The sequence below is a fragment of the Achromobacter pulmonis genome (assembly GCF_902859765.1).
Taxonomy (GTDB): domain Bacteria; phylum Pseudomonadota; class Gammaproteobacteria; order Burkholderiales; family Burkholderiaceae_B; genus Achromobacter; species Achromobacter pulmonis.
On the sequence record NZ_CADIJV010000012.1, the window covers coordinates 57,062 to 143,784 of the forward strand.

Annotated in this window: 86 protein-coding genes (1 of these 86 cut by a window edge); 49 read left to right on the top strand and 37 right to left on the bottom strand. The window is 67.0% G+C overall.

Annotated features, from left to right (window positions below):
• The 4 genes from HV701_RS12335 to HV701_RS12350 all read left to right on the top strand — a co-directional run.
• Nucleotides 1–570, top strand: partial view of a LysR family transcriptional regulator gene (locus HV701_RS12335; RefSeq protein WP_175133318.1) — the 3' portion only. It extends 348 nt beyond the left edge of the window; the window shows 570 of its 918 coding nt (coding positions 349–918); its start codon lies beyond the left edge, outside the window; it ends in the stop codon at nucleotides 568–570.
• A gap of 64 nt (nucleotides 571–634) precedes the next feature.
• Nucleotides 635–1,465, top strand: coding sequence for a 3-methyl-2-oxobutanoate hydroxymethyltransferase (gene panB / locus HV701_RS12340; protein WP_175133319.1), 831 nt, complete (start codon nucleotides 635–637; stop codon nucleotides 1,463–1,465).
• Between the two features lie 80 nt (nucleotides 1,466–1,545).
• Nucleotides 1,546–2,655, top strand: a complete 1,110-nt coding sequence (locus HV701_RS12345; protein WP_175133320.1) for a YcjF family protein — start codon at nucleotides 1,546–1,548, stop codon at nucleotides 2,653–2,655.
• Between the two features lie 167 nt (nucleotides 2,656–2,822).
• On the top strand, nucleotides 2,823–4,904 hold the full coding sequence (locus tag HV701_RS12350; protein WP_175133321.1) for a putative bifunctional diguanylate cyclase/phosphodiesterase: 2,082 nt from the start codon (nucleotides 2,823–2,825) through the stop codon (nucleotides 4,902–4,904).
• 18 nt (nucleotides 4,905–4,922) lie between these two features.
• On the opposite strand, the gene HV701_RS12355 is transcribed toward HV701_RS12350, so the two are convergent.
• Nucleotides 4,923–5,981, bottom strand: coding sequence for an ornithine cyclodeaminase (locus tag HV701_RS12355; protein ID WP_175133322.1), 1,059 nt, complete (start codon nucleotides 5,979–5,981; stop codon nucleotides 4,923–4,925).
• 153 nt (nucleotides 5,982–6,134) lie between these two features.
• Entirely contained in the window at nucleotides 6,135–7,082 is a 948-nt protein-coding gene (locus HV701_RS12360) for a LysR family transcriptional regulator (RefSeq protein ID WP_175133323.1), read from the bottom strand.
• A gap of 112 nt (nucleotides 7,083–7,194) precedes the next feature.
• Here HV701_RS12360 and HV701_RS12365 point away from each other — a divergent pair, with 112 nt between their 5' ends.
• From HV701_RS12365 to nadB, 3 genes are all read left to right on the top strand, one after another.
• Nucleotides 7,195–8,433 carry an MFS transporter gene (locus HV701_RS12365; RefSeq protein ID WP_175133324.1) on the top strand — a complete coding sequence of 413 codons (1,239 nt, stop codon included), beginning with the start codon at nucleotides 7,195–7,197 and terminating at the stop codon, nucleotides 8,431–8,433.
• A 262-nt stretch (nucleotides 8,434–8,695) separates the two neighbouring features.
• Entirely contained in the window at nucleotides 8,696–9,832 is a 1,137-nt protein-coding gene (gene nadA, locus HV701_RS12370; RefSeq protein WP_175133325.1) for a quinolinate synthase NadA, read from the top strand.
• A gap of 23 nt (nucleotides 9,833–9,855) precedes the next feature.
• Entirely contained in the window at nucleotides 9,856–11,421 is a 1,566-nt protein-coding gene (nadB, locus tag HV701_RS12375; protein ID WP_175133326.1) for an L-aspartate oxidase, read from the top strand.
• A gap of 76 nt (nucleotides 11,422–11,497) precedes the next feature.
• Here nadB and HV701_RS12380 read toward each other — a convergent pair whose 3' ends face one another.
• From HV701_RS12380 to HV701_RS12390, 3 genes are all read right to left on the bottom strand, one after another.
• Complete coding sequence (locus tag HV701_RS12380) at nucleotides 11,498–11,635, bottom strand: hypothetical protein (RefSeq protein WP_254595166.1); 138 nt, start codon at nucleotides 11,633–11,635, stop codon at nucleotides 11,498–11,500.
• A 167-nt stretch (nucleotides 11,636–11,802) separates the two neighbouring features.
• Nucleotides 11,803–12,714: a DUF4261 domain-containing protein gene (locus HV701_RS12385; protein ID WP_175133327.1), complete on the bottom strand. Its 912-nt coding sequence runs from the start codon at nucleotides 12,712–12,714 to the stop codon at nucleotides 11,803–11,805.
• A gap of 132 nt (nucleotides 12,715–12,846) precedes the next feature.
• The gene (locus HV701_RS12390; RefSeq protein ID WP_175133328.1) at nucleotides 12,847–13,644 is read right to left on the bottom strand and encodes a fused MFS/spermidine synthase; all 798 of its coding nucleotides are present in this window, start codon (nucleotides 13,642–13,644) and stop codon (nucleotides 12,847–12,849) included.
• 173 nt (nucleotides 13,645–13,817) lie between these two features.
• Here HV701_RS12390 and HV701_RS12395 point away from each other — a divergent pair, with 173 nt between their 5' ends.
• Both HV701_RS12395 and HV701_RS12400 read left to right on the top strand, forming a co-directional pair.
• Complete coding sequence (locus tag HV701_RS12395) at nucleotides 13,818–14,873, top strand: hypothetical protein (protein ID WP_175133329.1); 1,056 nt, start codon at nucleotides 13,818–13,820, stop codon at nucleotides 14,871–14,873.
• Between the two features lie 91 nt (nucleotides 14,874–14,964).
• A complete protein-coding gene (locus tag HV701_RS12400) occupies nucleotides 14,965–15,459 on the top strand; it encodes a WG repeat-containing protein (protein ID WP_175133330.1) in 495 nt (164 codons plus the stop codon).
• Between the two features lie 78 nt (nucleotides 15,460–15,537).
• On the opposite strand, the gene HV701_RS12405 is transcribed toward HV701_RS12400, so the two are convergent.
• Entirely contained in the window at nucleotides 15,538–16,446 is a 909-nt protein-coding gene (locus tag HV701_RS12405) for a LysR family transcriptional regulator (RefSeq protein ID WP_217467960.1), read from the bottom strand.
• Nucleotides 16,447–16,558: 112 nt separating this feature from the next.
• On the opposite strand from HV701_RS12405, the gene HV701_RS12410 reads away from it, so the two are divergent.
• Nucleotides 16,559–17,548, top strand: a complete 990-nt coding sequence (locus HV701_RS12410; protein ID WP_175133331.1) for an SLAC1 anion channel family protein — start codon at nucleotides 16,559–16,561, stop codon at nucleotides 17,546–17,548.
• A gap of 141 nt (nucleotides 17,549–17,689) precedes the next feature.
• Entirely contained in the window at nucleotides 17,690–19,789 is a 2,100-nt protein-coding gene (locus tag HV701_RS12415) for a TonB-dependent siderophore receptor (RefSeq protein ID WP_175133332.1), read from the top strand.
• Nucleotides 19,790–19,891: 102 nt separating this feature from the next.
• Here HV701_RS12415 and HV701_RS12420 read toward each other — a convergent pair whose 3' ends face one another.
• Nucleotides 19,892–20,182, bottom strand: a complete 291-nt coding sequence (locus HV701_RS12420; RefSeq protein WP_175133333.1) for a hypothetical protein — start codon at nucleotides 20,180–20,182, stop codon at nucleotides 19,892–19,894.
• 353 nt (nucleotides 20,183–20,535) lie between these two features.
• The gene (locus tag HV701_RS12425) at nucleotides 20,536–21,393 is read right to left on the bottom strand and encodes an AraC family transcriptional regulator (RefSeq protein WP_175133334.1); all 858 of its coding nucleotides are present in this window, start codon (nucleotides 21,391–21,393) and stop codon (nucleotides 20,536–20,538) included.
• 115 nt (nucleotides 21,394–21,508) lie between these two features.
• On the opposite strand from HV701_RS12425, the gene HV701_RS12430 reads away from it, so the two are divergent.
• Complete coding sequence (locus HV701_RS12430) at nucleotides 21,509–21,694, top strand: hypothetical protein (protein ID WP_175133335.1); 186 nt, start codon at nucleotides 21,509–21,511, stop codon at nucleotides 21,692–21,694.
• Between the two features lie 52 nt (nucleotides 21,695–21,746).
• The gene (locus HV701_RS12435) at nucleotides 21,747–22,760 is read left to right on the top strand and encodes an alpha/beta hydrolase (protein WP_175133336.1); all 1,014 of its coding nucleotides are present in this window, start codon (nucleotides 21,747–21,749) and stop codon (nucleotides 22,758–22,760) included.
• A 184-nt stretch (nucleotides 22,761–22,944) separates the two neighbouring features.
• Here the strand turns inward: HV701_RS12435 and HV701_RS12440 are convergent, their stop codons facing one another.
• Complete coding sequence (locus tag HV701_RS12440; protein WP_175133337.1) at nucleotides 22,945–23,514, bottom strand: TetR/AcrR family transcriptional regulator; 570 nt, start codon at nucleotides 23,512–23,514, stop codon at nucleotides 22,945–22,947.
• Nucleotides 23,515–23,631: 117 nt separating this feature from the next.
• Between HV701_RS12440 and HV701_RS12445 the strand changes: the two genes are divergently transcribed.
• Nucleotides 23,632–24,099 (top strand): nuclear transport factor 2 family protein, encoded by a 468-nt coding sequence (locus tag HV701_RS12445; protein WP_175133338.1) that lies wholly within the window; start codon nucleotides 23,632–23,634, stop codon nucleotides 24,097–24,099.
• A gap of 404 nt (nucleotides 24,100–24,503) precedes the next feature.
• The gene (locus tag HV701_RS12450; protein WP_338077766.1) at nucleotides 24,504–25,148 is read left to right on the top strand and encodes a nucleotidyltransferase family protein; all 645 of its coding nucleotides are present in this window, start codon (nucleotides 24,504–24,506) and stop codon (nucleotides 25,146–25,148) included.
• A gap of 295 nt (nucleotides 25,149–25,443) precedes the next feature.
• Here the strand turns inward: HV701_RS12450 and glmS are convergent, their stop codons facing one another.
• On the bottom strand, nucleotides 25,444–27,276 hold the full coding sequence (gene glmS / locus HV701_RS12455; RefSeq protein ID WP_175133339.1) for a glutamine--fructose-6-phosphate transaminase (isomerizing): 1,833 nt from the start codon (nucleotides 27,274–27,276) through the stop codon (nucleotides 25,444–25,446).
• 152 nt (nucleotides 27,277–27,428) lie between these two features.
• On the opposite strand from glmS, the gene HV701_RS12460 reads away from it, so the two are divergent.
• Entirely contained in the window at nucleotides 27,429–27,917 is a 489-nt protein-coding gene (locus tag HV701_RS12460; protein WP_175133340.1) for an Lrp/AsnC family transcriptional regulator, read from the top strand.
• 27 nt (nucleotides 27,918–27,944) lie between these two features.
• On the opposite strand, the gene HV701_RS12465 is transcribed toward HV701_RS12460, so the two are convergent.
• From HV701_RS12465 to HV701_RS12490, 6 genes are all read right to left on the bottom strand, one after another.
• Nucleotides 27,945–29,006 (bottom strand): glycosyltransferase family 4 protein, encoded by a 1,062-nt coding sequence (locus tag HV701_RS12465; protein ID WP_175133341.1) that lies wholly within the window; start codon nucleotides 29,004–29,006, stop codon nucleotides 27,945–27,947.
• Nucleotides 29,003–30,325, bottom strand: coding sequence for a UDP-glucose dehydrogenase family protein (locus HV701_RS12470; protein WP_175133342.1), 1,323 nt, complete (start codon nucleotides 30,323–30,325; stop codon nucleotides 29,003–29,005). Before HV701_RS12470 ends, HV701_RS12465 begins: the two co-directional genes overlap by 4 nt.
• Nucleotides 30,326–30,487: 162 nt before the next feature.
• Nucleotides 30,488–31,888 carry an MFS transporter gene (locus tag HV701_RS12475; protein WP_175133343.1) on the bottom strand — a complete coding sequence of 467 codons (1,401 nt, stop codon included), beginning with the start codon at nucleotides 31,886–31,888 and terminating at the stop codon, nucleotides 30,488–30,490.
• Nucleotides 31,885–33,258 carry a bifunctional UDP-N-acetylglucosamine diphosphorylase/glucosamine-1-phosphate N-acetyltransferase GlmU gene (glmU, locus tag HV701_RS12480; RefSeq protein WP_175133344.1) on the bottom strand — a complete coding sequence of 458 codons (1,374 nt, stop codon included), beginning with the start codon at nucleotides 33,256–33,258 and terminating at the stop codon, nucleotides 31,885–31,887. Before glmU ends, HV701_RS12475 begins: the two co-directional genes overlap by 4 nt.
• Nucleotides 33,259–33,320: 62 nt before the next feature.
• The gene (locus HV701_RS12485; protein ID WP_175133345.1) at nucleotides 33,321–34,094 is read right to left on the bottom strand and encodes a PhaM family polyhydroxyalkanoate granule multifunctional regulatory protein; all 774 of its coding nucleotides are present in this window, start codon (nucleotides 34,092–34,094) and stop codon (nucleotides 33,321–33,323) included.
• Nucleotides 34,095–34,137: 43 nt separating this feature from the next.
• Entirely contained in the window at nucleotides 34,138–34,794 is a 657-nt protein-coding gene (locus HV701_RS12490) for an outer membrane lipoprotein (protein WP_175133346.1), read from the bottom strand.
• Nucleotides 34,795–34,925: 131 nt separating this feature from the next.
• Between HV701_RS12490 and HV701_RS12495 the strand changes: the two genes are divergently transcribed.
• Nucleotides 34,926–35,147, top strand: coding sequence for a DUF3717 domain-containing protein (locus tag HV701_RS12495; RefSeq protein ID WP_175133347.1), 222 nt, complete (start codon nucleotides 34,926–34,928; stop codon nucleotides 35,145–35,147).
• Between the two features lie 69 nt (nucleotides 35,148–35,216).
• On the opposite strand, the gene HV701_RS12500 is transcribed toward HV701_RS12495, so the two are convergent.
• Genes HV701_RS12500 through HV701_RS12520 form a run of 5 tightly spaced genes read right to left on the bottom strand, consistent with a single transcriptional unit; the run spans nucleotide 35,217 to nucleotide 39,258 of the window.
• A complete protein-coding gene (locus HV701_RS12500) occupies nucleotides 35,217–35,822 on the bottom strand; it encodes an SCO family protein (protein ID WP_175133348.1) in 606 nt (201 codons plus the stop codon).
• A 17-nt stretch (nucleotides 35,823–35,839) separates the two neighbouring features.
• Complete coding sequence (gene cyoE, locus HV701_RS12505) at nucleotides 35,840–36,730, bottom strand: heme o synthase (RefSeq protein WP_175133394.1); 891 nt, start codon at nucleotides 36,728–36,730, stop codon at nucleotides 35,840–35,842.
• 13 nt (nucleotides 36,731–36,743) lie between these two features.
• On the bottom strand, nucleotides 36,744–37,778 hold the full coding sequence (locus HV701_RS12510) for a COX15/CtaA family protein (RefSeq protein ID WP_175133349.1): 1,035 nt from the start codon (nucleotides 37,776–37,778) through the stop codon (nucleotides 36,744–36,746).
• Between the two features lie 22 nt (nucleotides 37,779–37,800).
• Nucleotides 37,801–38,415, bottom strand: coding sequence for an SCO family protein (locus HV701_RS12515; protein ID WP_236755351.1), 615 nt, complete (start codon nucleotides 38,413–38,415; stop codon nucleotides 37,801–37,803).
• A 45-nt stretch (nucleotides 38,416–38,460) separates the two neighbouring features.
• Nucleotides 38,461–39,258, bottom strand: a complete 798-nt coding sequence (locus HV701_RS12520; RefSeq protein ID WP_175133350.1) for an SURF1 family protein — start codon at nucleotides 39,256–39,258, stop codon at nucleotides 38,461–38,463.
• 36 nt (nucleotides 39,259–39,294) lie between these two features.
• Between HV701_RS12520 and HV701_RS12525 the strand changes: the two genes are divergently transcribed.
• Nucleotides 39,295–39,495 (top strand): twin transmembrane helix small protein, encoded by a 201-nt coding sequence (locus HV701_RS12525; protein ID WP_006388096.1) that lies wholly within the window; start codon nucleotides 39,295–39,297, stop codon nucleotides 39,493–39,495.
• 162 nt (nucleotides 39,496–39,657) lie between these two features.
• Here HV701_RS12525 and HV701_RS12530 read toward each other — a convergent pair whose 3' ends face one another.
• From HV701_RS12530 to coxB, 5 genes are all read right to left on the bottom strand, one after another.
• Nucleotides 39,658–40,533: a cytochrome c oxidase subunit 3 gene (locus HV701_RS12530; protein WP_175133351.1), complete on the bottom strand. Its 876-nt coding sequence runs from the start codon at nucleotides 40,531–40,533 to the stop codon at nucleotides 39,658–39,660.
• 38 nt (nucleotides 40,534–40,571) lie between these two features.
• Complete coding sequence (locus tag HV701_RS12535) at nucleotides 40,572–40,796, bottom strand: DUF2970 domain-containing protein (RefSeq protein ID WP_006388094.1); 225 nt, start codon at nucleotides 40,794–40,796, stop codon at nucleotides 40,572–40,574.
• A 6-nt stretch (nucleotides 40,797–40,802) separates the two neighbouring features.
• Nucleotides 40,803–40,931, bottom strand: coding sequence for a cytochrome oxidase small assembly protein (locus tag HV701_RS12540; protein ID WP_020925592.1), 129 nt, complete (start codon nucleotides 40,929–40,931; stop codon nucleotides 40,803–40,805).
• 35 nt (nucleotides 40,932–40,966) lie between these two features.
• Entirely contained in the window at nucleotides 40,967–42,574 is a 1,608-nt protein-coding gene (ctaD, locus tag HV701_RS12545) for a cytochrome c oxidase subunit I (protein ID WP_049070636.1), read from the bottom strand.
• Nucleotides 42,575–42,672: 98 nt separating this feature from the next.
• Nucleotides 42,673–43,830 carry a cytochrome c oxidase subunit II gene (coxB, locus tag HV701_RS12550; RefSeq protein WP_175133352.1) on the bottom strand — a complete coding sequence of 386 codons (1,158 nt, stop codon included), beginning with the start codon at nucleotides 43,828–43,830 and terminating at the stop codon, nucleotides 42,673–42,675.
• Between the two features lie 292 nt (nucleotides 43,831–44,122).
• Between coxB and HV701_RS12555 the strand changes: the two genes are divergently transcribed.
• A complete protein-coding gene (locus tag HV701_RS12555) occupies nucleotides 44,123–44,929 on the top strand; it encodes an NUDIX hydrolase (RefSeq protein ID WP_175133353.1) in 807 nt (268 codons plus the stop codon).
• Nucleotides 44,930–44,950: 21 nt separating this feature from the next.
• On the opposite strand, the gene HV701_RS12560 is transcribed toward HV701_RS12555, so the two are convergent.
• On the bottom strand, nucleotides 44,951–47,722 hold the full coding sequence (locus tag HV701_RS12560; protein WP_175133354.1) for a cation:proton antiporter: 2,772 nt from the start codon (nucleotides 47,720–47,722) through the stop codon (nucleotides 44,951–44,953).
• Nucleotides 47,723–47,910: 188 nt separating this feature from the next.
• Here HV701_RS12560 and cpdA point away from each other — a divergent pair, with 188 nt between their 5' ends.
• A complete protein-coding gene (gene cpdA / locus HV701_RS12565) occupies nucleotides 47,911–48,753 on the top strand; it encodes a 3',5'-cyclic-AMP phosphodiesterase (protein ID WP_175133355.1) in 843 nt (280 codons plus the stop codon).
• 323 nt (nucleotides 48,754–49,076) lie between these two features.
• Here cpdA and rpoH read toward each other — a convergent pair whose 3' ends face one another.
• From rpoH to fghA, 3 genes are all read right to left on the bottom strand, one after another.
• The gene (rpoH, locus tag HV701_RS12570) at nucleotides 49,077–49,961 is read right to left on the bottom strand and encodes an RNA polymerase sigma factor RpoH (RefSeq protein ID WP_175133356.1); all 885 of its coding nucleotides are present in this window, start codon (nucleotides 49,959–49,961) and stop codon (nucleotides 49,077–49,079) included.
• A gap of 170 nt (nucleotides 49,962–50,131) precedes the next feature.
• Nucleotides 50,132–50,821, bottom strand: a complete 690-nt coding sequence (locus tag HV701_RS12575) for a hypothetical protein (protein ID WP_175133357.1) — start codon at nucleotides 50,819–50,821, stop codon at nucleotides 50,132–50,134.
• A 96-nt stretch (nucleotides 50,822–50,917) separates the two neighbouring features.
• The gene (gene fghA / locus HV701_RS12580; RefSeq protein WP_175133358.1) at nucleotides 50,918–51,781 is read right to left on the bottom strand and encodes an S-formylglutathione hydrolase; all 864 of its coding nucleotides are present in this window, start codon (nucleotides 51,779–51,781) and stop codon (nucleotides 50,918–50,920) included.
• A 235-nt stretch (nucleotides 51,782–52,016) separates the two neighbouring features.
• Between fghA and HV701_RS12585 the strand changes: the two genes are divergently transcribed.
• The 3 genes from HV701_RS12585 (at nucleotide 52,017) to HV701_RS12595 (ending at nucleotide 59,389) form a co-directional block, all read left to right on the top strand.
• A complete protein-coding gene (locus HV701_RS12585) occupies nucleotides 52,017–52,817 on the top strand; it encodes a hypothetical protein (RefSeq protein ID WP_175133359.1) in 801 nt (266 codons plus the stop codon).
• Nucleotides 52,818–53,174: 357 nt separating this feature from the next.
• A complete protein-coding gene (locus HV701_RS12590; protein WP_175133360.1) occupies nucleotides 53,175–57,914 on the top strand; it encodes a glutamate synthase-related protein in 4,740 nt (1,579 codons plus the stop codon).
• A gap of 8 nt (nucleotides 57,915–57,922) precedes the next feature.
• Entirely contained in the window at nucleotides 57,923–59,389 is a 1,467-nt protein-coding gene (locus tag HV701_RS12595; protein ID WP_175133361.1) for a glutamate synthase subunit beta, read from the top strand.
• Nucleotides 59,390–59,465: 76 nt separating this feature from the next.
• Here the strand turns inward: HV701_RS12595 and HV701_RS12600 are convergent, their stop codons facing one another.
• From HV701_RS12600 to HV701_RS12625, 6 genes are all read right to left on the bottom strand, one after another.
• A complete protein-coding gene (locus tag HV701_RS12600) occupies nucleotides 59,466–60,803 on the bottom strand; it encodes a purine-cytosine permease family protein (protein WP_175133362.1) in 1,338 nt (445 codons plus the stop codon).
• A gap of 154 nt (nucleotides 60,804–60,957) precedes the next feature.
• Nucleotides 60,958–61,947: a 5-oxoprolinase subunit C family protein gene (locus tag HV701_RS12605; protein WP_175133363.1), complete on the bottom strand. Its 990-nt coding sequence runs from the start codon at nucleotides 61,945–61,947 to the stop codon at nucleotides 60,958–60,960.
• On the bottom strand, nucleotides 61,937–62,812 hold the full coding sequence (locus HV701_RS12610; RefSeq protein WP_175133364.1) for a 5-oxoprolinase subunit B family protein: 876 nt from the start codon (nucleotides 62,810–62,812) through the stop codon (nucleotides 61,937–61,939). The genes HV701_RS12605 and HV701_RS12610 overlap by 11 nt, the downstream gene beginning before the upstream one ends.
• On the bottom strand, nucleotides 62,809–64,197 hold the full coding sequence (locus tag HV701_RS12615; protein ID WP_175133365.1) for an acetyl-CoA carboxylase biotin carboxylase subunit: 1,389 nt from the start codon (nucleotides 64,195–64,197) through the stop codon (nucleotides 62,809–62,811). Before HV701_RS12615 ends, HV701_RS12610 begins: the two co-directional genes overlap by 4 nt.
• A gap of 3 nt (nucleotides 64,198–64,200) precedes the next feature.
• The gene (locus HV701_RS12620; protein ID WP_175133366.1) at nucleotides 64,201–64,443 is read right to left on the bottom strand and encodes an acetyl-CoA carboxylase; all 243 of its coding nucleotides are present in this window, start codon (nucleotides 64,441–64,443) and stop codon (nucleotides 64,201–64,203) included.
• A gap of 37 nt (nucleotides 64,444–64,480) precedes the next feature.
• Nucleotides 64,481–65,251: a 5-oxoprolinase subunit PxpA gene (locus tag HV701_RS12625; protein ID WP_175133367.1), complete on the bottom strand. Its 771-nt coding sequence runs from the start codon at nucleotides 65,249–65,251 to the stop codon at nucleotides 64,481–64,483.
• A gap of 258 nt (nucleotides 65,252–65,509) precedes the next feature.
• Here HV701_RS12625 and HV701_RS12630 point away from each other — a divergent pair, with 258 nt between their 5' ends.
• Together HV701_RS12630 and HV701_RS12635 are read left to right on the top strand one after the other, a co-directional pair.
• On the top strand, nucleotides 65,510–66,427 hold the full coding sequence (locus HV701_RS12630) for a LysR family transcriptional regulator (protein ID WP_175133368.1): 918 nt from the start codon (nucleotides 65,510–65,512) through the stop codon (nucleotides 66,425–66,427).
• 130 nt (nucleotides 66,428–66,557) lie between these two features.
• Nucleotides 66,558–67,199, top strand: a complete 642-nt coding sequence (locus tag HV701_RS12635; protein ID WP_175133369.1) for an OmpW/AlkL family protein — start codon at nucleotides 66,558–66,560, stop codon at nucleotides 67,197–67,199.
• Between the two features lie 17 nt (nucleotides 67,200–67,216).
• Here HV701_RS12635 and HV701_RS12640 read toward each other — a convergent pair whose 3' ends face one another.
• Entirely contained in the window at nucleotides 67,217–68,089 is an 873-nt protein-coding gene (locus HV701_RS12640) for a LysR family transcriptional regulator (protein ID WP_175133370.1), read from the bottom strand.
• A gap of 65 nt (nucleotides 68,090–68,154) precedes the next feature.
• On the opposite strand from HV701_RS12640, the gene HV701_RS12645 reads away from it, so the two are divergent.
• The 24 genes from HV701_RS12645 to tatB form a co-directional block, all read left to right on the top strand.
• Complete coding sequence (locus HV701_RS12645) at nucleotides 68,155–69,375, top strand: YbfB/YjiJ family MFS transporter (protein WP_175133371.1); 1,221 nt, start codon at nucleotides 68,155–68,157, stop codon at nucleotides 69,373–69,375.
• A 20-nt stretch (nucleotides 69,376–69,395) separates the two neighbouring features.
• Nucleotides 69,396–70,373, top strand: a complete 978-nt coding sequence (locus HV701_RS12650) for a Bug family tripartite tricarboxylate transporter substrate binding protein (RefSeq protein WP_175133372.1) — start codon at nucleotides 69,396–69,398, stop codon at nucleotides 70,371–70,373.
• A 19-nt stretch (nucleotides 70,374–70,392) separates the two neighbouring features.
• Complete coding sequence (locus tag HV701_RS12655; protein ID WP_175133373.1) at nucleotides 70,393–71,454, top strand: NAD(P)H-dependent flavin oxidoreductase; 1,062 nt, start codon at nucleotides 70,393–70,395, stop codon at nucleotides 71,452–71,454.
• Nucleotides 71,455–71,728: 274 nt separating this feature from the next.
• Nucleotides 71,729–72,565, top strand: coding sequence for an ABC transporter ATP-binding protein (locus HV701_RS12660; protein WP_175133374.1), 837 nt, complete (start codon nucleotides 71,729–71,731; stop codon nucleotides 72,563–72,565).
• Entirely contained in the window at nucleotides 72,562–73,350 is a 789-nt protein-coding gene (gene mlaE, locus HV701_RS12665; protein ID WP_175133375.1) for a lipid asymmetry maintenance ABC transporter permease subunit MlaE, read from the top strand. The genes HV701_RS12660 and mlaE overlap by 4 nt, the downstream gene beginning before the upstream one ends.
• Nucleotides 73,351–73,363: 13 nt before the next feature.
• Complete coding sequence (gene mlaD, locus HV701_RS12670; RefSeq protein WP_175133376.1) at nucleotides 73,364–73,843, top strand: outer membrane lipid asymmetry maintenance protein MlaD; 480 nt, start codon at nucleotides 73,364–73,366, stop codon at nucleotides 73,841–73,843.
• 86 nt (nucleotides 73,844–73,929) lie between these two features.
• Entirely contained in the window at nucleotides 73,930–74,736 is an 807-nt protein-coding gene (locus HV701_RS12675; RefSeq protein ID WP_175133377.1) for an MlaA family lipoprotein, read from the top strand.
• Nucleotides 74,737–74,774: 38 nt separating this feature from the next.
• Nucleotides 74,775–75,404 (top strand): MlaC/ttg2D family ABC transporter substrate-binding protein, encoded by a 630-nt coding sequence (locus tag HV701_RS12680; protein WP_175133378.1) that lies wholly within the window; start codon nucleotides 74,775–74,777, stop codon nucleotides 75,402–75,404.
• A 174-nt stretch (nucleotides 75,405–75,578) separates the two neighbouring features.
• Nucleotides 75,579–76,376 (top strand): ABC transporter ATP-binding protein, encoded by a 798-nt coding sequence (locus tag HV701_RS12685; RefSeq protein ID WP_175133379.1) that lies wholly within the window; start codon nucleotides 75,579–75,581, stop codon nucleotides 76,374–76,376.
• A complete protein-coding gene (locus tag HV701_RS12690; protein WP_175133380.1) occupies nucleotides 76,373–77,185 on the top strand; it encodes an ABC transporter permease in 813 nt (270 codons plus the stop codon). Before HV701_RS12685 ends, HV701_RS12690 begins: the two co-directional genes overlap by 4 nt.
• 5 nt (nucleotides 77,186–77,190) lie before the next feature.
• Nucleotides 77,191–77,436, top strand: a complete 246-nt coding sequence (locus HV701_RS12695) for a BolA family protein (RefSeq protein WP_006388061.1) — start codon at nucleotides 77,191–77,193, stop codon at nucleotides 77,434–77,436.
• Between the two features lie 2 nt (nucleotides 77,437–77,438).
• On the top strand, nucleotides 77,439–78,707 hold the full coding sequence (gene murA, locus HV701_RS12700; protein WP_175133381.1) for a UDP-N-acetylglucosamine 1-carboxyvinyltransferase: 1,269 nt from the start codon (nucleotides 77,439–77,441) through the stop codon (nucleotides 78,705–78,707).
• Complete coding sequence (gene hisG / locus HV701_RS12705) at nucleotides 78,704–79,378, top strand: ATP phosphoribosyltransferase (RefSeq protein ID WP_175133382.1); 675 nt, start codon at nucleotides 78,704–78,706, stop codon at nucleotides 79,376–79,378. The genes murA and hisG overlap by 4 nt, the downstream gene beginning before the upstream one ends.
• A gap of 48 nt (nucleotides 79,379–79,426) precedes the next feature.
• On the top strand, nucleotides 79,427–80,731 hold the full coding sequence (gene hisD, locus HV701_RS12710) for a histidinol dehydrogenase (RefSeq protein ID WP_175133383.1): 1,305 nt from the start codon (nucleotides 79,427–79,429) through the stop codon (nucleotides 80,729–80,731).
• Nucleotides 80,728–81,819 (top strand): histidinol-phosphate transaminase, encoded by a 1,092-nt coding sequence (gene hisC, locus HV701_RS12715; protein WP_175133384.1) that lies wholly within the window; start codon nucleotides 80,728–80,730, stop codon nucleotides 81,817–81,819. Before hisD ends, hisC begins: the two co-directional genes overlap by 4 nt.
• A gap of 12 nt (nucleotides 81,820–81,831) precedes the next feature.
• A complete protein-coding gene (gene hisB, locus HV701_RS12720) occupies nucleotides 81,832–82,419 on the top strand; it encodes an imidazoleglycerol-phosphate dehydratase HisB (protein WP_006388056.1) in 588 nt (195 codons plus the stop codon).
• Nucleotides 82,420–82,456: 37 nt separating this feature from the next.
• Complete coding sequence (gene hisH, locus HV701_RS12725; protein ID WP_175133385.1) at nucleotides 82,457–83,155, top strand: imidazole glycerol phosphate synthase subunit HisH; 699 nt, start codon at nucleotides 82,457–82,459, stop codon at nucleotides 83,153–83,155.
• Nucleotides 83,156–83,223: 68 nt separating this feature from the next.
• Complete coding sequence (hisA, locus tag HV701_RS12730; protein WP_175133386.1) at nucleotides 83,224–83,964, top strand: 1-(5-phosphoribosyl)-5-[(5-phosphoribosylamino)methylideneamino]imidazole-4-carboxamide isomerase; 741 nt, start codon at nucleotides 83,224–83,226, stop codon at nucleotides 83,962–83,964.
• Entirely contained in the window at nucleotides 83,961–84,779 is an 819-nt protein-coding gene (gene hisF, locus HV701_RS12735; protein WP_175133387.1) for an imidazole glycerol phosphate synthase subunit HisF, read from the top strand. The genes hisA and hisF overlap by 4 nt, the downstream gene beginning before the upstream one ends.
• A 2-nt stretch (nucleotides 84,780–84,781) precedes the next feature.
• Complete coding sequence (gene hisI, locus HV701_RS12740) at nucleotides 84,782–85,186, top strand: phosphoribosyl-AMP cyclohydrolase (RefSeq protein WP_175133388.1); 405 nt, start codon at nucleotides 84,782–84,784, stop codon at nucleotides 85,184–85,186.
• Complete coding sequence (locus HV701_RS12745) at nucleotides 85,183–85,533, top strand: phosphoribosyl-ATP diphosphatase (protein WP_006392326.1); 351 nt, start codon at nucleotides 85,183–85,185, stop codon at nucleotides 85,531–85,533. The genes hisI and HV701_RS12745 overlap by 4 nt, the downstream gene beginning before the upstream one ends.
• Nucleotides 85,534–85,548: 15 nt before the next feature.
• A complete protein-coding gene (locus HV701_RS12750) occupies nucleotides 85,549–85,917 on the top strand; it encodes a histidine triad nucleotide-binding protein (RefSeq protein WP_175133389.1) in 369 nt (122 codons plus the stop codon).
• A gap of 14 nt (nucleotides 85,918–85,931) precedes the next feature.
• On the top strand, nucleotides 85,932–86,159 hold the full coding sequence (tatA, locus tag HV701_RS12755) for a Sec-independent protein translocase subunit TatA (protein ID WP_175133390.1): 228 nt from the start codon (nucleotides 85,932–85,934) through the stop codon (nucleotides 86,157–86,159).
• A 66-nt stretch (nucleotides 86,160–86,225) separates the two neighbouring features.
• A partial coding sequence (tatB, locus tag HV701_RS26755) for a Sec-independent protein translocase protein TatB (protein ID WP_254595164.1) occupies nucleotides 86,226–86,723 on the top strand: 498 nt, incomplete at its 3' end.

An 86,723-nucleotide genomic window follows, 5' to 3' on the forward strand; every position in this document is an offset into this window, starting at 1 on the left:
GGCCACGCCATCGAGAAATTCCGCCGGCGCGACGAGGCGGTGCGGCTGTCGGTGCTGATCCGCAGCCCGCGCGAACTCGAAGAACTGATCCTGAAGGACGAAATGCAGGTGGCCATCGGCTACTTCCTGCACCGCGTGCCGATGCTCGACTACACGCCGTTGTTCCAGGAGCGGCAGATCGCCTATTGCGGCGCCACCCATCCGCTGGCCGGCAGCGCCGGCCGCGTCACCGAGGCGGATCTCGCCGATGCCGACTGGACCTGGCGCTCCTATCCGCTGCCCGAGTCCTCGTTCGCCGGTCGCCCGCGCCGCATTACTTCGGAAGCCGACAACATGGAGGCCGCGCTGATCCTGATCCTGTCCGGCGCGCACCTGGGCTACCTGCCCGAACACTATGCGGCGCCGTATGTCGCGGCCGGCCTGCTGCACGCGCTCGACGCCGACACTTACCAGTACGATGTCGAGATCAGTATGGTGGCCAAGCGGCGCAGCCAGCTGGACGACATTGCCGCCGCCTTTCTCGAGGACATGCGCGCGGCCCTGGCGGCTGCGCCCGGCGCCGCGTCGTGATATACCTTTGCGGCGCGCCACCCCCCCGTACCCGGGCCGCGCGCGCCGCATACAGGAGCCTCGCATGTCTACCACCGCCACGTTGACTTCCGCGCCCGCCGCGCCGCGCCACATGACCGTCCCGGCGTTTCGCGCCCGCAAGCGCGCCGAGCCGCTGGTCATGCTCACCGCCTACACCGCGCGCATGGCCGAACTGCTGGACCCGCACTGCGACGCGCTGCTGGTGGGCGATAGCCTGGCGCAGACTCTCTACGGCCTGCCGTCCACCGTGCCGGTCACGCTCGACATGATGATCGCGCACGGCGCCGCCGTGGTGCGCGGCGCGCGCCAGGCATTGGTCGTCGTGGACATGCCTTTCGGCAGCTATGAGGCCAGCCCCGAGCAGGCGTTTCACTCGGCCGCGCGCATCCTGAAGGAAACCGGCGCCAGCGCGGTCAAGCTGGAGGGCGGTCAGGCCATGGCGCCGGCCATCGCCTGCCTGACGGCGCGCGGCATTCCGGTGATGGCGCACATCGGCCTGACCCCGCAGGCGGTCAACCTCCTCGGCGGCTACGGCGCGCGCGGCCGTGGCCAGGCCGAATACGCCCGCATCGCCGCCGACGCCAGGGCGGTGGCCGACGCGGGCGCGTTCGCGGTGGTGATCGAAGGCGTGGTCGAGCCGCTGGCGCTGGCCGTTACCGAGGCCATTGCCTGCCCCACCATCGGCATCGGCGCCTCGGCCGGCTGTGACGGCCAGGTGCTGGTGGTGGACGACATGCTGGGCATGTTCGACCGCACCGCCCGCTTCGTCAAACGCTATGACAGCCTGGCCGAGCGCATCCAGGCCGCCGCCCGCGATTATGCGGCCGACGTGCGGTCCCGCCGCTTCCCGCAAGCGGAACACCTGTACGGCTGACACGCCCGGCGCGGTCCGGCCCGCGCGCGCATTTGTCGCTAGAATCAGGCCATGCCCGACTTTCGCGCCGTCCGCCAGCCATGAATCCGCCTCGCCATGACACCCCGCAGTTGCAGGACGCGATCGCCGACGCGATCAGCACCGCCACCCGCGGCGCCGGCCGCGTCAACATCCTGGTCGCCGGCAAGACCGGCGTGGGCAAGAGCACCCTCATCAACGCGGTGTTCCGCGGCGACCTGGCCAGGACCGGCGCCGGCAAGCCGGTCACGCAAACCACCCAGGAGTTCTCGCGTCCCGGCCACCCGCTGACCATCATCGATACCCGCGGGCTGGAGGTCGGCGACTACGCGCGCTCGCGCCAGCAACTGGCCGACCTGATCGGCGAGCGCGCCGCCGCGCAAGACCCGGACCGGCATTTGCACGTCGCCTGGCTCTGCCTCCAGGAAAGCAGCCACCGTGTCGAAGACGCCGAAATCGAATTGAGCGCGCTGCTGGCCGATGCCGGCATTCCGGTGATCGGCGTGCTCACCAAGGCGCGCAAGAACAGCCCGTTCCTGGAACAGGTCCGCGCGCTGCTGCCGCGCGCGCGGCAGGTGGTGGCGGTGCGCGCCCTGCCCGAGCACATCGAGGAGCTGGGCGCCGACCTGCCGCCCATGGGGCTGGACGCGCTGATCGAAGCCACCGCGCAGTACATCCCCGAATCGCAACAGCGCGCCTACGCCAACGCCCTATCGACCCGCAATCTCAAGGCCCTCGAAGTAAAAAAAAAGCGGGCTGAAATAGAGGTCAACGTCGCCGCCGGCCTGGCCGCATCGGCCGCCGCCGCGCCGATCCCGTTCTCGGACGCGGTAGCCCTGGTGCCGATCCAGGTCGGCATGATCGCCAAGATCGGCATCACCTTCGGCATGGAACTGAACACCACCGCCATCAGCACGCTGGTGACCTCGTCGCTGGGCGCGTCCGCGGCCACGCTGGTCGGCCGCTCGGTGGTGTCGGGCCTGCTCAAGTTCATTCCCGGTGCCGGCAGCGCGGTGGGCGGCACCATCGCCGCCACCACCGCCGGCGCCATCACCAAGCTGCTCGGCAACGCCTATATCGCCGTGCTGTACGACTTCTGCCAGAAACATCCGGGCCAGGATCTCGACATCCCGATGATCACGCAGGCGCTGAAACAGCGCATGGGACGCTAGGCGCGGCACACGCCTGCTGCTTGCGCCAGGTCCGTTGCCCGGCGCAAGGATCCGACTTAATGCGTCAAGATCGGCAAGAATGCGCCTTTTCGCGCCATGCCGGTAAATAATCACGGCGGCACGACGTAAAGGGAGTGCCGCGAATCCCGCAACGCCCGCCCAATCCAATGATCCTCGAAAATTCCGACGTCATGTACCGGCACCTCGTGCAAGGTGTCGTCGACTACGCAATCTACATGCTGAACCCCGACGGCACGGTCGCCAATTGGAACGCCGGCGCGCAGCGCGCCAAGGGCTATACGCGCGACGAAATCGTGGGACGGCACTTCTCCTGCTTCTACAGCCCGTCCGACCAGGCCGCCGGCCTGCCCGCGCGCGGCCTGGCCACTGCCCGCGAGCAAGGCCGCTTCGAGGCCGAAGGCTGGCGCATCCGCAAGGACGGCACGCCGTTCTGGGCCCATGTCGTGATCGATGCCATTCACGACGACGCCGGCGCCCTCATCGGCTACGCCAAGATCACCCGCGACTGCACCGAGCGGCGTGAACGTGAATTGCAGCTGCTGCAAGCCAAGGATCTGGCCGAACGCTACAACAGCGAGCTGACCTCGCTATCGAGTTTCCTGGAAGCGGTGGTCTCGCACATCCCCTCTTGCGTGCTGGTGCTGGACGCCGTGTCGCGCCGCATCCTGCTGGCCAACCGCCAGACCGAGGCCGCCTTCGGCGCGCGCCGCGAACAGATGCTAGGGCTGACCATGCAGCAGTGCCTGCCGCCCGCCGTGCATGAGTTCTTCGAGCGCCTGACCAACGACGCCCTGCGCTCGGACGGCGCGCTGCGCGAGGCCGGCCAGGAGGAAGTGATGACGGGGCGCGGACCGCGCACCCTGCGCAGCCGGACGCTGGTATTCCACAGCAACGATCCGCGCTCGCGTTACGTGCTGCTGATCGCCGATGACATCACCGACGAGAACGCCGCGCAGGCTCAGGTACGCTACATGGCGCACCACGACACCCTGACCGGCATTCCCAACCGCCGGCTGTTCCGCGAGCGGCTGCTCAAGGCGCTGGCGCCCGATGGCCGCGAACGCAGCGCCGCGGTGCTGTGCCTGGACCTGGACAACTTCAAGAGCGTCAACGACACGCTGGGTCACTTGCACGGCGACGAACTGCTGCGCCAGCTGGCGCGGCGCCTGGCCAAGAATCTGCGCGAACAGGACACGCTGGCGCGCCTGGGCGGCGACGAATTCGCGGTCGTGCTGCCCGGCATCGAGAAAACCGACGACCTGCGCCAGATGGCGCAACGCCTGATCGACGCAGTGCGCGAGCCGTTCCAGGTCGACGGCCATACCGTGCCGGTCAGCGTCAGCATCGGCATCGCGCGCGCCACCGCGCAGGAGTCAGGCGCAGACCACCTGCTGCGCTACGCCGACATGGCGCTCTACGAAGCCAAGCGCAATGGCCGCAACTGCCTGGCGTTCTTCAAGCCCGAAATGGAAGCCGCCGCGCTCAAGCGCCACGAAATGGAGATGGACCTGCGCCAGGCGATCCTGTCGCACCAGTTGCAGCTGTACTACCAGCCCATCAAAGACACCAGCCACGTGCGCACGGTGGGCCGCGAAGCCCTGATGCGCTGGCAACATCCGGCCAAGGGCCTGATCATGCCCAACGACTTCATCCCGATCGCCGAGGAAACCGGGCTGATCCACGAGTTGGGCGCCTTCACCTTGCATGAGGCCTGTCGCGAGGCCATGACCTGGGACGCGCACGAAACCGTGGCGGTGAACCTGTCGGCCACGCAGTTCAACAACAGCGCGCTGGTGTCGCTGGTGGAGTCCGCCCTGGCCACCTCGGGCCTGGCGGCCAGCCGGCTGGAGCTGGAGATCACCGAATCGGTGCTGCTGGCCAACTCCGAGGCCAACCTGAACACACTGAACCGGCTCAAGCAACTCGGCGTGAAAGTGGCGCTGGACGACTTCGGCACCGGCTATTCGTCGCTGGGATACCTGCGCACCTTCGAGTTCGACAAGATCAAGATCGACAAGTCCTTCACCCAGGACGTCGAATCGAGCAAGGAAGCGCTGGCCATCATCCGCGCCATCAACGGTATCGGCCGCAGCCTGGACATCCCCACCACCGCCGAGGGCGTCGAAACACCGGCGCAGCTGGAACGGCTGACCCAGGAAGGCTGCTCGCACTTCCAGGGATACCTGCTGGGGCGGCCGGTATCGCACGAACCGCCACCGCAGCCATAGCGCCGCGGCGGTGGCGCGTCAGCCCCGCAGCAATGCCTGGCTGGCGCGGGCCGCGGCCTGGCGGGCGCGCACCCGTTCGAACAGGTTCTTCGGATCGGCCAGGTCCGGCGCCACTTCGATGCGCGTACCAGCACCATGCTTGAGCGCGCTGTCGCGCAGCCAGCGCAGGGCCGAGAAATCCTCCAGCGCGAAGCCGACCGAGTCGAACACGGTCACATCGCGTGCGTCCTGGCGGCCGGCGCGCTGGCCGGTCAGCACTTGCCACAGCTCGGTCACCGCGAAGTCGGCCGGCATCTGCTGCAGATCGCCTTCGATGCGTGTCTGCGGCTCGTATTCGACGAACACGGGGCCGGCGCGCAGCACATCGGCATGCAACTCGGTCTTGCCGGGACAGTCGCCGCCGACGGCATTGATGTGCATGCCGGGCTCGACCATGTCGGCAGTGAGGATGGTGGCGTAGGTCTTGTCGGCCGTCACCGTGGTCACGATGTCCACGTCCCGGACGGCGGCGGCGGTGCTGTCGAAACGTCGCAGGCGCAGGCCCGGCACATCGGCCAGGTTGCGCGCCAGCTTGTCGCTGGCGGCCGGATCGACATCATGCAGGTGCAGCGTGTCGATGCCGAGGATGTGATGGAACGCCAGCGCCTGGAATTCGCTCTGCGCGCCATTGCCGATCAGCGCCATGCTGCGCGCCCCCGGCCGGGCCAGGGCGCGCGCGGCCAGCGCCGAGGTGGCGGCGGTGCGCAGCGCGGTGGTCAGGGTCATTTCACTGATCAGCAAAGGCTCGCCAGTGCTGACCTGCGCCAGGGCGCCAAAGGCCATCACGGTGCTCAGGCCGGCCGCCGGATTGCCGGGATGGCCATTGACGTACTTGAAACTGTAGAGATCATGATCGGCGATGGGCATCAACTCGATCACGCCGCTGGCCGAATGGCTGGCCACGCGCGCGCTTTTGTCGAACTCCGGCCAGCGCAGGAAGTCGGCCAGCAGGTAATCCAGCAGATCCTCGAACACCTTGCGCGGTCCCTGCGCGGCCACGATTTTCGCAACATCGGTGGTGGTGAGCAGTGTCGTCATTGTTTTCCCCTGATGGTCCTGATACGGAAATTCTGTCCGATGCCCAGGTCAATGCCTAGCGCCCACTTTCCACACGAAATGCGAGGAATCTGCCATTCTGGCAACGGCCGCTGCCACTTGTCGCAAACCGGCGCCATCGCCCTGGAGCGGCCCTCAGGCCGGGCGCGCGTCGGCGCGCAACTCCGATGGCAGGTGTTCGCGCATGGTCTCGATGAAGCGCCGCAGGCGCGCCGGCTGCAGCCGCGACGGCGCATAGACCAGGTACACCGGCAGCGGCGCGGCGCGCCATTGCGGCGCCAACTGCACCAACTGGCCTGTGGCCAGTTCCTCGCGTAGCGCCCAGGCCGATGCGATGCCCACGCCCAGGCCCAGCAAGGCTGCCTTGCGCAGCGCGTACAGGCCGTCGGTCGACAGGCGCGGCTGGATCTCGAAGCTCGCGACCTCGCCGGTATCCACGTGGGTCAGGCTGACCTGGTCGCGATAGAACGTGCGCAGCGCCAGCCAGGGCAGGCCGGCCAGTTCGGACGGATGCGCGGGAACCGGACCGCCGCCCAACAGCGACGGCGCCGCCATGACGCTGCGCGGCACCTCGCCCAGCTTGACCGCCACCACCGAGGGGTCCTCCACAGGACCGACCTTGATGGCGCAATCGATGTTCTCGGCAATGAAATCCGGCAACCGGTCATGCAGCAGCCATTCGACATGCATGCGCGGGTACTGGCGCAGGTACTGCGCCAGCGCGTCCATGAATTGATTCTGGCCGAACGCGTGCGGCGCCACCACGCGCAACGTACCCGCCAGCGCCTCGCCGGCCCCGCGCACATCGCTCTCGAACGACTGCCAGGAAGCCAGCAGTTCCTTGGCGCGCTCGTAGCAGCGCTGGCCGTCCTCGGTCAGGCCGATGGCGTGGGTCGAACGCTGCAGCAAGCGCACCGCCAGCGAACGTTCGAGCTGTTGCAGGCGGCGGCTGACCGTGGGCTGCGTGGCCCCCAATTGCGCCGCGGCGGCCGACAGGCTGCCGGCCTCCACGATGCGCACGAAGGTCTCGATCAACAACATGCGGTCGGAGCCGGTCGGGGCGGCCAGGGCAGGGATGGTCATACGTCTATCGTATAACGGATCTACCCGACGGACGGCTACTCAGGGCCCGCCCATGCGCGCAGAATCTGCGCCGTACCCACCTCGCGGTGCTTTTTCCGAACGGATTCCGACTATGCCCTCCGATACCCGGGCGCACGACGCGCCCCCCACCCAAGAGCTCTCCGCCGGCCTGGTGCTGCTGCTGGCGATCGGCGCCGGCCTGGCGGTCGCGTCGCTGTACTACAACCAGCCCATGCTCGGCATCCTTGGCGCGGACCTGCGCGCCAGCCCCGCCGCGCTCGGCTGGATTCCCACGCTGACCCAGCTTGGTTATGCGTTCGGCATATTGACGCTGGCCCCGCTGGGCGACCGCTACGACCGCAAGCGCATTGTCCTGATCAAGGCCGCGGCGCTCAGCGCAGCCCTGCTGCTGGCCGCCCTCGCGCCCGCGATCGGCGTGCTGCTGGCCGCCAGTTTCGCCATCGGCCTGTCCGCCACCCTGGCCCAGGACATCGTGCCGGCCGCCGCCACGCTGGCGCCCCCGGCGCACCGCGGCCGCATCGTCGGCACGGTGATGACCGGCCTGCTGCTGGGCATCCTGCTGTCGCGCGTCATCAGCGGCGTGGTGGCCGAACAGCTCGGCTGGCGCACCATGTTCCTGGTCGCGGCGGTGTCCATCCTGGCGCTGGGCGCGGCCCTGTGGCACGGCCTGCCAGCCTTCGCGCCAACCACCCGGCTGCCCTACCGCGAATTGCTGGCCTCGTTGCCGCGGCTGTGGCGCCAGCATGGCGAACTGCGCCGCGCCGCCACGGCACAAGGCCTGCTGTCGCTGGGTTTCAGCGCCTTCTGGTCGACGTTGGCGGTGATGCTGCACGAAGCGCCATTCCATCTCGGCGCCGCCGCCGCCGGCGCCTTTGGCCTGGCGGGCGCGGCGGGTGCGCTGGCCGCGCCACTGGCCGGACGCTATGCCGACCGGCGCGGCCCGCACGCCGTCAGCCGCCTGGGCGCCGCGCTCACGACCGTGTCGTTCGCCGCCATGGCGCTGCTGCCGCTGCTGTCCGCCCAATCCGGCCTGTGGCTGATCGCGGCCAGCGCCATCGGCTTCGACCTGGGCATTCAGGTGGCGCTGATCGCGCACCAGAGCATCGTCTACGGCATCGACCCGGCCGCCCGCAGCCGCCTCAACGCCGTGCTGATGGTCAGCGTCTTCATCGGTATGGCCGCGGGCGGAGCGCTGGGCAGCCTGGCGCTGGCGCACTGGGGCTGGATCGGCGTGACACTGGTGGCCACGGCGGCAGCCGGCGGGGCGTTGCTGTTGCGTCTCTGGCCGGCTGCGGGCGAACGCCGCGCCCGGGCGGGCTGCGCGGCCTGACCGGCGGCGGCATGGCGGCGCCGGGCCGGGCCCGTCGGCCCGGGGGAATCCCCGGCCCCTGCGGCGGGCCGGGCCTCAAACGCCAATGTTCCCGGGCATAGGCCCCCCGGTGCGCCCGGCGGGAACGAGGGCCGGAACCCCCGGGAAAACATGGGTGGAAATCCCCCGGATCTGATTTATGCTTTCAATGAGCATAAATCAGCTCTTTTTTTTCCCCACAAAATGCTCAATATGAGCATTTAAAGCGCCCAAGGAGTCCATCATGACCGCCGCCCCCCTGCGCACCGTCGCCTTCGACCTGCCCACTGCCAGCCATCCCGGCGCCGTCGGCCAGGCTTGGGCCCGCGTGCCTGCGCCCCTGTCGACCGCCGGACGCGCCGAGGCGGCGCAACGCATCCGCGCGCTGCTGGCGCGCGAAAACGCAGTGCTGGTGGCGCATTACTACGTCGACGGCGACGTCCAGGAACTGGCCGAAGCCACTGGCGGCTGTGTCGGTGATTCGCTGGAGATGGCGCGCTTCGGCCGCGACCACCCGGCCGCGACCCTGGTGGTGGCCGGCGTGCGCTTCATGGGAGAGACCGCCAAGATCCTCAGCCCCGCCAAGCGCGTGCTGATGCCGGACCTCGACGCCAGTTGTTCGCTCGATCTGGGCTGCCCCGCCCCGGCCTTCGCCGACTGGTGCGATGCCCACCCGGATCGCACCGTGGTGGTCTACGCCAACACCAGCGCCGCCGTGAAAGCGCGTGCCGACTGGGTCGTGACCTCGTCGATCGCGCTCGATCTGGTCGCCGACCTGCATGCGCGCGGCGAAAAGATCCTCTGGGCCCCCGACCGCCATCTGGGCCGCTATGTGCAGGCCCAGACCGGCGCCGACATGCTGCTGTGGCAGGGCGCCTGCCTGGTGCACGACGAGTTCAAGGGTACCGAGCTGGAACTGATGCGGGCCGCCTATCCCGACGCGCGCGTGCTGGCCCACCCCGAGTCGCCATCGTCCGTCCTGGCGCAGGCCGACGTGGTCGGCTCCACCACCCAGCTGATCGAAGCCGCCCGCCGCCTGGACGCGCCGCGCCTGATCGTCGCCACTGACCAGGGCATCCTGCACAAGATGCGCCAGCGGGCGCCCGGCAAGACGTTCCTGGCGGCCCCCACCGCCGGCGACAGCGCCACCTGCAAAAGCTGCGCCCACTGTCCCTGGATGGCGATGAACGGATTGGCCGGCCTGGCTCACACGCTCGAACACGGCGCCAACGAAATCCTGCTGGACCCGGCCTTGGCGCGGCGCGCCAAGGCGCCGATCGACCGCATGCTGGACTTCGCCGACACGCGCAAGCGTCCGGTACGCGCCAGCGGCGACCTGGCGCGCGACGGCGCGCTGTTCCAGCGGGTCGGGCCGGCCTGATGCCGCACCCCGGAGCCTCCGCCATGGCATTCGACGTCATCATCATCGGCAGCGGCTTGGCCGGCCTGGCCGCTGCGCTGGAATTGGCGCCGCACCGGCGCGTGGCCCTGGTCAGCAAGGGCGCGCTGCGCTCCGGCGCCAGCCAGCATGCGCAGGGCGGTATCGCCGCGCCACTGGGTCCGGGCGACAGCGTGGCCGCGCACCTGCGCGATACCCTGGAGGCCGGCGCCGGCCTGTGCGACGCGAACGCCGCGCGCGCCATCATCGACCAGGCCTGCGCGGCCATCGGCTGGCTGCAGGCCCAGGGAGTGGCCTTCTCGACCGAGGGTGCGCACCTGCACCTGACGCGCGAAGGCGGCCATGGCCAACGCCGCATCGCCCATGCCGCCGATGCCACCGGCCGCGCCATCATCGCCGCGCTCGTGGCGCGGGTCGAGCAGCAGCCCGCGATCACCGTACTGGCGCGGCACTGCGCCATCGACCTGCTGCTGTCCGGCGCGCCCGGCAGCCGCTGCCACGGCGTGCGCCTGCTGGATCTGGACCGAGGCCTGCGCCGCGATATCGCCGCCGCGCAAGTCGTGATCGCCACCGGCGGCGCCGGCCAGGTCTACGCCAGCACCACCGCGCCGCCCAGCGCCACCGGCGACGGCATTGCCATCGCCGCGCGCGCCGGCGCCCGGGTCGCCAACCTGGCGTTCACGCAATTCCACCCCACCGGCCTGCACCACCCGCGCGCCGACGGCTTCCTGATCTCGGAGGCCGTGCGCGGCGAAGGCGGAAGACTGTGCCTGCCCGACGGCAGCCGCTTCATGCCCGCCCACGATCCGCGCGCGGAGCTGGCGCCGCGCGACATCGTGGCGCGCGCCATCCATGCCGAGATGCAGCGCCACGCGCTCGATTGTGTCCATCTGGACATCCGCCACCAGCCCCGCGATTTCCTGCTGGCGCACTTTCCTCTGATCCACGGGCGCTGCCTGGCCCTGGGCCTGGACATCGCGACCACGCTCATCCCCGTGGCGCCGACCGCCCACTACACCTGTGGCGGCATCGCCACCGACATCGACGGCCGCAGCAGCGTGCCCGGCCTGTATGCCGCGGGCGAAGCCGCCTGCACCGGCCTGCACGGCGCCAACCGGCTGGCCAGCAATTCGCTACTGGAATGTGTCGTCACCGGGCGCGCCGCGGCGCGCGATATCCTGGCCAGCCCCCTCGCCACGCCATCCGGCGCCGCCATGGCGACCGCCGTGGCGCCGGCCCATGCCGCGCCGGCCGACGCCGCGGCCATGGCCGCTTGCGTGGCGCGGCAGCGTCAGGCGCTGCGGGCCTCGATGAGCCGCGATGCGGGTATCGTGCGCAGTGATGCCTCGTTGCGGCGCGCCGCCGACCACATCCGCGCATTGCGGCGCGCGCTTGAAGCGCACGACCCTGCTGACGACGGCCTGGCGCTGCTGGAACTGCGCAATCTGGCCCTGGTCGCCGACCTGATCGTGGGCGACGCCCAGGCACGCCGTGAGAGCCGTGGCGCGCATTTCAACCAGGACTGGCCGGACCGCGCGGAAGCGGCCACTGGCCAGGCCGCGCCCCCTTGAACCGCCGACGGGCCCGGACCGGACCGATCACGACGGCGGAAACGAAGTCCGGACGCGGGGGTGCCGCGGGCCGTGCTCAGGGTAACTGCGATCCGACAGCGTATTGACGACCTGGTACCCCACCGCCTGCACCAGCAAGCCGATCAGGCCGCCATTGCTGTTGCTGGACTGCACCCCCTGTTATGGCGTAGTAGCCCGACTCCGCCAACGGCATGGTCGCCTGCGCCAGCACTGCGGCGCCGGCGGCCACATCGCCAACTGCTCGACCAGCGCCAACACGGCGATACGCATGATCGGGTTCATGTCAGGCTCCCGTCCCGGTGGCTTGCGGTTGGCTGGGGAGACGCGGGCGCGTCGACCGGGGCGCCGGCGGGTTCGGGGTCAGTCGCTGCGGTCGCCGGCCGGAGTGTTGACCTGCGAGGCGTCGATGATCTCCGTGACCAGCACCGCGTCCGGCCCGTGCAGGAAGTACTCGGTCTCCAGCGGCTCGCGCAGCCTCATGTAGCGGTCTTCACCGATCTGCATGGTGTGTCCGGCGGCCAGCGCGGCGCCGCTCTCGCGCAGGTAGGCCATGATGTTGTTGAACATGTCCGAATACAGCTCGCCCTGGTGATGGCCCTCGGCCAGCGCGGCGAAATCCGGCAGCCCGAAGCGCCCGGCGCCGTAGGTGCGCATCCACACGCCCTGCACGCCTTCGACCTCGTATTTCACGAAGCCGCAGTACAGCATGTTCAAGGGCAGCGAACGCAGCAGTTCCAGGCTCTCGTCGCCCATCGAGTCGCGCGCGAACACGCCCGCGGGCAACGATGTGCGGGCGCCTTCGTTCAGCACCGCGACGGCCTGCGAATCCGTCAGCGCCCCGGCCACCGCCGCCAGCGCCACGTACTGCTCGAGCGGGTCCGTTTCGAAACCTGCGTAGTACAGCAGCACATGGCTGACATGGCCGCGCACCTGTTCCTTGACCTCGGCGGGATAGTGGGCCGGCGCCACGCACGCTTCCAGCGCGTCATGCGGGAAGGGCGCGTCAAACCCCACCAGGCGCACCACATGCTTGCCCCAGCCGGCCAGGGCCAGCAGTTCCGGCATGTCCGGCTCGATCTCGGCGCGCGCCTCGCGCATCTCGGGGTGATAGGCGCGCAGCGCCGCCGCCAGCGCCTCGGCCCGCAGCGCCAAGGGCGCGGCAAACACCACCTGCAGGCTCGGGCCGTCCTTCATCGCGGGATTGGCCACCAGGGAAGCGGCGGCGGCCGCGGGCGATTCGGCGCGGCCGAAGAAGCGGGAAAAGATACTCATGTGCGGGGGTCCTGACGATGCGGGAAAAGCGGGGATGCTAGCAAGGCGGCGCCACATGCACGCGGCGCATGTGCAACAAAACCAGGCCGCGCGCTACCGGACGTTAGCTGCCCCCCTGGCTACCGCACCGCTTCACTTCAATTCCCGCGTCGCGCCGATGACGCGCAAGGTCGGCATCAACTGACGCCAGGCGTCCTTGGGAATGACCGCCGGCCGCTTCAAGTCCGCCACGGCCGGATCGTCCAGCAAGTCCCCCTTGCAGGCAAACACGATGCTGTTGGTCATATCGTCGTCCACCACCTCGAACATGGCGCCGCCGAACGCAGCCCGTACCCGCTCGAGATAGACATGGTGCAGCGGATGGTTCACATGAAAATTGATCACCAGGATGCCGTCGTCGCGCAGCGCGCGATGGCAGTCCGCGTAGAAATCCGCGGAACACAGCCCGGGCGGAATGCCGGCGTCGTCGAAGCCGTCCAGCAGCAGCACGTCAGCGGCTTCGCACAGCCCGCGCAGATGCTCGGCCGCATCGGCCTGGACCACCTTGAAGCGCTCGCCATCGGGCGGCACCATGAACGTGTCGCGCAAGGCGATGACCCCCGGGTCGACCTCGACCACCTCGATACGCGACTGCGCCAGGTAACGGTGGCAGAACTTGGCCAGCGAGCCGCCGCCCAGACCCACCATCAGGATGTCCGCGGGCGCCGGCGCGAACAGCACGAACCCCATCATCATGCGCGTGTATTCCAGGTCCAGCGCGTCCGGGCTGAGGGTGGACATGCGGCTCTGGATGACCTTATCGGAAAAGTGCAGCGTGCGCGTCGTGCCGGATGCCTGCACATAGGGCTGGGCCGGGCTGGCGCCGCGGCTGGCGGCATCCGGCGCCTGGGGCAGGGTGGACAGGGACGGAGAGGAATCTGGGGCGGACATGGGGCAGAAGATACCACCGCCACGGGTCATAGCACTTTCTCGGACAGATCCCAAGCAACCCCGGTTAAAGAACGGGCGCCGGCCTGCCGTACATCCCGTATCACCGCAGCATCGCGGGTGCGGGCCGCGCCGGCCCGCCACGACGCCACGCGTCCCGCCACAACGGAATCCCCATGCAACCCCTGGCCCCCGACACCCCTCTTGCGCAAACCGTTCCCGCGGACCACGACGCCCGCGCCGCCGCCCGGCGCGCCGATACCGCCGCCGGACAAGACCGGGACGGCGCGCAAGCCGCCCAACCCGTCTCGATCCGTGTCGTCCTCAGCGACGAGGCCCTGGAGCGCGCCGCCAAGGCGCGCAAGGCGGCGCTCCACATCGCCGCCGACGCGGCCCAGTCGCGCCAGGACCTGGCGCGCGCCCGCATCGCGCAGATCAAACAGCGCATCGATACGCTCAAGAAGATGCTGATGTTCCTGGGCAAGGCCGCGGCCAAGGTCATCCTGCGCGAGCTGCGCCAACTGGCCGGCGAACTCGGCCAGGCCGCCAACGCGCTCAAGGACAGCGGCGGCGCACAACTCGCCACCGGCGGATCGGCTGGCGGCGCCGCCCCCGTGGTCCATGGCGCGCAGGGGGGCCAGGCCAGCGCCGACGCCGCCGGACCGGCCGCGGCCGCCACGGCCGATGGCACCGGTGCCGACGGCGAATCGCAGGCCCACGCCGCCACCTCGCGCGCCCTGTCGGCCTACGCCGCCGCCAGCGACAGCGCCATGGATCCCAGCGCCGAGGCCGACGCGCCCCCTGCCGATCCGGCCGCGCAAGACGGCGCCGCCTCGGCCCGCGCCGCCGCGAACGACACCGCCACCTCCGGCGACACCGACACCGCCGGCAACCCGGACGACAAAGACGGCGTCACCGGCGCATCCCGCCAGGACCCGCAAGCCGCGCGCCAGCGCCACCAGGAAGACGCTCAGGCCGTGCGCGACGCCATCCGCGCCATGAAGGAACTGCTCGCGATGCTCAAGAGCAAGCTGCGGCAACAGGACAAGGAAGCCCAGAAGCAGGTCGCCGAGGTGCGCGACGCCCTGGCCGAGGCCGAAAAAAGCGCACAGGCGATCGAAGGCGGCGCCATGGGCAGCGGCATGGGCAGCGGCATGGATGGCGGCGCCAGCAGCGACGCCATGACAGGCGCGGCAATGGACGGCGGCGGCGGCCCTGCCGCCCCGGCCTGACCTCCCTCCTTCCCGCGCGGCATCGCCGCGGCCGGGCGCAGGCCGCGCCCGGCATATGATGGACCTCCCGCCACGCCGGACGTCCCCCGCCATGCCTTTCATCCGCCCGCTCTGCTTTGCCTGCCTGCTGGTTCCCTTCCTGGCCACGGCCCAGACCGATACCGACGCCGAGGCCGCTCGGGCGCGCGAAACCCTCAGACAACGGGCCGAGGATCCGGGCTGGATCGACGAGTGCTTCACCGCCGGCAATCCGTTCCGCTATTGCATCTACCTGGACAAGCCATCCGGCGGCTTGCGCGTCGTCGACCAACACTTGCAGGAACCCTACCAGGTCTACCTGTTCGACAACGGCCCGGACTACCCGCGGGACGGCCGCTACCGCATCCGCCTGAACGGCAAGATCGGCTATGCCGACGAAGAGACCGGCGCCATCGTCATCGCCCCGGTCTATGACTGCGCCTTGCCCTTCGAAGAGGGCCGGGCCCGGGCCGGCGTCGGCTGCCGGCAAGAAAGCGACGGCGAACACCGCTGGTGGTCGGGCGGCCAGTGGCAGACCATCGACCGGCAAGGCAAGACCATCGACTAGCTCGACCACTTCGGGAACGTACGTTTTGCCGCCGGCGATCGGGCGGACCTCGTGGGGTGAACGAGCCGGAAAGCGCCGTCAGACGCCCAGCTCATCGAGCCGGGCCTTCAATCGCGGCCCGGCGAAATCAAGAAAAGCGCGCAACTTCAGCGGCAGGATGCCCTGCCCGGGGTGGACCAGGCTGATGGGCCATGGCGCCGGCTCGAACGCGTCGAGCACGGTCCTGACCGCACCGGCACGCAGCGCATCCGCGATCTGGTAGGACAGCACGCGCGTCAGACCGACCCCGGCCATGGCCGCTTCGATTGCGGCTTCCGCGGTGCTCACGGCAAGCCGCGAGCGGATCGGCACCGCCACCTCCGCCTTGCCGGCCCCGAAGGTCCAGACTTGCCTGGACGCAATCTGTTCCATGGTGACGCATGCGTGACCAGCCAGCTCAAGCGGGTGCCTCGGCGTGCCCTGCGCGGCGAAGTAGGCCGGACTGGCGCAGACCACCCGACGTGTCGTGCCAACCCGCCTGGCGATGAAACTGCTGTCGGAGAGCTCCGCGATCCGCACGGCCACGTCGATCTGATCTTCCAGGAGATGCATCACGCGATCGGTCAGCACCATCCGCACATCGACGTCCGGATAGGTCCTGAGGAATTCCGCGACCACGGGCACCAGATGCACGCGTCCGAAGACGACCGGCGCGGTCACGACCAGCTCCCCTTTGGGCGCCGCGTATTCCCCCGACGCGGCGCGCTCGGCCTCTCCCACTTCTTCCAGAATGCGCCGGCACGCGGCGACATAGGATTGACCGGCTTCGGTCAGGGCAAGTCGCCGGGTGGAGCGATGCAGCAGTCGGGTTTTCAGGTGCGACTCCAGATCCGCGACCTTGCGGCTGACCGTCGCAAGCGGAATCTCCAGCTTGCGGGCCGCCGCGGAAAGACTCCCTGCATCGACCACGGCAACCAGAATCGACATGGCTTCGAGACGATCGGTCATGTTCTCATTTCTTGAGAGGATGATTCCCAATTATGCGGGGTTATCTTTCCCCCGAGAAGCTCCTACGATCCAGACGTCCCCGGCGAACGCGCCGGACATCTGGAGATGCGCCGTGTCCACCCTTTCGAGCACCAAACCGGAGGCCCTGCAATGCAGCGCTTCCCTTGAACACTTGCCCGTAAACCTGTTCGCAGCGGTCATGGGCATTGCCGGACTCTCGATCGCATGGCGCCAAGCCAGCCAGCAATTCGGCGTTACGCCGCTGATATCCGCGGCAACCGGGCTGCTTGCCATTTTGGTGTTCCTGGTGCTTGGCGGCGGCTATCTCGCCAAGGCAATCAGGCATCCGGCGGCGGTCGCCGCCGAGTTTCGGCACCCGGTCGCGGGCAACTTCTTTGGCACGATCACGATTGCCGTCCTGCTGCTTTCCGCTGTGATTTCACCGGTGAGCCAGCCGCTCGCCGAAGCGGTCTGGGGGGTGGGGGCCGTTGCCACGGTCGCATTCAGCTTCACCATTGCAAGCCGGCTGCTGCAGGGCAAGATCGAAACCCGGCATGCGGTTCCCGCGTGGTTCATTCCCGGGGTCGCCACACTGGATATCGCGGTCGCCGGGGGCACCATGCCCATGCCGTGGGCCCATGAGGTCAACCTGTTCGCACTGGCCGTTGGAACAATGATTGCCCTCTTGTTCTTTACGATCATCATGTCGCGCGTGATTCATCACGAGCCCCTGCCGGCCGCCATGATTCCGTCGCTGTTGATCATGATGGCGCCGTTTGAAGTGGGGTTTCTCGCCTACACCAACTTCACCCAGCGCGTCGACACGTTCTCCGGGCTGCTGTTCTACTTCGGTCTCTTCCTCTTCCTGACGCTGGCGCCCAAAGTATTTCGCAAGGGAATTCCGTTCGCTTCCGGATGGTGGGCCATCAGCTTTCCAATGGCGGCTCTCGCAAGTGCCGCGCTGAAGTACTCGATGTTCGCCCAGGCCTGGCCGGTCACGCTGATTGCAATCATCCTGCTCGCCCTGCTGAGCATCGCGATCGCGGTTCTCTTCGTCAGAACGCTGCAAATGCTCCTGAATGGCAGGCTGCTGACCGGTTGAAACCGTCATTGGCCAACGGCGCAGGGAAGGTTGCGCGTGGGAACGTATTGTAAGGTTACAATAAATGGTTTCCATTCTCATTGATGCGCGGGGTTTTGCGCATCCATCCTCTCCAGCCCTTCGCCGCCAACCATCCCTGCCATGCACCTTCGTTCCGCTCCGGCATTCGCCGCCGCCGTGGCCCTTGCCGCGCCTTTCACCGCGCCTGCGCAGACGCCTGATTCCGCCGTACAACTGCCCGCCGTGCGCGTTACCGGGGAGGGCGATTCTGGCGAAGGCAACCTGTTCAACCCTGTCGCGCCGCCGGCGGTCAACAAGTCATCCGTTCCCCTGGCCAAGACGCCGCAGTCGATCACCGTGGTACCGCGGGCGGTCCTGGACGCGCAGCAGGCGCAGACCCTGGCCGATGCGCTGCACAACGTGCCCGGCGTGGTCGCCAATCAGTTTGGCCGTCGCGGCTGGGACGACCTCATCATCCGCGGCCAGGTGGCCTCGGATTCCGTATTCCTGGACGGGCTGCGCACGGCGGCAAGCAATCGCATCGCCGAAACGCTTTTCGGCGTGGAACAAGTGGAGGTCCTGAAGGGGCCCGCCTCGCTGCTTTACGGCCAGGTTCTTCCTGGCGGCCTGGTCAACATGGTCAGCAAACGCCCACGCGCCGAGGCCTTCGCCGATGTCGCCACCACCCTGGGCAGCCATGACTTCCGGCAGGCCACGCTGGACATGGGCACGCCTTTGTCGGAGAACGGCAAGGCGGCCTTTCGCATCAATGCCCTGGCCATGAATTCGCATGACGAAACCGACCACGTGTGGTTCAAGAACCGGTTCATAGCCCCGTCGCTGTCATTGGATCTGGGTCCGCGCACGGATTTCACGATCCTGACCAGCTACCAGGAACGCCGTTACATCCGCCAGCAGGGCTTGCCGATCGTAGGATCGGTCAAGCCAAATCCCAATGGCGCGATCCCCCGCGACCGCTTTACCGGCGAGCCTGGCCAGGACCCCTATCGCGGCTACCAGAGCCGCGTGGGCTATGCGCTGACGCATCGCTTCGACAATGGCTGGACGGTCAATCAGAACGTGCGTTGGCAAACCTTCACCCTCAACGGCCAGTTGGTCGCCAACGGCCAATTGCGCGCCGACAATCAGACGTTGCGGCGCACCGCCACGGACCAGCATTGGGACGGCGACACGATCACGCTGGACACCAACGCGCAGCGGAAATTCGCAACGGGATTCGGCCGCCACGAAATCACCCTGGGCCTGGACTACCTGCGCACGCGCGAGAACAGTCTGTCGTACAACTGCTCGGTGCGGGACCTCAACGTGTACCAACCGGTTTACGGCAGCCCCATCAACTGCCCCGCCAATCCGCGCACCGACAGCAGCAGCACCGTCCGCTCGATCGGGCTGTATGCCCGCGACCAGATCGCTTTGGGAGAGAAATGGAACGCGGTCTTCGGCCTGCGCCATGACACCGCAACCACCTACTCGACCGACCATCGCACCCAATCGCGAGAGGACAGCAGCGACAACGCCATCACGGGATCAGGCGCATTGATGTACGAGGTCCTGCCAGGCGTGCGGCCCTATGTCAGCTATGCCACATCGTTCTATCCAAACAGCGGCACCGACGCGAACGGCAGCGCATTCAAGCCGGAAAGCGGCAGCCAATGGGAAGCCGGCGTAAAAATCGACCTTGACGAGGGCGCAACCAGCATCACCGTGGCGGCGTTCGATCTTGAGCGCCGCAACGTCCTCCAGGCGGACCCGTTGAACGACGGTTACAGCATCGCGGTCGGCAAGCAGCGCACGCGCGGCGCGGAACTGGGATGGGCGTCGGACCTGGGCAACGGCCTGAGCCTGACGGGAGGCTACGCGTATCTCTCGGCCGTTGTCGTCGACGATGGCGGCCAACAGCCGTCGACCGACAATACCCGCCTTAACAGCGTCCCGCGGCACAGCTTCAACGTGACCGCGCGCTATCGGATGCGCGGCAGCCTGACCGGCTGGGAACTGACCGGCGGCCTGCGCGGCGAAGGAAGCCGCTATACCTACGGCTACGACCTGCCTGGTTATGTCGTGGCGGACGCTGGCGTGGCCTATAACGCGGAACGCTGGCGCGCGGCGCTGACCGTCAACAACCTCCTCGATAAACACTACTACGCCGGAGGGGTGCGTAACGCCGTCGCGCTGGGCGATGGCCGCATTACCTTGCTTACGCTGTCGTACCGCCATTGAGATGACGGAGCGCTTCGGGGTGGCGGGAGCAACGCCGGCGGCCAGCCGGCCGGTACGGCGTGGCGCTCGCAGGTGGCGTTGATCGCGCAATGCCCGGAGCGCTCAGGCGGTCAGGAAGCGCATGACTTCGGCCCAATCGTTCGTCGACAGGGCGACATCCTCGAAGTCGCCAGCTTCCTCGTCGTAGCGTGACACGCAGAAGCGCTGGCTCCTGCCGGATTCGCGGTCGGCATAGTTGGCGTAGTCGACATACACCTTCAAACTACGCGCCTCGTTCTCGAACGAAGGAGCGGCATCGATATAGCTCGACGTGTCGAAATATCCTTCGGGAAGGGGCGGCAGGGTTGTTATGTCGAAGTCGGGAAATTCGCGACGTAGTCGTTCAAGATTCATAAGGGATGCATGTAGAGGCTGGAAGCCTGACATTTTACGTTGCTCAGCGCAATCGCCGCGATGGCCTCCGAAACTGGCGGTTCTCAGCGAGGGCCAGTCACTTGCTACCTGCGGGGACCAGGTCAAAGGCAAAGAACGACGGCGCCGTCGATGGCGAGCATGAAGGGCCACCCCGGGTGTGAACAGCAAGGCTCTCGAAGATCAACACAGAAAACGCCTTGGCGTATCGGGCTTCCCAAAAATCCTCCGATGGCGACGCCAGCAAGCCGATGCGCTCCCGCCCCATGATCGGCCCGGCCAGCGTCCAATGAGGGGGGCTCAGAAAACGGAAAACGAAGCGCGCGAGGCCGCTTTCAGCGGACGCTTGCACTATCGGGAAGCGTGCCGTTTCGCCATTCCCGTGGCGTCATGCTGCAATGTGCCTTGAATGCGCGAGAAAGCGCGGCTTCACTGCCGTAACCAACCTCAATCGCGATCATCTTCAACGGCCGCCCCTGTCGCAACGCCCGCTGCGCCAACCTGATGCGCCAGCCCTGTAAATAAACGCCAGGGGTACAACCGACAACGCTGCGGAAACTGTTGGCGAATACGGTACGGGACATTCCCGAGATGCCGGCCAGCGTATCCAGTGACCATGCTTGCCGCGGTTGATCGTGCATTGCCACGAGGGCGTGGCGCAACTTGGGGTGCGACAAGCCGGCCAGCATGCCCCCGCTGATCTTCCCTGTCTCCATCAAGTGCCGCAACACCTGAATCAACACCACCTCGAACAACCGGTCAATTAGCACATGCCGACCACAGTTGTTGCCGAATGCCTCATCGAACAGCAGCGTCAGCACTTGATCGACCCCATCGACGTCATCCAGCGCCAAGCAGATCACGTCGGGCAACGCACCCGCCACCGGATTTGAAATTCCGCCATCGAATTGAAGATCTGCACACACCAAGTCTGAGCCGCGCTGGGTGTCCGTCATAAAGCGCCTGGACATGGGGCGCGGATAGAGCAGCAGGCTTGGAGCGTTCACCTGGAGTGAGGGGCGCCCAGGATGGATGACCTCCACCGCCCCTGTCCTGACCAAATGCATCTGACCACCCTCGTTTGGGGCGGAGAAATCGGTGATGCCGCACATGGCACCCGAATGAAACATGCGTGCGCGTACCGGGAAGTGGTTCAGCAGTGCCCCCAAGCGGTCGGTACATGCATCGGTCAATTTGGAACTCCTAATCAAGTTTTCTGTATTTTATGAACCCATCCGTACCGCGTCCAGTTCTAAAGTTCGTCCTGCCACCCGGCTCCATTCAACCTCAAGTCACAAGGAGGACCTTATGTCGATCAGAAAACTCCTGTACCGCGCCCAAGCCACTGCCATCGGCGGTCGTGAAGGGAGCGCCCCCTCCTCGGTTGGCGTCCTGAAAGTCCGGCTTTCCCCCCACGGGAACTTGGTGGCGCTGGCGGGTGCAATCCCAACCGGTTTCGGCATTGAGGTCGATCTGCAAATCAGCCGCGCTTGAGCCTCGTTTGAGTCTCACGGCCCTATTCATCTTCAACCAAAGGATCAGCATCATGAAGTTCACAAACAAGCTCATCGCCGCCTCTGCCATGGCTCTGGCGTCCACCCTGTCCCTGGCGGCAGGCAGTCCCGGTGTCGAGCGCAATACCCAAGCCTTCCTCGAAGCCTTGGCTAAAGGCGGTGGCCAGCCACTGGAAACGCTGTCGCCTGCCGATGCCCGCCAAGTGCTTGTTGGCGCACAGAAGGGCGCGAAGCTAGCGCCTGCCGACGTGAGCGAGAAAACGATCACCGTTGATGGCAAGCCGATCGTGTTGAACATCGTTCGTCCCGCCGGCTCCAAAGGCGTATTGCCCGCGTTCATCTTCGTGCATGGCGGCGGCTGGATTCTGGGCGATTTTCCGACGCACGAGCGCTTCGTTCGCGATCTAGTCGCCGACTCCGGCGCGGTGGGGATTTTCGTGAACTACACCCCTTCGCCCGAGGCGCGTTACCCCGTGGCCATCAACGAAATCTACGCGGCCACCAAGTGGGTGGCTGACAACGGCTCGCAGATAAATGTGGATGGTAAGCGGCTGGCCATTGTGGGCAACAGCGTAGGCGGCAACATGGCCACGGTGGTGGCGCTGATGGCCAAGGCCAAGGGCACGCCCAAGCTGCGCTCGCAAGTATTGTTCTGGCCCGTCACCAACGCCAACTTCGAGAATGCGTCCTACGACGAGTATGCCAACGGCCACTTCCTGACCAAGGGCATGATGAAGTGGTTCTGGGATGCCTATACCACCGACCCGAAGCAGCGCCAGGAGATTTACGCCTCGCCGCTGCTGGCAACATCCGAGCAGTTGAAGGGGCTTCCTCCGACGCTGATCCAGACGGCCGAGAAGGACGTGCTGCGCGATGAAGGTGAAGCCTACGCACGCAAGCTGGACGCCGCAGGTGTGAATGTGGTCTCAACCCGCTATAACGGCATGATTCACGACTTCGGCCTGCTCAATGTGCTAGCTGACGTGCCGGCTACGCGCGCCGCTCTGCATCAAGCTAGTGAAGAGTTGAAGGCGCGTTTGCGCTGAAGTGAAATAGCCGCACCCAAGCCACAGGGGTATCCGGTTTGGGTGTGGTCATTTTTGCTGAAAAGCCGCGTGAACTTGGCTGGCCTGGCTGCGCCAGTGACCAGTCAAGCCCATTTCACGGTATATGCTGGAGCACATCGAACGACGCAAGGCATGGCCGGCGACGCCATCGCCTTCCCGGCCGTCAATCATCCAGCACGCAGTGCGAGAGACTCCGCATCGCATCGATGGCGCGATCGGTGGATTCGCCCATCTGGGCATGCACGATGGCGCCGTCAATCGCGACCGTAAGGGCGGCGCCCAGGGTGTGACCAGGGCTCTCGAAGAGCACGTCCAGACATCTCGCGACGTCCTTCTTGTGCTCGCGCACGATCTTCAAAATGGCGGGATGCGTGGAGCCGAACTCGGCCACGGCATTCAGAAAGGCGCAACCGCGGAAATCCTCGCTGTCGAACCAATCGCGCAGCGTAAGCGCCAGCGAGTCGATCTTCGAGGCGCCGGAGTCCAGATTGGAAGCGAGACTCTCTCGAAACCACTGCATCCAGCGTTCGTGACGGAACTCGAGATAGGCCATCACCAGCAGTTCCTTGCTGGGATAGTGCCGATAGAACGTCACCTTGGTGACAGCGGCGGCTTCGATGATCTTGTCGACCCCGGTGGCGCGGATGCCCTGGCCGTAAAACAAGGCATGGGCCGCATGCAAGATGCGTTCACGAGGCGAGAGCGTGTCGACGGGGGGAGTGTTGCGTGTCATGCCGCATTGTAGACAGATCGGTCCACTGCCCGCAATTTGAAGTAGACAGGTCGTTCCACTTGCATTAACCTGCGCATGTAGACAGATCGTTCTACTTTCTTTTGCCCAGGAGCAATCATGGAAACTCGTCCCCCCCTGCCGCCGTTCACGAAAGAAACCGCCATCCAGAAGGTACGGCTCGCGGAAGATGGCTGGAACTCGCGCGACGCCGCGAAGGTCGCACTGGCCTACACGCTGGATACCAAATGGCGCAATCGCGCCGAGTTCGCCAACAACCGGACGGAAGCCCAAGCCTTCCTGGATCGGAAATGGAAGAAGGAACTCGACTACCGGCTCATCAAGGAACTCTGGGCCCACGATGGCAACCGGATCGCCGTGCGTTATGCCTACGAGTGGCACGACGACGCGGGCAACTGGTTCCGTTCTTATGGAAACGAGAACTGGGAGTTCATGCCTGATGGACTGATGCAACGCCGCTACGCCTGCGTCAACGACATGCCGATCAAGGAATCGGAGCGAAAGTTCCATTGGCCGCTCGGCCGCCGGCCCGACGATCATCCGGGCCTGTCGGAGCTCGGCCTCTGAACGACCGCAAGAATGGTGAGTCGGAGCGTCCAGCCCGCATGCGCTTGACCTCCGCTCCCTATTTCGCCTTGCTAAGCCTGGCCTGACAGTCCCTCTGCGACCGACTTTATTCCCCGTTTTCACTTTGAAAACTAGAAATAAAGTCAGTCGCAAACGACCCGCGTAACCGATTGATTTTGAAAGACATCCAGGATTAGAAAACATGGATCAAAGTCGGTCGCACCCTGGAACTCGCGCCTTCAGCCCAAGAAAAAATTGAACAAAAGTCGGTCGAAACGTCCCTGCCTCCCGTGTTCAATCTGACCGAGTTGCGAATGGAAATGTCGTACCGCCTCTTGGCGCATGCAGGCCGGCGAAACCTATAGCCGTCATGGTGGCCGCTTCCGGCCAGAAGCGGACGACCGATGATTCCGGATATGCTATTTCCACATATCAACCAACCCGAGATTCCAGTTTCCGGCGAAATGATGGCGAACGTTCGAGCAGGCTATGAGCAACGACTATGCGACCTCGTCGAATCCTCTGAGCAACTGATGGCCGCGCTGCGGGCGGTTCGCTGCCTTGGTTTACCCTCGTGGTGCATCGGTGCAGGGGCCATCAGATCCTTGGTTTGGGATAACTTGCATGGCTTTCAGGTGCCCTCGAACGTGGATGACGTGGACGTTGCGTACTTTGATGCCGAAGCGCCTCTAGCTCTGGATGCCGAACTTCAAGAGCGGCTGCATCTTCTCCTTCCCTCGCTCACTTGGGAAGTGACAAACCAGGCCAGAGTGCACGAGTGGTTCGCAGAAGCCCTCGGCCAGGTGGTTTCACCCCTAACGTCTTTGGACGATGGGCTGGCCACTTGGCCAGAGTTCGCCACCTGCGTTGGCATTTACCTGGACGGTGATGAATCATTGAAGGTCATAGCGCCGTACGGATTGAATGACCTGTTTGAACTGCGAGTTCGGCACAACCCTCGCCGGGCGAGCGTCTCAACGTTTATGCACCGTGTGAATTCCAAGCGATTCAGCCACCGATGGCCTCGGCTTTCGATCTGTACTCCCTGACCGCACAGAGGGCTGCTGTGGGTCGCAAGCGGCCAGTCGTCGACGACCGCTATCCCCAAGTGCGCTCCGACGCGCAGGTCCGAACCCCGGCCGGACGGAGCCTGTTGCGCCCCGAGCTAATTGGATGCACCAAAAAGAGGGCCGCTCTGCGGCCCCCGCGCATGCTTTAACAACCGATGAGTCCATCTTCGCCACACAATCGGTGACGATCTGGCCCGTTCCAGTTGCGACCGACTTTATTCCGCGCGACCGACTTTATTTCCAGTTTTCAACTTCACCCAGCCTGCCTGGCGGCTCACTCCACCGTCACACTCTTGGCCAGATTGCGCGGCTTGTCCACGTCGGTGCCGCGAGCGCACGCGGTGTGGTACGACAGCAGCTGCAGCGGCACCGTGTGCAGGATCGGCGACAGCTTGCCGTAGTGCTCGGGCATGCGGATCACGTGCATGCCTTCGGCGCTCTGGATCTTGCTGTCGGCGTCGGCGAACACGTACAGCTCGCCGCCACGCGCGCGCACTTCCTGCATGTTGGACTTCAGCTTTTCCAGCAGCTCGTCCTTGGGCGCGATGGTGACCACGGGCATGTGCTCGGTCACCAGGGCCAGCGGGCCGTGCTTGAGTTCGCCGGCCGGATAGGCCTCGGCGTGGATGTAGCTGATTTCCTTGAGCTTGAGCGCGCCTTCCAGCGCGATCGGGTAGTGCATGCCGCGGCCCAGGAACAGCGCGTTTTCCTTGGAGGCGAAGCGGTCGGCCCAGGCCATGATCTGCGGTTCCAGCGCCAGCACCGAGCCGATGGCCACCGGCAGGTGGCGCAGCGCTTTCAGGTGCTCGGCCTCCTGCTCGTCGGTCAGGCGGCCACGCACTTGGGCCAGCGCCAGCGTCAGCAGGAACAACGCGGTCAGCTGCGTGGTGAAGGCCTTGGTCGAGGCCACGCCGATTTCGACGCCGGCGCGCGTGATGTACGACAGCTTGCACTCGCGCACCATGGCGCTGGTGGACACGTTGCAGATGGTCAGCGTGTTTTCCATGCCCAGCGAGCGGGCGTGCTTGAGCGCCGCCAGGGTATCGGCGGTCTCGCCCGACTGCGAAATCGTCACGACCAGCGAGCGCGGGTTCGGCACGCTGTCGCGGTAGCGGTACTCACTGGCGATTTCGACGGCCACCGGGATCTTGGCGATGGACTCGATCCAGTATTTGGCGGTCAGGCCGGCGTAGTAGCTGGTGCCGCAGGCCAGGATCAGCAGGGAATCGACATCCTTGAAGATCTTGTAGGCCTGGTCGCCGAAGAGTTCGGGCGTGATGGACTCGATATCCTGCAGCGTGTCGCCAACCGCGCGCGGTTGCTCGAAGATTTCCTTCTGCATGTAGTGGCGGTAGGGACCGAGTTCGGCCGCGCCGGTGTGCACGTGCACGGTGTGCACCTGGCGTTCCACGCTCTTGCCCTGGGCGTCCACGATCCAGACGCGCGCCAGTTGCAGATCGACGACGTCGCCGTCTTCCAGGTAGATGATCTGATCGGTGGTGCCGGCCAGCGCCAGCGCGTCCGAGGCCAGGAAATTCTCGTTTTGGCCCACGCCCACCACCAGGGGCGACCCCTGGCGCGCGCCGACCACGCGGTGCGGCTCGTCGCGGCAGAAGACGGCGATGGCGTAGGCGCCGTGCAGGCGGCGCACGGCGTTCTGCACGGCCTCGAACAAGTCGCCGGCGTACAGGTGATTGACCAGATGCGCGATCACTTCGGTGTCGGTCTGGCTTTCGAAAACGTAACCCGCGGCCTGCAGTTCGGCGCGCAGTTCGTCGTGGTTCTCGATGATGCCGTTGTGCACCAGCGCGATGCGCGGCTCGTCGTTGCCCAGGTGCGAGAAATGCGGATGGGCGTTATGCGTGGCCGGCACGCCGTGCGTGGCCCAGCGCGTGTGGGCGATGCCGGTGAAACCTTGCAGGTGGTCCTGGGCAACCTGCTCGGCCAGCTCGGCCACGCGTTGGGTGCTGCGCGTGCGGCGCAGGTGGCCGTCGGCGTACACGGCCACGCCGCAGGAGTCATAGCCGCGGTATTCCAGGCGCTTGAGGCCTTCGACCAGGATCGGGGTGATGTCGCGCTGGGCGACGGCGCCAACAATGCCGCACATAGGGGGAGACTCCTGAAAGTTCGAGTACGGAACGCATTGTGCGCGCACCATCAAGAAATTTGATTTCTTTATCTGGTCACATTTGACAGTTTATTCACTTACATATTTGTGATTAAATAATATTTCACTGAACATGCATTAATGAATTAATCATGCAAAATCAGCCGATAACCCTGCCCGAGCTGGACGACCTGGATCTGCGGATTCTGGAACAACTCCAGGACGACAACTCCCTGACCAACCAGGAACTGGCCGCGCGTGTGCACGCCTCGCCGCCAACCTGCCTGCGGCGGGTGCGGCGCCTGGTGGAAGAAGGGGTGATCGCGCGCCAGGTCGCCATCCTGGCGCCCGGCAAGCTGGGCAGCACACTGACCGCCATTGTCGAGATCACGCTGGATGTGCAGGCGGCCGAAAGCCTGGATGCCTTCGAACGGATCATGCTGGCCGAACCGGCAGTGCTGCAGTGCTACCGCGTGTCGCCGGGACCCGACTTCGTGGTGATCGCGCAGGTCAAGGACATGCCGGCCTATCACGCGCTGGCGCACCGCGCCTTCACCGCGCACGCCAATGTGCGCAATGTGCGCACATTCTTCTCGGTGCATCGCGCCAAGTTCGAGACCCGCATCGATCCGCGCGGGTAAGCACCCCGCCGGCAGGCGCCGCGCGGTTCAGCGGGCGGCCAGCAGGCGCTCGAACTGCGCCAGGTAGCGGTTGCCCATCTTCTGCACGTCGTGTTCGTCACGCACGTAGCGATAGGCGCGCTCGGTGATCTCCTGGCGGAAGGCGGTGTCATCCAGGCAGCGCGCCATGCCCAGAGCCATGGCGTGGAAGTCGGCCACCGCGCACAGCACGCCGCGGCCGTCGGCCAGGCTTTCCTTCAGGCCGCCGGCATCGGTGGACACCACCGGCACGCGTTGCAGGAAGGCGTCCAGCACGCTGCTGCCCAGCGCCTCTTCCTCGGAACTCATGACGAACACGTCGAGGATGCTGTAGAAGTCCTCGACGCCCTTGCGAAAGCCGGCGAAGCGGTAGACGTCCTCGACGCCCAGCGTCCGCGCCTCGTCGCGCGCCTGCTGTTCGCGGTCGCCGCCGGCGCCGAAGTGCAGGAAGACAAAGTCGCGCCGCGTCTTCGCCAGTTCGGCCACCGCGCGCACCAGCGTCACCGGATCCTTGTCGCGGATCAGCGCAGCGGAGGTGGCCATGACCTTCTTGCCTTCCAGGCCGAACTCGCGCACCAGCGCGGCGACGTTGTCCTGGTCGATCTGGTGCGGCTCGACCGCGCTGCGGATGATGACCGGGTCCAGCCCCAGGCGCCGCGGCTCGCTCGCCGCCATGTCGCTGATCGCCACGAACAGGTCGGTGTGGCGCCACTTATAGCCGGTCTTCCATTCCTCGTTCGGCTTGACCACAAACGAGGTGCGGCGGGAAAACACCACCGGGCGGCGGTGCAGCCACTTGGTCAGCACGGCCCAGGTGATGGTGTTGGCGGTCTGGGCATGGATGATGTCGTAGCCACTGCCCGCGCGCGCCAGGAAGGCCAGTTGCGCCGGCACGTTGCGGCAGGTGTGCGCCACGAAGCCTTCCTGGCGCGCGCGTTCGGCCAGCGGGCCGCCTTCGCGGCACAGCACTTCGACCTGGTGGCCGGCGTTGCGGAACGCGCGCATGCAGTACAGCGTCTGGCGTTCGCCGCCGCGCCAGCCTTTCTCGAAGTTGAGCTGCAGGATCTTCATGCGCGGCCGATGCCCGAGTACTCGAAGCCCTGGGCGCGCACGTCGGCCGGCGTGTAGAGGTTGCGGCCGTCGATGATCAGCGGCGTCTTGAGCAACGCCTTGACGCGGTCGAAGTCGGGCGCGCGGAAAACCTTCCATTCGGTGGCGATCAACAGCGCGTCGGCGCCGTCGAGCGCGTCGTACATGTCGGTGGCGAAGCTCACGCCGGGCTTGCCGTCCAGCACCCGCGCGGCCTCGTGCATGGCCACCGGGTCGTAGGCGCGCACGCTGGCGCCGCGCCGCGTCAGCTCGGCGATCACGGTCAGGCTGGGCGCCTCGCGCATGTCATCGGTGTTGGGCTTGAACGACAGGCCCCACAGCGCGAACGTGCGGCCGCTCAGGTCCTCGCCATAGCGCGCCACCAGCTTTTCCGAGAGGCGGAACTTCTGCGCGTGGTTGGCGGCCTCGGCCGCCTCGATCACACGCATCGGCAGAGCCTTGTCGGCAGCGGTGTTGACCAGCGCCTGCACGTCCTTGGGAAAACACGAGCCGCCATAACCGGCGCCCGGATACAGGAAGTGGTAACCGATGCGCGGATCGGCGCCAATGCCGCGGCGGACCTGCTCGATGTCCGCGCCCAGCGCCTCGGCCAGGTTGGCCATTTCGTTCATGAACGAGATGCGGGTGGCCAGCATGGCATTGGCCGCGTATTTGGTGAGTTCGGCCGAGCGCACGTCCATCACCATCAGGCGGTCGTGGGTGCGCTGGAACGGTTCATAGATGCGGCGCATGACGCCGATGGTGTAGTCGTCGTCGGCGCCGACGATGACCCGGTCCGGGCTCATGAAGTCGTTGATCGCCGCGCCTTCCTTGAGGAATTCCGGGTTGGAGGCAACGCTGAACGGCACCTCGACGCCACGCTTGGCCAGTTCCTCGGCCACCGCGGCGCGCACCTTGTCGGCGGTGCCGACCGGCACGGTGGATTTGTCCACGATCAGCTTGCGGCTGGTCATGTGGCGGGCGATGTTGCGGGCGGCCGCCAGCACGTACTTCAGGTCGGCCGAGCCGTCCTCGCCCGGCGGCGTGCCGACGGCGATGAACTGCACGTCGCCGAAGTCCACGCTCTGGGCCACGTCATCGGTGAAATGCAGGCGGCCGGCCTGCACGTTGCGCCGCACCAGGTCTTCCAGGCCCGGCTCGTAGATGGGGATGCCGCCCTGGCGCAACAGGGCGATCTTGGCCGCGTCCACGTCCAGGCACATGACGTCGTTGCCCATATCGGCCAGGCACGCCCCCGACACCAACCCTACGTAACCGGTACCCACGACCGTGATTTTCATGCCTGAACGCCTTAAAAATAGGTAAACACCGCGCCGGGACCGTCCGCCGCGGCGCTGGCCGCCATTATAGAAGCCGGCCGGCCCGCAGGGCTTGCGGCGGGCTGCCGCGAGCCGCCGCCCGCGCGGAGCGCGGCGCGGCCGACCAGCCCCCCGGTCTGGCCGTCACGGCTCCGAGGGCGTACGCAGCTTGCTGAAGCGCACCGTGTTCACGACCACCGCCAGCGCGGCGCAGATCGTGCCCAGCACCAGCGCCAGCCCGGGGCCGTGCGCCAGGCTGATGCTGAAAGCGATCGCCACCAGCGCGGTGCCGAAGCTCTGGCCGAAGACCCGGGTGGTCGCCTGCAGGCCGCCCGCCGCGCCGCTGCGCGCGCGCGGCGCGGCCGACAGCATGGCGCGATTGTTCGGCGTCTGGAAGAAACCGAAGCCGACCCCGGCCACGAACATGCCCGCCATGATCGACACATTGCCCACCTCGGCCGGCAGCGCCGCCAGCCACAACATGCCGGCCACCATGGTGGCCGCGCCGATCCCGCTCAGGGTGGCGGCCGAATAGCGGTCCGACAGGCGTCCGGCCAATGGCGCGATCAACGCCGTGCCCACCGGCCAGGCGCCCATCAGCATGCCCACCTCCAGGTAGGGCCGGCCCAGCACCTGCTGAAAATAGAACGGCAGCGACACGTATGACGCCATCTGCGCCGCGAAGGTGCAGGCCGACGCCGCCACCGCGAACGCCAGCGGCCGGATTCGCAGCAGGTCCACCGGCACCAGGGGCGCGGGCTGGCCGCTGGCGCGGCGCACCAGCACCAGGCCGGCCACGGCGGCGATCGCCACCAGGCCGATGCCGCGCAGCAGATCCTCGCCCATCATGTCGATGCCGGAAATGAACACCCCCAGCGTCACCATGCACAGCAACGCGCTGATCCAGTCCAGCCGCACATCATTGCGCGGCACTTCCGGCAGATGGCGCAGGCCGAACATGGCCAGCACGCAGATCGGCAGATTGACCGCGAAGATCCACGGCCACGGCGCCACCGACAGGATCGCCGATCCGATGGTCGGGCCCAGCACCGACATCACCGCCACCGTGGTGGCGTTGATGCTGATACCGCGCCCCAGCATCCGCAACGGATAGATATTGCGCACCAGCCCGCCGAACAGGCACATCAGCGTCGCCGCCCCCACACCCTGGAACACGCGCGCCAGCGTCAACTGCAGCAGCGAGCCGGCCAGGGCGCAACCCAGCGACGCCAGCGTGAACAGCACCAGCCCGAAGGTGAACATGCGCCGGAAGCCGATGCGCTCGGCCAGCGCCGACAGGGGCAGCAGCATCATCACCACCGCCAGGTTGTAGGCGTTGACCACCCACACCGCCTGCGCCGGCGAGGCGTTCAGGTCGGTGGCAATGGTCGGCAGGGCGACGTTGGCGATGGTGGTGTCCAGCACCGACAGGCTGATGCCGGTCATGACGGTCGCCGCCGCCCAGTAGCGGCGCGGCACCGGCAGGCCATCCGGGACGGCGGACCTGGCGCCGTCGGCCGGCGCCTGTGACGCCGGCGGCGTCACGACTTCTTGACCGGCCGTTGCCAACCGTCGACGGTGACCTGCTTGCCGCGCGACACCGTCAGCTTATCGGCCGGCGCATCGCGGGTCAGGGTGGTGCCTGCGCCCAGGGTCGCGCCGCGGCCCACGCGCACCGGGGCCACCAGCTGCGTATCCGATCCGATGAAGACGTCATCCTCGACGACGGTACGGTGCTTGTTGACGCCGTCGTAGTTGCAGGTGATGGTGCCCGCGCCCACGTTCACGCGCGCGCCGATGTCGGCGTCGCCGATGTAGGCCAGGTGGTTGGCCTTGCTGTCGGCGCCCAGCACGCTCTTCTTGATCTCGACGAAATTGCCGACGTGGGTGCGGTCGCCCAGCTCGGCGCCCGGACGCAGGCGGGCATACGGGCCGATGCGCGCGTCAGCGCCGACCTGGGCCTGCTGCAGATGGCTGAAGGCCTCGATCTGCGTGCCCGCGCCAATGCTGACGTCGCGCAGCACGCAGTGCGGCCCCACGCGCACGCCGTCGGCCAGCGTCACCTGGCCCTCGAACACGCAGCCCACGTCGATGAACACGTCGCGACCGCAAGTGAGCGTGCCGCGCACATCGAAGCGCGCCGGGTCGGCCAGCGTCACGCCGGCCTCGAGCAGGCGGCGCGCCTGCTCACCCTGCCAGCGGCGTTCCAGTTCGGCCTGCTGCACGCGGCTGTTCACGCCCAGCGTCTCCCACGACGCGCCCGGCTGGGCCGCGCCCACCGGCACGCCGTCGGCCACGGCCAGGCCCACCACATCGGTCAGGTAGTACTCGCCCTGGGCGTTGTTGTTGTCGATGCGCGAGAGCCAGTCCTTGAGCTGCGCGGTCGGCGCGGCCAGGATGCCGGTGTTGACTTCCTTGAGGGCGCGCTCGATCTCCGAAGCGTCCTTGTGCTCGACGATGCGGCAGACATTGCCGGCCGCGTCGCGCACGATGCGGCCATAGCCGGTGGAGTCGGCCAGCACTTCGGTCAGCACCGCGGCGCCGGCGCCGCGCGCCTGCAGCAGACGGCGCAGCGTCTCGGGCTGAACCAGCGGCACGTCGCCGTACAACACCAGAGTCACGTCGTCCTTGCCGTCGCCTTCGCGCAGCAACGGCACGGTCTGCTGGACCGCGTGGCCGGTGCCTTGCTGCGGCTGTTGCAGCGCGAACTGCAGATCGTCCTGGCCGCTGAAGGCCTGCTTGACACGATCGGCGCCATGGCCGACCACCACGATGATGCGGGCCGGTTCGAGCTGGCGGGCGCTGTCCAGCACGTGGGCCAGCATCGGTTTGCCGGCCAGGGTGTGCAGCACCTTGGGCAGGTCCGACTGCATGCGCTTGCCGAGTCCGGCGGCGAGAATCACTACATTAAGCATAGGTTCCGGTATCGAAAATGCCCGGCGCCGCCGTCTCGCGGCCCGGGCCTGGATTGAAAAAATCAGGGCTTGCCGTCGGCAGGCCCGCTGTTCCTGGCGGCCGCCTTGGCGGCCGGTTTGCGCGCGGTCTTGCGGGCGGGCTTGGCGCCCGTCTTGGCGGCCTTGGCCGCCGGGGCGGCCGGCTTGGCCTGGGATTTGTCGGCTTCGGCGGCGGGCTGGCTGCCGGGCATCGATGCCGCCGTCGCCGCCGCGATCTGGTTGAATTGCTGTTGCAGCAGGTCCCACCAGGCCTTGGAGGCCGACTGCGCCGCCGCGCCCATCTGCTCGCTCATGCCTGGCTGGGCGCCGGCCGCGCCGCCCTCGGCCTCGGATGCCTTGGTGTCAGGCTGCGCGGCGGCCGGAGCGTCTTGCGGGGCGCTTTTGGGCGCGCTCTTGGCGGCCGGGGCCGGCTTCAGGCCCAGCACCACCTCCAGCGGCGATGCCGCGCCGCTGTCGCGCACCGTACCCAGATCCAGGTTGGCGGCCGAATCGACAAAGGCGCGCAGGGTGCTGATGGTGGAGCGCTGCACTTCCATGCCCTGGATCGTGCTCGACAGCATCGACAGGTTCATGCGCAGCCAGTTCTCCACCGAACGCAGCTCGGCGATGCGGCGATCCAGGTCTTCCAGGTTCATGGGCGGCGCCATCGGCAGGCTGCTCGCCAGCCCGCCCGGTCCGGTCAGCCCGGCCCAGGCCTGGCGCATCATTTCCATGCTGGCCAGCAAGGGATTGCCCGACAGGTCGGAATTCTGGCCCATGCCGGGCAGGACGAACGGGTTGCTGTGTTGGTCGCTCATTCCGGTCTTCCCATAGATCAAGAAACGCTGCCGGCCGGCACGGTCATCCCGGCAGCAGCTGGTTGTTCTCCACGCGCACGTGATCGCCGGACGCGAAAGCGAACGGCTGCGCGCTGCGGAACTGGCGCGTGCTGCCGTCGTTCATGCGGACCGTGAGCTCATAGTGCGTCACCGTTTGTTGCTGCCTGATATTACGCTCAACTTCACGGCCTGCCAAAGCGCCGCCCACCGCCCCGAGCACGGTCAGCGCCGTCTTGCCGCTGCCGCCGCCGAACTGATTGCCGACCACCCCGCCCGCGACGCCGCCGGCGATGGTGCCGACCAGATGGTCGCTATTGTCCTTGACCGGCACCTGCACCTGGCGAATGGTTTCCACCACGCCGCAGGTGCGGCAGGCCTGCGCGGCCGGCGCGGGCGCGGGCCGGCCTTGCGCCTGGGCCTGAGCCTGGGCTGCTGGCGGTCGCGCGCCCGGGGCCTGCGGCTGGCCGGGGCTTGCGGGCTGGGCCGGCGCCAGGTTGGCGCCCTCGGGGCCGGCCTGGACCCGCGCATCCTCGGCGTGCGGCGTGGCCGATGGCGTCGGCAGCCAGCCCATCACGGCGGCCACACCGACCGAGCACATGACGATCACCGCGACGGCGGCGGCCGCGACCAGCGGATGCAGGCCGCGGCGGGGAGATTCGGTAGGGGCGGGATAATTCATGACGATGCTCCATCGTTACTAACCGGCAGTGGTATAGCACCCGGACGCAGTTTCGGCATGTTGCGATGGTGACGCTTCATTGCTGCGCCAAGGCGATTGGACAGCCCCCGGCATTCGTGGAAAATAGCCTCATGAATGCCATCACCTTGCCTCAGATCGAAGCGGCCATCAACTACTGGCGCAACCGCTCGCCTTCGACCGGCGATGAATGCCGCCTGTGTCCCGAAGCGGCCGCGCTGGCCGCCCCCTATGCCTTGATGATCATGTCGCACCGCCGCGAAGTGCCCGAGGCGGAACTCACCGACCCGGCCCGCGATGCGCTGGCCGGCTGGCGCGCGGCCGGCGGCCAATGACGCCTGCGGGCCTTTGAGCAAGCGCGCCCGGCCGCGACATCCGGCCGGGGGCCGGCGACGGTCGCGGCGTCAGCCCTTGAGCAGGGCCTGGATATCGTGCACCAGGGCATCCACCCCGATGTTGTTGTTGGCCAGCACCCGCGATTCGCCCTTGCCGTCGAGCAGGTAGAACGCCGCGGTATGGTCCATGGTGTAGTTGCCGTCCTTGGTCGGCGCCTTGGCGTAGTAGGCCTTGAACGCGGCCGCCGCCTTCTTCACCTGGTCGGGCGTGCCGGTCAAACCCAGAAAACGCGGGTCGAACGCCGTTACGTATTGCTTGAGCACTTCCGGCGTGTCGCGCTCGGGGTCCACGGTGATCAGCAGCACCTGCACGCGCTCGGCGTCCGGCCCCAGCTTCTTCATGACCTCGGTCAGCTCGGCCAGCGAGGTCGGGCAGACGTCGGGACATTGCGTGAAGCCGAAGAACACCACCACCACCTTGCCGGCGAAGTCCTGCAGCGTGCGCGTCTTGCCGTTGTAGTCCGACAGTTCCAGGCCGCGGCCCAGCTGGGTGCCGCTGATGTCGCTGCCCTTGAACTGGGGCGCCTGCTCGCCGCAGGCGGCCAGGGCGGCGGTGAAAGCGGCGGCCGTGGCCAGGCGCAGGGCCAGGCGCCGGCTGGCGGAAAATACGGACATCGACAACCTCCAGGGGGTCAGAGCAGCGCGACCCAGTGGTCCACCAGCAGGGCGCCGAACAGCAGCGCCAGGTAGAGAATGGAAAAACGGAACATGCTGCGGGCCAGTTCGTCGCTGTAGTTGCGGTACAGCCGCCAGGCGTACGACACGAACATGCCGCCCAGCACCAGCGCCGCCAGCAGATACAAGGCGCCACTCATGCGGATCGCGGTGGGCAGCAGCGTGGTGGCGACCAGCGCGATGCTGTAGAGCAGGATGTGCAAGCGGGTGAACTGCTGGCCATGCGTCACCGGCAGCATCGGCAGGCCGGCCTTGGCGTAGTCATGGTTGCGGTACAGCGCCAGCGCCCAGAAATGCGGCGGCGTCCAGATGAAGATGATCAGCACCAGCAGCCAGGCCTCGGCCGGCACCGAATCGGCCACCGCCGCCCAGCCCAGCGCCGGCGGCATGGCGCCCGACAGGCCGCCGATGACGATGTTCTGCGGCGTGCGCGGCTTGAGGATGATGGTGTAGATCACCGCGTAGCCGACGAAGGTGGCGAAGGTCAGCCACATGGTCAGCGGGTTGACCAGCGTGTACAGCACGAACATGCCGGCCCCGCCCAGCAGGCCCGACAGGCTCAGCACCTGGAACGCGGAAATGGTGCCGCGCGCGGTGGCGCGCCGCGCCGTGCGCAGCATGCGCGCGTCGACTTCCTGCTCGATCAGGCAATTGATGGCGAAGGCGGCCGCCGCCAGCAACCAGATGCCGATGGTGCCGAACAGCACCCGCCGCATGTCCGGCACGCCCGGCACGGCCAGGAACATGCCAATCACCGCGCAGAACACCGCCAACTGGGTGACGCGCGGCTTGGTGAGCACGAAATATTGGCGGAGCAATCCGGATTGGGGAGCGGCAAGACTGGTCATCATGGACCCTATTTTAAACGCGCACCGAATTGGGGCCGTAGCCCCCGGCCGGCGCCGCGCCCGCGGTGGACAGGCGCACCATCAACACCACGGCGGCCAGCGTCAGGCCAGCCGCCCCGCCATTGTGCAACACCGCGATCAAGAGTGGCCACTGGAAGAAGATGGTGGTCAGCCCTGTCAGCAGTTGCGCGCCCAGCAGAGCCAGCATCAGCGTGGCCGGGCCGCGCAGTCCGCGGTCGGCGCGCAGGCGCCAGGCCAGCACGCCCAGGTAGGCGAACACGACGAAGGCGAAATTGCGATGCACCCAGTGGATCGCCGTTAGCGCCGGCTGCGAGATCATCTCGCCGGACGGCAGTTCGCCCAGCCCGCGGATGATCGAATAGCCGCCATGGAAGTCCATGTCCGGCACCCACTTGCCGTGGCACATGGGGAAGTCCATGCAGGCCAGGGCCGCGTAGTTGGTGCTGACCCAGCCGCCCAGCGTCACCTGGATCAGCAGCAGGATGAAACCGCCCACCACCCAGGGCTTGAAACGCCGCGCCGCGGCGGCCACGGCGTGGTGCGGCCGCTCGCGCGCCGACAGCCAGGTCATCAGCGCCAGCACCGACAGACCGAACACCAGGTGCGCCGTAACCACGGCGGGCATCAGTTTGTGCGTCACGGTCCAGGCGCCGAACGCGCCCTGCACGCACACCGCCACCAGCGTGGTCACTGCCAGGGCCGGCGAACGGCCCAGCTCGCGCCGGTAGCGCCACGCCATGTAGACGATGCCGATGATCAGCATACCGAGGATCGAGCCGACATAGCGGTGGATCATCTCGATCCAGGCCTTGGACAGCGTCACCGGGCCGAACGGCATGGCCTGCGAGGCCTGGTGGATGTCGCCCATCGCCCCCAGCGGGGTGACATTGCCATAGCAGCCGGGCCAGTCCGGGCAGCCCAGGCCCGAATCCGTCAAGCGCACGAAGGCGCCAAACATGATCAGGTCCAGCGTCAGGAACCAGGTGAAGAAGACGAGTTTGCGATACCGCGCTTTGATGCGTTCCATGGAAACCAACTGAATAACCGATTCAACCGATGCGCGAGTTATAGACCAGCTTGCTGATGTCCTTGCGCACCTTCACGCCGTCGGCGTCGGCGGGATACTGCATCATCAGGTTGCCCAGGGGATCAATCACCCAGATCGGCTGCGCCAGCCCGGGTTGACCGGCCGCGCTGTCGCGCGCCAGCAGGAAACGCGCCAACTGATCGGGATCGGCGCGCAGCATGACCGTGCCCTGGTAGGCCTGCAGCACCTTGTCCGGCACCGGGCCGTCGTCGGTGATGAACCAGACCCGCGCCAGGCGGTCGACGTTCTTGCCCTGGCTGGCGTGGGTGTTGCGGGTGATGTAGAGCTTGCGGGCGCAGCTTTCAGGGCAGGCCGCGCCGTCGGCCGCCACCAGCAGCCACTTGCCCTTCAGGCTCCCCAGGTCGAACGGCTTGCCGTCCAGCGTGGTCAGTTTGAGCGCCTCGGGCGCCGGCATCGGCCGCTGCGGCTCGATCAGTTGGCCATAGTTGCTGGCGTCAGCCGGCCACCATTGCGGGTTCATATAGACCACGAAGGCCGCCACGATCGGCGCCAGCGTGCACAGGAACACCAGCACCATCGGCATCAGCGAGCGCCGGGCGGGTTGGGAAGCAGTCATGTCGCGAGCCACGTGGGTCATGGATTCTGTTGTCGGAAAAGGGGGTCAGGCCGCCGGATGGTCGGTCCCGCGTTGGCGCATGCGCTTGATGGCGCCCCCCAGCACCACCAGCCAGGCAATGGCGGCAAACAAGGCAAAGGAGAACCATTCGACGGCGTACACCGTGTTCTGCTGGAAATTCACCGACGGTTGCGGCCAGTCGTGCACCAGGCCGTCGTCCTCGCCGTTGCCGAACTGGCTCATCACGGTGGGCAGCAGCGTCAAGCCGGTGGCCTTTGCATAAGCGTCCAGCGGCAGGTTCTGCACCTGCGGCGCCGCGCCGCCGGCCGCGGGCAGTCTGGCCGGCAGGCTGGAGGCGTCCTGGCCGCCCAGCGACCACAATTCAAACATGCGCGGCACGCGTGGCGACAGCTCGCCCTTGATGGTCTGCACGCCCTCGGGCGTGGCCGGCAGCACCGGCGCGCCCTGGCCCTGGATCACCCGCGGCAGCCAGCCGCGCAGCACCAGCACCGCGCTGCGGCTGCCGGCATCCAGCAGCAGCGGCGTGGCCAGCCAGTAGCCGGGCTTGCCGTCGTGGTTGCGGTTGTCCAGCAGTACACTGAACTCGGGCAGCCAGGTGCCGCGGGCCTCGGCCACGCGCCACGGTTTCATGGCGGCCGGCGCGGTCGACGGCGCCAGCGCCAGCGGCGCTTGCTTGCGGCCGGCTTCGATAGCCGCCAGAATGTCGCGTCGCTCGTCGGCCCGCCGCAGCTGCCATTGGCCCAACGAGGCCAGGATCACCACGGCGATCCCCAGCAGGAGCAAAGCGGCTACCGTGTAGCGGGTTGAATGCGGTCGGGCCATTTGTCTTGAATCAATCGATTTTGTCCGGAGACCATCATGCGCGTTTTCGTCGTACTGGCCTTCATCGGTATCCTGGCCAGTCTGGCATCCGCCCTGGTCTACCTGATGCGGGACAAAGGCAGCACCAACCGCACGGTCAATGCGCTGACGGTGCGCATCGGCCTGTCGGTGGCCCTGTTCCTGTTCGTGCTGTTCGCCCACCACATGGGCTGGATCGAAAGCACCGGTTTTAGATAGGCCCGCGCGCGGCCGGTTCCCCGGTCCGCGCCTCGCGGTCCAGCCGTATTGGAACACGGACCGCCAGCAAGCGAAGGGCGAGGCCCGTGGCGCCGGTTTCCCGGCGGCCCGCCAGCCTCGCCCCGTCCGGCGGATCGGCCCGGCGCTGCCGGGCCCCGCGTCTTAGAACCAGTAGACGAACAGATACAGGCCCAGCCACACCACGTCCACGAAGTGCCAGTACCAGGCGGCGCCCTCGAAGCCGAAGTGATGATCGGGCCGGAAATGGCCGCGCATCAGGCGGATCAGAATGACCGTCAGCATCGTGGCGCCCAGAATCACATGGAAACCATGGAAGCCGGTCAGCATGTAGAACAGCGAACCGTAAGCGCCCGAGTTGAACTTGAGGTTCAGCTCGGTGTACGCGTGGTGGTATTCAGCGGCCTGGCAGGCCACGAAGATGAAACCCAGGATGACCGTGGCGGCCAGCCAGAACATGGTCTTGCCGCGGTGGTTCTCGCGCAGCGCGTGGTGAGCGATGGTCAGCGTCACGCCCGAGCTCAGCAGCAGCGCGGTGTTGATGGTCGGCAGCCAGAACGGGCCCACGGTCTGGAAGGGCTCGACCACGCCGGCCGGGCCTAGGTTGGGCCACACCGCCTGGAAGTCGGGCCACAGCATCAAGCGGTGGTCCATGTCGCCCAGCCACGGCGTGGTGATGGTGCGCACGTACCAGAGGGCGCCAAAGAACGCCGCGAAGAACATCACTTCCGAGAAGATGAACCAGCTCATGCCCCAGCGGTAGGAGCCGTCGATGCGCTTGCTGTTCAGGCCGGCCTCGGACTCCTGGATGGCATCGCCGAACCAGTAATACAGCACCACGATCAGCCCGATGAAGCCGGCCAGCACCGACCATTTGGCCCAACTCACGCCGTTGATCCAGCCCGCGGCGCCCAGGCCCATGAACAGCAGCGCCACGGCCGTGCGCACGGGGTGGCCCGAGTCGGCGGGCACGAAGTAATAGGGTGCCTCTTTACCTTGAACCGAGTGGCTTGCACTCATGGCTTTCTCCCTGGTACTGATTTATAGAATTAAGTGATTCAAGTCAGGCTGGATACCGCCCAACGCACAATTAACACCAGCACGGCCACGAAGATCGCCGCCGCCAGCAACCCCGCCACGATCACATGGACGGGATTGAGCCTGGCGCTGTCCTCGCGATAGCCCGCGCCCTTGCGGACGCCAAAAAATCCCCACGCCACCGCCTTCATCGTCTGGAAGAAGCTCAGCTTGCGCTGGGCGGATTCACGCAGGTCGTCGCTCATGGCTCGCTATCCGCCAATGGCCTTGCCCGCCAGCAGCGCCGAACCGCGGAACACGGTCCAGGCGAACACGGCGATGACGAATACCAGCAGAACCAGTCCTGCGATCTTGTTGCGTCGGCGCTGCTCGGGTGTCATGGCCATGCTGCCTGTTACGGGGTTGGAATCGGCGCTCACTTGACTTCGGGCGGCGTCTCGAAGGTGTGGAATGGCGCGGGCGACGGCACCGTCCATTCCAGCCCTTCGGCGCCCTCCCACGGCTTGGCCGTGGCCTTTTCGCCCTTGCCCATGTAGCAGCGCAGCACCGCCCACAGGAAGATCAGTTGCGACAGGCCGAACCAGAAAGCGCCGATGGTGGCGATCTGGTGGAACGTCGTGAACTGCGCAGCGTAGTCGGCGTAGCGACGCGGCATGCCGGCCAGGCCCAGGAAGTGCATCGGGAAGAAGGTCACGTTGAACGAGATCAGCGTCGACCAGAAGTGCAGCTTGCCCAGCTTTTCGCTGTACATGCGGCCCGTCCACTTGGGCAGCCAGTAGTAGGTGCCGGCGAACAGCGCGAACAGGGAGCCGGCCACCAGCACGTAGTGGAAGTGGGCCACCACGTAATAGGTGTCATGCACCTGGATGTCGATCGGCGCGACCGACAGGATCAGGCCGGTGAAGCCGCCCATCGTGAACACGAAGATAAAGCCGATCGAGAACAGCATCGGCGTCTCGAACGTCATCGAACCGCGCCACATGGTGGCAACCCAGTTGAACACCTTCACTCCGGTCGGAATGGAGATGAGCATGGTGGCGTACATGAAGTACAGCTGCCCGGTCACCGGCATGCCGGTGGTGAACATGTGGTGGGCCCAGACGATGAACGACAGCACGGCGATCGAGGCGGTGGCATATACCATCGAGGCATAGCCGAACAGCTTCTTGCGGGCGAACGCGGGCACGATGGCCGACACGATGCCGAACGCCGGCAGGATCATGATGTAGACCTCGGGGTGCCCGAAGAACCAGAACACGTGCTGGTACAGCACCGGGTCGCCGCCGGCGGCGGCGTTGAAAAAGCCGGTGCCGAAGTGGCGGTCGGTCAGCACCATGGTGATGGCGGCGGCCAGCACCGGCATCACGGCCAGCAGCAGGAAGGCGGTGATCAGCCAGGTCCAGCAGAACAGCGGCATCTTCATCAGCGTCATGCCGGGCGCGCGCATGTTCAGCACGGTCACGATGATGTTGATGGCGCCCATGATCGAGGACGCGCCCATGATGTGCATGGCGAAGATGGCCAGGTCCATGCCCGGGCCCATCTGCAGCGACAGCGGCGCGTACAGCGTCCAGCCGGCGGCGGTGGCGCCTCCCGGCACGAAGAACGACGCCGTCAGCATGATCGCGGCCACCGGCAGCAGCCAGAAGCTGAAGTTGTTCATGCGCGCGAAGGCCATGTCGGACGCGCCGATCTGCATCGGGATCATCCAGTTGGCGAAGCCCACGAAGGCCGGCATGATGGCGCCGAACACCATGATCAGGCCGTGCATGGTGGTGAACTGGTTGAACAGCTCGGGGCGGAAGAACTGCAGGCCCGGCTCGAACAGCTCGGTACGCAGCAGCAGCGCCAGCGTGCCGCCTTCGAGCAGCATGACGAACGAGAAGATGAGATACATCGTCCCGATGTCTTTGTGATTGGTGGCGAAAAGCCAGCGACGCCAGCCGGTGGGGGTGGCGTGGTGGTGGTCATCGTGACCGTGGCCGTGGCCCGGCGACACGTGGTCTACAGTGACGCTGCTCATGATGGACTCCTTCCTGCTGAGTGCCGGCCCCGTTCCACGGAACCGGCAGGGTATCTCTGACTAAACGGAACCAGCTCTGCGTTGGGAAGCGGGCGCGATCAACGCGCGGCCGCCACGTCCTTCGGCATCACTGTCGGGTCCTGCCCCTTGCCGGCATTGCTCCAGGCATGGCGCGTATAGCTGATGACCGCGGCGATCTCGACATCATTGAGCTGGGGACCGAACGCCGCCATGGCGGTGCCGGGCTTGCCCTTCAGCACGGTGTTGATCTGGACGTCTTTCGGGCCCAGCACAACCTTGTCTCCATCGAGGGCGGGGAAACTGCCCGGGATGCCCTTGCCGTTGGCCTGGTGACAGGCCACGCAATTGGCGGCGAAGACCTTCTCGCCACGGGCAACCAGTTCGGCTTCCGTCCACTCTTTATTGGGATCGTCGGCGTTTGCCGCCATCTTCTTTTTCTGGTCCTCAACCCACTTATCGTAGTCCGCTTGCGCCAGGACTTCCACGACGATGGGCATGAAGGCGTGGTCCTTGCCGCACAGTTCGGCGCACTGGCCACGGTAGATGCCGGGTTTTTCGGCGCGGAACCAGGCATCGCGCAGGAAACCGGGGATCGCATCCTGCTTGACGCCGAAGTCCGGAACCATCCACGAGTGGATGACGTCGGCGGCGGTCAGGACCACGCGCACCTTCTTGTCCACGGGCACCACCATGTGGTTGTCCGTTTCCATCAGGTAGAACTCGCCCTTGGGCTCGCGGCCTTCGATCTGGGCGCGCGGCGTCGACAGGGTGGCGAGGAATTTGACGCCGGCGGCGGGGCCATCGAGGTATTCGTAGCCCCACTTCCACTGGTAGCCGGTGACCTTGACGGTCAGGTCGGCGCTGGAAGTGTCTTTCATGGCGACGACCGTCTTGGTGGCCGGCAACGCCATGGCGATGACGATGATGAAGGGGATGACCGTCCAGGCCACTTCCACGCCGAGGTGCTCGTGGAAGGTCGCGGCCTTGTGTCCGCGCGATTTCCGGTGCGCCCAGATGGAGTAGAACATCACTCCGAAGACGCCGACGAAAATCACGATACAGATCGTGAGCAACAGCCAGTGCAACCACATCACATCACGCGTGATTTGCGTGACGCCTTCATGCAGGTTCAGCTGATTGACCTTCGGGCCGCCGGGCATGTCCTGCACCTGGGCAATGGCCGCGCTGCCAATCAGCAGCGCACAAGCGCCCAGTATCCCTCTCCACTTCTTCATGCTTACCTCGAAACACGGCGCGAGGGCCCTTGTCGCCTAGTGGCACGGATGTCACTGAACAGGACTACGCGCAATTATTAGATGGCAGGGTTAGGCAGGGGGAGATAGAGCGGCCCCCGCGTTCCCACTCGAAATCACAAAGAAACTGGCGGATTATAGCGGACGCGCAAATGGATGTAAGTTTGTGCTCTTGAATTCATACCGGCCGCCCCCATTTGCGCGCGTCCGTTGCGCACCAGGGTAAACAGGGGTGGCATAAAATCGCGGACAGTCTTATTAACAGCGCCTCAAGATGCCCAAACAGCTGTCCGATCTGTATGCCGCCCTGGGCGCCCGCGCCCAGGAACCCGCCCCCGTCGGCGCGCACGCGCTATATATAGCGGGGCGCCGCTGCGGCTGGGCCACGCATGCGGCCTGTGACGCGTTGCAAGGCGCCGCCCACATCCAGGCCGACGCCGACGCGCTGCGCATCGGCGCGGCCCTGGCCCCCGGCGCGGCGCTCGACGCCGTGCTGGAACAGGCCGCGCAACTGTTGCGCCAAGCCAACTGCCTGCGCGGTTGGCGCGATGAATTGCTGGACGTGCTGGACGGCGACACCGCGCTCGGCGTCATCGAGCGCGCCGCGGTGCGGCCGCTGGGCCTGCTGACCAAGGCCGTGCACCTGAACGCCTGGACCCCGGACGGCCGCATCTGGATCGCCCGGCGCGCGCTCAGCAAATCCACCGACCCCGGCATGTGGGACACCCTGGTGGGCGGACTGGCCGGCAGCGGCGAATCCCTGGACGCGGCGCTGGTGCGCGAATGCGGCGAGGAAGCCGGCCTGGACGCGCCGGACCTGGCGCAGCGCTCGCCGCTGCGCACCATCCTGCGTATCCATCGCCGCCTGCCCGAGGGTTACCAGGTCGAGGATGTGCTCACCAGCACCTGCGTGCTGGCGGCCGACGCCCGCCCCGCCAACCGCGACGGCGAAGTCATGGAGATCGCCGCCGCCGACGTCGATACGGTGGTGCGGCGCGTGGCCGAGGGCGAATTCACGCTGGAAGCGGCCCTGGTGATCATCGAAGACATCATGCAGCGCCGCGCGGCCGGCGAAATCTGAGCCGGCGCGCGCGGCCCGCCATCAGGCGCTGGCGCTTCCCGGCGCCGCTTCCGCGTCGCGCGGGTCGACTGCGCGCGCCCCGGCCTGGCGCGTCTCGACCTGCTGCGGCATGACCGGCCGCGCATCGGCAGCCTGTGGCGCGGCCGAGGGGGCCGCCGACACGCCCGGCTCGACCGCCCGCAGCGCCTGCACCGCCCGCGTGTCGAGCTCGCTGTCGGCCGTCGCCCCCGCCGCTTCGGCCGCTTCCGCCGCCTGCGCCGGCGATGGCACGGGCGCCTGCGGCGCCGCCGCCGCGTTGTTCGCCTGCGAGAATTGTTTCCAGACCTCGATGGCGCGCAAGCGCTGCTTGGCCACCACCTGGATGCGCTCGCGCAGGTGCTCATCGCGCGCCAACAGGGCATGGAAATCGCGCGATGACAGCATCAACAGCTTGCTGTAACCCAGTGATGTCACCTCGGGCGCGATCTGCTGCTCGCCCAGCAGGCCAAGTTCACCGAAGAACTCGCCGCTGCCCAGCTCGATCATGGTGTTGTCCGGCAGGTGTACCGCCACCGCGCCCGAGGCCACGAAGCACATTTCCTCGCCATGCCGGCCCTTGGTCAGCACACGCTGGTCGGGCAGCGACAGGCGCGGCTTGAGCAGCTTGCTGATGGCGCGCAGCGAATCGGCCGACAGCCCCTCGAACAATGGCACGCGCTTGATCAGGTCGGCCGCGCTCATTTCGATGTCCAGCGGCGGATGGGTGTCGATATGAGCCCAGCGGCTCTCCAATTGCGCCATCAGGTCGGCGTACACTTCGCCGCTGATCAGGAACTGCTCGAGCATGTCGCGGTAGCGGATCCGCTCCAGCTCGCGCGCCACCCGGCCCAGATAGCTCTCCTGCAGCCACTGCGCATACGACGGATACTGCAGGTTCAGCGCCTGCATGGCGTTCTCGATCAGGTCCAGCCGGCGCTGGTGCAGCGCCACGATGCGCTGCGTGGCGGTCTCGCCCAACAACGGTGAAATCTGTTCGCGCGCGAACACGATCAGGCGCTGCGCCACCGACCGCTTGCTCATCAAGTTGGCGAAACGCTGGCCCAGCTCGCGCGCCAGCCAGCCCTGGAAGCCGAACAGGTAGTGCAGCCGCAGGGCCAGCCGGAACGCGGTGGAATAGCGTACATCGGCGACGATGGCGCGCTCGAAGCCCGCCACCCCGCCCATGCGGATCGCATCCTCCAGGCGTTCGGCCCGCGCCAGCAGCGTTTCCGCCATGCGCCAGTCGACGATCTGCGCCTTGAGGATATCGAAGAACATTTCTTCCTCGCGCTGTGCCACGATCGCCAGCCCGACGGCCACGCGCTGTTCGTCGCTCATCTGGCTGACCTGACCATCGTGCACGCTGGTCAGGCTGGCATCGAACACGGCGCGGATGCGATCACGCACTTCCGTGCCGATATGCTCGGTCTTGGCCACCTCGTCGGTCTTGCCCTGCAGGTCTTCCAGCGCCACCGCCAGCGCCTGGTTGCGGATGGTGCGTTCGACCGGCGACAACTGGTTCAACCCCAGCATGCGGATCAGCGGCCGCAGGCTGATGCCATTGACGAACAGCGTCAGCAACACGAAGCCGGTGGTGGCCACGGCGATGAACTGGCGAGCCTCTTCGGGTACACCGGTCTGCTCGGTCACGGCCAGCGCCAACGCCAGCGACACCGCGCCGCGCAGGCCGCCCCACAGCATCACCGCCTTATAGGGATTGCTGACCTTGGTGCCGAGCCGGGTCAGGCCCAGCAGCGGCAGCAGGCCGAATACCACAATGGCGCGCGCCACCAGCGTCGCCACGAACACCACCGCCACCAGCACCAGTTCCTGCCAGTCGGCCGCCGCCATCAGCTTGGGGATCAACATGGCCGCGAACAGAAAGATCAGGGAGTTGGCCCAGAAGCCGAACTGTTCCCAGGCACTCGACAGGTACTCGAAGGTAGTTGGCGACATGCGGGTACGGCCGGTCGACCCGACCACCAGGCCGGCGATCACCGTGGCGACCACGCCCGACACATTGAGGTAGTGCTCGGAGATGAAGAAAGACAGGTAGGCCAGCGTCAGGGTCAGCGTGATCTCGGCGGTGGGAAAGCCGCGCAGCCAGGCAAACAGGAAGCAAGCCAGCCGCCCCATGGCGTAGCCGGCGATGCCGCCGCCGATGAAGTGCACGATGAAGTCATTGAAAATGCCGCTGACACTGAGTTCGCCATGACCACCCAGCACAGCCAGCAGCACCGAATACAGGGCAATGGACGCGGCGTCGTTGAACAGGCTTTCACCTTCCACCAGCGTGGTCAGCCGCTTGGGCGCGCCCACTTCGCGGAAAATGCCGACCACGGCCACCGGGTCGGTCGTGGCCACGATGGCGCCCAGCAGCAGGCACACCACCAGGCCATAGGAAGAAATGGCGTCCAGCGTCACCCCGACCACCACGGTGCATACCACCACCGCCACAATCGCCATCATCAGGATCGGGCCGATATCGTCCATCAGACGCCGTACGTTCATGGCCAGCGCGGTCTCGAACAGCAGCACCGGCAGGAACACCATCAGGAAGGTCTCGGAGGAAATCTCGAAGCGTTCCAGCGAGTCGAGGAAATCGGCAATCCAGCTGGGCGCCCAGCCATGGAGATGCACGACGATCCCCAGCAGGCAACCGACGATCGCCAGCAGCACCGAATACGGCAGCTTGAGGCGGCCGGCCAGCGGCGGCATGAAGCACACCAGGGTGAGGAGACCGGCCAGGCCGAATACGAGAAACCCTACATCCATGGAAAACGCCCGCGTCCCGATCATGAAGCTTGTGAGAAGTTTCACAAGAATAGCGGGTTTCCGGCCGATTCCGGCGAGCGGCCATGACGGTGCACGTTTCGTTACCCCGATCGCGCCGCCCGATGCGCGCCGGGACGCGTTTTTTCGGTAAGGTAGAAGCCCGTGCACAAACTTCGCAGGAGCCGCACTTGGCACGCGTCCACACCCTGGCCCGCCGCAACGATGCCCCGGCCATGCTCGTCCAATTGACCGATTGCCATCTGTTCGGCGAACCCGACACGGTGATGCTGGGCGTCAACACCGACGCCAGCCTGCGCGCGGTGCTGCGCCAGATCGAAGCCGACGGCAAGCACCCCGACCTGCTGCTGGCGACCGGCGACCTGTCCCAGGACGGCGAGCCCGCGGCCTACCGGCGCCTGGCCGCCATGCTGGGCGCCGCGCCCGCGCTGGAGGGCGCCCGGATCCGCTGCCTGCCCGGCAACCATGACCTGCCCGCCGCCATGCGCCAGGAACTGCCCGACTGGTCGGCCCCGGTCAGCGACGTGGGCGCCTGGCGCGTGGTTTCGCTGGACACCACCGTGCCCGGCTCGAACGCCGGGCACCTGCCCGACAGCCAACTGGATCTGCTGGAAGCCGCGCTGGCCGCAGCGCCCGGCCGGCATACCTTGCTGGCCATGCACCACAACCCCATGCAGATCGACAGTCACTGGCATGACTCGATGATGATCGACAACCCGCAGGCGCTGTTCAAGTTGCTGACGCGCTGGCCGCAAGTGCGCGTGCTGCTGTGGGGCCATGTGCACCATGAATTCGACCGCCGCCGCCACAACCTGCGCATGCTGGCCACGCCGTCCACCTGCTTCCAGTTCAGCATCCGCGACGGCAAGCACGTGGTCGACAACCTGGCGCCCGGCTACCGCTGGATCAAGCTCTACCAGGACGGTTCCATGGCCACCGGCGTGCGGCGCGTGCAGGATGCGCTGTGGCACACGGCCACGCAACCCGATCCGGACAGCATGCGGGCGGCTTGAGCGCCGCACGCTGCGCGCGCGCATAAAAAACGGGGCACCATATGCGTGGTGCCCCGCAAGCATCCGTCTCATAGGGGAGGGGAAAGAGGAGAAGCCGAGACGGATGACAAGACTGCCAACCAAAGTTCGCGGTCTACGTGAAGTTAGGCGGCGCGTGCTCCATTAAGTTTCTGAAAACGCGCGTTAATTCGGGGTGAATTTGTATCAATTTATTGGCTTGACGCCACAACGGCCCCGGCGGCGCCCGTCCCCGGTGCCACGCCTGTGTCACCGCAAAAGAAAAGGGCCGCGATCGCGGCCCTTGGCATGCTTGCAGCGAGGAATCAGGCAGCCAGGCTGCCACGCATCTTCTTCAACGCGGCGGCTTCGATCTGGCGGATACGCTCGGCCGACACGCCGAATTCCTGTGCCAGCTCATGCAGCGTGGCGCCACCGTCATCCTGCAGCCAACGGGCTTCGACGATGCGGCGCGAACGCGGGTCCAGCGCTTCCAGCGCGCTCGACAGCCCCGCGCTCTGCAACTGGTCGCGCGCGGCGCGTTCCAGCACGCGGGTCGGTTCCTGGCGGCCGTCGTCGGACAGGTAGGCGATGGGCGCGAAGCTGTCGTCATCGTCGTCCTGGTTTTCGAGCGACATGTCGCGGCCGGACATGCGCACTTCCATTTCGCTGACGTCTTCGCGGCGCACGTTGAGTTCGCGCGCGATGTGATCGACCTGGTCCGGATCCAGCGTCTGGCCGTCCGGGCGCATGCTGCGCAGATTGAAGAACAGCTTGCGCTGGGCCTTGGTGGTCGCCACCTTGACCAGGCGCCAGTTGCGGATGATGTATTCGTGGATTTCGGCCTTGATCCAGTGCACGGCGAACGACACCAGGCGCACGCCGCGCTCGGGATCGAAGCGCTTGACGGCCTTCATGAGGCCGACATTGCCTTCCTGGATCAGGTCGGCATGGGGCAATCCGTAGCCCAGGTACTGGCGCGCCACCGACACCACCAGGCGCAGGTGCGACAGCACCAGCTCGCGCGCCGCGCCCAGGTCTTCGCTGTCGCGCAGGCGGCGACCGAGTTCGGTTTCACGTTCGGCCGACAACACCGGCAGGCGGTTCACGGCCGAGATGTAGGCATCAATGGTGCCAAGTGCGCCCGGATTGGCGATGGCCAACGCCAGGGCGTTGCCGGAAGTGGCCAACGAGGTACTGGGTTGCTTCATTGCGGCGGTCTCCGGAAAGCGAAGGGGTAAAGACATGGATTCGATGTTAGCACTCTAGCAAAGGGAGTGCTAATTCGACTATTGCGGCGCGTCAAAGTTTCGTTTTTCCGGTATGTCCCTATTTTAAATCCACACCGGTTGCCGGACCTGCGCCGGCCGGGAGCTTGCGCCTACCAGCCCAGCCGTTTCAGGCCGGCCGCGGTGGCCTCGCCGTCCGGACGCACGAACAACGCGCCACGGGGATCCATATAGATCTGGTACTTCGCGCCGTCGAACAGCGGCATATAGGCCGCGCTGCCAAATTGGACATCGACGAACGGGAACCAGTTCGGAAAGCGCTGCTTGAGCGAACCCAGGTCCGGCGCCGGCCAGTCATCCAGCGCATGGACGGATCGGGTGGCCGATGCCTCGCGCGCGGCGTCGCTGTAGCGGCCCGACAGGCGTTCCAGGCGGTACAGCGGCGGCGCGCCGGCCATCAGGGCCGGCAGACGCCAACGCACCACCCGCGCATCGATCTGCCACTGGTCGCCGTAGAGCACGTACGGCTTGTCGCCCACGCCTGACGCGCTGGCATTGACCAGGAACTGACCCTCAGCCTGCTGGCGCACCTCGATGCGGGCCACGGGTTCGTCGGCGGTCAGGCGGAAGAACTGCACCAGCGACAACGCCAGCAACCCCGACACCCCGCCCAGTAGCAGCAGCATCAGGCCGAACAGGCGCCGCACCGGGCGGAACTGGAAGGTACGCCGGCCGCGCTCATCACGCGGGCCGCCGCGGCCCAACAGCATCGCCAGGCCCGGCAGGAATACGACCACCGCGGCCAGCAAGATCCAGACGAAGGGAGCGATTCCGTTGATCAAATCAGGCGATCCTATGCGGGGAACGCCGTGGTCGGGCCCCGGACGCCAGGCGTCGCGGGCCTGCCACGGCAGGCCGCCCAGTATAGAAGCGAGGCATCAGCCCGCCGGTTTTCCAAGCCGCTCGACGTGAAACCGGATGTGATCCTCGATGAAGGTCGAGATGAAGTAATAGCCATGGTCGTAACCTTCCTGGCGGCGCAGCGCCAGCGGCTGGCCGGCGGCGGCGCAGGCCGCCTCGAATACCTCGGGATACAACTGCTCGGCCAGGAACTGGTCGGCCGTGCCCTGGTCGACCAGGATGCCCGCGGGAAACGGCTGGCGCAGGCCGCGCATCAGCGCCGACGCATCGTAGGCGGCCCAATCGTCGGGCTTGTCACCCAGGTAGGCGCCGAATGCCTTCTTGCCCCAGGGGCATTGGCTGGGCGCGGCGATCGGCGCGAAGGCCGAGACCGACCGGAACTTGCCCGGGTTGCGCAACGCCAGCACCAGGGCGCCATGACCGCCCATCGAATGCCCGAAGATGCCGACCCGCGCCGCATCGCCGGGCAGGACGCCAGTGACGATGGCATGCAGTTCGCGCGTCACGTAGCTGTCCATGCGGTAATGATCGCGCCAGGGGCCGGTGGTGGCATCCAGGTAGAAGCCGGCGCCGGTGCCAAGATCCCAGCTTTCATCCTCGCCGGGCACGTTGGCGCCGCGCGGGCTGGTGTCGGGCGCCACCAGCATGACACCGAGCTCGGCCGCCAGGCGCTGGGCGCCAGCCTTGATCATGAAGGTTTCCTCGGTGCAGGTCAGGCCGGCCAGATAGAACAGTACCGGCACCGGCCCCTGCTCGGCCTGGGGCGGCACGAACACCGAGAACCGCATCGGCAGGCCGATCTCGGCCGAGTCGTGGCGGTAATAGCGCTGCGAGCCGCCGAAACAACGATGCTGGGAAATGAGTTCCAGGGCGGCGGGCATGGCAGGGGTCTCCGGGTCTGAAATAGGAAGAAAAATTCGGGCGGGATTAGGGTATATCCACGGTACGACGATCCGTCGCCGAATGTTAACCTGCCCGAAACGGAGTCCTTCCCACAAAAAGTATCGATTCCGTGCCCATATTGTGCTTACGGGGCTTGACCAGCGTCCACCGTGGCACTATTTATATACGTGAGAGAAGACAACCCGTTCTTCTGGAAGCGCAAGCCCTGACACTATGGCCCGTCTGCCCCGTCTGTACGCCCCTGGGCTGCCCCAACTGGTGCAGGCCAATTTCATCCAGCCGCTGGCGGCGCCGTCGCAGCCCGCCCCGGCCGATATCCTCAACCAGCTCGCCACGTGGCTGGGCGAATCCGCCCAGCGCCATCGCGTCTCAGTGCACGGCTGGCTGCTGGCCAACGATCGCATTCTGCTGCTCGCGACGCCGGCCGACGAAGAGGGCCTGCCGCGCCTGATGCAGACCCTGGGCCGCAACCTGGCCGCGCGCCTGCGTGGCGGGCGGGTGTTTGCCGGCCGCTACCGCTCGGCCTTGCTCGAACCCGGCGCCTGGGTGCTGCCCGCGCTGGTCTGGCTGGAAACCTACCCGGTACGCAGCGGCGCGTCGCAGGATCCCGACTCCTGGCCTTGGTCATCGGCCTCCAGCCACACCGGCAATACAACAGCCGCGCCGGCGCAATGGCAGTCCGACCACGCCGACTACTGGGCCTGCGGCAACACGCCGTTCGACCGCCAGGCCAATTACCGCAAGCGCCTGCAGGATGGCCTGTCGCGCGAGGAATCGCAGCGCATCGACCAGGCCGTCTCCGGCCAATGGGCGCTGGGCGGCCCGAGCTTCATCGCCAGCCTGGCCCATACCGCCAGCCGGCGCGTGGCGCCCGGCCAGCGGGGGCGTCCGCGCAAGAAACCCGCCGCGCCAGCCGGCGCCGATACCGACACGCCCCCGGCCACCACGCCGGCGCCGCCAGCCGGCAACGGCAACGGGCCCGGCCCGGGCGCCGGTTCCAGCTCCGCATCCTGACACAGCGCCTTCGGGCGCTTTTTTCATGCCTGCCCGACCCGCCCGTGGCGGGAGGGCACACCCATCCCGCGCGCCGCGAGGCCGTTCCCGCAGCCAAAAAGCATCACAATAAACAGGGACACATAAAGAGGGAAATAGGGATTCCACCTACCCGGAACCGACCCGGGAGACCCCATGGGTCTGGACAGCCTTTATTGGCGCGCCAGTTGCTATGTCCCTATATTAATGCCCTATGGCAGTGCGCCTAATTAAATAGGGTCACACCCCGTATGTTTCTGTTGCGCCCTACTGCGCGTGGGGGTATTGTCCGATCCTGCACTGCAACATTAGAACGCAGTCTTTACTGCGGAGCACGCCATGCCCCAAATCCTTCCGAACGATTCCTGTCCCACCCCCAAGGCGACCCCGATCGATGCCAGCCGCATCGGTCTGCCGCCTGCCCAGGGCCTGTACCACCCCAAGAACGAACATGACGCCTGTGGCGTGGGTTTCGTGGCGCATATCAAGGGCAAGAAAAGCCACGCCATCATCCAGCAAGGCCTGAAGATCCTGGAAAACCTGGATCACCGCGGCGCGGTGGGCGCTGACAAGCTGATGGGCGACGGCGCCGGCATCCTGATCCAGATTCCCGATACGCTGTACCGCGACGAGTTCGCGCAGCATGGCGTCACGCTGCCGCCGCCCGGCGAGTATGGCGTGGCGATGGTGTTCCTGCCCAAGGAAACCGCCTCGCGCCTGGCCTGCGAGCAGGAGCTGGAACGCTCGGTGCGCGCCGAAGGCCAGGTTGTGCTGGGTTGGCGCGACGTGCCGGTGGACGTCGACATGCCGATGTCGCCCACCGTGCGCGACTGCGAACCCGTGATCCGCCAGCTGTTCATCGGCCGCGGCGCCGACGTGATGGTGCCGGACGCGCTCGAGCGCAAGCTGTACGTGATCCGCAAGACCGCCAGCCACGCCATCCAGAACATGCACCTGGCGCATGGCAAGGAATACTTCGTGCCCTCGGCCTCGGTGCGCACCGTGGTCTACAAAGGCCTGCTGCTGGCCGACCAGGTCGGCCGCTACTACCGCGACCTGGCCGACCCGCGCACCGTGTCGGCCCTGGCGCTGGTGCACCAACGCTTCTCGACCAACACCTTCCCGGCCTGGCCGCTGGCCCACCCGTACCGCATGATCGCCCACAACGGCGAAATCAATACGGTCAAGGGCAACTTCAACTGGCTGCGCGCCCGCGAAGGCATGATGCAGTCGGCGGTGCTGGGCGACGACCTGAAGAAGCTGTACCCCATCGTCTACGAAGGCCAGTCGGACACCGCCACGTTCGACAACTGCCTCGAACTGCTGGTGAACTCGGGCTATTCGCTGGCCCACGCCATGATGATGATGATCCCGGAAGCCTGGGAGCAGCACACGCAGATGGACGAAAGCCGCCGCGCTTTCTACGAATACCACGCCGCCATGATGGAGCCGTGGGACGGCCCCGCCGCGGTCGCCTTCACCGACGGCCGCCAGATCGGCGCCACGCTCGACCGCAACGGCCTGCGCCCGGCCCGCTACCTGGTGACGGACGACGATATGGTCATCCTGGCCTCGGAAGCCGGCACCCTGTCGATTCCCGAGAACCGCATCGTCAAGAAGTGGCGCCTGCAGCCGGGCAAGATGTTCCTGATCGACCTGGAACAGGGCCGCATCATCGACGACGCCGAGATCAAGCTGCAACTGGCCAACAGCCGGCCGTACCGCCAATGGATCGAGCGCCTGCAGATCAAGCTGGAGTCGCTGCCGGCCCCGCGCCAGGCCGCTGTCGCCACGCAATCGTCGGTGTCGCTGCTGGATCGCCAGCAGGCTTTCGGCTGGACCCAGGAAGATTACAAGTTCATCCTGGAACCGATGGCCTCGACCGGCGAGGAAGTGATCGGCTCGATGGGCAACGACGCCCCGCTGGCTGTGCTGTCCGACCGCGCCAAGCCGTTCTACAACTATTTCCGCCAGCTGTTCGCCCAGGTCACCAACCCGCCGATCGACCCGATCCGTGAGCAGATGGTGATGTCGCTGGTGTCGTTCATCGGCCCCAAGCCCAACCTGCTGGACATCAACAACGTCAATCCGCCGCTGCGCCTGGAAGTGTCGCAGCCGGTGCTGGACTTCGCCGCCATGGCGCAGATCCGCGACATCGAGCAGGTGACGGGCAAGAAATTCCGCAGCTACGAACTCGACATCACCTATCCGGCGGCCTGGGGCTCCGAGGGTATCGAAGCCCGCGTGGCGGCGCTGTGCGCGCGCGCCGTGGACGCGGTGCAAAGCGGCTACAACATCCTGATCGTGTCCGACCGCCTGGTCGATAGCGAACGCGTGGCGATTCCGGCGCTGCTGGCCACCTCGGCGGTGCACCAGCACCTGATCCGCGCCGGCCTGCGTACCAACACCGGCCTGGTGGTGGAAACCGGCTCGGCCCGCGAAGTGCATCATTTCGCGCTGCTGGGCGGCTACGGCGCCGAAGCCATCCACCCCTACCTGGCGCTGGAATCGCTGGGCAAGATGAACGACCCGGACAAGGCCGTCAAGAACTTCATCAAGGCGATCGGCAAGGGCCTGAACAAAGTGATGTCCAAGATGGGCATCTCCACCTACATGTCGTACACCGGCGCGCAGATCTTCGAAGCGGTCGGCCTGCAGAGCAGTCTGGTGAACAAGTACTTCACCGGCACCGCCTCCAACATCGAAGGCATTGGCATTTTCCAGGTGGCCGAGGAAGCGCTGCGCCAGCATCGCGCCGCGTTCGGCAGCGACCCGGTCCTGGCCAACGACCTGGATGCGGGCGGCGAATACGCCTACCGCGTGCGTGGCGAAGAGCACATGTGGACGCCCGACTCCATCGCCAAGCTGCAGCACGCCTCGCGCGCCAACAACTACCGCACGTACAAAGAGTACGCGCAGATCATCAACGACCAGAGCCGCCGCCACATGACGCTGCGCGGCCTGTTCGAGTTCCGCTTCGATCCGTCGCGCGCCATCCCGCTCGATGACGTCGAACCGGCCAAGGAAATCGTCAAGCGCTTCGCCACCGGCGCCATGTCGCTCGGCTCGATCTCGACCGAAGCGCACTCGGTGCTGGCCGTGGCCATGAACCGCATCGGCGGCAAGTCCAACACCGGCGAAGGCGGCGAGGACGAACTGCGCTACCGCGCCGAAATGCGCGACGGCCGCAGCGGCATCAAGGACGGCGACACGCTGGCCTCGGTGCTGGGCTCGGATCGTATCGAAGCGGATGTCGCGCTCAAGAAGGGCGACTCGCTGCGCTCGAAGATCAAGCAGGTGGCCTCGGGCCGCTTCGGCGTCACCGCCGAATACCTGTCGTCGGCCGACCAGATCCAGATCAAGATGGCGCAGGGCGCCAAGCCCGGCGAAGGCGGCCAGTTGCCCGGCCACAAGGTCTCGGAATACATCGCCAAGCTGCGCTATTCGGTGCCGGGCGTGGGCCTGATCTCGCCGCCGCCGCACCATGACATCTACTCGATCGAAGACCTGGCGCAGCTGATCCACGACCTGAAGAACGTCAATGCCAAGGCCTCGATCTCGGTCAAGCTGGTGTCGGAAGTCGGCGTCGGCACGGTGGCCGCGGGCGTGGCCAAGGCCAAGGCCGACCACGTCGTGATCGCCGGCCATGACGGCGGCACGGGCGCCTCGCCGGTGTCGTCCATCAAGCATGTGGGCACGCCGTGGGAACTGGGCCTGGCCGAAACCCAGCAGACGCTGGTGCTGAACCGCCTGCGCAGCCGTATCCGCGTGCAGGCCGACGGCCAGATGAAGACCGGCCGCGACGTCGTCATCGGTGCGCTGCTGGGCGCCGACGAATTCGGCTTCGCCACGGCCCCGCTGGTCGTCGAAGGCTGCATCATGATGCGCAAGTGCCACCTGAATACCTGCCCGGTGGGCGTGGCCACGCAGGATCCGGAACTGCGCAAGAAGTTCCAGGGCAAGCCCGAACACGTCGTCAACTTCTTCTTCTTCATCGCCGAGGAAGTGCGCGAAATCATGGCCCAGTTGGGCATCCGCAAGTTCGACGACCTGATCGGCCGCGCCGATCTGCTCGACATGCGCTCGGGCGTGTCCCACTGGAAGGCGCAGGGCCTGGACTTCACCCGCGTGTTCCACCAGACCCAGTCCGACGCCGACGTGCGCCAGACCGAAACGCAGGATCACGGCCTGGCCGGCGCGCTGGATCACCAGTTGATCGAACGCAGCAAACCGGCGCTGGAACGGGGCGAGAAGGTCTCGTTCATCGTGCCGGTGCGCAACCGCAACCGCACCATCGGCGCCATGCTGTCGGGCGCGGTGGCGGCGCGCTACGGCCACGACGGCCTGCCCGATGACACCATCCACATCCAGTGCAACGGCACCGCCGGCCAGAGTTTCGGCGCGTTCCTGGCGCACGGCATCACCATGGATCTGGTGGGCGAGGGCAACGACTACGTCGGCAAGGGCCTGTCGGGCGGCCGCATCATCGTGCGTTCGCCCAATGATTTCCGCGGCTTCGGCCCCGACCACATCATCGCCGGCAACACCGTCCTGTACGGCGCGCTGGCGGGAGAGGCCTTCTTCAACGGCGTGGCCGGCGAACGCTTCGCGGTGCGCAACTCGGGCGCCGCCACCGTGGTGGAAGGCACTGGCGATCACGGCTGCGAATACATGACGGGTGGCACCGTGGTGGTGCTGGGCGCCACCGGCCGCAACTTCGCCGCCGGCATGTCGGGCGGCGTGGCCTACGTGTGGGATCCGGAACGCACGCTCAAGCAGCGCGCCAACCTGTCGATGGTCGAACTGGAACCCGTGCTGCCGCATGCCGAGCAACAGGCCCAGAACAACATCGACGTCTGGCACAGCGCGCAGCGCGGCGGCGAGCGCGAAACCGATGAAGCCATCCTGCGCCGCCTGGTGGAAGACCACTTCCGCTACACCGGCAGCTTCCGCGCCCGCGAAATCCTGGGCGACTGGGAGGCCTCGCGCGGCAAATTCGTAAAGATCATGCCGACGGACTACCGCCGCGCATTGGGTGAAATGTGGCGTGCAGCCAACCCGCAACAACTGGCTGCGTGAGGGATACCATGGGAAAGATTACCGGCTTTATGGAATATCAGCGCCTGCAGGAGGCCGCCGAGGCCCCGCAGAAGCGCTTGAAGAACTGGCGCGAATTCGTTCTGCACCTGACCGACGACCAGGCCAAGCAGCAGGCGGCGCGCTGCATGGACTGCGGCATCCCGTTCTGCAACAACGGCTGCCCGGTCAACAACATCATCCCCGACTGGAATGACCTGGTGTACAAGCAGGACTGGCGCCGCGCGCTGGACGTGCTGCACTCCACCAACAACTTCCCGGAGTTCACCGGCCGCATCTGTCCGGCGCCGTGTGAAGCCGCCTGTACCTTGAACATCAACAGCGACGCCGTGGGCATCAAGTCCATCGAGCACGCCATCATCGACAAGGGCTGGGAAGAAGGTTGGGTCGTGCCGCAAGTGCCGGCGCGCAAGACCGGGAAGAAGGTCGCCGTGGTCGGCTCGGGTCCGGCCGGCCTGGCTTGCTCGCAGCAGTTGGCGCGCGCCGGCCACTCCGTGACGCTGTTCGAGAAGAGCGACCGCATCGGCGGCCTGCTGCGCTACGGCATCCCCGACTTCAAGCTGGAAAAGCACCAGATCGACCGCCGCATTTCGCAGATGGAAGCCGAAGGCGTGGAATTCGCGCCCTCGACCTACATCGGCAACCCGTCCGACCCGGTGGCCGACGGCCTGACCGTGCGCACGCCCGAATCGCTGCTGGCCGAATTCGACGCCGTGGTGATGAGCGGCGGCTCGGAAACCCCGCGCGACCTGCCGGTGCCGGGCCGCGAGCTGTCGGGCGTGTACTTCGCCATGGACTTCCTGCGCCAGCAGAACAAGGCCGTGGCCGGCGACCGCCTGGCCAACCAGACGCTGACCAAGGGCAAGCACGTGGTGGTGATCGGCGGCGGCGACACCGGTTCCGACTGCGTCGGCACCAGCAACCGCCACGGCGCCGCGTCGGTCACGCAGTTCGAACTGCTGCCGCAGCCGCCCGAGTCCGAGAACAAGACCATGACCTGGCCCTATTGGCCGCTGAAGCTGCGCACCTCGTCCTCGCACGAGGAAGGCTGCGAACGCGACTGGTCGGTGACCACCAAACTGCTCAAGGGCAGCAATGGCAAGGTCGAGAAACTGGTCGGCGCCCGCGTCGAGTGGTTCAAGGACGACTCGACCGGCCAGATGAAGATGCGCGAGGTCGAAGGCTCGGAATTCGAGATCAAGGCCGACCTGGTGTTGCTGGCCATGGGCTTCGTGTCGCCGGTGCAGACCGTGCTGGACGCTTTCGGTGTCGACCGCGACGCGCGCGGCAATGTGCGTGCGAACACCGACGACTACCGCACCAACGTGGAGAAGGTCTTCACCGCCGGGGACATGCGCCGCGGCCAGTCGCTGGTGGTCTGGGCGATCCGTGAAGGCCGCCAGTGCGCGCGCTCGGTGGACGCCTACCTGATGGGGTCGAGCGAACTGCCGCGCTGATCGCGCCCCTCGAAAAAGGCCGGGCCTCGCGAGAGGCCCGGCCTTTTTCATGCATCCGGGACGCCGATCCCCGGGTTCACGCGCCGCCGCGCTGCAGGCGCGGCCCGGACACCGCGGCACGCGCGAGCCAGTACACAAGGCCCGCCACCGCGAAGCTGGCCGGCGCCGCGAACGTGGCGGCCAGCCCGTTCACATGCATCAGCGCCAGGCCGCTGACCGCCCCCGCGAACCAGGCGCCCAGGCCACTGCGGTTATAGGCGCTGCCGCCGCCCGCCGCCTCGGGCGCATCGCCGGCCGCCAGAATGTGCACCAGCGCCACCGCGACCCACGCCACCACGAAGATGCCCTGATAGGCGAGCGCCTGCAGCAGATACGCGAACACGTCGAACAGCATCAGCGCATACGACACCAGGCCCACGATCACCGCCCACACCGCCTTGGACGGACCGCCCAGGCCGAAGCGCGCGAAGAAGGCCTGCATGTTGATGGTGGCCAGGTAATAGTTGGCGGTATTGATGCGGGTCTGCGTCACCCAGACGAAGAACAGGCCGCCCAGCCCCATCAGCTTGAGCAATGCCAGCACCACCGACACTTCGCTCAGGGCGCCGTCGCCCGGGATGATGCTGACCAGGTAGATCCCGGCCACGCCGTTGAGCAGGAAGGTGACCAGGTAGAACGGCATGCCGAAGTTGTAGCGGCCATGGTAGCGCGCGTCCTCGCGGCGGCCGAAGCGCGCGTAGTCGAAGGTGAACATCATCAGGATCCATACGCCCATGTAGTACACATAGGCATCCCACCAGCCGCCCGCCACCGGCCCGCCGGCCGGGCCAAAGGCCAGCCAGGCGTCGCTGTAGCCATATTCGCGCGTGGCCAGCGCCACCGCCAGCAGCAGGCCGCCCAGGTAGAACGGCAGCAGCACACCGTTGAACTTGTCGAGCCAGCGCTGCACGCTGCCGAAGATCAGCAGCACGCTGTAGATGACCACCATCAACGCGAACGCCCAATAGGGCACGGCGGGAAACATGTGGTGCGCGGCGACCGCCATCACCGAGCCTTCGAACACCGCGTAGTAAATGGCGGTGGCGAAGAAGATCAGGGTGGCCAGCGCCGCGCCCGAGGTGCCGAACACGGTGCGCGAGAACAGCGCCACCGATTGGCCGGTGCGTATCGCGTAACGCGAGATCACGGCGTTGATCAGGCCATAGGAGATCACCGACAGCACCATGCCGATGATGGCGTTGCGGGCGCCGTAGTTGAGCGCCAGCGTGGCCCCGACCACGATGTAGAAGATGGCGCTACAGACGGCCCACCAGGCCATGGTGAGCGGGAATCGGCCCATGCGGTCGGCATCGGCTACGGTGGCCAGGGAGGTGTCCCGGTCGGAGGATGAGGAGCTGGAAGCAAGGTTGGCCATGGAGGCTCTCCTGACGTGCTGAAGAACCGCGGAACGCGGACGGGTACGGCATGCAGCATGTGAAACGGGAAAAGCACAGGCGCGAGCGCGCCCGCCCGGCCTGTCGCGACAGGCCGGAGGGAAAGCGGCAATCAACGGGAAAGCGGGGCGGCGATCAGCCCAGGGCGGCGCGCAAGCGTTCGAGGCGGGCGCGGTAGTCCTTGCGGGCCTGCAAGGCCGCCGCCAGCGTGATGCGCTCGAAGCGGGCCTGCTGGTTGGGCTGCATCTGGCCGACCTTGTCCAGGTCGGCGCTGATCACCGTGCCGATCATGGCGTAGCCGCCGCCGGAAACGGCATCGCGGTGCAGGATGATGGGTTCCACCCCGGCCGGCACCTGGATCGACCCGATCGGATAGCAGGCATCGACGATGTTGGACGGGTCCGCCCCCGCGCCAAAGGGTTGCTCGCGCGGCTGGAACTTGAGCGCCCGTCCCTTCTTGTAGCGGTAGCCAATGCGGTCGGCCTCCGAGGTCACGCTCCAGGCGTCCTCGTAGAACGAGGCGGCCGACTCCGGCATCAGGCGGTGGTCGTACAGACCCGGCACCACGCGCAGCACCTGTTCCTTGGGGCATTCGCCGGCCAGTTCCGCCGGCAGCGCGCGGCCGGCCCGCGCCCCGGGACGCGGCGCGCCCACGCGCAGGCGGTCGCCGGCCTGCAGGCGGCGGCCCTCGAAGCCGCCGATGGCGCCCAGCGTGTAGGTCGAGCGGCTGCCCAGCACCTCGGGCACGTCGATGCCGCCGGCGATCGCCAGGCAGGCGCGCGCGCCGGCCTGCACGAAGTCGAACGACAACCGGGCGCCGGCCGGCACCGCCAGCGCGACGTTGCAGGCCTGCGCCTGGCCGTCGATCCTGGGCACCATGGTGGCGCCGGTAACGGCGATCACCGCGGCGCGCGTGAAGCGCAGTTCGGGGCCCATCAGCGTGCATTCCAGCACGGCGGCGTCCTCGGGGTTGCCCACCAGCAGGTTGGCGGCGGCCAGCGCGTACTGGTCGAGCGCGCCCGACGGCGGAATGCCGAGGTGGTAGTAGCCCTGGCGGCCACGGTCCTGGACCGACGTCGCCAGCCCGGGCTTGATCACTTCGATGAGCGGTTCGTCATGCGACATGGAGCGTCTCCAGAAGGCGGGCGTTGTACTGCTGCGGCGCGGCCATGAATTCGGCCAGCGAGAACGACACTGGGCGGATGTCGAGCCGGAAGGTGCCGGCCTCGACCTCGGCCACCGCGGCGTCATAGTCGGCACGGCTGATCGGCTTGAACTTGACGATGTCGCCGGGACGGAAGAACACCATGGAATCGCGCAGGTGCGCCTGGCGCTGGGCCGGCTCGAAGATCGGCGCGGGCGTCACGCCGAACATCTGGTAGCCGCCGGCGCCGCGCACGGAATAGATGCAGGCGAAGCAGCCGCCATGCCCCACCGTGTGCTTGGGCGTGTCGGTGCGCGGCCGCAGGTACTTGGGCACTTCGAGCTGGCGCTCGCGCTCGACCATCTGGAACATGAACGGCAGGCCGGCCACGAAGCCGACCATCGACACGAACCAGGGCGCGCTGGAATGCGCCGCGATGAACTCGTCGACATCCGCAAAACCGTTGATGCGCGCGGCGTATTCCAGGTCGGTCGAGTCCGGGTCCTGGTGGCGCTCGCGAAAACGCATCAGCGTCTCGTGAGTCCAGGGGTCGTTGTAGAGCACCGGCACCTCGATGATGCGGGTGTCGAGCCGCAGGTTGTCCAGGTCGATGGAAGCCTCGATCTCGCGCAGGATGGCCAGCATGGCCTCGGGCGCGACCTGCTCGGGGTCGTAGCGGATCTGGTAGGAAGCGTTGGCCGGGCAAATCTCGCTGACGCCGGGCACGGCGCGTTCGCGCAGGGCGCGGGTGATCGCCATGCCCTTGAAGAACGCAGCCAGCGACATCGATTCGCTGATCTCGGCGAAGATGAATTCATCGCCGCCATGGGTGTAGCGCACCGTCATTGGGTTCCCTCCCGCTGCTGCATCCAGCTTTCCAGATAGTTGGTGTGATAGTCGCCCGCGATCACGCCCGCGTCGGCCACCAGGGCGCGGTGCAGGGCCAGCGTCGACGGCACGCCTTCGAATTCGGTTTCGTCCAGCGCCCGCGCCATGCGCGCCAGCGCGGCGGCGCGATCCTCGTCCCAGACGATCAGCTTGGCCAGCAGCGAATCGTAATAGGGCGGCACCACGCTGCCGGCGTACACCATCGAGTCGATGCGCACCCCCGGGCCGGCCGGCCAGCGCACGTGCGACACGGTGCCGGGGCCAGGCGCAAAATTGCGCGCCGGGTCTTCCGCATTCAGGCGACATTCGATGGCGGCGCCGCGCATGACGATGTCCGATTGCGCGAGGCGCAGCGGTTCGCCGTCGGCAATGCGCAGCATCTCGCGCACCAGGTCGATGCCGGTGATGGCCTCGGTGATCGGATGCTCGACCTGGATGCGCGTATTCATCTCGATGAAGTAGAACTCGCCGCGGACCTCGTCGTACAGGTATTCCAGCGTGCCGGCGCCGCGATAGCCCACCGATTCGGTCAGGCGCAACGCCGATTCGCACAACGCCTGGCGCAGCGCGGGGCTGAGCGCCGGCGACGGCGCTTCCTCGAACACCTTCTGGCGGCGGCGCTGCAGCGAGCATTCGCGTTCGAACAGATGCACCGCGCGCGTGCCGTCGCCCAGCACCTGCACTTCGATATGGCGCGCGCGCGGCAGGTAGCGTTCCAGATAGACGCCGCCGTCGCCGAACGCGGCGCGCGCCTCGGCCTGCGCCATAGGGATGGCTTCGCGCAGTTGCGCCTCGTCGGCCGCCACGCGGATGCCGCGTCCGCCGCCGCCGGCGGACGCCTTGATCATCAGCGGATAGCCGATCTGCGCCGCGTGGCTCAGGGCCTCGTCCAGCGAACCGACCACGCCCTCGCTGCCCGGCACGGTGGGCACGCCCGCCGCCTTGGCGCAGGCGCGCGCCGCGGCCTTGTCGCCCATGCTGCGGATAGTACGGGCGTCGGGGCCGACGAACACCAGGCCGGCGTCGGTCACGGCCTGGGAGAAGTCGGCGTTCTCGGCCAGGAAGCCATAGCCCGGATGGATCGCGTCGGCGCCGCTCTCGCGCGCCGCCGCCAGCAGGGCGTCGGCGTTCAGATAGCTGCGGCTGGCATGGGCCGGCCCGATATGCACGGCCGCGTCGGCCAGGCGCACCGCGAGCGCGTCGCGGTCGGCATCGCTATAGACGGCCACCGTGCGCATACCCAGTTCGCGCGCGGCGCGGATCACGCGCAGCGCGATTTCGCCGCGATTGGCGACCAGCAGCGTGTGGATGCGGCGGGGACGGTAGAAGGATTGCACGCCCATGCCTCAGCCCTCGATCCGCAGCAGCGCCTGGCCGGGTTCGACCGGATCGCCGTCGGCCACCAGGATCTCGGCGACCACGCCGCCGATCTCGGCCTCGATCTGGTTGAACTGCTTCATCACCTCGACAATGCCGACCACGTCGCCGGGCTTGACGCTGGCGCCGACCTCGACGAACGGCGCGGCGTCGGGGCTGGGACGACGATAGAAGGTGCCGGGCAGGGGGCTCTGGATCTCTTGCTGCGACATGGTTTTCTCCTTGGAATGTGTAGGAATGTTGGGCGGATCAGGACAGTTGCGGCGGCGCGATGCGGATACCGCGCGCCTCCAGGCGGGCCCGGGTGGCCTGCACCAGCGCCAGCGCGCCGGGGGTATCGCTGTGGATGCAAACGGAATCGAAACCGATCGGAATATCGCGGCCGTCCACGGTGCGCACCTTGCCTTCGGTACACGCGCGCAACACCTTGTCGGCCACCTGTTCCGGATCGAGCGCCTGGGTGTAGCGCGTGAACACGATCGAGCCGCTGCTGTCGTAGTCGCGATCGGCATAGAACTCGCGCACCACCGGCAGGCCCATTTCGCGCGCCACCTTGCAGGTCAGCGAGTTCTCCATGCAATACAGCATCAGCGTGGGCTCCAGGTCGCGCAGCGTCTGCACCAGCCGGCGCGACAGGGTCTCGTCGCGCGCGGCCCGCATGTAGAGCGCGCCATGCGGCTTGACGTGCTGCAGCCGCAGGCCATGGAGGCGGGCGAACTCGCGCAGCGCGCCGACCTGGTAGACGATGTCGTTGACCAGCCCTTCGGCGTTCTCGTTCAGGTCGCGGCGGCCGAAGCCGACCAGATCGCGAAAGCCCGGATGCGCGCCGATGCCGATGCCGTGTTCGCGCGCCATCACCACGGTGCGGTTCATGATGTTGGGATCGCCGGCATGAAAGCCGGTGGCGATGTTGGCCGAGCTGATCAGCGGCATGATGGCGTCATCGACGTCATCGCCGATCTTCCAGGAACCAAAGCCCTCGCCCATGTCGGAGTTCAGGTCTATCGTCGCCTTGCTCATGAAACAGGATCTCCTTCCATTTGCGGGCCGGTGGCCCGCGCAATGCCTGCACAGTAGCGAAGCGCCCAGGGGATAAAAAGTTCTTTTTTTGGATCAATGCTTATCTGAATTTTTGATGCCCCACATTGCGCACCAAATCAGGGCGATTGCCAGATTCCTATGAAATTTCAGGGATTTCCCTGAGATTCGCTGCACCCCTGTGATGCGGATAAACAGATATTCTGGTGGATGACTATCTATTAATCAGATATTGCCGCCATGTCACTCACCCTCCGGCAGCTCAAATATTTCGTCGCCGCCGCCGAACTCGGACAGATATCGCAGGCAGCCATCCAGTTGGCGATCTCGCAATCGGCCGTCACCACGGCGATCCGCGAACTCGAGGACATCGTCGGCTCGCCGCTGTTCCTGCGCAGCGCCAGCGGGGTGGCGCTGACCGAGACCGGGCGCGGCTTCCTCAACCATGCCTACAACATCCTGTCGTCGGTCGACGAGGCGCTGCGCATGCCCAGCGCCGATGGGCGCGAAAGCGGGCGCCTGCTGCTGGCGGCGTCCTACACCGTGATTGGCTATTTCCTGCCCTATCACCTGCAGCGCCTGTCGCAGCTCTATCCGAACCTGGACATCCAACTGCACGAGCTGAACCGCAACGCCATCGAGGAAGGCCTGATCGCGCACCGCTACGACATGGCGGTGCTGCTGACCTCGAACGTGGTGAACCCGGAACTGGCGGTCGAGCACTTCTTCGGCTCGCCGCGGCGGCTGTGGGTGGCGGCGCGCCATCCGCTGCTGGCGCGCGACACCGTGACGCTGGAAGACGTGGCCCACGAGCCATTCATCATGCTGACCGTCGACGAGGCCGCGCATACCGCATTGCGCTACTGGAGCGAGACGCCGTTCCGCCCGGACGTGCGCCTGCGCACGTCGTCGGTCGAGGCGGTGCGCAGCATGGTGGCTAACGGCGGCGGCGTGGCGGTGCTGTCGGACATGGTCTATCGCCCCTGGTCACTGGAAGGCCGCCGCATCGAGACCATCCAGTTGAAGGACCCGATTCCGCCGATGAACGTGGGGCTGGCATGGCGCAAGGGCGCCGAGGTCACCGGACCCATGCGCGCCGTGCGCGACTATTTCCGCCATGCGTATGCGGTGCCGCGCGGCACCGACACCCTGCGCTGAGTCCGATTCAGCGCGCAGTTGTGGCGCAGCAACCACGCGCCATGTCCCCGCTTGATACACGTCAAGACCGGCTTTTCCCGCCTCTGCGAACCTGAGTGCCTGCATTCACGCAATACACGGAGAGAGGAAAATGTTCGCGATGTATCGGCGCACCCGCGCCCTGGCCCTGGCCACTGCCTGCGGCGCCACCCTGATGCTTGCCGCCCCCGCCCACGCCCACGAAGCCGGCGATATCCTGTTCCGGGTCGGCGCCACCCAGGTGCGTCCCGCGTCCAACAACGGCACGGTGCTCGACGGCAGCGTCAAGCTCGACGCCAGCAACAACGTGCGCCCCAGCTTCACGCTGGCCTACATGGCCACGCGCAACATCGGCATCGAGCTGCTGGGCGCCTGGCCGTTCCAGCACGACGTGCGCGGCAGCGGCCTGGGCAAGATCGGTTCCAGCAAGCAGCTGCCGCCGACACTCAGCCTGCAATGGCATATCCTGCCCGACAGCATGGTCCAGCCGTACATCGGCGTGGGCATCAACTACACCAAGTTCTTCGACACCAAGGCCGAGGGCGCGCTCAAGGGTTCCGACCTGAAGATGGGCGATTCCTGGGGCGTGGCCGCGCAACTGGGCGCGGACATCAAGATCAATGAACGCTGGTTCATGAACGCCGACATCCGCTACATCGACATCAAGTCGAAGGTGAAGCTCAACGGCGAGCACATCGGCACCGCCCGCATCAACCCGTGGGTCGCCACGCTGGGCGTCGGCTACCGCTTCTGATCGCCTCCCGCCCCAGGCTACTGGCGCCGCTGCGCCAGTAGTTGCCGCAACGCCTGCAATGCAGGCGTTTCGTCGTCTGCGCGCCAGATCAATCGCGTCTGCGCACGGCCGTGTTTGCCGGACAGCGGCGTCACGCGCAGCGACGGCTCCGCGCCCAGCAGCGCCAGCACCGAGCGCGGCACGATCGCCACGCCCGAACCCGCCGCCACGCATGCGACGATGGCGTGGTACGACGCGAACTCCATCACCTTGCCCGGCGCCACGCCATCCTGGCCGAACCATGATTCGAGGATGCGGCGATACGAGCAGCCCGCGGCGAACGCGATCACGCTACGCTCGCCCACATCCTTGGGGCCATGGATCGCGGGCCAGGCCAGCGGCGAGATCAGGGCCAGCTCTTCGTCGAACGCCGGCTGCTGCGCCAACCCTTGCGACTCGAACGGCTGCGCCACGAACGCGGCCTCGATCTCGTAGTTGCGCACCATGGCGGCCAGCGCGCCCGAGGTGCCCGTCACCAGCTCGATACGCACCTGCGGCCAGGCCGCGTGATAGGCCGCCAGGATCGGCGGCAGGCGCGCCGCGGCCGTGCTTTCCATAGTGCCAAGCCGCAGCAGGCCTTGCGGCGCGCCGTCGCGCACCGCCGCCTGGGCCTCGGCCGACAGGCGCAGCAACCGGTCGGCGTAGGACAGCAGCACGCGCCCCTGTTCCGACAGCACCAGACGCCGGTTCTGGCGCCGGAACAACGGCGCCTCCAGCGAGGCTTCCAACTGCTTCAGGCGCGTGGACACATTCGACTGCACCCGGTTCAAGTGGGCGGCGGCGCGCGCCACGCCGCCCTGTTCGGCCACGGCCTTGAAGATCTGCAGCGCGTCGAGGTCCAAGTTTCTCATTTCAAGAACTCTAGTTCTTAATAATTCACTATTCAAGATATGAGTACAGCCGTAGAGTGGGAGCCATGTCAAGCGCTATCTCCCCTGATCCCGCCCGCCCGCGCGGCGCCCTCGCCCTGGCCTTGCCGGCCGCGCTGGCGCTGGCCGCCGCCATGGGTATCGGCCGCTTCGCCTTCACGCCGATCTGGCCGTTGATGGCGCAGGAAGCCGGCCTGTCGCTGGCGCAGGGCAGTTGGCTGGCCTCGGCCAATTACGCCGGCTATCTGCTGGGTGCGTTGGCCGCCGCCGCGCGGCCGCCACGCCATCCGCGCGCCACGCTGGCCGCCAGCCTGCTGGCCGTGGCGCTGCTGACGCTGGCCATGCCTTGGTGCCATGGCGTCCTGGCCTGGAGCCTGCTGCGGCTGGCGGCGGGCTACGGCAGCGCCAGCGCTTTCATCTGCGTGGCCGCGACGCGGCGCGTGGGTCCCGGCGACCCGCGCGCGCCGGCGGTGGCAGCCATCACCTACGCCGGGGTCGGCGCCGGCATCGCGCTGACAGGCCTGGCCTGTCTGGCGCTGATGGCCGCAGGCGCCGGCGCCAATGCCAACTGGACCGCGCTGGGCGCGCTGACCCTGGCGCTGTCGACACTGGCCTGGGCCGGCCTGAAACAGCCGGCGGCGGCCCGCCCGCAGGGCGCCGCGCCGGCCCCGGGGCCGCTGCCGCCGGGCCTGGGCCGGCTGGCGTTGCATTACGGCGTGTTCGGCGCCGGCTACATCATCCCCGCCACCTTCCTGCCGGCCATGGCGCGCGAGATCATCCCCGATCCCGCGGTGTTCGGCTGGGCTTGGCCGCTGTTCGGCCTGGCCGCCGCGCTGTCCTGCCTGCTGGCCCCGCGCGTGGCCCGGGCCCGCGACGACAAGACGGTGTGGCGCGGCGCGCAGGCGCTGATGGCGCTGGGCATGCTGGCTGTCGCGCTGTGGCACAACATCACCGCCGTCATTGTCGCGGCGCTGCTGGTCGGCGGCACATTCATGGTCATTACACAATCGGGCATGCTGGTGGCCCAGCGCCTGGCCGGGGCCGCCGCGCCGCGGGCCGCCGCCGTGATGACCTCGGCGTTCGCCGCCGGGCAGATCGTGGGGCCGCTGCTGGCCTCGGGCGCCGCGCGCTGGGGCGCGACGCTGCCGCAGGTGCTGGCCGGCGGCGCGGTCCTGTTGGCGCTGTCGGCCTGGCGCTTGGGAAAAATCAGCGCCGCGGGCAGCAACGCTGGGCATAATGCGATGGGTTCCCAGGAACCACCACATTAAGAATGAGGAGTCACCCCAGCATGAAATCGTTCCGTCCCCTGATCGCCGCCCTGGCTACCTGCGCCGCCCTCGGCGGCACCGCCCAGGCCCAAGCCACCGACTGGCCCACCAAGCCCATCACCATGATCGTGCCCTACGCGCCGGGCGGCTTCGCCGACACCCGCGTGCGCCTGCTGGCGCGCAAGCTGGGCGAGTCGCTGGGCCAGCCGATCGTGGTCGAGAACAAGGCGGGCGCGGGCGGCGTGGTCGGCACCAACCTGATCGCCAAGGCCGCCCCCGACGGCTACACCATCGGCACCGGCAACCTGGCGCCGATGGCGGTCAACCCGTCGTTGATGAAGGACATGCCGTACGACCCGCAAAAGGACCTGGCCCCCATCATCCTGATCGAAACCAGCCCGCTGGTGCTGAGCGTCAACAACGAGCTGCCGGTCAAGTCCCTGGCCGACCTGATCGCCCTGGCCAAGAAACAGCCAGGCAAGCTGTCGTTCGGCTCGTCCGGCGTGGGCGGCGCGCACCACCTGTCCGGCGAAATGTTCCGCGAACAGGCCAAGATCGACATCGTGCACGTCCCCTACAAGGGGGGCAGCCTGGCCGCGACCGACCTGATGGGCGGCCATATCTCGATGATGTTCGAGATGGGGTATTCGGCGCTGCCCGCCATCCAGGGCAAGAAGATCCACCCGATCGCGGTGACGTCGGCCCAGCGTCTGGCGGTGCTGCCGGACGTGCCGACCATGGCCGAATCCGGCCTGCCGGGCTTCGAGTCGTACAACTGGCAGGGCATCGTCGCCCCCGCCGGCACGCCGGCGCCCATCATCGCCAAGCTCAACACCGAATTCAACCGCATCCTGAAGGAAGCGGACGTGCAAAAGGCCATCGCCGACACCGGCAGCCAGGCCGGCGGCGGCACGCCCGAGGAATTCGGCGCCTTCATCAAGAATGAAACGGCCAAGTGGGCGCAGGTCATCAAGGCTGGAAACATCCAGCTCCAGTAAACCAACCAGGAGTATCCCCATGACATCCCGCCTGCTCGACCGGCTCCCGCTCGACCACCCCATCATCCAGGCGCCCATGGCGGGCGGCGCGACGACGGTGGAACTGGTGTCGGAGGCGTCGAAGGCGGGGGGTCTGGGTTCCCTCGGGGCCGCCTATATGAGCCCTGAACAGATCGAGGCGGCCGTCGCCGCGATCCGCCAGCGCACCGACCGGCCATTCGCCATCAACCTGTTCGCCACGGTCCCCGAGGCCGCATTCACGGGCGATGCCAGCCGCATGCTGGCGCTGCTGGCGCGCTACCATGCCCAGCTCGGCCTGCCGCCCCCCGTGGCGCCCGGGCCGCAACCCGACCCGCTGCCCGGCCAGATCGAGGCAGTGCTGCGGCTGCGTCCGGCCGTCTTCAGCTTCACCTTCGGTCGCATGCCGGCCGCCGCACTGACGCGCTGCCGCGAACTGGGCATCCTGACGGTCGGCACCGCCACCACCGTGCGCGAGGCGGTAGCGCTGCAACAGGACGGAGTCGATGCCATCGTGGCCCAGGGCGCCGAGGCAGGCGGGCATCGCGGCACCTTCCTGGACGATTTCGAGCATTCGCTGATCGGCACCATGGCCCTGGTGCCGCAGATGGCCGACGCGGTGTCGGTCCCGGTGATCGCCTCGGGCGGCATCATGGATGGCCGCGGCATCGCCGCCGCGCTGGCCCTGGGCGCCGCCGCGGCGCAAATGGGGACGGCCTTCCTGGCCACCGATGAAGCCGGTATCGGCGAGGCCTACAAGGCGGTGCTGCCGGCCTCCCGGCCGGAACAATCGCGCATCACCCGGGCCTTTTCCGGCCGGCCGGCGCGCGGGATCGTAAACGCCTTCATGCGCGACGCCGACCAACTATCAGACGATATCCTGCCATACCCGCTGCAAAACGCCCTGACCCGGCCGATGCGCACCGCTGGCGGCAAGGCTGGCAATATTGCCGTCCTGTCGCTGTGGGCCGGGCAGGGCGCGCCCCTGGCACGCCGCGAAAGCACCGCTGCCCTGATGGCACGGCTGGTACGCGAGACGGCCGCCGCGCGCGGCCACGCCTGACACCGCCGCGGCGGGGTGGGAACGGGCCGGGACGGCTCGGATTGTTCCTAATGGCGAAAACACTGTTCCACGAACAGGCATATCCCACTGCGGTGACAATTGGTCGGGCTACAATGGCCCCTCGCCGCCGGGTGCGACTGGTTTTTCCGCGTCCCCGGCATATGAGTAACAGGGCGCTTCCCGACGCAGCCCGTCTCGCTCGCGCCGGCCGGATTCCCGCCCCGCACGAGCGCGGCGGCAGGGCATCCGCCACCGAAACACCCGTTTGTTGCCCATGCCCGATCAAACCCGCAGCACCCCGGAATTCGCCCTGCGCCTGGAAGGTGTGGCGCTAGGCTACGGCGATTTCACCGTCTTGCGCGACATTTCCATGGAAGCGCGTCCGGGCCAGGTGGTCGCCATCATGGGCGGCTCGGGCTCGGGCAAGACCACGCTGCTGCGGGCCGCCACCGGCCAGCTCACCGCGCAACAAGGCACGGTGCGGGCGTTCGGCCAGGACATCGCCCAGGCCACGCCGGCCGGGTTGCAGTCCCTGCGCAAGCGCATGGGCGTGCTGTTCCAGCAGGGCGCGCTGTTCACCGACCTGAACGTGTTCGAAAACGTCGCCTTCCCGCTGCGCGAACATACCAGCCTGGCCGAATCCGAGATCACCACCCGCGTGCTGGACAAGCTCGACGCCGTCGGCCTGCGCGCCGCCGCCCACCTGAAGGTGGCCGAGATCTCCGGCGGCATGGCGCGCCGGGTGGCGCTGGCCCGCGCGATCGTGCTGGAGCCCGAACTCATTCTGTACGACGAGCCCTTCGCCGGCCTCGATCCGATTTCGCTGGGCATCACCGCCCGCCTGATCCGCAGCCTGGCCGACCGCCTGGGCTGCGCCTCGGTGCTCATCACCCACGACGTGCACGAGTCGTTCGCCATCGCCGACCAGGTCTATCTGGTGGGACAGGGCCAACTCAAGGCCGCCGGCACGCCGGACAGCCTGTCGTCCTCGCCGGACCCCTACGTGCAGCAATTCCTCAAGGGCGAACCCGACGGCCCGGTCGCGTTCCAGTATCCCGAAACGCCGGCTTTCCAGAAGTGGCTTTCGCAACAACAAGGGCGCAAGGCATGAGCGGATCCAACAACGCCGTGGGCGCGCTGGGCGGCTGGGTACGCACCCGCATCGCCGGCATCGGCTACTTCACCCGGTTCTTCGGCGCCATGCTGGCGCGCAGCGGCATCGCGCTGTCGCGGCCGCGGCTGGTGTCGCAGCAAGTCCATTTCATCGGCAACTACTCGCTGCTGATCATCGCCGTGTCCGGCATGTTCGTGGGCTTCGTGCTGGGCCTGCAGGGTTACTACACGCTGAACCGCTACGGCGCCGAGGAATCGCTCGGCCTGCTGGTGGCGCTGTCGCTGGTGCGCGAACTGGGCCCGGTGGTCACCGCGCTGCTGTTCGCCGGGCGCGCCGGCACCTCCCTGACCGCCGAGATCGGGCTGATGAAGGCCGGCGAGCAGCTGTCGGCCATGGAAGTCATGGCGGTCGACCCGATGCGGCGTGTGCTGGTGCCGCGCCTGTGGGGCGGCATCATCGCCATGCCGATCCTGGCCGCCGTGTTCTCCATGGTGGGCATCATGGGCGGCTGGGTGGTCGGGGTGCTGATGATCGGCGTGGACGCCGGCGCCTTCTGGTCGCAGATGCAAGGCGGCGTCGATGTCTGGGACGACGTCGCCAACGGCGTCATCAAAAGCCTGGTGTTCGGCGTCACGGTGACGCTGGTTGCGCTGTACGAGGGCTGGCAGGCCAAGCCCACGCCCGAGGGCGTCGCCCGCGCCACCACCCGTACGGTCGTGGTGGGTTCGCTGGCGGTGCTGGGGCTGGACTTCCTGCTCACCGCCTTGATGTTTGGAAACTGATTACGGATCGATCATGTCTCGTGAAAAAACCGATTTCTGGGTAGGCCTGTTCGTCTTGCTGGGCGCGGCCGCGCTGGCGTTCCTGGCGTTGCGCGCCGGCAACTTGAGCACCTTTTCTTTCGCGCCCACCTATACGCTGACGGCCAATTTCGATAACGTAGGCGGCCTCAAGGTGCGGGCCCCCGTGAAAAGCGCCGGGGTCGTGGTGGGACGGATCGCCAAGATTTCCTTTGACGACAAGACCTTCCAGGCGGTGGTCGCGATCAACCTGGAGACCGCCTACCAGTTTCCCAAGGACTCTTCCGCCGCCATTCTCACGTCTGGCCTGCTGGGCGAGCAGTATCTGGGCCTGACGCCGGGAAGCGACGAAAACAACCTGGCCGATGGCGGCAAGATCCGCTATACCCAGAGCGCCATCGTGCTGGAACAGCTGATCAGCAAGTTCCTGTATGGGTCGGCCGAGAAGGAAGGCACGAAAGCGCCGGCAAATTAAAGAGGATCCGTCACGCGCGGCAACAACCCGCCGCTTGACGCACGCTGCAATAAGAATACAAATCTGTTGATAGGGATGCCCTGATCATGAACAAGAACGCTCTCTCCCGAATCGCCACCATCGCCGCCGCCGGGGCGCTGATGGCGGGTTGCGCCGCGCCGCAACAGCCGGATCCGCGCGATCCCTGGGAAGGCTTCAACCGCGGCGTCTACAAGTTCAACGACACCGTCGACCGCGCGGTCTTCAAGCCGGTGGCGCAGGCCTATACCTACGTCACGCCGGAACCGGTGCGCAGCTGCGTGCACAACATCTTCAGCAACGTCGGCGACCTGTGGTCGGGCACCAACAGCTTCCTGCAGGGCCGCGGCCACGACTTCGTCAACACGCTCGGCCGTTTCCTGTTCAACACCACCATGGGCGTGGGCGGCTGTTTCGACGTCGCCTCGGCCAACGGCGCGCGCAAGATCCCCAACGACTTCGGCACCACCCTGGGCGTCTGGGGCTTGGGCCAGGGCCCGTACCTGGTGCTGCCATTCTTCGGCTCGTCCAGCGTGCGCGATGGCGTCGGCCTGATCGGCGACTGGCAGGGCCGCATGCATGGCTACATGGGCGTGAGCGCCATCGACAACGTGCCGCTGCGCAACTCGCTGTGGGGCCTGGAAGTGGTCGACACCCGCGCCAGCCTGCTCAACGCCACCGACACCATCGACCGCGTGGCGCTCGACCCGTACAGCTTCGTGCGCGATGCCTATCTGCAACGCCGTGCCGCCATGGTGAACGGCCAGCGCGCGGATGACGAATCCAACCTGCCCAACTACGAGGACGACGAGGGCTCCGGCGCCGGCCAGGCCAAGGGCGCCCCCGCCCCCGTGACGAATCCCGCGACCAAATAAGCTGTTGGATCGCGTTTTCAGTACAGCAAGGAGTTTCCATGCGGTTTTCTTTTTTCCCCCTGCTCCAGCGTCTGGCCTTTGCCGGTCTGCTGGGTCTGGCGGCTTCGGCCGCCGCGCAGGCGCAACCCGACGCCCACAGCGCGCCGGACCAGTTCGTGCTGGCCGTGGCCAATGAGACCCTGGACGTCCTGAAGGCCGACGGCGCCGCCAAGGCGGGCAACACGGCCCTCATCAACCAGGTCGTCAACGAGCACATCCTGCCCTACGTCAACTTCCAGAAGACCACGCGCCTGGCGGCTGGCCGCTACTGGCGCCAAGCCTCCGAGCAGCAGAAGACGGCCCTGGCCGATGCGTTCCGCGGCACGCTGGTGCGCACCTACAGCGGCGCGCTGACCCGCGTCACGTCCAGCACCAAGATCACGGCCCTGCCGTTCCGCGGCGACCCCAAGGCCGACGACGTGGTCGTGCGCACGCTCATCAGCCAGTCCAATGGCCAACCCACCGGCGTCGACTACCGCCTGGAAAAAACGCCCCAGGGCTGGAAGATCTACGACATGAACGTCGAAGGCATCTGGTTGATCGAGAACTACCGCAACCAGTTCGCCCAGCAGATCAACCAGAATGGCATCGACGGCCTGATCCAGGCGCTGAACCAGCGCAACCAATAGGTCAGGGTCCAGGCTGTTCCCGGCCCGGCGCGCCTTGCGGCCCGCCGGGCCAGTTATTTTGGGGACAATTCACTCCCGTCCGCCCCCACGGCCGCCGGGGCTATCGGCGCCTCGGGTAACGGGGCGCTTATATAATGATCAATTCGCTCTTTGCCGGGCTCCCTCGCCGCCGTCATGTCTGCCGTCAGTCTTGAGAACGTCTCCAAAATCTACTCGCCGCGCCGCAGCGGCTGGGACAGGCTCACCGGGCGCGCGCCCGGCGCCGGCTTCCAGGCGCTGGACAATGTCAGCCTGAACATCGAGCACGGCGAGTTCTTCGGCCTGCTCGGCCCCAACGGCGCCGGCAAGACCACCCTGATTTCCATCCTGGCCGGCCTGGCGCGCGCCACCACCGGCCGCGCCAGCGTCTGTGGCTACGATGTCGTGGCCGACTACAAGTCGGCACGGCGGTCGCTGGGCGTGGTGCCGCAGGAACTGGTCTATGACCCGTTCTTCACGGTGCGCGAGACGCTACGCATCCAGTCGGGCTACTTCGGCCTGCGCAAGAACGACGACTGGATCGACGAGATCCTCTTCAACCTGGGGCTGGCCGACAAGGCCAACGCGAACATGCGCGCGCTGTCCGGCGGCATGAAGCGCCGCGTGCTGGTGGCGCAGGCGCTGGTGCACCGCCCGCCCGTGATCGTGCTGGACGAACCCACCGCGGGCGTCGACGTCGACCTGCGCCGCACGCTGTGGGAATTCATCTCGCGCCTGAACAAGGCCGGCCACACCATCATGCTGACCACCCACTACCTGGAAGAGGCGGAAGCCCTGTGCGGCCGCATCGCCATGCTCAAGGGCGGCCGCATCGTGGCGCTGGACACCACCCAGGCGCTGCTGGCGCGTGTCGGCGGCGTCGATCTCGAAGACGCCTTCGTGCGCATCATGCATCAGGACGACACGCCGCAACCTGAAGAGATTTCGCAATGACGCAGTCCGCCGCCAACGCCAACCAGCCATTGGTGCAGCCCCGCCTGGACGCGGGCTCGGGCTTTCCGACCCTGCTGCGCAAGGAATTGCTGCGCTTCTGGAAAGTCAGTTTCCAGACCATCGCCGCGCCCGTCATCACCGCGCTGCTGTACCTGCTGGTGTTCGCCCACGTGCTCGAAGGGCGCGTCATGGTCTATGGCAGCGTGCCGTACACCGCGTTCCTGATCCCCGGGCTCATGATGATGAGCATGCTGCAGAACGCCTTCGCCAACCCGTCGTCGTCGCTGATCCAGAGCCGCATCACCGGCAACCTGGTGTTCATGCTGCTGCCGCCGCTGTCGCACCGTGACATCTTCGCCGCCTACGTGCTGGCGGCGGTGGTGCGCGGGCTGGCGGTGGGCCTGTGCGTCTGGCTGGTGGCGCTGTTCTTCGTCTCGCTGGTGCCGTCCAACCCGCTGTGGCTGCTGCTGTTCGCGGTGCTGGCCTGCGGCATCATGGGCGTGCTCGGCCTGATCGCCGGCCTGTGGTCCGAAAAATTCGACCAGTTGGCGGCGTTCCAGAATTTCCTCATCATGCCGGCCACCTTCCTGTCCGGCGTGTTCTATTCCATCCATACGCTCCCGGCCTTCTGGCAGGGGGTGTCCCACTGGAACCCCATCTTCTACACCATCGACGGTTTCCGCTACGGATTCTTCTCGGTGTCGGACGTCTCCCCCTGGCGCAGCCTGGCGGTGGTGACGGGGGTGTTCCTCGCGCTTTCGATCTATGCGCTGCGGCTCCTGGCCAGCGGCTACAAACTCAGGAACTGACGTCCATGCTTCCCACTCCCGCGCAAGTCCGCCAATACATCGCGGACGGCCTGCCCTGTGAACACCTCGACGTACAGGGCGACGGCTCGCATTTCGACGCGGTCATCGTCAGCGCGGCCTTCGAAGGCAAGCGCCTGATCCAGCGCCATCAGTTGGTCTACGCGGCGCTGGGCGACCGCATGAAGGCCGAGATCCATGCCTTGTCGATGCGCACCCTGACCCCGGCTGAATACGCCCAGGCGGGCAAGTGACCATGGACAAACTCCGCATTACCGGCGGCGCGCAACTGCACGGCGAGATCGCCATCTCCGGCGCCAAGAACTCGGCCCTGCCGATCCTGTGCGCCGGCCTGCTGACGGCCGACGCGCTGACCATCTCCAATGTGCCGCACCTGAACGACACCGCCACCATGCTGCGCCTCTTGGGCCGCATGGGCGTGCGCGCCGAACGCGGCAGCGATGGCATCGTCACCCTGCAGGCCGACCGCGTCGACAGCCTTGAAGCGCCGTACGACCTGGTCAAGACGATGCGCGCCTCGATCCTGGTGCTGGGCCCGCTGGTGGCGCGCTTCGGCGAGGCCCGCGTCAGCCTGCCGGGCGGCTGCACCATCGGCCAGCGGCCGGTGGACCAGCACATCAAGGGCCTGGCGGCGCTGGGCGCCGACATCAGCATCGAGCACGGCTTCGTGGTGGCGCGCGCCAAGCGCCTGAAGGGCGCTTCCATCCGCACCGACATGGTCACCGTCACCGGCACCGAGAACCTGCTGATGGCCGCGGTGCTGGCCGACGGCCAGACCGTGCTGGAAAACGCCGCGCGCGAGCCCGAAGTGGTGGACCTGGCCGAACTGCTCATCAAGATGGGCGCCCGCATCCAGGGCCACGGCACCGACCGCATCGTGATCGACGGCGTCGAGCGCCTGCACGGCGCCGCGCACCGCGTGATCTCCGACCGCATCGAGGCCGGCACCTTCCTGTGCGCGGTGGGCGCGGCCGGCGGCGACATCATGCTGCGCAACACCGACGCCGGCATTCTCGGCGCCACGCTGGACAAGCTGACCGAGGCCGGCCTGACCATCGAGACCGGGCCCGACTGGATCCGCGGCGCCATGTCCACGCGCCCCAGGGCCGTCGGCTTCCGCACCCACGAGTACCCCGGCTTCGCCACCGACATGCAGGCCCAGCTGATGACGCTGAACACGGTGGCCGAGGGCACCTCGGTGATCGTCGAGACCATCTTCGAGAACCGCTACATGCACGTGCAGGAACTGCGCCGCATGGGCGCGGACATCGACATCGACGGCCATACCGCCATCGTCCGCGGCATCCCCCGCCTGTCGGGCGCGACCGTCATGGCCACCGACCTGCGGGCCTCGGCCAGCCTGGTCATCGCCGGCCTGGCCGCCGACGGCGACACACTGGTCGACCGCATCTACCACCTGGATCGCGGCTACGACCGGATGGAAGTCAAGCTGCGCGCCCTGGGCGCCAACATTCAACGCGTTACCGGCAAGGAATCGGCATGAGCAATGCCCCGCTCGCCCCCCTGACCCTGGCTCTGTCCAAGGGGCGCATCTTCGAAGAAACCATGCCTCTGCTGGCCGAAGCCGGCATCGAGGTGCCCGAGAATCCCGAAAGCTCGCGCAAGCTGATCCTGCCGACCAGCGATCCCGGCCTGCGGCTGATCATCGTGCGCGCTTCCGACGTGCCCACCTACGTGCAGTACGGCGCGGCCGACCTCGGCATCGCCGGCAAGGACGTGCTGATCGAGCACGCCGCGCAGCAGCCCGGGGGCCTGTACCAGCCGATCGACCTGAACATCGCCAAGTGCCGCCTGGCCGTGGCCGTGCGCAACGGCTTCGACTACGAGGCCGCGGTGCACCAGGGCGCGCGCCTGCGCGTGGCCACCAAGTACGTGCAGTCAGCCCGTGAACACTTTGCGGCCAAGGGTGTGTACGTCGACATCATCAAGCTGTATGGTTCGATGGAACTGGCGCCGCTGGTGGGCCTGGCCGATTGCATCGTGGATCTGGTGTCCACCGGCGGTACGCTGCGCGCCAACGACCTGGTCGCGGTCGAGGACATCATGCCGATCTCCTCGCGCCTGATCGTCAACCAGGCCGCGCTCAAGACCCGCGGCGAACGCCTGCAACCGCTGCTGGACGCTTTCGAGCGCGCCGCTTCCCGCAACGCCTGACCCAGGCCGCCGCGCCCCGGCGCGGCCGCCGCCACCCGCCTGAACGCCATGGCCCTGATCAATCGTCTCGACTCCCGCGATCCCGGATTCGCATCCGCCCTGTCCAAGCTGCTGGCCTTCGAGGCCACCGAGGACGAGTCCATCGACCGCGCCGCCGCCGGCATCCTGGCCGACGTGCGCGCCCGCGGCGATGCCGCGCTGGTGGAATACACCCAGCGTTTCGACCGCATGCCGCATGTGTCCGCGGACACGCTCGAAATCCCCAAGGCCGACTGGCATGCGGCCCTGGCCGCGCTGCCGGCCGCCCAGCGCGACGCGCTGCAGGCCGCCGCCGAGCGCGTGCGTCGCTACCACGAGCGCCAGCGCGCCGAAACCTGGACCTACACCGAGACTGACGGCACCATGCTGGGCCAACAGATCACGCCGCTGGACCGCGTCGGCCTGTACGTGCCGGGCGGCAAGGCCGCGTATCCCTCGTCGGTGCTGATGAATGCCATCCCCGCCAAGGTCGCCGGGGTGCAGGAACTGGTCATGGTCACGCCCACGCCGGACGGCGCGCGCAACCCGATCGTGCTGGCCGCGGCCGCCATCAGCGGCGTCGACCGCGTGTTCGCCATCGGCGGCGCGCAGGCCGTGGGCGCGCTGGCCTACGGCACCGCCACCGTGCCCGCCGTGGACAAGATCGTCGGCCCCGGCAATGCCTACGTGGCCGCCGCCAAGCGCCGCGTGTTCGGCGTGGTCGGCATCGACATGATCGCCGGCCCCAGCGAAATCCTGGTGATCTGCGACGGCAAGACGCCGGCCGACTGGATCGCCATGGACCTGTTCTCGCAGGCCGAGCACGACGAGCTGGCCCAATCCATCCTGCTGTGCCCGGACGCCGCCTTCATCGCCGAGGTCGAGGCCGCCATCGCGCGCCTGCTGCCGACCATGCCGCGCGCCGACATCCTGCGCACCAGCCTGGCCAACCGCGGCGCGCTGATCCAGGTGCGCGACCTGGACGAAGCCTGCCGCATCGCCAACGACATCGCCCCGGAACACCTGGAGATCTCCACCGAGCAGCCCGAGGCCTGGACCGCGAAGATCCGCCACGCCGGCGCCATCTTCATGGGCCGCTTCAGCTCGGAAGCCCTGGGCGACTACTGTGCCGGCCCCAACCACGTGCTGCCGACCTCGCGCACCGCGCGTTTCTCGTCGCCGCTGGGTGTGTATGACTTCCAGAAGCGCTCCAGCCTGATCCAGGTGTCGCACCAGGGCGCCCAGACGCTTGGCCGCATCGCCGCGGAACTGGCGCTGGGCGAGGGCCTGCAGGCCCACGCCGCCAGCGCCCAGTACCGGATCGACCAGCCATGAGCGAGGTCGCCGGCCGCATCGCCGGCACCATCCGGCCCGATATCCGCGAACTGAGCGCCTATCCGGTCGCGCACGCCGAAGGCTGCATCAAGCTGGACGCGATGGAATCGCCCTACGAACTGCCCGAGGCGGTGCGCGACGACCTGGCGCGCGTGCTGCGCGACACGCCGCTGAACCGCTACCCGGCCGCCGACCTGGCCGAACTGCGCCAGGCGGTGAAATCGGCCTTCGGCGTGCCCGCCGAGGCCGGCGTGCTGTTCGGCAACGGTTCGGACGAACTGATCCACATGGCGGTGCAGGCCTGCTGCAACCCGGGCGAGGTGGTGCTGGCGCCGTGGCCATCGTTCGTCTATTTCGACATGGCCGCGCGCTTCGACCACGCCCGCTTCGTCGGCGTGCCGCTCACCGAAGATCTGTCCCTGGATCTTCCAGCCATGCTGGCGGCGATCCGCGAGCACCAGCCCAAGGTGGTGTTCCTGGCGGTGCCCAACAATCCCACCGGCGGCGCCTGGTCGGACGCGGACATGGCCGCCATCATCGCCGCCGCGCCCGGTCTGGTGGTGGTGGACGAGGCCTACCAGCCGTTCACCGACCGCAGTTGGATGCCGCGCCTGCTGGACGCGCCGAACGTGGTGGTGATGCGCACGGTGTCCAAGATCGGCCTGGCGGGCCTGCGCTTCGGCTACCTGGCCGGCCACCCCGACTGGATCGCCGAGCTGGACAAAGTGCGCCCGCCCTACAACCTGGACGTGCTGACCCAGGCCGCGCTGCTGACCGTGCTGCGCCACAAAACGGTGCTGGACGAACAGGCCGCCCGCCTGCGCGCCGACCGCGAGCCGCTGGCCGCGGCCCTGGCGGCGCTGCCCGGCGTCAGGGTATTCCCTTCCGCGGCCAACTTCGTACTCGCGCGCTTTTCCGGCAAGCTGGACGGCAACGCCGTGCATCTTGCCCTGAAACAGCGCAAAATATTGGTTCGTAACTTCGCCAACGCCCACCCGCTCCTGGCCGACTGCCTCCGCATCTCGGTAGGCGCACCGGCCGAGAACGCCGCTTTGCTATCGGCACTGCAAGACATCCTCAGTGCCTAATCGAGTCCTGACATGCGTACCGCAGAGATCACCCGCAACACCAACGAAACCCGCATCCGCGTGGCCATCAACCTGGATGGCACCGGCAAGCAGACGATCGACACCGGCGTGCCGTTCCTGGACCACATGCTGGACCAGATCGCGCGCCATGGCCTGATCGACCTCGACATCAAGGCCGAGGGCGACCTGCACATCGATGCGCATCACACGGTGGAAGACGTGGGCATCACGCTGGGCATGGCCATCGCCAAGGCGGTCGGCACCAAGGCCGGCCTGCGCCGCTACGGCCACGCCTACGTGCCGCTGGACGAGGCGCTGTCGCGCGTGGTGGTCGACTTCTCCGGCCGCCCGGGCCTGGAATATCACATCCCCTTCACCCGTTCGCACATCGGCGCCTTCGACGTCGACCTGACGCGCGAGTTCTTCCAGGGGCTGGTCAACCACGCGCTGATCACCCTGCACATCGACAACCTGCGCGGCACCAACGCCCACCACCAATGCGAAACAGTCTTCAAGGCCTGTGGCCGCGCGCTGCGCATGGCCATCGAAGTCGACCCGCGCATGGGCGACGTCGTGCCCTCGACCAAGGGCGTGCTGTAAGCTGCGCGACCTCCCGCCACGCACCAGGTAAACCGAAGTGACCACTATCGCCATCGTCGACTACGGAATGGGCAACTTCCACTCCGTCGCGCGCGCGCTCAAGTACGCCGCCCCCGACGCGGACATCCGCATCTGCAACCAGCCCCAAGAAATCGACGCGGCCGACCGCGTGGTGTTTCCCGGGCAGGGCGCCATGGCGGACTGCATGCGCACCCTGAACGAATCCGGCCTGCGCGAAGCGGTCGTCAAGGCCGCCCGCAGCAAGCCCCTGCTGGGCGTCTGCGTGGGCGAACAGATGCTGTTCGAGTCCAGCGAAGAGGGCGACACCCCGTGCCTGGGCCTGTTCCCGGGCGTGGTGCGGCGCTTTGCCGGCCCGCGCTTCGCCGACCCGGTCGCGGCCGACGACGCGGCCTGCGAGGCCGACACCGGCGCCGCCGGACTGGTCGACGTCCGCCCCGAACGCTTGAAAGTCCCGCACATGGGATGGAACAAAGTCCGCCAGACGCGCTCTCACCCTATCTGGGACGGCATTCCGGACGACACGCATTTCTATTTCGTCCATAGTTACTACGCCGACCCGGCCGATACCAGCCTGACCGTTGGTGAAACCGATTACGGCGTTGCCTTTACCTGCGCGGTGGCGGCAGCTAACATTTTCGCGGTGCAGTTCCACCCCGAGAAGAGCGCCGAGCACGGTTTGCGCCTGTATCGCAATTTTGTAGACTGGCAGCCGTAAGCCGCAAGCACACCGCTGCGGCCCACGCGCTCCAGACCATTCAACCCCATATTTTCCCGCTGCCCACCATGCTGCTGATCCCCGCCATCGATCTCAAAGACGGACGCTGCGTGCGTCTGCGCCAGGGCGACCTGGACGATGCAACGGTGTTCTCCGAAGACCCCGCCTCCATGGCCTCCAAGTGGCTCGAACAGGGCGCCCGCCGCCTGCACCTGGTCGACCTGAACGGCGCCGTCGCCGGCAAGCCCAAGAACGAAGCGCCCATCAAGGCCATCCTGGAAGCCGTCGGCGACGACATTCCCGTGCAGATCGGCGGCGGCATCCGCGACCTCGACACCATCGAGCGCTATCTCGACGCCGGCATCTCCTACGTGATCATCGGCACCGCCGCGGTCAAGAACCCGGGTTTCCTGCAGGACGCCTGCGGCGCCTTCCCCGGCCAGATCATCGTCGGCCTGGATGCCCGCGACGGCAAGATCGCCACCGACGGCTGGAGCAAGCTGACGCGCCACGACGTGCTCGACCTGGCCAAGAAGTTCGAGGACTACGGCTGCGAAGCCATCATCTACACCGACATCGGCCGCGACGGCATGCTGTCGGGCGTGAACGTCGAGGCCACCGTGCGCCTGGCGCAGCACGTGCGCATCCCGGTGTACGCCTCGGGCGGCATCGCCGGCATCCAGGACATCGAGGCACTGTGCGCCGTCGAGGAAGAGGGCGTCGAAGGCGCCATCCTGGGCCGCAGCATCTACGAAGGCACGCTCAACTTCCAGGCGGCGCAGGCCCGCGCCGACGAATTGGCCAAATGACCAACGCCAGCAGGTCCACCGGGGCCGGCGCGCCCGTCCAGAGCGCGCTGACCCGCCGCATCATTCCCTGCCTTGACGTCACCGCCGGCCGCGTCGTCAAGGGCGTCAATTTCGTCAACCTCGCCGATGCCGGCGATCCCGTCGAGATCGCCCGCCGCTACAACGAGCAGGGCGCCGACGAGCTCACCTTCCTGGACATCACCGCCACCAGCGACGGCCGCGACTTGATCCTGCCCATCATCGAGCAGGTCGCCTCGCAGGTCTTCATCCCCCTGACGGTGGGCGGCGGCGTGCGCCAGGTATCGGACATCCAGCGCCTGCTGAACGCCGGCGCCGACAAGATCAGCATCAACAGCGCCGCCGTGGCCAACCCGGAACTGGTGCGCGCGGCCTCCGACTACCACGGCTCGCAATGCGTGGTGGTGGCGATCGACGCGCGCCGCGTCTCGGCCGCGGGCGAGGCGCCGCGCTGGGAAGTCTTCACCCATGGCGGCCGCAAGGCCACCGGGCTGGACGCCGTGGCCTGGGCGCGCCGCATGGCGGCCTATGGCGCCGGCGAGATCCTGCTGACCAGCATGGACCGCGACGGCACCAAGTCGGGCTTCGACCTCGAACTGACCCGTACCGTGTCGGACGCCGTGCCGGTGCCCGTCATCGCCTCGGGCGGCGTCGGCACCCTGCAGCACCTGGCCGACGGCGTCACCACCGGCCGCGCCAGCGCCGTGCTGGCCGCCAGCATCTTCCACTTCGGCCAGCACACGGTCGGCGAATGCAAGCGCTTCATGGCCGCGCAGGGCATTGAAGTAAGGATATGACGATGAGCAACGAACCCGGCTGGATGGCCGATGTCGTCTTCGACGAGAACGGCCTGATCCCCGCCATCGCGCAGGACGCCGACAACGGCCAGATCATGATGGTGGCCTGGATGAACCGCGAATCGCTGGCCGAGACCGCCGCCACCGGCCGCGCGGTGTACTGGTCGCGCTCGCGCCAGCGCCTGTGGCGCAAGGGCGAGGAGTCCGGTCACGTGCAGCAGGTGCACGAGCTGCGCCTCGATTGCGACGGCGACGTGGTGCTGCTCAAGGTGCACCAGGAAGGCGGCATCGCCTGCCACACCGGCCGCGCCAGCTGCTTCTACCGCCGCCTGGAAGGCCCGACCGACCAGGCCTCCTGGGTCACGGTCGATCCGGTGCTGAAAGACCCCGAACTGATCTACAAATGACCGACTCGCCCCTGACCGCCCACGACGTCCTGGCCCGCATCGCCGACACCCTGGAGACCCGCCGCCCCGAGAACGGCGGTGATCCCAAGGCCTCGTACGCGGCCAAGCTGCTGTCCAAGGGCCCCGACGCCTTCCTCAAGAAGATCGGCGAAGAAGCCACCGAACTGGTCATGGCCGCCAAGGATGGCGTGCCCGAACGCATCGTCAGCGAAACCGCCGACCTGTGGTTTCATTGCCTGGTCGCGCTGACGCACTTCAACCTGCGCCCCGACGACGTGCTGGCCGAGCTGGCCCGCCGCGAAGGGCTGTCGGGCCTGGCCGAGAAGGCCAGCCGTCCCCAGGACTGACACGGAACCGGAAAAATGAGCGCCAACTGTATTTTCTGCAAGATCGCCGCCGGCGAGATCCCGTCCAAGAAGGTCTACGAGGACGAGGAGTTTGTTGCATTCCACGATATCAACCCGGCCGCACCGGTGCATTTATTGCTGATCCCTCGACGTCATGTCACATCCATGCAGGATATTACGGCCGAGGACGCAGGTTGGTTGGGTAGAATGATGGCATTGGCGCCGCGGCTTGCCGCTGAAAACGGTTGCCGTCCGGGCCCCGATGGCGGATTTCGCATCATGATCAACTCTGGCGTCGAAGGCGGCCAGGAAGTCCCGCATCTGCATTTCCACATCCTCGGCGGCCAGCGACCCTGGAAAGGGCGCATGGCCCCCACCGCGTAATACGGAGAACCGTCATGGGTAGCTTTAGCATTTGGCATTGGTTGGTCGTTCTGGTCATCGTGGCGCTGATTTTCGGCACCAAGAAACTGCGCAACATCGGGTCCGACCTCGGCGGCGCCGTCAAGGGCTTCAAGGAAGGCATGAAAGACGCCAACAGCGACAAACCGGCCGAGCCGATCGCGCAACAACGCGTCTCCGGCGATACCATCGACGTGCAGGCCAAGGAAAAATCCAACTCCTGAGCCCTGCCCCCCGGACCGGCCTGAAACCGCCGGTCCTCATTGCCTCAATTTCCGAGCGGCCGTCGAATGTTTGATGTCAGCCTCACTGAACTGATGGTGATCGGCGTCATCGCGCTGATCGTCATCGGCCCCGAACGCCTGCCCAAGGTCGCCCGCACGGTCGGCCACCTGCTTGGCCGCGCCCAGCGCTACGTCAATGATGTGAAGTCCGACATCCAGCGCGAAATCGAGCTGGACGAACTGCGCAAGTTCAAGAGCGAGATGGAAACCGCCGCGCAAGACGTGCAGCAATCGCTGCACGACACCCACAATGCGCTGCAGGAGCCGGTGCAGCAGTTCCGCGCCGAGCTCGACGAGGTGGCCCGCGAAGCCAGCGGCAAGCCCGCCATCGCGGCCGGAACGGCCGGCGCCACCGCCGCCAGCGGGCCACTGATGACACCGCTGGCCGCCGAGCCGGCCGAAGCGCCGCCGTCCATCGCGCCGCCCAGCCCCAACCTGAACCTGGACCTGGATCCGCCCGCCCCCGCGGCCGGCGGCCAGCCCGCTCCCGCCCCGCAACCCGCG

Coding starts and splice junctions, on each gene's coding strand:
- panB (WP_175133319.1), top strand. CDS start 635: ATGTCTACCACCGCCACGTTGACTTCCGCGCCCGCCGCGCCGCGCCAC.
- HV701_RS12345 (WP_175133320.1), top strand. CDS start 1,546: ATGAATCCGCCTCGCCATGACACCCCGCAGTTGCAGGACGCGATCGCC.
- HV701_RS12350 (WP_175133321.1), top strand. CDS start 2,823: ATGATCCTCGAAAATTCCGACGTCATGTACCGGCACCTCGTGCAAGGT.
- HV701_RS12355 (WP_175133322.1), bottom strand. CDS start 5,981: ATGACGACACTGCTCACCACCACCGATGTTGCGAAAATCGTGGCCGCG.
- HV701_RS12360 (WP_175133323.1), bottom strand. CDS start 7,082: ATGACCATCCCTGCCCTGGCCGCCCCGACCGGCTCCGACCGCATGTTG.
- HV701_RS12365 (WP_175133324.1), top strand. CDS start 7,195: ATGCCCTCCGATACCCGGGCGCACGACGCGCCCCCCACCCAAGAGCTC.
- nadA (WP_175133325.1), top strand. CDS start 8,696: ATGACCGCCGCCCCCCTGCGCACCGTCGCCTTCGACCTGCCCACTGCC.
- nadB (WP_175133326.1), top strand. CDS start 9,856: ATGGCATTCGACGTCATCATCATCGGCAGCGGCTTGGCCGGCCTGGCC.
- HV701_RS12380 (WP_254595166.1), bottom strand. CDS start 11,635: ATGCCGTTGGCGGAGTCGGGCTACTACGCCATAACAGGGGGTGCAGTC.
- HV701_RS12385 (WP_175133327.1), bottom strand. CDS start 12,714: ATGAGTATCTTTTCCCGCTTCTTCGGCCGCGCCGAATCGCCCGCGGCC.
- HV701_RS12390 (WP_175133328.1), bottom strand. CDS start 13,644: ATGTCCGCCCCAGATTCCTCTCCGTCCCTGTCCACCCTGCCCCAGGCG.
- HV701_RS12395 (WP_175133329.1), top strand. CDS start 13,818: ATGCAACCCCTGGCCCCCGACACCCCTCTTGCGCAAACCGTTCCCGCG.
- HV701_RS12400 (WP_175133330.1), top strand. CDS start 14,965: ATGCCTTTCATCCGCCCGCTCTGCTTTGCCTGCCTGCTGGTTCCCTTC.
- HV701_RS12405 (WP_217467960.1), bottom strand. CDS start 16,446: ATGACCGATCGTCTCGAAGCCATGTCGATTCTGGTTGCCGTGGTCGAT.
- HV701_RS12415 (WP_175133332.1), top strand. CDS start 17,690: ATGCACCTTCGTTCCGCTCCGGCATTCGCCGCCGCCGTGGCCCTTGCC.
- HV701_RS12420 (WP_175133333.1), bottom strand. CDS start 20,182: ATGAATCTTGAACGACTACGTCGCGAATTTCCCGACTTCGACATAACA.
- HV701_RS12430 (WP_175133335.1), top strand. CDS start 21,509: ATGTCGATCAGAAAACTCCTGTACCGCGCCCAAGCCACTGCCATCGGC.
- HV701_RS12435 (WP_175133336.1), top strand. CDS start 21,747: ATGAAGTTCACAAACAAGCTCATCGCCGCCTCTGCCATGGCTCTGGCG.
- HV701_RS12440 (WP_175133337.1), bottom strand. CDS start 23,514: ATGACACGCAACACTCCCCCCGTCGACACGCTCTCGCCTCGTGAACGC.
- HV701_RS12445 (WP_175133338.1), top strand. CDS start 23,632: ATGGAAACTCGTCCCCCCCTGCCGCCGTTCACGAAAGAAACCGCCATC.
- HV701_RS12450 (WP_338077766.1), top strand. CDS start 24,504: ATGATTCCGGATATGCTATTTCCACATATCAACCAACCCGAGATTCCA.
- glmS (WP_175133339.1), bottom strand. CDS start 27,276: ATGTGCGGCATTGTTGGCGCCGTCGCCCAGCGCGACATCACCCCGATC.
- HV701_RS12460 (WP_175133340.1), top strand. CDS start 27,429: ATGCAAAATCAGCCGATAACCCTGCCCGAGCTGGACGACCTGGATCTG.
- HV701_RS12465 (WP_175133341.1), bottom strand. CDS start 29,006: ATGAAGATCCTGCAGCTCAACTTCGAGAAAGGCTGGCGCGGCGGCGAA.
- HV701_RS12470 (WP_175133342.1), bottom strand. CDS start 30,325: ATGAAAATCACGGTCGTGGGTACCGGTTACGTAGGGTTGGTGTCGGGG.
- glmU (WP_175133344.1), bottom strand. CDS start 33,258: ATGCTTAATGTAGTGATTCTCGCCGCCGGACTCGGCAAGCGCATGCAG.
- HV701_RS12485 (WP_175133345.1), bottom strand. CDS start 34,094: ATGAGCGACCAACACAGCAACCCGTTCGTCCTGCCCGGCATGGGCCAG.
- HV701_RS12490 (WP_175133346.1), bottom strand. CDS start 34,794: ATGAATTATCCCGCCCCTACCGAATCTCCCCGCCGCGGCCTGCATCCG.
- HV701_RS12495 (WP_175133347.1), top strand. CDS start 34,926: ATGAATGCCATCACCTTGCCTCAGATCGAAGCGGCCATCAACTACTGG.
- HV701_RS12500 (WP_175133348.1), bottom strand. CDS start 35,822: ATGTCCGTATTTTCCGCCAGCCGGCGCCTGGCCCTGCGCCTGGCCACG.
- cyoE (WP_175133394.1), bottom strand. CDS start 36,730: ATGACCAGTCTTGCCGCTCCCCAATCCGGATTGCTCCGCCAATATTTC.
- HV701_RS12510 (WP_175133349.1), bottom strand. CDS start 37,778: ATGGAACGCATCAAAGCGCGGTATCGCAAACTCGTCTTCTTCACCTGG.
- HV701_RS12515 (WP_236755351.1), bottom strand. CDS start 38,415: ATGACTGCTTCCCAACCCGCCCGGCGCTCGCTGATGCCGATGGTGCTG.
- HV701_RS12520 (WP_175133350.1), bottom strand. CDS start 39,258: ATGGCCCGACCGCATTCAACCCGCTACACGGTAGCCGCTTTGCTCCTG.
- HV701_RS12525 (WP_006388096.1), top strand. CDS start 39,295: ATGCGCGTTTTCGTCGTACTGGCCTTCATCGGTATCCTGGCCAGTCTG.
- HV701_RS12530 (WP_175133351.1), bottom strand. CDS start 40,533: ATGAGTGCAAGCCACTCGGTTCAAGGTAAAGAGGCACCCTATTACTTC.
- HV701_RS12535 (WP_006388094.1), bottom strand. CDS start 40,796: ATGAGCGACGACCTGCGTGAATCCGCCCAGCGCAAGCTGAGCTTCTTC.
- HV701_RS12540 (WP_020925592.1), bottom strand. CDS start 40,931: ATGACACCCGAGCAGCGCCGACGCAACAAGATCGCAGGACTGGTTCTG.
- ctaD (WP_049070636.1), bottom strand. CDS start 42,574: ATGAGCAGCGTCACTGTAGACCACGTGTCGCCGGGCCACGGCCACGGT.
- coxB (WP_175133352.1), bottom strand. CDS start 43,830: ATGAAGAAGTGGAGAGGGATACTGGGCGCTTGTGCGCTGCTGATTGGC.
- HV701_RS12555 (WP_175133353.1), top strand. CDS start 44,123: ATGCCCAAACAGCTGTCCGATCTGTATGCCGCCCTGGGCGCCCGCGCC.
- HV701_RS12560 (WP_175133354.1), bottom strand. CDS start 47,722: ATGGATGTAGGGTTTCTCGTATTCGGCCTGGCCGGTCTCCTCACCCTG.
- rpoH (WP_175133356.1), bottom strand. CDS start 49,961: ATGAAGCAACCCAGTACCTCGTTGGCCACTTCCGGCAACGCCCTGGCG.
- fghA (WP_175133358.1), bottom strand. CDS start 51,781: ATGCCCGCCGCCCTGGAACTCATTTCCCAGCATCGTTGTTTCGGCGGC.
- HV701_RS12585 (WP_175133359.1), top strand. CDS start 52,017: ATGGCCCGTCTGCCCCGTCTGTACGCCCCTGGGCTGCCCCAACTGGTG.
- HV701_RS12590 (WP_175133360.1), top strand. CDS start 53,175: ATGCCCCAAATCCTTCCGAACGATTCCTGTCCCACCCCCAAGGCGACC.
- HV701_RS12595 (WP_175133361.1), top strand. CDS start 57,923: ATGGGAAAGATTACCGGCTTTATGGAATATCAGCGCCTGCAGGAGGCC.
- HV701_RS12600 (WP_175133362.1), bottom strand. CDS start 60,803: ATGGCCAACCTTGCTTCCAGCTCCTCATCCTCCGACCGGGACACCTCC.
- HV701_RS12605 (WP_175133363.1), bottom strand. CDS start 61,947: ATGTCGCATGACGAACCGCTCATCGAAGTGATCAAGCCCGGGCTGGCG.
- HV701_RS12610 (WP_175133364.1), bottom strand. CDS start 62,812: ATGACGGTGCGCTACACCCATGGCGGCGATGAATTCATCTTCGCCGAG.
- HV701_RS12615 (WP_175133365.1), bottom strand. CDS start 64,197: ATGGGCGTGCAATCCTTCTACCGTCCCCGCCGCATCCACACGCTGCTG.
- HV701_RS12620 (WP_175133366.1), bottom strand. CDS start 64,443: ATGTCGCAGCAAGAGATCCAGAGCCCCCTGCCCGGCACCTTCTATCGT.
- HV701_RS12625 (WP_175133367.1), bottom strand. CDS start 65,251: ATGAGCAAGGCGACGATAGACCTGAACTCCGACATGGGCGAGGGCTTT.
- HV701_RS12630 (WP_175133368.1), top strand. CDS start 65,510: ATGTCACTCACCCTCCGGCAGCTCAAATATTTCGTCGCCGCCGCCGAA.
- HV701_RS12635 (WP_175133369.1), top strand. CDS start 66,558: ATGTTCGCGATGTATCGGCGCACCCGCGCCCTGGCCCTGGCCACTGCC.
- HV701_RS12640 (WP_175133370.1), bottom strand. CDS start 68,089: ATGAGAAACTTGGACCTCGACGCGCTGCAGATCTTCAAGGCCGTGGCC.
- HV701_RS12645 (WP_175133371.1), top strand. CDS start 68,155: ATGTCAAGCGCTATCTCCCCTGATCCCGCCCGCCCGCGCGGCGCCCTC.
- HV701_RS12650 (WP_175133372.1), top strand. CDS start 69,396: ATGAAATCGTTCCGTCCCCTGATCGCCGCCCTGGCTACCTGCGCCGCC.
- HV701_RS12655 (WP_175133373.1), top strand. CDS start 70,393: ATGACATCCCGCCTGCTCGACCGGCTCCCGCTCGACCACCCCATCATC.
- HV701_RS12660 (WP_175133374.1), top strand. CDS start 71,729: ATGCCCGATCAAACCCGCAGCACCCCGGAATTCGCCCTGCGCCTGGAA.
- mlaE (WP_175133375.1), top strand. CDS start 72,562: ATGAGCGGATCCAACAACGCCGTGGGCGCGCTGGGCGGCTGGGTACGC.
- mlaD (WP_175133376.1), top strand. CDS start 73,364: ATGTCTCGTGAAAAAACCGATTTCTGGGTAGGCCTGTTCGTCTTGCTG.
- HV701_RS12675 (WP_175133377.1), top strand. CDS start 73,930: ATGAACAAGAACGCTCTCTCCCGAATCGCCACCATCGCCGCCGCCGGG.
- HV701_RS12680 (WP_175133378.1), top strand. CDS start 74,775: ATGCGGTTTTCTTTTTTCCCCCTGCTCCAGCGTCTGGCCTTTGCCGGT.
- HV701_RS12685 (WP_175133379.1), top strand. CDS start 75,579: ATGTCTGCCGTCAGTCTTGAGAACGTCTCCAAAATCTACTCGCCGCGC.
- HV701_RS12690 (WP_175133380.1), top strand. CDS start 76,373: ATGACGCAGTCCGCCGCCAACGCCAACCAGCCATTGGTGCAGCCCCGC.
- HV701_RS12695 (WP_006388061.1), top strand. CDS start 77,191: ATGCTTCCCACTCCCGCGCAAGTCCGCCAATACATCGCGGACGGCCTG.
- murA (WP_175133381.1), top strand. CDS start 77,439: ATGGACAAACTCCGCATTACCGGCGGCGCGCAACTGCACGGCGAGATC.
- hisG (WP_175133382.1), top strand. CDS start 78,704: ATGAGCAATGCCCCGCTCGCCCCCCTGACCCTGGCTCTGTCCAAGGGG.
- hisD (WP_175133383.1), top strand. CDS start 79,427: ATGGCCCTGATCAATCGTCTCGACTCCCGCGATCCCGGATTCGCATCC.
- hisC (WP_175133384.1), top strand. CDS start 80,728: ATGAGCGAGGTCGCCGGCCGCATCGCCGGCACCATCCGGCCCGATATC.
- hisB (WP_006388056.1), top strand. CDS start 81,832: ATGCGTACCGCAGAGATCACCCGCAACACCAACGAAACCCGCATCCGC.
- hisA (WP_175133386.1), top strand. CDS start 83,224: ATGCTGCTGATCCCCGCCATCGATCTCAAAGACGGACGCTGCGTGCGT.
- hisF (WP_175133387.1), top strand. CDS start 83,961: ATGACCAACGCCAGCAGGTCCACCGGGGCCGGCGCGCCCGTCCAGAGC.
- hisI (WP_175133388.1), top strand. CDS start 84,782: ATGAGCAACGAACCCGGCTGGATGGCCGATGTCGTCTTCGACGAGAAC.
- HV701_RS12745 (WP_006392326.1), top strand. CDS start 85,183: ATGACCGACTCGCCCCTGACCGCCCACGACGTCCTGGCCCGCATCGCC.
- HV701_RS12750 (WP_175133389.1), top strand. CDS start 85,549: ATGAGCGCCAACTGTATTTTCTGCAAGATCGCCGCCGGCGAGATCCCG.
- tatA (WP_175133390.1), top strand. CDS start 85,932: ATGGGTAGCTTTAGCATTTGGCATTGGTTGGTCGTTCTGGTCATCGTG.